At 70.5% G+C, this 86,071-nt stretch carries 79 protein-coding genes and 2 pseudogenes (1 of these 81 cut by a window edge); 57 read left to right on the forward strand and 24 right to left on the reverse strand.

From position 1 onward, the window contains the following. From CHB84_RS04750 to CHB84_RS04765, 4 genes are all read left to right on the forward strand, one after another. On the forward strand, window positions 1–1,186 hold the 3' portion of the coding sequence (locus CHB84_RS04750) for a 5-(carboxyamino)imidazole ribonucleotide synthase (RefSeq protein WP_089300246.1). It extends 2 nt beyond the left edge of the window; only the last 1,186 of its 1,188 coding nucleotides appear in the window; only part of the start codon is in view: it crosses the left edge, with 1 base visible at window position 1; the stop codon is at window positions 1,184–1,186. Window positions 1,187–1,350: 164 nt separating this feature from the next. Beyond that, window positions 1,351–1,866, forward strand: a complete 516-nt coding sequence (gene purE / locus CHB84_RS04755) for a 5-(carboxyamino)imidazole ribonucleotide mutase (RefSeq protein ID WP_089300247.1) — start codon at window positions 1,351–1,353, stop codon at window positions 1,864–1,866. Window positions 1,867–2,077: 211 nt separating this feature from the next. Next, complete coding sequence (locus CHB84_RS04760) at window positions 2,078–3,217, forward strand: acyl-CoA dehydrogenase family protein (protein ID WP_089300337.1); 1,140 nt, start codon at window positions 2,078–2,080, stop codon at window positions 3,215–3,217. A gap of 175 nt (window positions 3,218–3,392) precedes the next feature. Then, window positions 3,393–3,860 (forward strand): DoxX family protein, encoded by a 468-nt coding sequence (locus tag CHB84_RS04765; RefSeq protein ID WP_089300248.1) that lies wholly within the window; start codon window positions 3,393–3,395, stop codon window positions 3,858–3,860. Window positions 3,861–3,864: 4 nt separating this feature from the next. Here the strand turns inward: CHB84_RS04765 and CHB84_RS04770 are convergent, their stop codons facing one another. The 3 genes from CHB84_RS04770 to CHB84_RS04780 form a co-directional block, all read right to left on the reverse strand. After that, window positions 3,865–4,587: a TIGR03089 family protein gene (locus tag CHB84_RS04770; RefSeq protein WP_089300249.1), complete on the reverse strand. Its 723-nt coding sequence runs from the start codon at window positions 4,585–4,587 to the stop codon at window positions 3,865–3,867. Window positions 4,588–4,660: 73 nt separating this feature from the next. Beyond that, window positions 4,661–7,858: a UvrD-helicase domain-containing protein gene (locus CHB84_RS04775; RefSeq protein WP_089300250.1), complete on the reverse strand. Its 3,198-nt coding sequence runs from the start codon at window positions 7,856–7,858 to the stop codon at window positions 4,661–4,663. A 78-nt stretch (window positions 7,859–7,936) separates the two neighbouring features. Further along, on the reverse strand, window positions 7,937–9,151 hold the full coding sequence (locus CHB84_RS04780; protein ID WP_089300251.1) for an LCP family protein: 1,215 nt from the start codon (window positions 9,149–9,151) through the stop codon (window positions 7,937–7,939). A 195-nt stretch (window positions 9,152–9,346) separates the two neighbouring features. On the opposite strand from CHB84_RS04780, the gene rfbB reads away from it, so the two are divergent. Together rfbB and rfbD are read left to right on the forward strand one after the other, a co-directional pair. Beyond that, the gene (gene rfbB, locus CHB84_RS04785) at window positions 9,347–10,378 is read left to right on the forward strand and encodes a dTDP-glucose 4,6-dehydratase (protein WP_089300252.1); all 1,032 of its coding nucleotides are present in this window, start codon (window positions 9,347–9,349) and stop codon (window positions 10,376–10,378) included. After that, entirely contained in the window at window positions 10,375–11,298 is a 924-nt protein-coding gene (rfbD, locus tag CHB84_RS04790) for a dTDP-4-dehydrorhamnose reductase (RefSeq protein WP_089300253.1), read from the forward strand. Before rfbB ends, rfbD begins: the two co-directional genes overlap by 4 nt. 52 nt (window positions 11,299–11,350) lie before the next feature. On the opposite strand, the gene CHB84_RS04795 is transcribed toward rfbD, so the two are convergent. The 3 genes from CHB84_RS04795 to CHB84_RS04805 form a co-directional block, all read right to left on the reverse strand. Beyond that, window positions 11,351–12,433: a glycosyltransferase family 4 protein gene (locus CHB84_RS04795; RefSeq protein ID WP_089300254.1), complete on the reverse strand. Its 1,083-nt coding sequence runs from the start codon at window positions 12,431–12,433 to the stop codon at window positions 11,351–11,353. Then, window positions 12,426–15,014, reverse strand: a complete 2,589-nt coding sequence (locus CHB84_RS04800; protein WP_245818559.1) for a glycosyltransferase — start codon at window positions 15,012–15,014, stop codon at window positions 12,426–12,428. The genes CHB84_RS04795 and CHB84_RS04800 overlap by 8 nt, the downstream gene beginning before the upstream one ends. Window positions 15,015–15,125: 111 nt before the next feature. Further along, window positions 15,126–16,085 carry a glycosyltransferase family 2 protein gene (locus CHB84_RS04805; protein WP_245818560.1) on the reverse strand — a complete coding sequence of 320 codons (960 nt, stop codon included), beginning with the start codon at window positions 16,083–16,085 and terminating at the stop codon, window positions 15,126–15,128. A 19-nt stretch (window positions 16,086–16,104) separates the two neighbouring features. Here CHB84_RS04805 and CHB84_RS04810 point away from each other — a divergent pair, with 19 nt between their 5' ends. The 3 genes from CHB84_RS04810 (at window position 16,105) to CHB84_RS04820 (ending at window position 19,427) form a co-directional block, all read left to right on the forward strand. Continuing rightward, complete coding sequence (locus CHB84_RS04810) at window positions 16,105–17,265, forward strand: glycosyltransferase family 4 protein (RefSeq protein WP_089300255.1); 1,161 nt, start codon at window positions 16,105–16,107, stop codon at window positions 17,263–17,265. A gap of 105 nt (window positions 17,266–17,370) precedes the next feature. Continuing rightward, window positions 17,371–18,510 carry a glycosyltransferase family 4 protein gene (locus CHB84_RS04815; RefSeq protein ID WP_089300256.1) on the forward strand — a complete coding sequence of 380 codons (1,140 nt, stop codon included), beginning with the start codon at window positions 17,371–17,373 and terminating at the stop codon, window positions 18,508–18,510. A gap of 5 nt (window positions 18,511–18,515) precedes the next feature. After that, entirely contained in the window at window positions 18,516–19,427 is a 912-nt protein-coding gene (locus CHB84_RS04820; protein WP_245818561.1) for a glycosyltransferase family 2 protein, read from the forward strand. Between the two features lie 10 nt (window positions 19,428–19,437). Here the strand turns inward: CHB84_RS04820 and CHB84_RS04825 are convergent, their stop codons facing one another. Then, on the reverse strand, window positions 19,438–19,914 hold the full coding sequence (locus CHB84_RS04825) for a hypothetical protein (protein ID WP_141134567.1): 477 nt from the start codon (window positions 19,912–19,914) through the stop codon (window positions 19,438–19,440). A gap of 174 nt (window positions 19,915–20,088) precedes the next feature. On the opposite strand from CHB84_RS04825, the gene manB reads away from it, so the two are divergent. Then, window positions 20,089–21,174, forward strand: a complete 1,086-nt coding sequence (gene manB, locus CHB84_RS04830; protein ID WP_089300259.1) for a mannose-1-phosphate guanylyltransferase — start codon at window positions 20,089–20,091, stop codon at window positions 21,172–21,174. A 63-nt stretch (window positions 21,175–21,237) separates the two neighbouring features. Here the strand turns inward: manB and CHB84_RS04835 are convergent, their stop codons facing one another. From CHB84_RS04835 to cofD, 3 genes are read right to left on the reverse strand one after another with little or no spacing between them, the layout of a single operon-like run. Further along, window positions 21,238–21,741: an NUDIX hydrolase gene (locus CHB84_RS04835; protein ID WP_089300340.1), complete on the reverse strand. Its 504-nt coding sequence runs from the start codon at window positions 21,739–21,741 to the stop codon at window positions 21,238–21,240. Between the two features lie 26 nt (window positions 21,742–21,767). After that, window positions 21,768–23,189 carry a coenzyme F420-0:L-glutamate ligase gene (locus CHB84_RS04840; protein ID WP_281251730.1) on the reverse strand — a complete coding sequence of 474 codons (1,422 nt, stop codon included), beginning with the start codon at window positions 23,187–23,189 and terminating at the stop codon, window positions 21,768–21,770. A gap of 19 nt (window positions 23,190–23,208) precedes the next feature. Then, entirely contained in the window at window positions 23,209–24,210 is a 1,002-nt protein-coding gene (gene cofD, locus CHB84_RS04845) for a 2-phospho-L-lactate transferase (RefSeq protein ID WP_089300261.1), read from the reverse strand. Between the two features lie 512 nt (window positions 24,211–24,722). On the opposite strand from cofD, the gene fdxA reads away from it, so the two are divergent. Then, complete coding sequence (fdxA, locus tag CHB84_RS04850) at window positions 24,723–25,043, forward strand: ferredoxin (protein WP_089300262.1); 321 nt, start codon at window positions 24,723–24,725, stop codon at window positions 25,041–25,043. After that, complete coding sequence (dapC, locus tag CHB84_RS04855; RefSeq protein WP_089300263.1) at window positions 25,040–26,161, forward strand: succinyldiaminopimelate transaminase; 1,122 nt, start codon at window positions 25,040–25,042, stop codon at window positions 26,159–26,161. The genes fdxA and dapC overlap by 4 nt, the downstream gene beginning before the upstream one ends. A 233-nt stretch (window positions 26,162–26,394) precedes the next feature. On the opposite strand, the gene dapD is transcribed toward dapC, so the two are convergent. Together dapD and CHB84_RS04865 are read right to left on the reverse strand one after the other, a co-directional pair. Next, window positions 26,395–27,384, reverse strand: coding sequence for a 2,3,4,5-tetrahydropyridine-2,6-dicarboxylate N-succinyltransferase (gene dapD, locus CHB84_RS04860; protein ID WP_089300264.1), 990 nt, complete (start codon window positions 27,382–27,384; stop codon window positions 26,395–26,397). 36 nt (window positions 27,385–27,420) lie between these two features. Continuing rightward, window positions 27,421–27,858: a hypothetical protein gene (locus tag CHB84_RS04865; protein ID WP_089300265.1), complete on the reverse strand. Its 438-nt coding sequence runs from the start codon at window positions 27,856–27,858 to the stop codon at window positions 27,421–27,423. An 83-nt stretch (window positions 27,859–27,941) separates the two neighbouring features. Between CHB84_RS04865 and dapE the strand changes: the two genes are divergently transcribed. From dapE to CHB84_RS04895, 6 genes are all read left to right on the forward strand, one after another. Beyond that, a complete protein-coding gene (gene dapE / locus CHB84_RS04870) occupies window positions 27,942–29,018 on the forward strand; it encodes a succinyl-diaminopimelate desuccinylase (protein ID WP_089300266.1) in 1,077 nt (358 codons plus the stop codon). 26 nt (window positions 29,019–29,044) lie between these two features. Further along, a complete protein-coding gene (locus CHB84_RS04875; protein WP_089300267.1) occupies window positions 29,045–29,830 on the forward strand; it encodes an LOG family protein in 786 nt (261 codons plus the stop codon). A 39-nt stretch (window positions 29,831–29,869) separates the two neighbouring features. Further along, window positions 29,870–30,451, forward strand: a complete 582-nt coding sequence (locus tag CHB84_RS04880) for an LOG family protein (protein ID WP_089300341.1) — start codon at window positions 29,870–29,872, stop codon at window positions 30,449–30,451. Window positions 30,452–30,552: 101 nt separating this feature from the next. Continuing rightward, entirely contained in the window at window positions 30,553–31,545 is a 993-nt protein-coding gene (locus CHB84_RS04885) for a glucosyl-3-phosphoglycerate synthase (protein ID WP_089300268.1), read from the forward strand. Window positions 31,546–31,622: 77 nt separating this feature from the next. Further along, the gene (locus CHB84_RS04890) at window positions 31,623–31,958 is read left to right on the forward strand and encodes a DivIVA domain-containing protein (RefSeq protein WP_089300269.1); all 336 of its coding nucleotides are present in this window, start codon (window positions 31,623–31,625) and stop codon (window positions 31,956–31,958) included. 35 nt (window positions 31,959–31,993) lie between these two features. Then, complete coding sequence (locus tag CHB84_RS04895; protein ID WP_281251731.1) at window positions 31,994–32,575, forward strand: DNA-3-methyladenine glycosylase I; 582 nt, start codon at window positions 31,994–31,996, stop codon at window positions 32,573–32,575. A gap of 76 nt (window positions 32,576–32,651) precedes the next feature. Here CHB84_RS04895 and CHB84_RS04900 read toward each other — a convergent pair whose 3' ends face one another. Beyond that, window positions 32,652–33,431 (reverse strand): enoyl-CoA hydratase-related protein, encoded by a 780-nt coding sequence (locus tag CHB84_RS04900; RefSeq protein WP_089300343.1) that lies wholly within the window; start codon window positions 33,429–33,431, stop codon window positions 32,652–32,654. Between the two features lie 438 nt (window positions 33,432–33,869). Between CHB84_RS04900 and CHB84_RS04905 the strand changes: the two genes are divergently transcribed. The 3 genes from CHB84_RS04905 (at window position 33,870) to CHB84_RS04915 (ending at window position 37,046) form a co-directional block, all read left to right on the forward strand. After that, complete coding sequence (locus tag CHB84_RS04905; RefSeq protein ID WP_089300344.1) at window positions 33,870–34,037, forward strand: DUF3117 domain-containing protein; 168 nt, start codon at window positions 33,870–33,872, stop codon at window positions 34,035–34,037. A gap of 50 nt (window positions 34,038–34,087) precedes the next feature. After that, a complete protein-coding gene (locus CHB84_RS04910; RefSeq protein WP_245818562.1) occupies window positions 34,088–35,617 on the forward strand; it encodes a leucyl aminopeptidase in 1,530 nt (509 codons plus the stop codon). 130 nt (window positions 35,618–35,747) lie between these two features. Further along, complete coding sequence (locus tag CHB84_RS04915) at window positions 35,748–37,046, forward strand: MFS transporter (RefSeq protein WP_425432278.1); 1,299 nt, start codon at window positions 35,748–35,750, stop codon at window positions 37,044–37,046. Between the two features lie 6 nt (window positions 37,047–37,052). Here CHB84_RS04915 and CHB84_RS04920 read toward each other — a convergent pair whose 3' ends face one another. Next, window positions 37,053–37,706, reverse strand: coding sequence for an O-methyltransferase (locus CHB84_RS04920; RefSeq protein WP_089300270.1), 654 nt, complete (start codon window positions 37,704–37,706; stop codon window positions 37,053–37,055). Between the two features lie 444 nt (window positions 37,707–38,150). On the opposite strand from CHB84_RS04920, the gene sigE reads away from it, so the two are divergent. The 4 genes and pseudogenes from sigE to tatB all read left to right on the forward strand — a co-directional run bounded on the left by sigE (window position 38,151) and on the right by tatB (window position 41,575). Further along, window positions 38,151–38,753 (forward strand): RNA polymerase sigma factor SigE, encoded by a 603-nt coding sequence (gene sigE, locus CHB84_RS04925; protein WP_089300271.1) that lies wholly within the window; start codon window positions 38,151–38,153, stop codon window positions 38,751–38,753. Between the two features lie 41 nt (window positions 38,754–38,794). Beyond that, window positions 38,795–39,214 (forward strand): annotated as a pseudogene (locus CHB84_RS04930) (zf-HC2 domain-containing protein); the annotation flags it as partial. 177 nt (window positions 39,215–39,391) lie between these two features. Beyond that, a complete protein-coding gene (locus CHB84_RS04935) occupies window positions 39,392–40,969 on the forward strand; it encodes a S1C family serine protease (protein ID WP_089300273.1) in 1,578 nt (525 codons plus the stop codon). A 90-nt stretch (window positions 40,970–41,059) separates the two neighbouring features. After that, window positions 41,060–41,575, forward strand: a complete 516-nt coding sequence (gene tatB / locus CHB84_RS23420; RefSeq protein ID WP_141134568.1) for a Sec-independent protein translocase protein TatB — start codon at window positions 41,060–41,062, stop codon at window positions 41,573–41,575. Between the two features lie 14 nt (window positions 41,576–41,589). Here tatB and CHB84_RS04945 read toward each other — a convergent pair whose 3' ends face one another. Next, window positions 41,590–42,729, reverse strand: a complete 1,140-nt coding sequence (locus tag CHB84_RS04945) for an Mrp/NBP35 family ATP-binding protein (RefSeq protein ID WP_089300274.1) — start codon at window positions 42,727–42,729, stop codon at window positions 41,590–41,592. A 240-nt stretch (window positions 42,730–42,969) separates the two neighbouring features. Here CHB84_RS04945 and CHB84_RS04950 point away from each other — a divergent pair, with 240 nt between their 5' ends. The 6 genes from CHB84_RS04950 to CHB84_RS04970 all read left to right on the forward strand — a co-directional run bounded on the left by CHB84_RS04950 (window position 42,970) and on the right by CHB84_RS04970 (window position 48,474). Beyond that, a complete protein-coding gene (locus CHB84_RS04950; RefSeq protein ID WP_425432279.1) occupies window positions 42,970–43,911 on the forward strand; it encodes a slipin family protein in 942 nt (313 codons plus the stop codon). A 214-nt stretch (window positions 43,912–44,125) separates the two neighbouring features. Further along, window positions 44,126–44,347: a DUF6171 family protein gene (locus CHB84_RS24165; protein ID WP_483866684.1), complete on the forward strand. Its 222-nt coding sequence runs from the start codon at window positions 44,126–44,128 to the stop codon at window positions 44,345–44,347. A 237-nt stretch (window positions 44,348–44,584) separates the two neighbouring features. Further along, complete coding sequence (locus tag CHB84_RS04955) at window positions 44,585–45,781, forward strand: acyl-CoA dehydrogenase family protein (RefSeq protein ID WP_089300275.1); 1,197 nt, start codon at window positions 44,585–44,587, stop codon at window positions 45,779–45,781. Between the two features lie 294 nt (window positions 45,782–46,075). Further along, window positions 46,076–46,606 (forward strand): YflT domain-containing protein, encoded by a 531-nt coding sequence (locus tag CHB84_RS04960; protein WP_089300276.1) that lies wholly within the window; start codon window positions 46,076–46,078, stop codon window positions 46,604–46,606. A gap of 259 nt (window positions 46,607–46,865) precedes the next feature. After that, window positions 46,866–47,369 carry a MaoC family dehydratase gene (locus CHB84_RS04965; RefSeq protein ID WP_089300348.1) on the forward strand — a complete coding sequence of 168 codons (504 nt, stop codon included), beginning with the start codon at window positions 46,866–46,868 and terminating at the stop codon, window positions 47,367–47,369. Then, complete coding sequence (locus CHB84_RS04970) at window positions 47,362–48,474, forward strand: DUF2332 domain-containing protein (protein ID WP_089300277.1); 1,113 nt, start codon at window positions 47,362–47,364, stop codon at window positions 48,472–48,474. The genes CHB84_RS04965 and CHB84_RS04970 overlap by 8 nt, the downstream gene beginning before the upstream one ends. A 55-nt stretch (window positions 48,475–48,529) precedes the next feature. Here CHB84_RS04970 and CHB84_RS04975 read toward each other — a convergent pair whose 3' ends face one another. Next, window positions 48,530–48,937, reverse strand: coding sequence for an NUDIX hydrolase (locus tag CHB84_RS04975; RefSeq protein ID WP_089300278.1), 408 nt, complete (start codon window positions 48,935–48,937; stop codon window positions 48,530–48,532). A 140-nt stretch (window positions 48,938–49,077) separates the two neighbouring features. Here CHB84_RS04975 and CHB84_RS22745 point away from each other — a divergent pair, with 140 nt between their 5' ends. From CHB84_RS22745 to CHB84_RS05000, 5 genes are all read left to right on the forward strand, one after another. After that, a complete protein-coding gene (locus tag CHB84_RS22745; RefSeq protein ID WP_089300279.1) occupies window positions 49,078–49,251 on the forward strand; it encodes a hypothetical protein in 174 nt (57 codons plus the stop codon). A gap of 17 nt (window positions 49,252–49,268) precedes the next feature. Continuing rightward, a complete protein-coding gene (locus CHB84_RS04985; RefSeq protein WP_089300280.1) occupies window positions 49,269–49,835 on the forward strand; it encodes a PH domain-containing protein in 567 nt (188 codons plus the stop codon). Between the two features lie 33 nt (window positions 49,836–49,868). Next, a complete protein-coding gene (locus CHB84_RS04990; RefSeq protein WP_089300281.1) occupies window positions 49,869–50,756 on the forward strand; it encodes a PHP domain-containing protein in 888 nt (295 codons plus the stop codon). Beyond that, window positions 50,753–51,376 (forward strand): MarC family protein, encoded by a 624-nt coding sequence (locus CHB84_RS04995; protein WP_089300282.1) that lies wholly within the window; start codon window positions 50,753–50,755, stop codon window positions 51,374–51,376. The genes CHB84_RS04990 and CHB84_RS04995 overlap by 4 nt, the downstream gene beginning before the upstream one ends. A 65-nt stretch (window positions 51,377–51,441) precedes the next feature. Continuing rightward, complete coding sequence (locus tag CHB84_RS05000; protein ID WP_141134569.1) at window positions 51,442–51,699, forward strand: hypothetical protein; 258 nt, start codon at window positions 51,442–51,444, stop codon at window positions 51,697–51,699. 10 nt (window positions 51,700–51,709) lie between these two features. Here CHB84_RS05000 and CHB84_RS05005 read toward each other — a convergent pair whose 3' ends face one another. Together CHB84_RS05005 and CHB84_RS05010 are read right to left on the reverse strand one after the other, a co-directional pair. Beyond that, a complete protein-coding gene (locus CHB84_RS05005; RefSeq protein WP_483866683.1) occupies window positions 51,710–52,963 on the reverse strand; it encodes an Rv3212 family protein in 1,254 nt (417 codons plus the stop codon). Window positions 52,964–52,965: 2 nt separating this feature from the next. Then, on the reverse strand, window positions 52,966–54,636 hold the full coding sequence (locus CHB84_RS05010; protein ID WP_089300285.1) for a DEAD/DEAH box helicase: 1,671 nt from the start codon (window positions 54,634–54,636) through the stop codon (window positions 52,966–52,968). 475 nt (window positions 54,637–55,111) lie between these two features. Between CHB84_RS05010 and CHB84_RS05015 the strand changes: the two genes are divergently transcribed. Continuing rightward, window positions 55,112–55,783 (forward strand): ferritin-like fold-containing protein, encoded by a 672-nt coding sequence (locus tag CHB84_RS05015; protein WP_176439779.1) that lies wholly within the window; start codon window positions 55,112–55,114, stop codon window positions 55,781–55,783. Window positions 55,784–56,000: 217 nt separating this feature from the next. Further along, on the forward strand, window positions 56,001–56,231 hold the full coding sequence (locus tag CHB84_RS05020) for a DUF3107 domain-containing protein (RefSeq protein WP_089300286.1): 231 nt from the start codon (window positions 56,001–56,003) through the stop codon (window positions 56,229–56,231). A gap of 8 nt (window positions 56,232–56,239) precedes the next feature. On the opposite strand, the gene CHB84_RS05025 is transcribed toward CHB84_RS05020, so the two are convergent. Together CHB84_RS05025 and CHB84_RS05030 are read right to left on the reverse strand one after the other, a co-directional pair. Continuing rightward, on the reverse strand, window positions 56,240–56,563 hold the full coding sequence (locus CHB84_RS05025) for a DUF4873 domain-containing protein (RefSeq protein ID WP_089300287.1): 324 nt from the start codon (window positions 56,561–56,563) through the stop codon (window positions 56,240–56,242). A gap of 103 nt (window positions 56,564–56,666) precedes the next feature. Further along, complete coding sequence (locus tag CHB84_RS05030; RefSeq protein WP_089300288.1) at window positions 56,667–57,437, reverse strand: TetR/AcrR family transcriptional regulator; 771 nt, start codon at window positions 57,435–57,437, stop codon at window positions 56,667–56,669. 78 nt (window positions 57,438–57,515) lie between these two features. On the opposite strand from CHB84_RS05030, the gene CHB84_RS05035 reads away from it, so the two are divergent. The 3 genes from CHB84_RS05035 to CHB84_RS05045 all read left to right on the forward strand — a co-directional run bounded on the left by CHB84_RS05035 (window position 57,516) and on the right by CHB84_RS05045 (window position 59,880). Continuing rightward, window positions 57,516–58,430, forward strand: coding sequence for an AurF N-oxygenase family protein (locus tag CHB84_RS05035; protein ID WP_089300289.1), 915 nt, complete (start codon window positions 57,516–57,518; stop codon window positions 58,428–58,430). 74 nt (window positions 58,431–58,504) lie between these two features. After that, the gene (locus tag CHB84_RS05040; RefSeq protein ID WP_089300350.1) at window positions 58,505–59,356 is read left to right on the forward strand and encodes an alpha/beta fold hydrolase; all 852 of its coding nucleotides are present in this window, start codon (window positions 58,505–58,507) and stop codon (window positions 59,354–59,356) included. A gap of 173 nt (window positions 59,357–59,529) precedes the next feature. Next, on the forward strand, window positions 59,530–59,880 hold the full coding sequence (locus CHB84_RS05045; RefSeq protein ID WP_089300290.1) for a hypothetical protein: 351 nt from the start codon (window positions 59,530–59,532) through the stop codon (window positions 59,878–59,880). Window positions 59,881–59,920: 40 nt separating this feature from the next. Here CHB84_RS05045 and CHB84_RS05050 read toward each other — a convergent pair whose 3' ends face one another. Next, the gene (locus CHB84_RS05050; protein ID WP_089300291.1) at window positions 59,921–60,457 is read right to left on the reverse strand and encodes a GbsR/MarR family transcriptional regulator; all 537 of its coding nucleotides are present in this window, start codon (window positions 60,455–60,457) and stop codon (window positions 59,921–59,923) included. 173 nt (window positions 60,458–60,630) lie between these two features. Then, window positions 60,631–61,344 carry a TetR/AcrR family transcriptional regulator gene (locus CHB84_RS05055; protein WP_089300292.1) on the reverse strand — a complete coding sequence of 238 codons (714 nt, stop codon included), beginning with the start codon at window positions 61,342–61,344 and terminating at the stop codon, window positions 60,631–60,633. A gap of 282 nt (window positions 61,345–61,626) precedes the next feature. Between CHB84_RS05055 and CHB84_RS05060 the strand changes: the two genes are divergently transcribed. The 13 genes from CHB84_RS05060 (at window position 61,627) to CHB84_RS05120 (ending at window position 78,504) form a co-directional block, all read left to right on the forward strand. Next, window positions 61,627–62,628: an alpha/beta fold hydrolase gene (locus CHB84_RS05060; protein WP_089300351.1), complete on the forward strand. Its 1,002-nt coding sequence runs from the start codon at window positions 61,627–61,629 to the stop codon at window positions 62,626–62,628. A 303-nt stretch (window positions 62,629–62,931) separates the two neighbouring features. Beyond that, complete coding sequence (locus CHB84_RS05065) at window positions 62,932–63,834, forward strand: DUF3152 domain-containing protein (protein WP_089300293.1); 903 nt, start codon at window positions 62,932–62,934, stop codon at window positions 63,832–63,834. Between the two features lie 210 nt (window positions 63,835–64,044). Beyond that, window positions 64,045–65,217 (forward strand): adenylyltransferase/sulfurtransferase MoeZ, encoded by a 1,173-nt coding sequence (gene moeZ / locus CHB84_RS05070; RefSeq protein ID WP_089300294.1) that lies wholly within the window; start codon window positions 64,045–64,047, stop codon window positions 65,215–65,217. Between the two features lie 121 nt (window positions 65,218–65,338). Next, window positions 65,339–66,172 (forward strand): TIGR02569 family protein, encoded by an 834-nt coding sequence (locus CHB84_RS05075; RefSeq protein ID WP_089300295.1) that lies wholly within the window; start codon window positions 65,339–65,341, stop codon window positions 66,170–66,172. A 129-nt stretch (window positions 66,173–66,301) separates the two neighbouring features. Then, window positions 66,302–68,443 carry a molybdopterin oxidoreductase family protein gene (locus CHB84_RS05080; protein WP_089300296.1) on the forward strand — a complete coding sequence of 714 codons (2,142 nt, stop codon included), beginning with the start codon at window positions 66,302–66,304 and terminating at the stop codon, window positions 68,441–68,443. Further along, window positions 68,440–69,912 (forward strand): FAD-dependent oxidoreductase, encoded by a 1,473-nt coding sequence (locus tag CHB84_RS05085; RefSeq protein WP_089300297.1) that lies wholly within the window; start codon window positions 68,440–68,442, stop codon window positions 69,910–69,912. Before CHB84_RS05080 ends, CHB84_RS05085 begins: the two co-directional genes overlap by 4 nt. Before the next feature lie 12 nt (window positions 69,913–69,924). Next, window positions 69,925–70,779: a hypothetical protein gene (locus tag CHB84_RS05090; RefSeq protein WP_089300298.1), complete on the forward strand. Its 855-nt coding sequence runs from the start codon at window positions 69,925–69,927 to the stop codon at window positions 70,777–70,779. Window positions 70,780–71,250: 471 nt separating this feature from the next. After that, the gene (locus tag CHB84_RS05095; RefSeq protein ID WP_089300299.1) at window positions 71,251–72,642 is read left to right on the forward strand and encodes an MFS transporter; all 1,392 of its coding nucleotides are present in this window, start codon (window positions 71,251–71,253) and stop codon (window positions 72,640–72,642) included. 130 nt (window positions 72,643–72,772) lie between these two features. Then, window positions 72,773–75,295, forward strand: coding sequence for a nitrite reductase large subunit NirB (nirB, locus tag CHB84_RS05100; protein ID WP_089300300.1), 2,523 nt, complete (start codon window positions 72,773–72,775; stop codon window positions 75,293–75,295). Beyond that, window positions 75,292–75,657 (forward strand): nitrite reductase small subunit NirD, encoded by a 366-nt coding sequence (gene nirD, locus CHB84_RS05105; protein WP_089300352.1) that lies wholly within the window; start codon window positions 75,292–75,294, stop codon window positions 75,655–75,657. Before nirB ends, nirD begins: the two co-directional genes overlap by 4 nt. After that, complete coding sequence (locus tag CHB84_RS05110; protein WP_245818563.1) at window positions 75,654–76,850, forward strand: uroporphyrinogen-III synthase; 1,197 nt, start codon at window positions 75,654–75,656, stop codon at window positions 76,848–76,850. The genes nirD and CHB84_RS05110 overlap by 4 nt, the downstream gene beginning before the upstream one ends. A 4-nt stretch (window positions 76,851–76,854) precedes the next feature. Beyond that, window positions 76,855–77,634 (forward strand): sirohydrochlorin chelatase, encoded by a 780-nt coding sequence (locus CHB84_RS05115; RefSeq protein WP_089300302.1) that lies wholly within the window; start codon window positions 76,855–76,857, stop codon window positions 77,632–77,634. A gap of 33 nt (window positions 77,635–77,667) precedes the next feature. Beyond that, on the forward strand, window positions 77,668–78,504 hold the full coding sequence (locus CHB84_RS05120) for a uroporphyrinogen-III synthase (protein WP_089300303.1): 837 nt from the start codon (window positions 77,668–77,670) through the stop codon (window positions 78,502–78,504). A gap of 33 nt (window positions 78,505–78,537) precedes the next feature. Here the strand turns inward: CHB84_RS05120 and CHB84_RS05125 are convergent, their stop codons facing one another. Next, on the reverse strand, window positions 78,538–78,828 hold the full coding sequence (locus CHB84_RS05125; RefSeq protein ID WP_089300304.1) for an MGMT family protein: 291 nt from the start codon (window positions 78,826–78,828) through the stop codon (window positions 78,538–78,540). 48 nt (window positions 78,829–78,876) lie between these two features. Between CHB84_RS05125 and CHB84_RS05130 the strand changes: the two genes are divergently transcribed. Both CHB84_RS05130 and CHB84_RS05135 read left to right on the forward strand, forming a co-directional pair. Further along, window positions 78,877–82,080: an ATP-dependent helicase gene (locus CHB84_RS05130; RefSeq protein ID WP_089300305.1), complete on the forward strand. Its 3,204-nt coding sequence runs from the start codon at window positions 78,877–78,879 to the stop codon at window positions 82,078–82,080. Then, a complete protein-coding gene (locus tag CHB84_RS05135; RefSeq protein WP_089300306.1) occupies window positions 82,077–85,331 on the forward strand; it encodes an ATP-dependent helicase in 3,255 nt (1,084 codons plus the stop codon). The genes CHB84_RS05130 and CHB84_RS05135 overlap by 4 nt, the downstream gene beginning before the upstream one ends. A 24-nt stretch (window positions 85,332–85,355) precedes the next feature. Here CHB84_RS05135 and CHB84_RS05140 read toward each other — a convergent pair whose 3' ends face one another. Beyond that, window positions 85,356–85,742, reverse strand: coding sequence for a VOC family protein (locus CHB84_RS05140; protein ID WP_089300307.1), 387 nt, complete (start codon window positions 85,740–85,742; stop codon window positions 85,356–85,358). 134 nt (window positions 85,743–85,876) lie between these two features. Here CHB84_RS05140 and CHB84_RS22275 point away from each other — a divergent pair. Beyond that, window positions 85,877–86,071, forward strand: a pseudogene (locus CHB84_RS22275) (HNH endonuclease signature motif containing protein); the annotation flags it as partial.

An 86,071-nucleotide genomic window follows, 5' to 3' on the forward strand; every position in this document is an offset into this window, starting at 1 on the left:
GGATATGCAAACCGGTCTCCCCGTAGTCGGCATGGTCGGTGGCGGCCAGCTCGCCCGGATGACCCACCAGGCATCGATCGCGCTCGGCCAGTCGTTGAGCGTGCTCGCCGCCGGGGAACGGGAGTCGGCCGGGCTGGTGGCAGGCAAGGTCGTCGCGGGTAGTCACACCGACCTGTCCGCGCTGCGCTCGTTCGCCGGGTCCGTCGACGTGCTGACCTTCGATCACGAGCTCGTGCCCAACGAGTTCGTGCGGACGCTGTGCGAGGAGGGCGTCGTGGTGCGTCCGGGACCGGACGCGCTGCTGCATGCCCAGGACAAGCTGACGATGCGCACCAAACTCGCCGAGCTCGGATGCCCGACACCGGCGTTCGCCACGGTCACCCGGGTCGCCGATGCTGTCGAGTTCGCGGCGGCGCACGGATGGCCGGTCGTGCTCAAGGCCGTGCGTGGCGGTTACGACGGCAAGGGCGTGTGGATGCTCGCCTCCGAGGAGCAGGCGCACTCTCTGGTCACCGAGCTGCTGGAAGCCGGGATGACGCTGCTCGTCGAGCGGAAGGTCCCGATGCGCAGGGAGCTGTCCGCGCTCATCGCCCGGTCACCGTTCGGTCAGGGCGCCGCGTGGCCTGTGGTGGAGACGGTACAGCGGGACGGCATCAACACGGAGGTGCTCGCGCCGGCTCCGGGGCTGGCCGAGGACCTCGCGCACCAGGCCAAGTCGCTGGCCCTGCGCATCGCGGACGAGCTCGGGGTGGTCGGCGTGCTCGCGGTGGAGCTGTTCGAGACCGAGGACGGCGTGCTGGTCAACGAGCTGGCCATGCGGCCGCACAACTCCGGGCACTGGACGATGAACGGCGCGGTGACCTCGCAGTTCGAGCAGCACCTGCGCGCGGTGCTGGACTACCCGCTCGGCACGACCGAAGCCCTGGCGCCGGCATGTGTGATGGCGAACGTGCTCGGTGCGGCCGAGCCACCCGCGATGGGGATCGACGAGCGGTTGCACCACCTGTTCGCGCGGTTCCCGGACGTGCACGTGCACCTGTACGGCAAGCAGGAGCGGCCGGGCCGCAAGCTCGGGCACGTGAACGTGCTGGGGCGGAGCTTCGCCGAGCTGACCGAACGCGCGAGGCTGGCCGCGCACTGGCTCGCCAACGGGTACTGGCAGGACGGCTACCGGGTGCACGGCTGACACGGCTCCGGTCGCCGGCGGGCGAGCCCGGGGCCGCGTCGTGCCGGACGTGTGCGGCGGCCGCCCGCCCGCGTGCGTGGCCGCACGACTGGCCGGGCGCGCGGGGCGGCCTGACAATGATCCGACGTATGCAGAAGACAGCGTGACGGAAGGTGAGCGTGCAGATGGCGGTGGGCAGTAGTGCACCCCAGGTCGGCCTGATCATGGGTAGTGACTCGGACTGGTCGGTGCTGGAGGCGGCGGCCGACGCGCTCGGGGAGTTCGACGTGCCTTTCGAGGTAGGGGTGTACTCGGCTCACCGCACCCCGCAGCGCATGCTGGATTACGCCCGGAGCGCGGCAGGTCGTGGCCTGCGGGCGATCATCGCCGGAGCCGGAGGTGCCGCGCACCTGCCCGGCATGGTCGCCTCGGCGACGACGCTGCCCGTGATCGGCGTACCGGTGCCGTTGCGGTACCTCGATGGGCTGGACTCGTTGCTGTCGATCGTGCAGATGCCCGCAGGTGTGCCGGTCGCGACGGTCTCGGTGGGTGGCGCGCGCAATGCCGGCCTGCTTGCCGTGCGCATGCTGGCCGCGAACGACCCGGAGCTGCGTGACCGCATGGCGGGCTTCCAGGCCGATCTGGAGCGCACGGTGCTCGACAAGGACGCTGCCCTGCAGGAACGGGTGCGGCGCGAGTGAGTAGGGCTCCGGCCGGACTGTGACGAAACGCAACCCCCGCAGGTAGTGAACGAGCGATAACATACCTGGGAGGATGCGTGCGGGTCGATCCGTGAGGGATCGCGGGCCCTCGATGCCCGCGTCGGCGAGGACGAGCGGAACGGTTCACGACGGTGACGTCGGCGAGGACGAGAATGGCGATGAGGTGGCGCAGGTGAGTGACGACGTGAACGTGTACCAGCTTGCCGAGGAGCACGAGCAGCTACGGGAAGCTGTTCGGGACCTGGCCGAGAACGAGATCGCTCCGTATGCCGCCGATGTCGATGAGCAGGAACGGTACCCGACCGAGGCCCTGGAGGCGTTGACCAAGACCGGGTTCAACGCGGTGCACATCCCGGAAGCCTACGGGGGGCAGGGCGCCGACGCGGTGGCGGGCGACATCGTGGTCGAGGAGATCGCGCGGGTGTGCGCGTCCTCGTCGCTGATCCCGGCGGTGAACAAGCTGGGCACGATGAACGTGATCCTGGGGGCCTCCGAGGATCTGAAGCAGCGGGTGCTGGGTGACGTGGCATCCGGTGCGATGGCGTCGTACGCGCTGTCCGAGCGCGAGGCAGGGTCCGACCCGTCCGCGATGCGCACAAGGGCCGTGCTCGACGGCGATCACTGGGTGCTGAACGGCACGAAGTGCTGGATCACGAACGCCGGGGAGTCGACCTGGTACACGGTCATGGCCGTCAGCGATCCGCAGGCGTCGAGTCCGGTCAACGGGATCTCGGCTTTCGCGGTGCGCTACGACGACGCGGGCTTCTCGATCGGCCCCAAGGAGCGCAAGCTCGGGATCAAGGGCTCGCCGACACGGGAGATCTACTTCGAGGACTGCGCGATCCCTGCCGACCGGATCATCGGTGAGCCGGGCCACGGGTTGCGGCTGGCCTTCACGACGCTCGATCACACGCGGCACACCATCGGGGCGCAGGCACTGGGGATCGCCCAGGGCGCCCTGGACTCCGCGGTGTCCTATGTGAAGGAGCGGCAACAGTTCGGTAAGGCGATCGCCGACTTCCAGGGCGTGCAGTTCATGCTCGCCGATATGGCGATGAAGGTCGAAGCGGCCAGGCACATGGTCTACAGCGCGGCAGCCAAGGTGGAGCGTGGCGAACCCGAGGCGTCGTTCGCCTCCAGCGCGGCCAAGACGTTCGCCTCGGACACGGCCATGGAGGTCACTGTGGACACGGTCCAGCTGTTCGGCGGGGCGGGCTACACGCGGGACTTCCCCGCAGAGCGGATGATGCGTGACGCCAAGATCACCCAGATCTACGAGGGAACCAACCAGATCCAGCGCATGGTGATGGCCAAGCAGCTGCTCAAGTAGGCGTCGCAGGGTCCTGCGTCCGCGCATCCGCGCACTCTTGCGGTGGGGTGACGTCCCGCTGGAACTGTGGAACACTTTCGGCGGACAGAGCACGATGGTGGACCACACCGCCCTGATGCGGTGCGGTACGGTGCGTGCATCTTCGTCCACGCCAATCCTGTGAAGGAGGCGCACGATGTACGGACGCATCCAGGATCTCGCTGCGCTGATCGGCCGAGTGGGGATCGCTGTCGTGTTCCTCGCCTACGGCATCGACAAGTGGGAAGCCGGTGTCAGCGCCACCGCCGAGATGATGGAAGGTAGCGGCGTCCCCCTGCCGACCGCTGCCGCCGTGTTCGTGATGATCGTCGAAGTCGTCGGTTCGATCGCGTTCATCATCGGCCTGTTCCTGCCGCTGGTGGGGATCGGCTATGCGGTGATCGGGCTCGGCGCCATCTACTACGTACAGCTCGACGCGGGCCTGGTGGACGGCTACGCGCTCGAGCTGGTGCTGGCACTCGCGGCGGTGGCCATCGGGTTCAACGGTGGCAGGTTCTCCATCGATCACCTGGTGTTCGGGCGTATCCGTGCGAACCGCAAGGCGCGCAAGCAGGCAGGCGCACACGCCGCGGCCACGAGCGAGACGGAGTCGGCGCCGGAGTGACGTCTCAGCCGGGTGCCGGGATGTCGACCGTGACGTGTTCGGTCTTCCGGCGCCCGGCCACCGTATCGGCGGTGCCACCGGTGATCTGCACCAGCGACGCGCCCGCGGCGAGGGGTGCCAGTACGGCGCTGAGCACACCGTCCGGAAGCGACCAGTCGCGTGTGGATAACACGCGGTCCCCCTTGCCGATTCCGTAGGAGGCGGCGAGCTCGCCGGCGCGAGCGAGAACCTGCCCGGTCGTCATCGACTGCAGGGCCGGCGAGTCCTCACTTACGGGGATCACCGGTGTGTAGTCGTCCCCGGCGAGCTTGGCCTCGGTCAGGTAGTCGAACCCGCCCGGCGCGGGCGGTTCGGCCAGGCCCATGCCCATCGGGTCGAGGCCGACTACGGCCGTGGCCTCGGCAGCCGCCACGTCGTCCGCGCCGCGTGGTTCGGCGAAGGCCACGCGCGCGCCCCGCGGGTCATCGACCACATGACCGCCGCACCACCACGCGCCGAGGAGGACGCCTGCGGTCTGCCAGTGCGCGGGCAACCGCACGCACACCGGGTCGCCCGGTTCGATGTCGAACTCCTCGGTCAACCAGTTGGCGGTCTTGGCCGCCCAGTTCGCCACCGTGGCCACGGACAGCTCGATCCTGCTGCCCAGGTCCTCGTCGTAGTGCGTGACCAGGGGGCGGGCCGCCGAGGACGACAGCAGCGGGGACAGAACGCGCTCGGTGATGCTCACGCCCGCATTGTGTCAGGCGCCGTGCCGCCGGGCGGTCCCGCGTCCGCGGTCACATCGGGGCACGTCGGGGGTACTACAGCAGCCGGAGCTGCGTCTCGCGTCGCTTCCTGCGCGGCACAGGGTCGCCGATCCGCTCGCTGGTGTTCGCGTCGAGTCCGGCGAGAAACGGTGACCTCTCGCCGTTGCCCGCGGCGTGGCTGAGGTAGAGGTGCCGCTGTGCCCGGGTCATGCCGACGAACAGCAGGCGCCGCTCCTCGCGCCTGGACTCCTCGTCGTCGCCGTCACCCGGCCAGCGCAGGGGCAGCAGGCCGTCCGCGCAGCCGACGACGAACACGGCGGGAAACTCCAACCCCTTGGCGGCGTGCAGGGTCAGCAACGAGATCCGGTCGGCGCGCGGGTCCCAGGTGTCCACCTCGACCCCGAGGGACAGCTCGGTGAACAGCTGCTCCGGATCACCGTCACACCGGTCGGCGAGCGGTAGCAGCAGGTCGACGGCGGTGTGCAGCTCGGCCGTCGTAGCCTGGTCGGCCCCGGGCAGCCTGTCGACCGCGGCCCGTGCCGCGCGCCGCAGACGGTCGGCGAGGCCGCTCCCGCCATCGCGCGGGTCGCCGCAGGCTGGTACGTACCGGAGCTCGGCGAGCAGCTCCGCCACACCGGGACGGTCGGCGAGCCGGTCGTGCGAGCGTTTCTGGAACGGCAAGCCAGCGCGCGTCAGCGCCTCTGCGATCGCGGCCGCCTGCCGGTCGGTGCGGTAGAGGACGGCGAAGTCCGACAGACCGAGTGCCTGGTCGCCCTCGTCGGCGACGTGCCCGCTGTCCCGGGAATGGAACGACGTACCGCCGAGCAGCCGCTCGATGCCGCCTGCCACGAACGCCGCTTCGTCCGCGGGGTCGGCGGCCTGGTGCAGGCCGATGCGCGCGTCGTCGCGGCTGTGTGCCGCGCGCAACGCCCGGTCCGGCACCAGGCTGTCCGGCGCGATGACCTGCTGCGCACCGTCGAGGATGGCGGTGCTCGATCGGTAGTTGCGTGTCAGGTGCACGGTCCGCGCTCCGGGGAAGTCCCTCTGGAAGCGCAGGAAGAAACCGACATCGGCACCACGGAACCGGTAGATGGACTGGTCGGGGTCACCGATCGCGGTGAGGTTGCCCGCGGGCTCGCCGGAGGGCTCCGCCGCGAGCTGCCACAGCAGCCGGTACTGCTGGCCGTCCACGTCCTGGTACTCGTCGACCGAGATCCAGCGGTACCGGTCCCGGTAGAGCCGGGCAAGCTGCTGGTCGGACTCCAGCAGTGTGACCGGCAGCTCGATCAGCTCGTCGAAGTCGACCAGGTCCCGCTCGCGCAGCTTCGCGCGGTAGCGCTGCGCACCGTCCGGCAGCGGCCGCTGCGGATCGCCGCCCGCGCGGCGCGTACGGGACAGCTGCTTCAGCAGGTCGCGTCCCCGCCTGTCATCGCCGCCGACCTCGGTCGCCACGGCGAGCTGCGTCGCGTGGTCGGCGATGCCGAACCGGGCGCCGAGCCCCACACGTGCGTGTTGCTCGCGCAGGATACGCGCGCCGAGAGAGTGGAACGTATCCACCGTCACCTCGCCCGTGTGCCGGGGCGCGAGCCCGAGCAGCCGCTGGGTCATCTCCGTAGCGGCACGGCGGGTGAAGGTCACGGCAAGGCAGTCACCCGGCGGCACGCCGCACTCGGTGACCAGGTGTGCGATGCGGTGCGTCACGGTGCGCGTCTTACCGGTGCCCGGCCCGGCCACGATCAGCAGAGGCGCGTCGAGGATCCCGGCGGCCGCGCGCTGCTCGGGGTCGAGCCCGTCCAGCACCGAGCCCGTCGAGGACGGCTCGCTCGGCCGTGGTGCCGTCACCCGCTGCGCACGCGGCTCCGGAGCGGCCGTCGACGGCCGCTCCGGCTGACCGGTCCCGTCCTGCCCGGTGAGCACCCCGGTGGTCGGCTCTGCAGCGTGCGTCCCGCCCGCGCCGGGAACGTCCTCGAACAACGCCTGCGCCGTCGCGGCGGCCCGACTGCGCACCTCACCCGGTTCGAAGACGGTGATGGTGCCGTACTCACCGTCGTAACCGGGTTGCCTGTGCACCTCGCCGCGCCGGAGCCTGGCGACGGCCTCGGCAAGCAGCTCCGAGCGTGACTCCAGGTCGCCGACGGGAACGTCCTGCAGGATCGCCAGCTCCGGTCCGAACGCGGCGGTCAACCTGTCGACCTCGGTGAGTACCTTCTTGCTCTTGGGGCCCGTGCCGACGATCTCGCTGAGCACCTCGGGCAGTGGCACGAGGCAGCGAAAGCCCGCGGCGCCGTCCGGCCGGTACCCCTCGGCCCGGTCGGCGAGCTCCGTGACGCGGTTGAGTACCCCGACGGTCAGCGCCTTCCCGCACTCCGGGCAGCAGCCGCCGTGCTCACGGGTTCGCTCCGGCGTCATACGCACGCCGCACTTGCGGTGGCCGTCGACGTGGTACTTGCCTTCCTCGGGGAAGAACTCGATCGTGCCCGCGAGGCCGTCTCCGGTGTCGAGCGCCCTGCGCACGGCGAAGTAGTCCAGCTCGGTGTCGAACACCGTGGCCTCGCGGCCGAGCATCGGAGGCGAGTGCGCGTCCGAGTTGCTCACCAGCCGGTAGCGATCGAGCCCGGAGATCCGCCAGTTCATCTCCGGGTCGCTGGACAGCCCGGTCTCCAACGCGCCGATGTGCGGGGCGAGATCGGCATAGCAGTCCTCCACGGCGTTGAAGCCGGACTTCGATCCCAGCACGGAGAACCACGGCGTCCAGATGTGTGCGGGCACCACGTAGGCACCGTCGCCGGACTCCAGGGTGATCTCGAGCAGGTCCCGGGAGTCCAGACCGAGAATGGGCCTGCCGTCCGAACCGAGGTTGCCGATCTTGCCGAGCCGCCGGTTGAACTCGGCGGCCGCGTCGAAGTCGGGTACGTAGACGAGGTGATGGATCTTGCGCGTGAGCCCGTCACGCTTGTAGATCGTGGCGATCTCGACGGAGAGCATGAACCGCACGTCGTGCGCGCCGACGGCGGGCGGCAGGGTCCGGGTGATCTCCCGGTCGCGGTCCGGGCGTAGCCGGAACAACCCGGGCTCGGCCGGTTCGAGACTCTCGGCGAGGTGCTCGAACCACGCCGGGTGGGTGAAGTCGCCCGTCCCGACAAGGGTGATGCCCTTACGCCTTGCCCACCAGCTCAGGTGGTCGAGGTCGCAGTCCTTGCTGCACGCTCGCGAGTACTTGGAGTGGATGTGCAGATCGGCATGGAAACGCACCCGGGTGATCCTGCCATACGCCGGTCGGCGCGCGGTGGCTGCTGGTGCCACCGCGGCAGGCGCGGGTGTGAGGGGCAGTCAGTCGACGCAGGCGACCCCGTCCGCGCTGATCGGTTCGTCGCCCGGTTCGCTCGACGGCGCGGGTGCGGCTGAGCCGCCGCCGCGCGGTTCGGCTCCGCCGTCGCCCGCCTCGCGTCCCGGGTCGGACCCGGACCTCGCGGCAGCGAGCTCGGCGACGAAGCTGCGTACCTCCTCGACGTCCACCTCGACGATGCTCTCCCCATCGGGTCCGCTGGCGGCGATGTCCAGCACGGGTACGGTCACGAAGTCGACCCGCCCGGAGGCGAACGCGCGCAGCTGTTCGGCGAACTCGAGGAGGTCGAGGTCGGGATCGAGCACGACCGAGCGGCGCGCGGCTTCGGCGAGCTCGTCGAGCCTGTCCCGGTTCGTCAACGTCCCGGTCGAGAACGCTTCGTCGAGCGCGGAGGCGAGGAAGGCCTGCTGACGGGCGATGCGATCGAGGTCGCCGCGCGGGAGGTTCTTCCGTTGCCGGACGAAGGACAGCGCGTCGCCGCCCTCGACGACCTGGCGTCCCGCAGCGAAGTCGGCGGCTGCGTCGGGGTCGCTCGTGGCGCTGTTCAGGCACACCTCGACACCCCCCAACGCTTCGGTGAGCAGGTAGAACCCGAGCATGCTCACCTCGACGTAGTGGTCGATCCGCACCTCGGTGAGATCCTCGACCGCCTGGACGAGCGACCTGCGGCCCGCCTGGTCCGACTCCTGCTCGAGCTCGGCGCCGTCGGAGACGCCGTCGGCGCGCAGGACCTCCTTCTCGGCCTGCTTCGCCTCATCGAAGACTGAGTTGATCTTGCCCTTGTCCCCGGCGGGAGTGTCGACCCAGCTGTCCCGCGGGATCGATACGGCGTGTGCCTCGCCGCCGTCCTCCGGTAGCCGGAGGATGATCAGGGTGTCCGTCTTCACCCCGTCCTTGTGCTCGGTGCCCAACTCGCGCAACATGTCCGCGGACAGGGGGTTGCCCTGCATGTCGGTGCGAGCGTCCGTGCCGACGATCAGGACGTCGACCATGTCCTCCTCGTCCGGAGCGTCATGGTGCTCGCCTGTGCGGGGTTCGAGAGCGTCGGCCTTGCCGATGCCGCCGAGCAGCCGGTCGTAGGTGACGTGGGCATAGCCGGTGCCGACCAGGGCGACGATCGCCAGCAGGGCGACGGCCACCCGGCCGGTGGTGAGGACGATCTGACCGCTCGAGCGCTGTCGTGTACGGGATCGCGTCATGGTTTACCCGAAGCCGCCCCTCCGCACGCTCGCATGCCACGCCAGGCGGCTCCAGGCTACGTCATGGCCACACGACTTGCGCAATCGTGGCTGTCACGGAGACGCATGATCCCTAGACTCCGTTGCGACACGGCTCGTCACTTCGCAGGGCGGCGAGCACCGGGCAGATGGGGACGGACAGAAGGTAGGTACGAGATGCGGGTACTGGTCACGGGTGGAGCGGGGTTCATCGGGTCGCACTACGTGCGGCAAGCGCTTGCCGGCGACTACGACTCGCTCGCCGACGCGGAGATCGTGGTGCTCGACAACCTGACCTACGCGGGTAACGAGGCCAACCTCGCCACGGTGGCCGGGCACGAGCGACTGACCTTCGTGCACGGCGATATCCGCGACGCCGAGCTCGTCCAGCGCTGTATGCGGGACGTCGACCTGGTCGTGCATTTCGCGGCCGAGTCGCATGTCGACAGGTCCATCGCGGGTGCGAGCGAGTTCGTCAGTACCAACGTGCTCGGCACCCAGGTCCTGCTGCACGCCGCGGCGGACGCGGAGGTCGGCAAGTTCGTGCACGTGTCCACGGACGAGGTGTACGGCACGATCGAACAAGGCGCCTGGCCGGAGACGCACCCGCTGCAACCCAACTCGCCCTACGCCGCGTCGAAGGCCTCCGCGGACCTGATGGCGCGCGCGTTCCACCGCACGCACGGCGTGCCGGTGTGCATCACCCGGTGTTCGAACAACTACGGTCCGTACCAGTATCCGGAGAAGGTCATCCCGCTGTTCGTCACCAACCTTCTCGACGGTGAGCATGTCCCGCTGTACGGTGACGGCCTCAACGTGCGTGACTGGCTGCATGTCGGTGACCATTGCCGGGGCATTCAACTGGTCGCCGACGCCGGGGTGCCCGGCGAGATATACAACATTGGCGGAGGAACCGAGTTGACGAACAAGGAGCTCACCGCACAGCTGCTGGAGGCGGTCGGAGCCGGGTGGGACATGGTCACGCCCGTCCCGGACCGCCTGGGCCACGACCGGAGGTACTCGGTGGACACCAGCAAGATCCGCGCCGAGCTCGGTTACCGGCCGACCGTGCCGTTCTCCAGCGGGCTCGTCGACACGGTCCGGTGGTATGCGCGGAACCGGCACTGGTGGGAACCGCTCAAGAGACGTGCGTTCGTGCCCGCGGCGGCGATGCGCGGGCCCGGTGATGCGGGTAGTGGTACCGGATGACGCGGCTGGCGATCCTGGTACCCGGCGGCAGCGGGCAACTCGGTCGCGACCTCGCCGCGCTGGCGCGCTCCTCCAACGCGGTCCACGTCGACGTGACGGCGCCGTCCTCGGCCGAGCTCGACGTCACGCAGGCCGGTGCGGTCGTCGACGCGGTGCGCGCCCTCTCCTCGAGGGCGGTCGCGGACGACCTGCGGCCCGTCGTCATCAACGCTGCAGGCTACACAGCCGTGGACGACGCCGAGAGCGATGAGCAGCGTGCCTTCGCCGTCAACGCGGACGGTCCACGGATCCTCGCAGCGGCCTGCGCATCGCAGAACGTGCCGCTGGTGCACACCTCGACGGACTACGTTTTCTCCGGTGACGCCGAGCAGCCGTACGAGGCGGACGACGCGCTCGGCCCCCTCAACGCCTACGGGCGGACCAAGGCGGCCGGCGAGAGCGCGGTACTCGGTTCGGGCGCCGCCGCGTGGGTGGTGCGGACGTCCTGGCTGTACGGGGCGACCGGGCGCAACTTCGTGCGGACCATGATCGAGCTCGAGCGGGAACGCGACACGGTCACCGTGGTCGAGGACCAGTTCGGATCCCCGACCTGGAGCGCGGACCTCGCTTCCGGCCTGCTCGAGCTCGTCGCCATGATCACCAACGGCCGTGGCCCCGCACGGCACACCCTGCACTGCACAGGCGGGGGGCAGGCATCCTGGTACGAGCTCGCCAGGGCGGTCTTCGCCGAGCTCGGCGCGGACGAGGATCGGGTGCGCCCCTGTGGCACGGCCGAGTACCCGCGGACGGCCGCCCGGCCTGCACGCGCCGTCCTGTCCGGCGAGTCGTGGCGCGGTGCGGGCCTGACGCCGCTGCGCGACTGGCGGGAAGCTCTCGCGGCGTTCGTCGCCAGGCACCGCGCCGAGCTGGCGGGCCACTAGCGCGCGTCCGGTGAACCCGCGTGATGTGTGTCGGTTCCCTCCGGCCAGCCGCCTAACCCACGGCGAACTGGTAGGCGTCGACGGTGGCCTCGGCGCACCGGTGCCAGGTGAAGCTCGCGGCGTGGGCGCGCCGCGCTATCGAGTTCGACGGCGCGTTCCGCTCCTCGACGGCGGCACCGAGGGACTGCGCGAGGGCGTCGGTGTCGCCGTACGGGACCAGGTGTGCGAACGAGCCTGCGACCTCACGTAGCGAGGGCACATCGCTGCACACCACGGGCACATCGCAGGCCATGGCTTCCAGTACAGGCAGCCCGAACCCCTCGTCGCGGGACGGCAGGACCAGCGCGGACGCACCGGCGACCACGCTGCGCAGGTCGACATCGGAGACGTACCCGGCGTCCTGTGACCTGTCGTTGACCATGAACGGGCCGGGACCGATGTAGACGAGGGGTGGCAGTTCCGGGGCGGTCTTGTGCGCCTCGTTGAGCCAGTCGAGGCCCTTGCGTGGCCCGGAGGTACCGACGAACAGCAGGTACTCCGACGGCAGGCCGAACCGGGAACGCAGGTCGTTGTTCGGCGGCATGGCCGTGAACCACGCCGGGTCCACACCGAGGGGCGTCACGATGATCTTCTCGCGGTCCACGTCCAGGCGCTCGGCGACTGCGTCACCGACGGCGGCTGTCGGCGTGCAGATGGCATCCGCCCTGCGCGCCCCGCTACGGATCAGCTCGGGAAGCAGTGCGTCGCTCGGGGACAGCTCCTCGGGGGCGTCCAGGAACGACAGGTCGTGAATGGTCAGCACCCCCGCCGCGCGCGCGGTGCCCGGCAGCACGAAGTTCGTGCCGTGCACCACGTCCGTCGGTCCCGCGAACAGCTCTACCTGGGGGAACGAGCCACGGAGCCAGAACTGGCGTACCGCACGGGCCGAGACCGGCATCCCGCGGGCGCGAACGCCGTGCGGCAGTACCGTGCGAAGCCTGCGCCAGCCGCGTAGCGTGAACGCCACCGCGCGCGTGTCCACCTTGGGCATCGAGGCCAGTTCCTCGGACAGCGAGGCCGTGTACCTGCCGATGCCCGTGCGTTCGCCGAGTAGCGGAGTCCCGTCCAGCAGTATCCTGAGCGCGCGATTAGCCATCGCCCTGTCCTCCGGAACGCGACGTGCGAGTCATTCGCTCACCAATCATCCTGCGCAACCTCCCGGTAGCTCGTCGAGCGAGCTCTCCGGGACCACCATCCGCGAGGTACGAGCGTACGAGTGCCAGATCGCGGCGCAGCAGCGCGGTCCCGCGGGGCCGTGTGGCGTGTGTCAGACCGCCCGCCCCTGCGAGGCGGTCCGCGGCAGGCCGCGGGTCGCGGCAGAAGTGCACGAGGGGTTCGAGCACCCGCGGCCAGGTGTAGCGGCGGGCGACGTCGGCGATCCGCGCGGAGCACCTCGCGGCGAACTCCTCGTCGTACAGCACCTTCTCCAGCGCGTCCGCGAGGGCATGCTGGTCGGCCGCCGGGACGGTGCGGCCGAGCCCCTCGGCGCGTACCAGGTCGGCGAACGCGTCACCGTCGGTGGTCACGATAGGCAGGCCTGCCCACAGGTAGTCGAGTACGCGGGTGCGGAACGCGAACGTGGTCTCGACATGCTCGAAATGCGTGGTCACGCCGCAGTCGGCATCGAGTAACCAGTTCTGGCGTTGCTCGTAGGGCACCCAGTGCTCGTTGAAGAACACGTGCTTGTCCGTGATGCCGAGCGAGTCGGCCAGCCGCATCGCCTCCGCACCGATGTCGGTGTCGGTGACCTCGGGGTTGGGGTGTCGCATGCCGAGGAAGACCAGCCGGACCTCCGGCCTGCTGTGCCGGAGCTCGTCGACGGCCCGGATCAGGGTGAGCGGGTCGAACCAACTGTACACACCTCCTGCCCAGAGGATGACCCGGTCGGTGCCGTCGATGCCGTCGATCACCGAGCGCGGCCCGGGACCCGTGCGCTCGGGCGGCTCGGCGGGCAGCCCGAACGGCACGACCGACAGCAGTGACCGGGTCGTGGGGTCGGCGTCGTAGAGCTGGGGTGACAACCTGCCGAGGGCGGCGAGGTGGCCGAGCCAGAGGTGCCGTTGCCGCTCGGAGGCGCAGAGGAAGAAGTCGCCCCGCTCCAGCTGCGTGTTCAGCACCCTGGTGACGCCGGCGAGGTCGGCTGCCCTCGCGTCGTCTGTCGCGCTCCTGGACTGCTCGAGGACCTCGAGGTGCATCGGGTCGTACAGGTCGCAGATCACGATCTTGTGGGCGTACTCGGTGCGCAGTGCGGGCGCCATCTCGAGCACGTGACCCTGCAGGATGACGATGTCGGCCCATCCGACCGGCTCGGCGAGGTCGCGACGCCGCGCCGAGCCGACCCGGAACGGCGCGGCAGGGGGATCGCAGCGGCTGTTGACCGTGACAAGGCGGACCTCGTGCTCGGCGGCAAGCGTGGCCGAGATGTTCCAGGCCCGGATCGCGGGCCCGGCCATTCGAGCGGTCAGCGCGTCGCCGGTGAGGACGAGGACCTTGCGGGGCCTGCTGAAGGTGTCGCCGACCGGGAAGGCGCGGGTGAGGATCTCGTGAGCGGTGAGGTAGCGGGGCAGCGGGAACGCCGGTTCCAGCGCGTTGCGGACCAGCGGGGCCAGGTCGGTGTCGGAACGTACCCGCTGGGCCTGTACCTCCTCGCGCGCCGGTACCAGCTCCGGCAGCTGCTCGACGAACTGGTCGATCGCCAGTACTCCGGCGAGTGCCTGGCGCGATACCGGTACGGGCGCGGAGTCCGGCCGTGCCGTGCCGTGCCGTAGGTCGAGTTGCGTGGGGTCGATCTCGCCGCGCGCTGTGGACCGGCGTACCGCGAGGCCGAGCGCGGCAGGCAGCGCCGATGCCAGCGAGGAGTCGGCGAGGTTCTTGTACAGCGCGGCGAGCGCGTTGCGTTCCAGCAGGAACGTCTCGCGGCCCGATTCGGCGGTGTCGATCGCGTCCATCGTTCCGTGATGCCGGTGATAGGCGAGCGAACCGGGCACGTAGCGTACGCGCCAGCCGTACAGGTTCAACCGCCAGCCGAGGTCGACGTCCTCGTAGAACATGAAGAAGCGCTCGTCGAACCCACCGAGCTCGGCGTAGACAGCCGCGCGGACGAACATCGCCGCTCCGGTCGCGAACAGCACGTCCTTGGCACGCTCGTGCTCGGCGGGGTCCAGTTCGGCGAGGGGGGCGTCGGCGTGGCGCTTGTAGCCCATGCCGAACCACGTGAGACCGGCGTCGACGAAGTCGGCGGTCGCACCGTCCCAGCCGACGACCTTGCTGGCCACCGCCGCCACCGTGGGGTCGGCGGTCAGCACGGCCACGGCGGCGCTCACCCACGCGGGGTCGGGCCGCGCGTCGTTGTTGAGGAACGCGAGAACGGAGCCGCGAGCGTACTCGGCACCAAGGTTGCAGCCACCCGCGAAACCGAGGTTGCGCTCGGCGACGACCAGCTCGACAGCGCAGCCGGTCAGCTCGTCCGCGGCGGAGCGAATGGTCCCGGCGTCCGGGCCTTCAGAGGCGTTGTCCACGCAGATGACCTCGACGTGCGGGTAGTCCAGAACCTCGGCGAGGGAGCGCAGGCAGCGCACGGTCTCGTGGGCGCAGCGGTAGTTGACCACGATCACCGACACCAGCGGTAGCTCCCGCCGCCGCGCGCGCGTGCCGGCAGCGATGTCCCCCGCGACCACGGCCCCTCCTTCAGCCCTCGAGTCACCGATCCTTGCGCACACTAGCCCTCCAGGGTCACGGGGACGAAACGGCGGTAGGCGATCGTGGACGCGGCGCGGTCACGCGGGCACTCAACGACCGGCCCACCGCGCCCAGAGCGCGGCGCGGCGCGGTCGGTCCCCTGCGCGGATCCTGGCGCGTATCGCCGCAGGCAGCCGGATGACGGCGCCTGCGAGCGCGCGCGACCGCAGCCGGACACGGAAGTTGGCCGTGCCGGGAACCGGGCTCGGCACGCGTAACTTGCGCAACGGCAGCACGAGGGTGAGGCAGGCGAAGCGCCACCACTGCCGCGCAGCGACCGGTGCCGGCGCGCAGCGCACCAGGGTGAGCAGCCGGTTGCGTTCGTTCCACAGGTGGAACCGGGCGGATCCGAGGCCCGTGCTCGCGGCGTGCAGGTGCCGCACGCCTGCGGCGGGGACCGCGAGCACCCGCCACCCGGCCAGGCGCAGCCGCCATGCCGTGTCGGTGTCCTCGTAGTAGCAGAAGAACTCGCCCGGTACCCCGCCCGCGGAGCGCAGGGCCGCGACGCGCAGCAGCGCGGCACCACCACAGAATGCGAACACCTCGAACGGCTCCGCGCCGGATCGTCCCGCCGGATCCGCGGCGATGTCGGCGCCGTGGCCGTCCGCGGTCAGCCGCACGCCGAGGGACTGCACGGACCCGTCCTCCAGTCGCAGGCACGCGCTCGCCGCCGCCGCGGTGGGATCCGCAAGCAGCGCGTCCTCCAGCTCGGCGAGCCAGCGCCGGTGCGGGCGGGCGTCGTCGTTGAGCCAGGCGACCAGGGGGGTGTCGACCAGCCGCAGCGCGGCCGAGAGGCCGCCCGCGTACCCGGTGTTGGCGCGTAGCCGCAATACGCGCGGCGCACTGGGATGCCGCGCGAGAACGGCTGACGTGCCGTCGGTCGAGCCGTTGTCCACCACGACAGTATTATGTGGACGGTCCTGGTCGGCGACCGCGTCGAGGCACTCGGTCAGCCGGGAACGGCCTTGCCAGGTGACGATCACGACGCTGGTGAGCGGGCTGCTTGGCACACCAAGCACAATAGGGGTTGTGCCGGAACTCGTCGTGCTCGCCGACCAGTTGTTCGCTCCGGTGCCGGGCGGCACCGGTCGCTATACCGCGGAACTGCTGCGCGCGCTCGCGGAGACCACACCCCCCGGCTGGACCGTCACCAGCGTGGTGTCCCGGCGCGACGACGTCGAGAAGGCGGAGATCCCCGGGGTGAACGGGCCGCGCATCCTGCCGGTGCCGCGCCGCGCGCTGATCGCCATGTGGCAGTCGGGGGTGCCGTACTGGCCGGGTGGTGACGCCGTACATGCGCCCACGCCGCTCGCTCCGCCCCGCAAACCGGCGCTCGGCAGGCATCGCAATGCTTCCCTTGCGGTGACGGTGCACGACACCGTGCCGTGGACGCACCCGCACACACTCACCGCGCGCGGGGTCGCCTGGCACAGGTCGATGGTCTCGCGTGCGATGCGGCGTGCCGACTTCGTCGTCGTACCGACCCGCTCGGTGGCAGATGAGCTACGGGCATACGTGCCGGGCGAGTCGCGCCTCGAGGTGATCGCGCACGGCGCGACCGAGGTCTTCACCGCTGCCGAAGGCGTGGACCTGCCTGTCGACGTCGGGCATCTCGAGCTGCCCGACCGCTACATCCTGAGCGTGGGGACGCTCGAGCCACGCAAGGGTCTGGACGTGCTGATCGAGGCGGTCGCGCGAATGCACGGCGCGGACCCGCGCGCGCCGGACCTGCTGTTGATCGGCCAGCAGGGCTGGGGTGGTGTCGATCCGGTGAGCCACGCGGAACGTTGCGGCCTGCCACCGGGGGCGGTACGCGTGCTCGGCAGGCTGTCGGACCTCGAGCTGGCTGCCGTGCTGCGCCGAGCGACGGTGCTCGCCGCGCCGAGCCATGCGGAGGGGTTCGGGCTTCCGGTGCTGGAGGCGATGGCGGCAGGGGTGCCGGTGGTTCACTCCGATGTCCCGGCGCTGATCGAGGTCGCTGGTGGCGCGGGCGTGACCGTGCCGCGCGGTGAGGTCCGGGCGCTGAGCGAGTCACTGCTCGAAGTGGTGCACGACTCGGTGTGGGCCGCGCAGCTGGCCGCACAGGGGCGCAGGCGGGCGGAGGAGTTCTCGTGGCGCACCGCCGCCGAAGCGGTCTGGGCCCTGCACAGGGACGGTTACCGCGACTCGCAGCCGGTCGCCCGCTCCTGAGATGCCCTGCCCGCTCCCGCCTACGCACCCCGGGCCGTCGGCAGGGTTCGGCCTGGTTCGAGTGTTCGTACGTGCGTGGCCTGCCGGGCGTCGTAGGCTGCACACGTGCCACGAACCGAACCGCAGGTACTGATCGACGCGACAGCGATCCCCGCCGACCGGGGAGGGGTGGGCCGGTACGTCGACTCGCTCGTCGCGGCCCTCGATGCCGACGGCGCCCACGTCAGCGTGGTGTGCCAGCCGCGGGACGGGGAGCGCTACGGCACGATCGCCCCCGGAGCGCGAGTGGTGCCCATCGCGGAGTCGGTCGCGTCCCGCACGGCACGCCTGACCTGGGAACAGACCTCGCTGCCCGTGCTGGCTCACAGGCTGGGCGTGGATGTCGTGCATTCGCCGCACTACACGATGCCGCTGGGCAGCCGGGCCGCGACGGTGGTGACGGTGCACGACGCGACGTTCTTCACCGATCCCACGCTGCACTCCACCATCAAGGCGCATTTCTTCCGGAACTGGAGCAGGCTGGCGCTGCGCAGCGCGGCTCGCTGCGTCGTGCCGAGCGAGGCGACGGCCACCGAGCTCGCCGCGGTGACCAGGGTGCGGCCCGGCTCCCTCGACGTCATCCCGCACGGGGTCGACACCACCCGGTTCCACGTACCTGTGCAGCGGGACGTGCGCCGTGCCCGCGAGCACATCGGGCTCGGCGCGGGCCCTTACCTGGCGTTCCTCGGTGCCCTCGAACCACGCAAGAACGTCCCCGCGCTGATCCGCGGGTTCGCGCGCGCCGTGGCGGGACGGGCGGACAGGCCCGCGCTGGTGCTGGCCGGGCAACCCGGGTGGGACGGGGAGGTTGCGCGCGCCCTTGACGAGGTCCCGCACCGGATCCGCGTGATCCGCGCAGGCTACCTCCCCTACGAGGTTCTCCCCGGCCTTCTCGGCGGAGCGGAGGTGGTCGCGTACCCGAGCCTCGGTGAAGGGTTCGGGCTGCCGGTACTGGAAGCCATGGCGTGTGGTGCCTGCGTGCTGACCACGGCCAGGCTCGCGCTGCCCGAGGTCGGTGGCGACGCCGTGGCCTACTGCGGGGTGGGGCCGGACGACATCGCCGGGAGCATGACCGAGCTGCTGGACGATCCCGGGCGCCGTGCGATGCTGGCAGCGGCCGCCGAACGTCGAGCCAAGGAGTTCACCTGGGCATTCTCGGCTGAACGGCACCGCGAGTCGTACGACCGTGCGTGGCGGGGAGAATGACCGCCGTGACCAAAACGACCGGATCGGGCACGTACGGTGACGGCGTCGCTGTCGTCACGGTGACCTACTCGCCGGGCAGGACTCTGGAGAGGTTCATCGAGACCCTGGCGAAGTCCACGACCCGCCAGCTGCGCGTGGTCCTCGCCGACAACGGGTCGACGGACGGCACTCCCGAGCTGGCTGCCGAACGCGATGGTGTCGTCCTGGTGCGCATGGGCGAGAACCTGGGTTACGGCGCCGCGGCGAACAAGGTCGTCTTCGGCCTCGACGACTCCGTCGGGTGGGTCGTGGTCGCCAATCCCGACCTGGAATGGGGCTCGGACGCGCTGGACCGGCTTCTGGAGGCCACCGAGCGGTGGCCGGCAGCGGCGACGTTCGGACCGCTGATCACCGACCCGCACGGGGCCGTGTACCCGTCGGCGCGGTCCCTGCCCACGCTCGGCAGCGGTATCGGGCACGCCCTGTTCGCGAGGCTGTGGCCTGCCAACCCGTGGACCCGCGCCTACCGGCAGGAGGACGTCGAGCCCGCGGAGCGGACAACCGGGTGGCTGTCCGGTTCGTGCCTGCTGCTGCGCAGGGAAGCGTTCGAGGCCGTGCAGGGGTTCGACCCCCGCTACTTCATGTACTTCGAGGACGTCGATCTCGGCGACCGGCTGGGCCGTGCGGGATGGCTCAACGTGTACGTCCCCTCAGCGCAGGTCATGCACGTCGGTGGCCACGCGACGACCAGGGTCTCGCGGCGCATGCTGGCCACCCACCACGCCAGTGCCTATCGCTACCTCACGGACCGCTACCCAGGGTCGTGCTGGAAGCCGATCCTGGCTGCCGTCCGGCTCGGTCTCGCCGTGCGGCTGCGGATGGCCAGCCGGGCGCCGGATCCGCATACGACGACCGCGGTCGCGCGGGACCTTCGTTGAGTGACACACCTCAGGCTCCGTCGAGCCTGCGGGTGACGCTGGACCGCCGGGTTCGCGTCACGGTGGGGACGAGCTCGTCGTTCTGCTCGTGCTCGACGACGTCCTCGGCGGTCCGCTGCTGCTCGGTGCCGCCCTCGGTCAGGTCGGGCAGGGGAAAGCCGCGCGGGGGCGTGTCGGCGTCCGGGTCGGGCAGCGGCTCCGTCGGCGTGGGGTCGGTGAGGTGGTGCTGCGCGGTGTCCTGTGCGCGGATCTGCGCGCGTGGAACCACAGCGGTGGCGTCCGGGTCGTCGGTGTCGGCCGTGTCGGAGTCGGCCACGACGGCCCTGCTGATCTGTACCGTCCTGGACTCGTCCATCGGGGACAGGGCGGTGTCGGGTGTGACGACGAAGGTGCCCCGGTCACGGGCCCGAGACAGCATGGCGTCGGCCCTGTCGAGTGGATCCATCGTGCTCCCGCCCTTTTCACCCAGCGCACCTGACGACGTCATGCCCGTCCCACCGCCGCGGCCCTGCCGGTCCGTGGCGGATGCGGGGTTGTTGACTAGGGTATGCCTTCGCGGCGCGTGGCGTCAGTTGGTCGGACGGTCTGTCGCCCAAGTAGTGATCTTCGGCGTGTCCTTGCTGAAGGGTGCGGCGGGTGCCACCGGAAAGGGGACTGAGATATGGCTGCAGTGCAGAGCCAGGAAGCCGATGCCGTCGTACTCGTCGGGGGCAGGGGCACCCGGCTGAGACCGCTGACGCTTTCCGCGCCGAAGCCGATGCTGCCGACCGCGGGAGTGCCGTTCCTGACACACCTGCTCTCCCGGATCAGGGACGCGGGTATCACCCACGTCGTGCTCGGGACATCGTACAAGTCCGATGTATTCACCGAGTACTTCGGTGACGGGTCGCGGCTGGGCCTCGAGCTCGAGTACGTCGTCGAGGACGAGCCTCTGGACACCGGCGGAGCCATCCGCAACGTCGCCGGTTCGTTACGCGCCGACGACGTCGTCGTGTTCAACGGCGATATCCTTTCCGGAGCCGACCCGGCGCACCTGTTGACCACGCACCGCAAGGCACAAGCCGACGTCACCCTGCACCTGGTGACCGTGGACGACCCGAGCGGGTTCGGCTGCGTGCCGACCGATCCGGACGGGCGGGTCACCGGATTCGTGGAGAAGTCCCCCGACCCGCCGACGGACCAGGTCAACGCAGGTTGCTACGTGTTCCGGCGCGAGGTCATCGACAGAATCCCGCACGGCACGCCCGTCTCGGTCGAGCGGGAGACGTTTCCCGAGTTGCTCGCCGGGGGCGCACACCTGCACGGGGCAGTGGACAGTACCTACTGGCTGGATGTGGGCACCCCGGCCGCGTTCGTCAAGGGATCCGCCGACCTGGTGCGGGGTATCGCGCCGACGGGGGCGCTCCCCGGGGAGACCGGGGAGTCGCTCGTACTCGGCGGTGCGGACGTGGCAGGCAGCGCCGTGGTCGACGGCGGATCGGCTGTCGGGGTGGGCGCCTCGGTCGCGGCAGGCGCCCGGGTGGAAGGCTCCGTGCTGTTCGACGGGGCGGTGGTCGCCGACGGTGCCGTGGTGCGTGACTGCGTGCTCGGCGCGCGGGCGCGGGTCGGTGCCGGCTCGGTGCTCGACGGCGTCGTGCTCGGTGATGACGCGGTTGTGGGGGCGGGCTGCGAGCTCATCACCGGGGCGCGCCTGTGGCCGGGCGTGACCGTTCCGGACGGCGGTATCCGCTTCTCCACCGACGTATGAGGGCCCACGGGCCGGCCAGTGGCCGGTTCACCGGCAGGCCCAGTGGCCGGTTCACCGGCAGGCTCAGCGCAGCGCTGCGGTGATCAGTGGCGTGAGGTCGTCCGCACCGTCCGGTGGCTCGCGTACCGGCCACCAGCGCAGGTCGAGTGACTCGTCGCTCGTCGCGGGTTCGGCTCCCGGCCGGGCGTGCGCGCGGAACCGCACGTCGAAGTGCCGTGTCGGCACCCCGAGAGAGCAGGTGACCGGGTGCACGTCGAGATGCACCGGGGTGGGGTCGACCACCGGGTCCGTGATGCCGGACTCCTCGACGGCCTCCCGCAGCGCCGCCCCGGCCAGTGAACCGTCCCCGCTTTCGCAGTGCCCGCCGAGCTGGACCCAGCGGCCGATACGGCGATGCAGGGTGAGCAGCATGTGCTCCCCCGAATGATCGAGCAGCAGCGTCGACGCGGTGAGGTGCCCCGGTACGCACGCCCGCTCGCACGCGTCCGGGCGCGCGGACAGGAACGCCAGGAACGAGTGACGAAGCGCGTCCTGCTCGGGCGTAGCCGGTCGCCAGTCCCGCAGCATCGCGGTAGCCCCTGTGTGCAGCTCGTTCACAGCTCGACGAGCCCTTCGCCCGGGTCGGTCACCTCGCGTGGTTCGGGTGTTCCGGAGGCCGGATGCCCGATGACGATCGCCCCGAGCGGCTCCCACTCCTCGTCCAGCTGCAACGCCTCGCGAACGACACCGGGGGCGAAGATCGTGGACCCGACCCAGCACGACCCCAGCCGTTCCGTGGCGAGCGCGACGAGCAGCGACTGCACGGCGGCGCCCCCGGCTACGGTGAACATGGTGTGTTCGGCCTCGGCGCGCCTGCTGTCCGGGTAGCTGTGCGCGCCGTGCGGGACGAGGAACGGGATGACCAGTTCCGGCGCCTCGTAGAGGAGGTCGCCGCGGCGCAGGCGTCGCCCGACGCGCTCGCTGTCGAGGCCGTCGCCCGCGAGGTCGGCTCGCCAGGCCTCGCGCATCGCGTCCAGCATTCGCATACGCACCTCGCGGTGGCGGAGCCACACGAAACGCACCGGCTTGGTGTGGTGCGGCGCGGGCGCGGTCAACGCGGCGGCGACCGCCCTGCGCACGGCATCGGGCGCGACCTCATCGGTGGAGAACTCCCGCACCGACCGGCGCAGCAGGACGGCCTCGCTGTGCCCGAGCTCCCGCGCCTCCTGCGTGCCGAGCCGGAACAGGTCCTCGTGGTGCGGCCGGATGAGGTCGCGCGCCAGGGAGGTCGTGCGTGACGCGTCGTCCTCGAACGACAGACCCCGCAGCACAGCTACCGGTGTCTCGGCGATCTTGCCTTTGACGAGATCGGCCGCGGCTGCGATCTCGTCGGCGATCGCCACCTCCGTGACGGCGAGCTCGTTGCCCATGCTGTCGGTGGCGCCCGCGTAGGAGTGCGTGACCGCCAGCCCGCTCGCCCCGATCGCGGCGTCGGTCTGCCCGATGCGCCACGCTCGCCCCATCGTGTCTGTCACGATCACGGCGGTGTCCACGCCGAGCCGCTCGTGCAGGGCGGTCCGTAGCGCGGCCGCGGAGGCGTCCGGGTCGGTCGGCAGGAGCGCGATCTCGTCCTGGGCGACGTTGGACGCATCGACACCCGAGGCCGCTTGCACCAGCCCCAGCCGGTTCTCGGTGATCAGCGTGCGGCCGAACCGCGCCAGTACCCGAACCGTCTCGGCGTCGACCAGCTCGCGGCGAGCGGTGTCGCGCGGCTCGGGATCCTGGGGGACGGGTACCAGCCTTCCCTCGGCCTTGGACACGACCTTGCTCGTGACCACGACGATGTCCCCGGAACGCAGCCACGGCGCCGCGCTGGCGATGGCCTCCCCGAGGTCGTCTCCGGGACGGATCTCCGGGATGCCCTCGACGGCGAACAGCTCGATACTCGTCGCCGCGTGCTCGGCCGGTGTCTCGGCGACCGCTCCGGTCTCCGGCGTGGCTGCCTGCGTGGTGTCGGGGTCCGCGGTGGGATCCACTCGGGGTCCGGTGGTGTGTTCAGTCAATGTCGCACCCGGCCAGTTCGAACGCTGCCTTGGCCATCTCGGCGGTGGCATCGATGTCGGTCATCATCAGCGGAGTGTCTCGCACGGTCACTCCCGGAACCTCCGCGGACTCACCCTCGGCGATCAGCCAGCCGTCGAGGATTCCGGTCTCGGTGCCGGTCCGCGAGCCGTAGTGCCTGCCGACGGCCTCGGCCGAGGTCTCCACACCGATCGCCGTGAGGCACGCATCGGCCATACCGCGCACCGGTTTGTCTCCTACGATCGGCGAGAGCCCGATGACGGGGGCGGGAGCCGCTCGTAACGCGTCCCGGATCCCCGGCACGGCGAGGACGCTGCCCACGGAGACGACGGGGTTGGACGGCGCCAGCACGATGAGGTCGGCCTCGCCGATCGCCTCGAGCGTCCCATCAGCGGGTGCGGACTCCTCGGCGCCGACGGGCACGATGGAGTGCGCGGGCAGGGCAGCCCGGTAGCGTGCCCACCATTCCTGGAAATGCAGCGCCTTGTGCTGCTCGGGGGCGTCCGGGTCGTCGACGACGACGTGCGTCTCCACCCGGTCGTCGGTCATCGGCAGTAGCCGTACCCCTGGCTGCCACCGGTCACAGAGGGCTTCGGTCACCGCGGACAGCGGGTGGCCGGCGCGCAACATGTGCGTGCGGACCAAGTGCGTGGCGATGTCCTTGTCGCCGAGGGCGAACCAGCCGGGTTCGGCGCCGTACGCGGCGAGCTCGGCGGAGACGGTCCACGTCTCACCGGCGTGGCCCCAGCCGCGTTCGGTGGCGATCTCCCCACCGAGCGTGTACATGCACGTGTCCAGGTCCGGGCAGACACGCAGGCCGTGCATCCAGACATCGTCGCCGGTGTTGACCAGCGCCGTCACCGTATGGGGCGAGCCTTGCGGGCCGGGACCGGTGGGGGGTAGGCCCAGTGCCGCCTTCAGCCCGAGCAGGAACCGCGCGCCGCCGACACCGCCAACCAGAACTACAACCTTCACGAAGGGAGATCCTCGCACGTTCCGGGTGTCCGACGGTATGCGGAGCGCGGGTGGCGCCGGATCCGGCCGTGACGGACGTCACCGTTGCGACGGCGGAGCGGGCCGTAGCGGGCTCACGCAGGCCCGCGACATTGCCCGCGCCTGCCATGGCAGGCATGGTGGCAACGTGGCCGTTCGTTCGATGAGGAGGTCGTGGGTGGGTAGCTCACGGAAGGCTCTCCGTGGCGACAGGAGTCTCCGCGGCGGGATCTTCGAGGGACCCCGCGGGCCGAGCCCGCCGGCGGACGGCGCCGATGTACGTGACAGAGGACACGACGGACACGACGCGAAACCCGCGGCAGAAGGTCCCGCTGTTTCGTCGTCACGGGTGATCAGGGAGATGACCGGCGCACATCCGGTAGAGGCACGCGCGGACGGGTTGTCCGGCTAAGGGTGGCCTTACCTCCGCGTGTCCGGGCCGTCGGCGTAATCTGCGAATGGACAGACAGGCAAGACGGAAGTAGGAGAGCGCAGTGACCTACGTAATCGCCGAGCCCTGCGTCGACGTTCTCGACAAGGGATGCATCGACGAGTGCCCAGTTGACTGCATCTACGAGGGTGAGCGGATGCTGTACATCCACCCCGACGAGTGCGTGGACTGCGGCGCTTGCGAACCGGTCTGTCCCGTCGAGGCGATCTACTACGAGGACGACGTCCCGGACGAGTGGACTGCCTACACCAAGGCCAACGTCGACTTCTTCGACGAACTCGGCTCGCCTGGCGGGGCGGCCAAGGTGGGCAAGACGAGCCATGATCCCCAGTGGATCAAGGATTTGCCACCGCAGGGCGAATGACCTCGCCGGGGCGGCGAGTCACCGCTCGGGCGCGGCCGGACCTTCCGGACTTCCCCTGGGACTCGATCGCGCCGTACCAGGCCACGGCGCGAGCTCACCCGGATGGGGTGGTCGACCTTTCCGTGGGGACTCCCGTGGATCCGGTGCCCGAGCGTGTTCGCGCTGCGCTGTCCGCCAAGGCGGACAGCCCCGGTTACCCGGCTACGCACGGTACGGCTGAGCTGCGTGCCGAGGTGGTCGCCGCGCTGGAGCGCAGGCACGGTGTCACCGGTGTCGATGCCGAGGCGGTGCTGCCCACCATCGGCTCGAAGGAGATGGTCGCCTGGCTGCCCCGCCTGCTGGGGTTCGGTCCCGGCGATCTGGTCGTGATCCCCGACCTCGCCTACCCCACCTACGATGTCGGGGCCCGGCTCGCGGGCGCGACGGTAGCCAGGTCGGACGGTCTGGTCTCGGTAGGGCCCGCGCGACCGGGGATGATGTGGGTGAACTCGCCGTCGAACCCCACAGGGCGGATCCTGGGGGTCGACCACCTGCGGAAGGTGCTCGACTGGGCGCGCGAACGCGGCACGATCGTCGTCTCCGACGAGTGCTACCTCCCCCTCGGCTGGCAGGACGAGCCGGTGTCGGTGCTGCATCCCGAGGTGCACGGCGGTGACCTCGAGGGTGTGCTCGCCCTGCACTCTCTTTCCAAGGCCGCGAACATGGCCGGCTACCGCGCCGGGTTCGTCGCGGGAGACCCGGCACTGGTCAGCGAGCTGCTCGCGGTCCGCAAGCACGCCGGCATGATCGTTCCCCGTCCCGTTCAGGAGGCCATGCGGGCCGCGCTCGCCGACGACGAGGCCCTTGCGCTGCAGCGGCAGCGCTACGCCTCGCGCCGCGCTACGCTGCGCACCGCGCTGGAGGCGGCAGGTTTCCGGATCGACCATTCCGAGGCCGGCCTGTACCTGTGGGTGAGCCGGGACGAGGACGCGTGGCAGACCCTGGAATGGTTCGCCGAGCGGGGCATCCTCGTTGCGCCGGGATCGTTCTACGGCCCGGCGGGACAGCGGCATGTGCGGGTCGCGCTCACGGCCACGGATGAGCGGGTGACGGCCGCGGCCGGGCGGCTCGCCGGCTAGGGTGTGTCTCTCAATCCCGCGTACCTGCTGCGCGGGGCCAGCGCGGCGGCTGGCGGCGTTCTCGTCGCCTCCGGTAGGAACCCACTACCGGCGGCTCCGCCAAGCGCGACCCGATGCCAGCCACCACCCTGATCCCCGCTCGCGACGGAGGGGATCAAGAGACACACCCTAGCCCACGCCCGGTGGCCCACCCGGCGTCGCCGTCAGCCGGTACGGCTGAGCGGTGGGTCCCGTCAGTCGTTGGCGTGCAGCGCGGCGTTGAGCTCGACACCGCTGCCGTCGCGGTGAACCGCTTCGACGGCCCCGGTCGCGGAGTTGCGGCGGAACAGCACCCCGGAGACCCCGGAGAGCTCGCGGGCCTTGACCAGCTTGCCTTCGAAAGCGATCTTCGTGCCCGCCGTCACGTAGAGTCCGGCCTCGACCACGGAGTCGTTCCCGAGGGAGATGCCGATCCCGGCGTTGGCGCCGACGAGGCAGCGCTTGCCGATGGAGATGACCTCCTTACCTCCCCCGGACAACGTGCCCATCACGGAGGCACCGCCACCGAGGTCGGTGCCGTCGTCGATGACCACGCCTGCCGAGATACGCCCCTCGACCATCGAGGCACCCAACGTGCCGGCGTTGAAGTTGACGAAACCCTCGTGCATCACGGTGGTGCCCGCGGCAAGGTGCGCGCCCAGCCGTGCGCGGTCCGCGTCGGCGATACGTACACCGCTCGGGATCACGTAGTCGACCATTCGGGGGAACTTGTCGACGCCGTACACGGTGACCTGCCCACGCGTGCGCAGCCGCATCCGGGTCGACTCGAACCCTTCCACCGCACACGGCCCGTGGCTGGTCCACACCACGTTGGACAGGAGACCGAAGACGCCGTCCATGTTCTGCCCGTGCGGCGGGACGAGGCGGTGGGACAGCAGGTGCAGGCGCAGGTACACATCGTGCGCGTCGGCAGGGGCATCGGCGAGCGAGCCGATGGTGGTGCGCACCGCGACGATCTCGACCCCCCGGAGGGTGTCGTGCCCGAGCACGTCGGACGCCTCCGTCCCGAAGACCTCCGTGGCCTCGTCCTGGGTGAGTCGCTGTGTGCCGCCGTCCCCGCTCGGGCTCACCAGCTTCGGGTGGGGAAACCAGGTGTCGAGCACCGTCCCGTCGGTGGCGACGGTCGCGAGGCCGGCGCCGGTGGCTCCTGCGCTTTCGGGCTGGGAAGTCTGTTCACTGCTCACGGGTTCAACGGTAGCGGAGGGCGTGTACGCGGCCGCCTACCTGGTCGATTCGTCGAGCTCGCTGCGCACCTCGTCGAGAGTATCGGCGAGGTCGACGAGCGCGTCCACGCAGACGTCCTCCTCGGCAGGCTGTGCCGTGCCGCAGCGGTGGTCCCGGTAGTCGGCGACACGTGCCGCGAGGCGCTCGGCGTGTCCTGCGAGCCGCTCGTGCTCGTCGCGGGCGATCTCGCGCATCGTTCCGGCCGTGTTGCCGAGCTGGGTGACGAACTTCTCACAGTCCCTCGGCTCCCGCTGCGCAGGCTCGGTGTGGCACGGGTCGTCGCGCAACGCGTCGATCTTGGTGTCCAGCACGTCGATCCGCCCGGGGACGTGGTCGTCGATCTCGTCCGGCACCTGGCTCGCCTGACCGCAGGCGGGCAGCGCCAGCACGGCGAGCGCGACACCGATGCCCAGCCGTCTTCCTCTCGCGCGCACGTTCCCACCGTACGCAACCGCCGTCCGGGGAACTCGGCAGGTTCCCGCGCGGCTCGCAGCCGGACCGGCGGTACCGTTGCGCCATGCCCGCTCTCGATCTGCACTCCGACCCTGTCGAGCTCACCGCCACCCTCGTGGACGTCCCCAGCGTCTCCGGGGACGAGGGCGCGCTCGCCGATGCCATCGAGCAGGCCCTGCGCGAGCAGGCGGGTCACCTCGAGGTCGTCCGGGACGGCCACGCCGTGCTGGCACGGACCACCCTCGGCAGGCCCTCGCGAGTGGTGTTCGCCGGGCACATCGACACCGTGCCGGTCAACGACAACCTCCCGGTCCGGCGCGCCACCGGTCCGGGCGGTGACCGGCTGCACGGTCTGGGCACGGTGGACATGAAGGGTGGCGACGCCGTCTTCCTGTCGCTGGCAGCCACCGTCCGCGCTCCGCGGCACGACATGACGTTCGTGTTCTACGACTGCGAGGAGGTCGAAGCCGCCCGCAACGGCCTCGGCCGCATCGAACGCTCGCTGCCCGACTGGCTGGACGGTGACCTCGCCGTCGTCGGTGAACCCTCCAACGCGGTGGTCGAGGCGGGCTGCCAGGGATCGCTGCGCTTCGAGGTGCGCTGCACGGGTGCGCGTGCGCACACGGCCCGTGCCTGGATGGGCGTCAACGCCGTGCACGCTCTCGAGCTGCCGCTGCGCAGGCTCGCGGAGTACCAGGCGCGGCAGGTGGTCATCGACGGTCTGACGTACAGGGAGGGGCTGCAGGCCGTGCGGGTCACCGGTGGGGTCAGCGGCAACGTGGTCCCCGACGAGGCCGTCCTGACGGTCAACCACCGGTTCGCCCCCGACCGCACCCTCGAGCAGGCGGAGGAGCACGTGGCGGAGGTTTTCGACGGGTTCGAGCTCACCTTCGTGGACCGCTCACCGCCTGCCCCTCCCGGCCTGACCGCGCCTGCCGCCGCCGAGCTCGTGCGTGCCTCAGGAGGGCAGCCGGTCGCGAAGCTGGGTTGGACCGACGTCGCGCGCTTCGCCGCACGCGGTGTCCCCGCGGTCAACTACGGGCCCGGGGATCCGACGCTGGCCCACACGCAGCAGGAGAACGTCGACACGCGGGAGATCACCGGTGTAGCGGATGTTCTCCGGAAGTTTCTCGCCGACTGAGCGGCTTGGCGATTAGTGTTGCGGCCGTGGCTGATCACGACTCCGACCCGGGTGCCGAGTACCCCGAACACCCCCGGGAGAAGCACAGGGGACCTGTGGTCCTCCGCCGCGGCAGGCTTGTCGAGGCGACGACGACCGACCAGCGGCTGCTCGACAGCCGCGGCCCCACGGACTGGGTGCACACCGACCCGTGGCGGGTACTGCGCATCCAGGCCGAGTTCGTGGAGGGCTTCGGCGCGTTGGCGGAGGTTCCGCGGGCCGTGACGGTGTTCGGCTCGGCGCGTACCGGACGGGAGGACCCGGAGTACGAGCTCGGCAGGGAGATCGGGGCGTCGCTGGCCGACGCGGGCTTCGCCGTGATCACCGGCGGTGGTCCGGGGTCGATGGAGGCGGTCAACCGGGGCGCGTCGGACGCAGGGGGGCTGTCGATCGGCCTTGGCATCGAGCTGCCGTTCGAGCAGGGCCTCAACCCGTGGGTCGACCTCGGTGTCAACTTCCGCTACTTCTTCACCCGCAAGACCATGTTCGTCAAGTACGCGCAGGCGTTCCTCTGCCTGCCGGGCGGGTTCGGCACGCTCGACGAGCTCTTCGAGGCGTTGACGCTGGTGCAGACGAAGAAGGTCACCAAGTTCCCGGTCGTGCTGTTCGGCAGCGAGTACTGGGGAGGCCTCTACGACTGGATCGCAGGCACGGTGTGCGCCGACGGGAAGATCAACGAGTCCGATCTCAAGCTCCTGCACCTGACCGATGACATCGCCGACGCGGTCTCGGTGGTGCAGGAGGCTTATCGTGGCTGGGAAGCCACGCACTGACGTGCGGCGAACTCGGGAGGATTGGGCGTGAACAACGGGATCGGCTCGGTATGCGTGTTCTGCGGGTCCTCACGGGGTGCAGAAGGGCGCTATCTCGAGCACGCCTCGGACCTCGGCGCGCTGCTGGCCAGGCAGGGCGTTCGCGTGGTGTACGGCGGGGCACAGGTCGGCATGATGGGTGTCGTGGCCGATGCCGCGCTGGCCGCGGGCGGCGAGGTCGTCGGGGTACTCCCGGAGAGCATGGCCGACCGCGAGATCGCCCACACCGGCCTCAGTGAGCTGCACGTGGTCGACGGCATGCACGAGCGCAAAGCGATGATGGCCGAGCTCTCCGATGCCTTCATCGCCCTGCCCGGGGGCATCGGCACGCTCGAGGAGCTGTTCGAGATCTGGACCTGGATGCAGATCGGGCTGCACGACAAGCCGGTCGGGCTGCTCGACGTGGCAGGCTTCTACCAGCCACTGTTGCGCATGGTCGAGCACATGGTGCGGGAGGGGTTCCTGCGCGCCGAGCACAGGGACACGCTCGCTGTCGACGCCGACCCCGTGCGGCTGCTCGAGGCCTTCTCCCGGCGCGGAACCCCCGTGGACAAATGGGCCACTCTGGACACCTCGTCATAGGCAGGCCCCTGCAGGCCGCACGTACCCGCCGGCCTGCACGCTCGCATGACACGATCGATAGGTCCGCACGTGGCACGATCGGATGAGGTGGCTCCGCGAACATGGATGGATCGCTGTCCCACACGTACCAGACACAGCCGTGGACGAGGCGGGAGCTGGAGCAGGCGAAGGGGGAGACCACGGTCTCGGTCGTACTGCCCGCGCTGAACGAGGAGGACACGGTGGCGGGCGTCGTGGAGTCGGTCCGCCCGCTGGTCGGTGGTCTTGTCGACGAGGTGGTCGTCGTCGACTCCGGTTCGACGGACGCTACACCCGAACGGGCGCGTGACGCCGGCGCCCGCGTGGAGCGGTGTCGGGACATCCTGCCGGAGATCGAGCCCGTGCCGGGCAAGGGCGACGTGCTCTGGCGGTCCCTGGCGGCTACCAGCGGTGACGTCCTCGTCTTCCTGGACTCCGACCTCGTCGAGCCCGACCCGGCGTTCGTGCCGGGGTTGCTCGGCCCGTTGCTGTGTGACAGCGGCGTACACCTGGTCAAGGGCTTCTACCGGCGACCACTCCGGGTGGAGAGCGAGGAGTGGGACACGGGCGGCGGTCGCGTCACCGAGCTGCTCGCCCGCCCTGTGCTGGACGCGTTCCGCCCGGCGCTGTCGGGCTTGATCCAACCGCTCGGCGGGGAGTACGCGGCCACACGGAGCCTGCTGGAGTCGGTGCCGTTCGCCACCGGGTACGGCGTGGAGATCGGTCTGCTGCTCGACACCGAACAGCGGTACGGCGCGGACGCGCTCGCGCAGGTCAATCTCGGGGTGCGTAAACACCGCAACCGGTCACTGCTGCAGCTCGGGGTGATGGCCAGGCAGATCCTCGGTACGGTGCTGAGCCGGTGCCAGCCCGACCCGGGCCCGGGGACGAACACGGGAACGCGCCCGGCGACCAACGAGGAGACGGCCCCGGCCTCGACCGGGACCGTGCTGACGCAGTTCGTGCAGGTGGCCGGGGAGTGGTTGCCCACGAGCACCGAGGTCTCCGTCGGCGACCGGCCGCCCATGAACACCTTGCGGGCACGGAGCGCGGCCGGCGTGCCCGCGGGTCCGTGAGCGGGTCGTGCGGAGGTCCGGAACGCGCGCTGAGCCGCCCTGACACCCCGCCGTAGGCGGTATGCCAGGATCGTCGCGTGACAACCGTGCTCCTCTACCTCGTCGTGATGCTGCTCGTCGGCGCGGTGGTGTTCCTGCTCGCCGCCGTGGTGTTCGGCCGTGGCGAGGAACTCGAGCCGTTGCCGCCCGGGACCTCGCCGACCCGGCTGCCGGCACAGGACATCACCGGAGCCGACGTCGCGCAGGTGCGGTTCCAGATCGTGCTGCGTGGCTACAAGATGTCCGAGGTCGACTGGGTGTTGCACCGCCTCGGTGGTGAGCTGGACTCGGCGCGCGAGAGGATTGCCGTGCTCGAGCGCCGGTGCGCCGATGCCGGGCTGGTTGTCGAGCAGGCAGCGGGGGACGAGCGATGAGCCGTGGTAGGACGATGAGGTACCGGTGAGGTCCCGTGAGTGATGCCCAGGCGTTGGTGACCGCCGAGGAAGACCTGCCCCGCTGCCCGTGGGCCAACACCGCGCCGGATTACGCCGAGTACCACGACACCGAGTGGGGGGTGCCGCTGACCGGCGAGATCGCCATGTTCGAGCGGCTGTGCCTCGAGTCGTTCCAGTCCGGGTTGTCGTGGTTGGTGATCTTGCGTAAGCGGGACGCGTTCCGGCGCGCGTTCGCGGGGTTCGACCCGGCGCGAGTGGCGGAGTTCGACTCCGATGACGTCGAGCGGCTACTCACCGACACCGACATCGTCCGGAACCGGGCCAAGATCGAGGCCGTGATCGCCAACGCCCGGCTGATCCCCGGCCTCGAGATCGCCCTCGACGAGCTGCTCTGGTCGTTCGCCCCGGCTCCGGGCGAGCACACCCGGCCGTCCGACATATCCGAGGTGCCCGCCACGAGCGACGCCTCCCGGGCGATGGCGCGCGAGCTCAAGCGTCGCGGCTTCTCGTTCGTCGGGCCGACAACGTGTTACGCGCTCATGCAGGCCACGGGCATGGTCGACGACCACGTGGCCGGTTGCTGGCTCGCCTCGTGACGCTCGAGGAACGTCCAGCGGCCTGCCAGGGTCGCCGAGGTGGTCTGCGCAGGCACGACCGCCGGGACCGCCCCGGTCACTGCCCGGTGAAGGTGGGTTCCCGCTTGGCGACGAACGCCTCGACCGCCTCGCGGTGGTCTGCGGTTCGGCCGAGCTCGGTCTGCGCGGCCTCCTCGGTGGCGAGCGCCTCGCCGAACGTCGACTCGGCCGCGCCGGACAGGCTTTCCTTGATCTTGCGGTAGGCGACCGTCGGACCCGCGGCGAGGCGGGCCGCCAGCTGTTGGGCCCGGTTCGTGGCCTCGCCGTCGGGGACGACCTCGGAGACCAGGCCGATGCGCAGCGCCTCCTCCGCGGGAACCTTGCGCGCGAGCAGCATCAGCTCGAGCGCGCGCCCGTAGCCGATCAGTCGTTGCAATGTCCAGGACGCGCCGGAGTCCGGCCCGAGACCCACGTTGGCGAAGGCCATGAGGAAGTTCGACGAGGTGGCCGCGATACGGAGGTCGGCGGCGTAGGCGAACGCCGCGCCGGCACCGGCCGCCGGGCCGTTCACTGCCGCGATGATCGGCTTGGGCATGCTCGCGATCGCGGTGGCGATCGGGTTGTAGTGCTCGCCAACGGTCCGCAGGGGAGCGGGGTCGTCGGCGAGCAGCAGGCTGACGTGCTCCTTGAGGTCCTGCCCCGCGCAGAATGCGGTACCCGCACCGGTCAGCACGATCGCCCCGACCTGCTGGTCGGCTTCCGCCGCACGCAGCTCGGCAAGCAGCCGTTCCTTCAGCGCGACGTTGAGCGCGTTGTAGGAGTCGGGCCGGTTCAGCGTGATGGTGCGAACCCCCTCGGCATCGGCGGTGGTCACCATATCCTGATCCGGGTCGGCCCCGGTGCTGGCGTTGGCTGTCACGTCGTCACTCCTCCTTGGATCCGGGATTTGCTGCCTGGTGGTCGGACCAGAGCTCGAGGTATATCAGCGGTGGTGCCACCGGCCGGGCCCGGTGGCGCGCATGGTTACCCCGCCAGCCTGCCGTATCCGGGGCCGCGCGCACCCTCCGGTGCTGCATTGATCGGTGTCCGTGCCGACGGTGAGGCGTTTACCAGCGTTGATACCCGCACGCAAGGCGCCATCCGCTTGAGCAGCGAGATCGACGATAGGGGACAATGGGTGTGTGAGGTTTCACTGGCGGGCGCTTACGGGTGCGGGTGGTCCGAGGTATCCGCGCCCGCTCACCGAGCCTCGTCGACCCGGTTGGCTTTGGCGAGCGCGACCCGGGCGCGCTGGTTGATACGGAGGGAGCACGCTATGGCGGCCATGAAGCCCAGGACCGGAGATGGTCCCCTCGAGGTCGTGAAGGAGGGACGTGGCCTAGTGATGCGGGTACCACTGGAAGGCGGTGGGCGGCTCGTCGTCGAGATTACGGCCGACGAAGCCAAGGACCTCTGTGTCGCCTTGCAGGAGGCAACGGGATAGCCGGCAGGGTGGATCCGAACGACGAGGTTACAGCGCACGGAAGGGGCGGGGTGTCGGTTCCGCGCACGGGAGTCCCTTCCATTCCGCGTGAGCTGCCCTCGGTCGAGGTCGTCGCATCCGGTACCGGCGACGAGCCGCTGGCCGTGCTGGTGTCGAGGGAGGCGGTCGACAGCGCAGGGCGGACCGGCAGGGAGCAGCTCGCCGCCGCGGAACACCGCCGGCCCGCCGAGCTCATGGCTCGGCTCGGCGCGAAGGGGTCGGCAGGCGAACTACGCAGGGTGGACGAGCCGGCGCCACAGGCCCGCTGGCTGGTGGGTACCGGGGACGGCTCCGGAGCGGACTACCGGGAGGCCGGTGCGGCGCTGATCCGCGCGGTAGGGTCCGACGCCGAAGCGTGCACCGGCTCGGGTGGGCAGGCATCAGAGGTGGTGCGGGTCGCCCTTCCCCCCGATATGGAGCCGGACGCGGTCGACGATCTGGTGTACGGGCTCGCGCTCGGCGGGTACCGGTACCGGGTCGGTTCGGCGAACCAGGACATGCCGGTGCGTGGCGTGCGCCTGGTGGTCCCGGAAGGGAGTCAGGAGTCCGCCTACCGCCCGGCTGTGGCGCGGGCGAGCGAGCTCGCGGCAGCCACGGCGCTGGCCAGGGATCTCGCCAACACACCGTCGAACGTGAAGAACCCGGCCTGGCTCGCGCGTGTCGCGCGGGACCTCGCCGATGATCGTGTGGGACTCGACGTGCGTGTGCGCGACGAGGGGTGGCTGGCTGAGCACGGTTTCGGTGGCATCCTCGCCGTCGGAGGCGGTTCGGCGAGCGCTCCCCGGTTGATCGAGCTCAGCTACGACCCCGGAGTCGGCGGTGCCCATGTACTGCTTGTCGGCAAGGGCATCACCTTCGACACCGGTGGGTTGTCCATCAAACCCGCGGACGGCATGCACCTGATGCGCACGGACATGTCCGGCGGCGCCGCGGTACTCGCCGCGATGCGCGCGATCGCGACCCTCGGTATCGCTACGCGGGTGACCGCGCTTGTGCCCGCGGCCGAGAACCACGTCTCGGGTGCGGCTTACCGGCCAGGGGATGTGGTGCGGCACTACGGTGGGCGCACGAGCGAGATCACCAACACCGACGCCGAGGGGCGGATCGTACTCGCCGATGCGCTCGCCTACGGGATCGAGCGCGCGGCGCCGGACGCGGTCGTCGACGTTGCGACGTTGACCGGGGCCATGAAGGTCTCGCTGGGAGTGCGCACCGGTGGCGTGTTCGCCAGCGAGACCTCGCTGGCGGAGCGGGTGTGCGCGGCAGGGCAGCGGGTCGGCGAGGCGTGGTGGACCATGCCGCTGCTGGACGATCACGCCGAGTCGGTGGTCAGCGAGATCGCGGACCTGCGACAGGCCCCGCAGGGGCCCGGCGGGGTCACCGCGGCGCTGTTCCTGCGGGAGTTCGCCGGTGACCTGCCGTGGGCGCATCTGGACATCGCCGGTCCGGCCCGGGCGGAGAGCACCTACCGCGAGGTGGTTCCCGGTGGAACGGGATTCGCCGCGCGGACCCTCGTCGAGCTCGTGGCCGGCTACGCCTGACGAAGCCGCCCGCGCGGCGTCGACTCCGGGGCATGTCTGGTTTCCCACACTCGCCTTCGCCCGGCGCGGCTCGCACGTACGATCGACGGCCGTGTCCTCGAACGTCCGGAGCCGCACGCGCCCGGGCGCCCTGGCAGCACGCGGCGCTGATGTGCGCGCCGTCACCGCCGCGGTCTTCGCAGCGGGCGTGGCCTCGTTCGCGCTGCTCTACGCCCCGCAACCGGTGCTGCCGCAGATCGCCGGGGAGTTCGGCCTCGACGCGGGTTCGGCGTCGTTGGCGGTGTCGGTAGCTACCGGCGCGCTCGCCGTCGCCGTGCTGCCGATCGCCACCCTCTCGGAGGTCGTGGGCAGGCGACCGGTCATCGCGTGTTCCCTTGCCGTCTCGGTCCTGATGGGCGCGCTCATCCCGCTGGTGCCGAGCTTCACGGTGCTGCTGGTGATGCGTGCCGTCCAGGGCGCTGCGATCGCGGGGTTCCCCGGCGTGGCCGCGGCGTTCCTTGCCGAGCGCCTCGGCGCGCGTGGTGTGGCGGGAGCTGTCGGAGCGATGGTCGCCGGGAACACCATCGGTGGCATGCTCGGCAGGCTGGCCACCGGCGTCAGCGCGGACTGGCTCGGCTGGCGGGCGGCCATGGCCTGCTCGGCGGTCCTGGCGCTGGCCTGCGCCGTCGTTGCCGGTGCCGCACTGGTTCGGTTGAACAGGCGTGTACCCGCCGACGGGCCGGCATCGGAGCAGGACCGGGAGGTCGGGGTGCTGCGCGGTCTGGGAGCCGCGCTGGCGAGCCCGGTGCTGCTTGCGCAGTACTCGGTGGCGCTGCTGGGGATGGGGGCTTTCGTCGCGCTGTACAACGCCGCGTCGTTCCGGCTGACCGGGGATCCGTTCCACCTCGCCCCCGCCGTGGCCTCGATGGTGTTCCTGGCGTACGCGATGGGTACGGTGTCGTCCTCGCTGGCCGGGAGGTTGGTCGGCCGGTTCGGCAGGACCGGCTCCCTGCTCGGTGCGCTTGCCGGAACCGTGCTCGGCGCGATGATGACCCTCGCGGGCTCGTTGCCTGTGGTGATCGCTGGTTTCGTGGTGCTCACTGCCGGGTTCTTCGCCGCGCACGCTGTCTCCAGCGGGTGGACGGCGAGTGCCGCTCGTCGCGGGGGCCGGGGCCAAGCCTCCGGGCTGTACACGCTGGCGTACTACGTGGGCTCCAGTGTGGGTGGCACGGTCGGCAGCGTGGTCTTCGCCAGGGCGGGGTGGGGCGCGCTCATCGTGATGGTGACCGCATGGCTCGGCTGCGCGGTGCTGGCAGTGCTCGCGGTCCGTAGCCGGGATGAGCCGCGGGTGCCGGCCCCGGTGGGTTGCGGCGGATCTCGGCGGACGGACAACTCCGGCGCCGGGCCGGTAGCCGCCCATGTGGTCGGGCCGGGCGGCAGGAGCGAGTAGCCGCCCCTAATGGGCGGATCGGGCGGCTACGAGGACCCCGTCGCCGACCGGTAGCAGTGCCGGCCGGAGCCGCTCGTCCTCGGAGACCGTGCGGGCGAGCTCGCGCATCGCCAGCGTCTCCGGGTCGCGCCGTGCGGGGTCGGTGAACCGACCGTGCGCACCGATCCCGCCGAACGCGATCACCCCGCCCGCTCGCAGCAGGGCCACGCCGTGCTGGTAGTAGCGCTGGTACTCGACCTTCGCGGCGTCGACGTAGACCAGGTCGTAGCCGCCGTCGGTCAGGCGGGGCAGCACATCGACGGCCCTGCCCGCGATCAGCCTCGCGCGTCCGGCGGGGAACCCCGCTGCGGTGAACGCGTGCCGGGCAGCGTGCTGGAACTCGGGCTCGATGTCGATCGAGGTGAGCACACCGTCGCCTGCCATTCCGCGGAGCAGGTACAGGCCGCTGACCCCGGCGCCCGTGCCGACCTCCACGACCGCGCGGGCACACAGTGTCGTCGCGAGGAAACGCAGCGTCGCACCGACCGAGGGTGTCGCGGTGGGGCATCCCAGCTCGCCTGCGGCGTCGCGGGCGCGGGCGAGCACGTCGTCCTCGGGCAGGTACTCCTCGCTGTGCTCGGCGAGGGCCGCGAGACCGGTGAGGTGCGTCTGGGAGGTCACATGACGAGGCTAGCGGTTGGTCCGGCCGCCGTCCGGCAGACGGGGCCGCGCGCTGAACAGTCGGGGGCGCGTCAGCGCCACCGTTGAGGGTGGTGGGAGACGGGCGGGCGGTCGCGGCTGGCGGAGCTTCCTTCCGGCGGCCGGACCAGAGCTCGAGGAATCACAGCGGTTGGTCCGGCCGCCGTCCGGCAGACGGGGCCGCGCGCTGAACAGTCGGGGGCGCGTCAGCGCCACCGGGACGATTCACAGACGTTTCTCAGGCGCTTCTCACGGCGACCCCAGCGGGGAGGCGCACACTGAAACCTCGCGGACGTGGGAACAACTCGCGAGGTGTCCGCGTTGAGTACGACAGTAGGGAGTGCTCCCATGGAGGAACCTGCAGGTTCTGTCAGCTCGGCAGAGACGACGAACGGAGTTGCTGCGTACACGATGCCTACAGAGTCGATGTCGGTGAACACCACGGTCGCCGGGGAACGAAGCGTCGATGGGGACGACGTCTCGGCTGAAGCCACGTGGACCCCGCCCACGTGGGATGAGGTCGTGCGCACGCACGCGAACCGCGTGTACCGCCTCGCGTACCGGCTCAGCGGCAACCCGCACGATGCGGAGGATCTCACCCAGGAGACGTTCATCCGGGTGTTCCGCTCGCTCGCGTCGTACAAGCCGGGGACCTTCGAGGGGTGGCTGCACCGCATCACCACCAACCTCTTCCTCGACATGGTGCGGCGCCGTTCCCGCGTGCGGATGGAAGGGTTGCCGGAGGACACCGACAGGGTCGTCGGGGACGACCCGAGCCCCGAACAGGTCTACTCGGACACCCACCTCGACCCGGACCTGCAGGCCGCGCTGGACGAGCTTCCCCCGGAGTTCCGTGCCGCGGTCGTGCTCTGTGACGTGGAGGGGCTCTCCTACGAGGAGATCGGCGCGACGCTCGGCGTTAAACTCGGTACCGTACGGAGCCGGATACACCGTGGCCGGCAGGCGCTGCGCGCATCGCTGGAGCGGCGCAAGGCCGGTGTCGTGGACGAGTTGAGGTCGACGGAATGAGCGAGCTGGGAGGTACGACCGGCAAGGGCCGGCAGTGGAGGATGCGACTGCCCGTCTCGACCGCGCGGCTGAGTTCCGGCTGGCAGCTTCCCGAGTCACACCTGCTGCCCGACGCGGTCGTGGCGTTCGTCGACGGTGAGCTCACGATCGGCGCGCACGAACGTGCCGCCGCGCACATCGCGCAGTGCGCGAGCTGTGCGGGAGAGGTCGCCGCGCAGCGGCAAGCGCGGAGCGCTGTGCACGACGCAGGCGCGCCGTCGGCACCGGACGGGCTGCTCGCGAGCCTTCGGTCGATTCCGGAACATGCCGAGCTGCCCTCCGGCCCGGACAACATCGCCGTCTCGGAGGACGGGCAGGTCGTCGCCGTGCAGCGCCCGGAGCGGTCGTCCACGTTCGGCTCCGTACCGCTGGGCTCGAGCGCGCCGCTGGGATCCGGGCGTAGCCGCCTGCGGTCCGCGCGCGTGAACCCGCCGCGTTCGACCGGTGGGCAACGCTGACTTCACCCCGAATCGGGCATCCTGGACCGGTGGTCCAGCCGGCCGCCGGACCACGAGGTACCTGGCGCGTGTAGCGCGCCGCCACCTGCGTACCGTGCACCTGAACCGACGTTCCGGCGCCGCAGCATCATTCGGGGAGCGATGAGCGACAATCCGCACCAGCAGCCGCGTAGGGACGGCCAGGAGCCCCAGGACGAGGGACGGTTGGAACCCCGGCCGCTGTACAAGCCGGATGTCGACCCGGCATGGTCGGCGGCGTTCGCCCGTCCGGAGGGGGTCAGCGGCAGTTTCGACACCAGCTCCGCATGGCGAGCCGCCCCCGAGAGTCGTGATGCGCGCAGCGGTGTCCAGGCACCACCGGTGCCGCTGGCCGAGGCGTTCTCCCGCCCGGCAGAGGACGCGGCGGGCGGGGCGGCCACCGAGGCCCCCGGCACCTCGCTGCAGCGTCCGCCGGAGGAGGCATCCCCGCGGGATCCGGTGTCGAACGAGCCGGAGCCCGCGTTGTGGTCGCACCCCTCGGACCCGTGGCGGGATCCGGGTGCCGCCGCGGTCCTCGGTGGCCCCGCGCGGGCAGCCGACGCCGGCACGAGCGCGGAAACTCCCGGAGGCGGCTCGGCCGGGATGCTCAGCCTGTCGGAGGTGCTGTTCGGCAGGCAGGTGAAACCGCGAGCGCTCGCCCTCCTCGGTGTCATCGCGCTGCTGCTCGGCTCGGCGGGTGGCGCGATCGGATGGTGGATCGGCTCGACCGGTAGTGAGCTCACCGGCGAGGTCACCATCGCCGAAGCGGAGGCAGGCAAGGAGCGGCCTGCCGGCTCGGTGTCGGAGATCGTCCAGCGGGTCGCCCCGGCCGTGGTGTCCATCGAGGTCGCAGCCGGGCCGCAGGGCGGGGTCGGCTCCGGGGTCGTCGTGGACGGCGACGGGTACGTGATGACCAACCATCACGTCGTCGCGTCCGCGGTCGAGGACAGCGACCAGGAGGTCACCGTCGTGTTCACCGACGGCACGCGTGCCGAGGCCGACATCGTGGGCAGCGACCCCAAGACGGACCTGGCTGTGCTCAAGGTCAACGTCAGCAACCCCACGGTCATCGAGGTCGGGAGTTCGGCGGAGCTGACACCGGGCGACAGCGTGATCGCGGTCGGCTCGCCGTTCGGCCTGGAGAACACCGTCACCCAGGGGATCGTCAGCGCCGTCGACCGGCCGATCACCGCGCCGGGCCAGGGCGGTGACCCTGCGGTGACCTACGACGCCATCCAGACCGACGCCGCGATCAACCCCGGTAACTCGGGAGGAGCGCTCGTCGACTCGACCGGCGCGCTTGTCGGGATCAACTCGCTGATCCGCACCGGCGACGCCCAGGGCGGGGGAGGCAGCATCGGGCTGGGCTTCGCCATCCCGATCGACGACGCTGTCGAGATCAGCGAGTCGCTCATCGAGGACGGTTCCGTTACGCACGCCTGGCTCGGGGTGCGCGCGGGATCGGTGTCGTCCGGCAGCTCGCAGGGCGCGCAGGTCCAGGAGGTCGAGGAGGACGGACCCGCGGCCGACGCGGGGATCTCCGAGGGCGACGTCATCACCGGGGTCGGGGAGCGTACCGTGCGGGACGCGGCCGAGCTGGTGGTCGCCGTGCGCGAGCACCAGCCGGATGACGTGGTCCCGATGGACGTGGTCCGGGACGGCAGGCAGCTCACTGTCGACGTGACGCTGGGCAGCGACTGAGACACCGGACGGCGGCCGGACCGACCGCTGGTGGCCGTGCCGCGCCGCACGCGTTAAGCTGAGCGCGACACGCGGCAAGAGGAGTTCGGGGTGTTCAGCAGCATCGGCTGGGGCGAGATACTGGTGATTCTTGTCGTCGGCCTGTTCGTGCTCGGGCCCGAGCGACTTCCGGAAGCCATGGCCTGGGTCGGACGCAGCATACGGTCGGTCAAGGACTTCGCGACGGGCGCGCGGGACCAGCTGCGCCGGGACCTTGGCCCGGATTTCGAGGAGTTCCGCAAGCCCCTCGAGGAGCTCAACAGCTTGCGGAACGTCCACCCGAAACACGCCATCCGGCAGCACCTGTTCGACGGGGACAGCGACCCGTTCGGGCTGAACGAGCCGGACAGCCCGAGGGGAGCCGGCAGCGGTCCCGCACCGCCGAAGCGGGAGACGCTGGGCAATGGTGACACGCTGGGCAACCGGGAGACGCTGGGTAACCGGGAGACGCTGGGTAACCGGGAGACGCTGGGTAACCGGGAGACGCTGGGTAACCGGGAGACGCTGGGTAACCGGGAGACGCTGGGCAATGGCGAACGCCCCCCGGTCGACCCGGACGCGACGTAGCCGTCGCGGCCACGCTACGCGGGGGAGAGGTTCAGCATCTTGCCGGACAGGCCCCGTGCCCGGGTGGACAGCGAGTTGGCGGCCTCGCGCAGCACAGCCGAGGCGGGCGCGTCCGGCTCGGACAGCACGAGCGGCGTCCCCGAGTCGCCCTGCTCACGCAGCCGTGGATCCAGCGGGACCTGACCGAGCAGCGGGACGTCCGCGCCGACCGCCTTGGTCAGCGAGTCGGCCACCTGCTGACCACCACCGGTACCGAACAGTTCCATGCGGTCCCCGTCAGGCGTCTCGAACCAGGACATGTTCTCGATGACGCCCGCGATGCGCTGGCGGGTCTGCAGCGCGATCGCGCCTGCCCGTTCGGCCACCTCGGCTGCCGCCTGCTGCGGCGTGGTGACCACCAGGATCTCCGCGTTCGGGATCAGCTGGGCGACCGAGATGGCGATGTCGCCGGTGCCCGGCGGCAGATCGAGAAGCAGGATGTCCAGATCGCCCCAGAACGCCTCGGCGAGGAACTGCTGCAGTGCCCGGTGCAGCATCGGCCCGCGCCAGACGACAGGAGTGTTGCCGGGCGTGAACATGCCGATCGAGATGACCTTCACGCCGTGCGCCTGCGGCGGCATGATCATGTCGTCGACCTTGGTCGGCTTCTCCTGCGAGCCGAGCATGCGCGGGATCGAGTGACCGTAGATGTCGGCGTCGACCACACCCACCGACAGCCCACGCTGGGCCATGGAGACCGCGAGGTTGGTCGTCACGCTGGACTTACCGACCCCGCCCTTGCCGGATGCCACGCAGTAGACCCTGGTCATGGAGCCCGGCTGGGCGAAGGGGATCTCCGGCTCCTGTGCATCACCCTTGAGTGACTTGCGCAGCTCGGCGCGCTGCTCGTCGCTCATCACGTCGAGCTCCACGCGCACATCGGCTACGCCGTCGAGCTGCCCGACAGCTTCCTGCGTGTCGGAGGTGATCTTCTCCTTGAGCGGGCAGCCCGCCACCGTCAAGTAGATGCCGACCCGGACGGTGCCGTCCGGGTCCACGTCGATGTCCTTGATCATGCCGAGCTCGGTGAGCGGCTTGTTGATCTCGGGATCCTGCACGGACGCCAGGGCGCCGCGCACGTCCTCGACACTGGGTAGATGCTGCGTGCTGGTCACGGGGAGGACCTTCTTCTCAACGGGTACGTCCTGTCCCCATGCTACGGGTTCGTGCGCGGCTGCATCCGTCCGCGTGCGCTGCCAGGGGAGGACGCCGCCATGCGGGGTGGCCCGGCGCGCGATCGCGCCGGGCCACTGTTCGTCGACCCGGCATCATGTGGCCGCGCGGGGCGTAGCATCGGGGGCAGGCCGAGACGTCTCGCGGGAGAGCGGGTGATCGAGGTGGAGTCGGTCCTGTTGATCCTGGTCCTCGTGCTCATCGGGCTGGGGGTGGCGGCAAGTTCGGGCCTGCGGATCGTGCGCCAGTACGAACGTGGCCTCGTGTTCCGGTTCGGACGGGTGCACGGTGCTCCGCGGCAGCCAGGGCTCTCGGTGATCATCCCCGGTGTGGATCACATGCGTAAGGTCAATATGCAGATCGTGACCCTCCCGATCCCCGGTCAGGACGGTATTACCAGGGACAATGTGACCGTGCGTGTCGACGCCGTCGTGTACTTCAAGGTGATCGACCCGGTACAGGCCGTGGTAAGCGTGGAGAACTACCGCTACGCCGTCGGTCAGGTGGCTCAGACGAGCCTGCGCAGCATCATCGGCAAGAGTGACCTGGACTCCCTGCTGTCGAACAGGGAGGAGCTCAACCAGGGCCTGGAGTTGATGATCGACAGTCCCGCTGTCGGATGGGGCATCCATATCGAGCGGGTGGAGATCAAGGAAGTGTCGCTGCCCGAGGCGATGAAGCGGGCCATGTCCCGGCAGGCCGAGGCGGAGCGGGAGCGGCGCGGCAGGGTCATCTCCGCCGAAGGCGAGCTGCAGGCCTCCGAGAAACTGTCCCAGGCGGCCGGGCGTATGGCCGACACGCCCGGCGCCTTGCAGCTGAGGCTGCTCGAGACGGTGGTGGAGGTCGCGGCCGAGAAGAACTCGACGCTGGTACTCCCCTTCCCCGTGGAGCTGCTGCGTTTCCTGGAGTCCAACACGAGCAAGGACTCGGAGGGCGGGCAGGCGCTACGGCAAGCCGTCGAGGGGGCCCGGGACGCCGTGGAGAGTCTCGAACGCGGGTCGGGGTCCGGTACGGAGGAAGCCGCCGGTACCGGCAGCCCGGGTCGGCAGACCGCCGGCGCCGGCGGCACCGCGGAGGGAGCCGGTGGGGCCGCGAGCACCGGCGACCCCGTCGAGCAGCGGTGAGTCCGCGCACGGCGAGGCCAGGTCGAGAGGGCGGGCTTGCCGGTTTCGTACCGCACACGAGCGTGTGCTGTGACGAGTTCTCGCGTGGTGCTCGACACAATTCTGCGTGGAATTGCACTGGCTGTTCACCGGCTTCGTGACCGGCTGATTCTCCGCGATCGGGGATTATCGGAGCAGGCCCGTCCCCGGTGAAGTAACGCACAGATAACGTCGCATTCTTGCGCGCGACACGCCGGTTCGGGAGATGCTTGACAGCATGCGAACACGTCTTGCGAACCTCCAGGAGCGCGTGCGCGTGAGGTGGTTCACACGCGAGGAGCCCGACGCGCTGCTCGAACGCAGTTTCCACGACTGCGAGTCCTGCGGTGCCAGCGTGTACGTCCTCGCCGTGCGTTGCAGGGAGTGCGGTAGCGACGTCGAGCTGCGTGCGGGCTGACCGGGGTGCCCCGGCCTGCTGGGTCGGGATTGTGCCCCGCGGAACGCGCGCGTCCGCGGGGAAGAGATACTCACGGAGGTAGGGGCTTGTCGCGAGAACGGTGGGCCACCGGCACGGTGCCTGCTGTGTGCAGGGCCGGTGTGCGGCTGTCAGGCGACGTCCGGTGACTTGACCGCGGTGAACCGCCCGGCATATGAATGAGCCCCCGACGCACCGAGACTTCGATGAGGAGTGCTGATGGCCCGCCTTGCCCAGACAGCAGGACTGACAGACGTCCAGTCCGAGATCCTGGCCACGGTTCGCGACTTCGTCAACGCCGAGGTCATTCCGCAGGCTCAGGAGCTGGAGCACTCCGATGCCTACCCGACCAAGATCGTGGAAGGCATGAAGGAGATGGGTCTGTTCGGGCTGACGATCCCGGAGGAGTACGGCGGGCTCGGCGAGTCGCTGCTAACCTACGCGTTGGTTGTCGAGGAGATCGCGCGTGGATGGATGAGCGTGTCCGGCGTGATCAACACGCATTTCATCGTCGCGCACATGATCGCCAGGCACGGTACCGAGGAGCAGAAGCAGCACTTCCTGCCGAGGATGGCCACCGGCGAGGTGCGCGGCTCGTTCTCCATGTCGGAGCCGGACCTGGGCTCGGATGTCGCCGCGATCAAGACCAAGGCGCGTGCCGACGGGGACGACTATGTCATCGACGGTTCGAAGATGTGGCTGACCAACGGTGGCAGCTCGAACCTCATCGCTTTGCTGGTGCGCACCGACGAGGGTGAGGACAAGGCACACAAGAACCTGACGACGTTCCTGGTGGAAAAGCCGGAGGGTTTCGGCGAGGTCGCGCCGGGGCTGACGATTCCCGGCAAGATCGACAAGATGGGCTACAAGGGGGTCGACACCACCGAGGCCTATTTCGACGGGTACCGGATTGCCGCCGACAACGTGCTCGGGCACGCGCCCGGCAAGGGCTTCGCCTACATGATGGACGGGATCGAGGTCGGCCGGGTCAACGTCGCCGCGCGGGCGTGCGGTATCGCGATCCGTGCCTTCGAGCTCGCTGTGGACTACGCCCAGCAGCGCAAGAGCTTCGGCAAGCCGATCGCCGAGCATCAGGCCGTGGCCTTCAAACTCGCCGATATGGCGACCAAGGTCGAGGCGGCACACCTGATGATGGTCAACGCTGCGCGCCTGAAGGACGCCGGTGCGCGCAACGATGTCGAGGCCGGTATGGCCAAGCTCATCGCCAGCGAGTACTGTGCCGAGGTCACCCAGGAGGCGTTCCGTATCCACGGTGGCTACGGCTACTCGAAGGAGTACGAGATCGAGCGCCTGATGCGCGAGGCGCCGTTCCTGCTCATCGGGGAGGGCACCAGCGAGATCCAGAAGACCATCATCAGCAGGGGGCTACTGCGCGAGTACCGGTCGGCCACGTGAGGCCGGCCGCCTGCCCCGGCGCGACGGGCAGCTGCGAGTGTCCCTGTGCGCGGTGGCCCGGGGACCTGTCGCCGCTGTGCTCGTGATCGGTTCGCTGACGGCGTGTGCCGCGCGCACGACGCCGCACCGGCCTGATGCGGGTGACTCCGCCTGCGTCCCACCGCGAGGGCCACGCGACCTCGTGTCGTGGGACCGTGTGACGTGTTCGAGGTCGTCGACGTTCTGCGAACGGAGTTACGCTCGATACAGGGGGATTGACAACATTGGTGATCGGATGCCGCGAGAGGTGATGCAGTGACCAATCCGTTCACTCCCGCAGGCCGTGCGCCCGGAGGTCAGCCGCGGCTGCCCACACCGCCCACGGGATGGCCGATCGGCTCGTACGACACCTACGAAGAGGCGCAACGCGCCGTGGACCACCTGGCAGGAAACGACTTCCCGCTGGCCGACGTGACCGTAGTCGGCGTGGATCTGATGCTTGTCGAGCGGATCGTCGGCAAGCTCAGCTGGGCAAAGGTGCTCGGTACCGGGGCGCTGACCGGTGCGTGGTTCGGGCTCTTCGTCGGGCTGCTGCTGAGCTTGTTCGGCAGCGCGGGCGGGCTCGAGTACACGCCGCTGCTGGTCGGCATCTCCGCGGGCGTGTGCTTCGGCATGACCTTCGCCGGTATCAGCTACGCCTCGGCGAAGGGTCGCCGTAACTTCTCCTCATCGAGCCAGCTCGTCGCGGGTCGCTACGACGTGCTGTGCCAGCCGCGCAACGCCGAGAAGGGCCGGGACCTGCTGGCGAGGCTGTCCCTCGGTCCCTCGGCCCCGCCACCGGCATAACGGCGGCCGTGCTCGCCGCGCCGTACGCGCCGAGCCTGCCCCGGACGGTGGCCGGTGAGCGGCACTCGCCCGCCCTGCGGGCACGGGTTCCTGCCCGCACGTGGGCAACGCCACAGCACGCGCGAACCCAGGGTGGCGCGACGCGGCGCAGCCACGTCGGGGATGATCAGGGGGCATCTGGTTCGATGTGTTTGCGCGCCGTGCCGGCGCCGTGCGCCCGCTGTCCGCGAGCCCGTCTGTGAGCAAGGAGGAACGCGCCGTGCAGTTCGGTCGGTACTACGAGGAGTTCGAGGTCGGTGCGGTGTACAAGCACTGGCCCGGCAAGACGGTGACCGAGTACGACGATCACCTGTTCTGCCTGATCACGATGAATCACCACCCGCTGCACATGGACGCCAACTACGCGGAGGAGACCACCGACTTCGGCAAGAACGTCGTGGTCGGCAACTACATCTACTCGCTGCTGCTCGGCATGTCGGTGGCCGATATCTCCGGTAAGGCCATCGCCAACCTCGAGGTGTCCTCGCTCAAGCACGTGAAGCCGACCTTCCACGGCGACACGATCTACGGTGAGACCGAGGTACTCGACAAGACGCCGTCCAAGTCGAAGGACGACAGGGGTGTGGTCTCGGTGGAAACGCGCGGCTACAAGCAGGATGGCACCATCGTGTGCACGTTCCAGCGCAAGGTCATGGTGCCGAAGCAGTCGTACGGAGCGGCCCGTGGTGGCGAGCAGCCCGGCCGGCCCGAGCCCCATGAGTAGCGACCGGCTCGCGGAGGTCAAGCAGCGGCTGCAGCGGTTCGCCGAGCACGAGGTAGCGGGCGCCTCGCCGCTGTACGAGCACCTGGCCGGACACGCGGCGACCGACGACGACATCGCCGGGCTGCTGCTCGCGGCGCCGGACGAGCAGGCGAAGCCGACCTTGCTGCTGGCGACCGCGCACCGCCTCGTCCAGGCCGAGCCGCTGCATCCGCTGTCGCGGTACTACCCGACGCTCGGCGGCTTCGACGGTGTCGACAGGGAGACGTGGCCGCTGTTCCGCGAATTCCTGCTGGAGCGCGCCGAACCGGCACGGGCCATCATGGCCACGCGGTCGACGCAGACCAACGAGGTGGGTAGGGCCGCGGTGCTGTACCCCGCTGTCGCGCTCGCGGCGAAACAGGCCACCGGCAAGGTGGCGCTGCTCGAGGTCGGCTGCAGCGCCGGTCTGTTGCTCGGCCTCGACCGGTTCAACTATCGCTACCAGTGTGCCGGTGGTGAGCAGCTGACCGCGGGGCCCGCCAAGACGGCGATCGGGCTGCACTGCGCGCTCGAGCTGGCGCCCGGCGCGGCGGCACCACACCTGCCCAAGAAGTTGCCGGTGGCCGCGCGGGTCGGGCTCGACAGGGAGCCGGTCGACGCCGCGGACGAGGAGGAGCTTGCCTGGCTCGAGGCCTGCGTGTGGGCCGACCAGCCGGAACGTGCGCGCCTGCTGCGCAGTGCCGCCTACGAGCAACGTAAGCACCCTCCCGAGCTGGTAGCGGGGGACGCGGTGGACGACCTGCGTACCGCGGTGGATCGGCTGCCTGCTGACATGCCGTTGGTGGTGATGACCAGCCACACGCTGCCCTACCTCGCGCCGGAGCGGCGCGCCGAGTTCGTGGCCGAGCTGGCCCGGCTGGCCGGTGCGCGGCCGCTGTGGTGGGTCAGTGAGGAGAACTACGAGGTCGGGTTGACCCACGTGGCCCCCGGCAAGGAGGAACTGAGCTACGACCGTACGGCGCAGTGCACGCTCGGCCTGGTGAGCTGGAGCGACGGTCAGCCGCTGGCGCGCGTGCTGGCAACGACGGCACCGCACGGGCAGCGGATGACGTGGCTGGCGGGGTAGCCGGTCTTCTCCGCTGGGGCGGGCCGGGTGGCGGCTCCGCGGGTGCGTGGCGCGCTCATGAGCGAGGCAGTGCCTGCCAGGACCGCAGGGCCTCCGTGAGCCCGTCGACGATCTCGCCGTCGCGGTCCAGCTCGTGGTACTCGGCCGCGCTGACCCAGCGAGCATCGGCCGCATCGTCGCCGGGTCGCAACGGGCCGCCGGTGCCGTGGCAGCTGTAGTCGTGGATGTCGAAGACCCCGCGGGCCACGGTGCCCAGCAGCTCGCCGGGGCGTACGTCGAGCCCGGTTTCCTCGCGTAGCTCCCGCACGAGGGCCTGGGCATCGGACTCGCCGGGCCGTACCCGCCCGCCGGGTACCGACCACAACCCTTTTCCCGGCTCGTTCGCGCGCCGGATCAGCAGCAGCCGCCCTGCCGGGTCGTGGACGACACCGCCGACGCAGCGGACCCTTTCCGTGTGCATCATGGTGAATACGCAGAGTTACTATCGGCGTGTGATCGTGCCATACGCTGACCCATGCGCGGGACTTTCCTCCCCTTGGCCCGGGTTGGTGCGGTACAACGGTACTGTTTGCTCCGTTATGCAGGTGTGACGAGAAGGACGGGATGATCGCCGTGAAAGCGAAGAAACCTCTCATCATCGTAGGTGGTCTGCTCGTGCTGTTCTTCGTGATGTCGCAGCCCGGTGGTGCGGCGGGGATGGTGCACAGCATCCTCGGCATGCTGCAAAGCGCTGCCGAATCGCTGATCACTTTTGTCAGCACGGTTTTCAACGCATGATCTGAGACACTGCGGATATGTTCTCACCACGCGACCCCGACGAGTACTTGCTGGACACCGAGCGGCGAGTCGTGCGGGTTCGCCGGCACTGGGCTTCCCTGATCTGGGACAGCTTCGAGACGGCGGCGCTGCTGGCGGTCGCCGTGATGATCTCCTACGTGCTACCGCCGACCGACTGGGCCGTGTACGTGCACAACGTGCTCTGGTACGCGGCCCTGTTCGTGATCCTGCGATTCGTCTGGCAGATCATGCTGTGGTGGGCGGAGAACATCATCGTCACCGACAAGCGCTTCATCATGACCCGCGGCATCTTCACCACCAAGGTCCTGATGATGCCGATCTCGAAGGTCACCGACCTCACCTACCAGCGCAGCCCGTCCGGCCGGATGCTCGGCTACGGAACCATGGTCCTCGAGTCGGCGGGCCAGATACAGGCACTCAACCACATCGACTACCTCCCCAACCCGGAAGAGTTCTACGACGCGATCTCCGAGCTGGTGTTCGGGGACAAGAAGAAGCAGGCGGAGTCGTTCTCGATGACCAAGGCCAAGCGGCTCGCCGCGGGGAAGAGGCTGGTCGGCTGACGCCCCGGCGGGCCGATCGGAGAGACTGCCGGTGTGAGTCACTCCGATCTACGTATCGACCTGCACACGCACTCCACCGGCTCGGACGGCACCGACACGCCGTCCGAGCTCATGCGCGCCGCGGCGGCCGCCGGGCTGGACGTGATCGCCCTCACCGACCACGACTCCACCGGCGGCTGGGACCAGGCGACCGCCGCGTTGCCTGCCGGCCTGACGCTGGTTCCCGGCGCGGAACTGTCGTGCTGCTGGCACACCGGAGACGGGCGCACGATCAGCGTGCACCTGCTCGCCTACCTGTTCGACCCCGGGTCGGAAGCGATGCTCGCCGAGCAGCGGCGGTTGCGCGCCGAGCGCCGGTCCCGGTTGCACACCATGGCCGGGCGTATGGCGGCCGACGGGCTGCCCGTCGACCCGGACGCGTTGCTCGGCCAACTCGCCCCTGACGTGCCCGCTGGGCGGCCGCACCTGGCCCGCGCACTGGTCGACGCCGGTGTCGTGCGGACAGTGGACGAGGCGTTCTCGCGGTATCTCGCAAGCGGCCGCTCCTACTACGTGCCGCGTGCGGACACCCCTGTGGAGTCCGCGATCGACATGGTCGCCGACGCGGGCGGGGTGACGGTGCTCGCGCACCCGTTCGCGCACGACCGTGGCCCCACGATCGATGCAGACGTGATCGCCACCCTTGCCGCTCGCGGCCTGACCGGGGTCGAGGTGGACCACCCCAACCACGATCAGCGGGCCCGCGCGCGGCTGCGCGAGCTGGCCGCCGAGCTGGACCTGTTGCCGACGGGTTCGAGCGACTACCACGGGACGAACAAGCAGATCGCGCTCGGCGCCGAGACCACGGACCCGGACGTGTACTCCGAGCTGCTCCGGCTGGGACGTGGCAGTACGGCCGTGCGGGGAGAGGGGGGCCGTTGACCGCGGAGTATCTCGACATCACGGTGTTCGCGACCGCGCTGATCACCCTGTTCGTCATCATCGACCCGCCGGGAACGATCCCGCTGTTTCTCAGTCTGACCGGCAGGAAGTCGGTGGCCGCGCGAGCGAAGGCCGCCTGGCAGGCCACGCTGGTATCGCTCGCGGTCATCTCCGTGTTCGCGGTCGCAGGCCAGGCGATCCTGAGTTACCTGGGGATCGGCATCCCCGCCCTGCAGGGTGCCGGTGGGCTGTTGCTGCTGCTGGTCGCGCTGGACCTGTTGACGGGGAGGGAGAGCGCGCAGCCGGAAGCCGCCGAGGAGGTCAACGTCGCGCTGGTACCGCTCGGTACTCCGCTGCTGGCCGGGCCGGGCGCGATCGCGGCGACGATCGTGTTCGTCCGCCAGGCGGAGGGGCAGTTGCCCGCGTACACCGCGCTGGCACTCGCCATCGTCACCGTGCATGTGGTGCTGCTGCTCTGCCTGCGATACTCCGGTGCGATCATCAGGGTGATCAAGGAAAGCGGGATCACCCTGGTCGCCAAGATCGCGGGTCTGCTGGTGGCCGCGATCGCCGTGCAGCTCATCGCCGACGCGGTGCGGGGATTCATCGACGCCGCGTGACGGCAGTAGGGTTATCGGCGACCTCGGACTGGCAGGGACCCGGGTACTGGGGGATGGGAGTTCGGTTGCGCGCTATAGCAGGGACGTTCGCCGCGGGCCTGTTGCTGCTGGCCGGCGTGTTGTTGGTGGTCGAGGTGGCTGACCTCACCGGAGGGCTCACGGGGCTGCGCCCCCTGGCGATCTGGGCGCACCTGCTCGGCGGTGTCGTCGCGCTCGCCGCGGCGGCGTTCGCCGAGCTCCATTCCGGGCTGCGGTCGCGTCTGGCGGCAGCGGGCTCGCTGCTGGTGGTGGCGACGACGCTGAGCGCCGTCTGGTTCACGTAGGGCGTGTCTCTCAGCCGCCGAGTGCTACCAGCTCGCCCGCGCGCTGCTCGAGCAGTACGGGGCCGCTCGTGGCCAGCCGGACGGGCCCTGCGTAGGCGCCGCGGTCGACACTGATGGTCCGCTCGGCCTCGCCGGTACCCGCGTCGACGACGGCGAGCCCTCCGTCGATCGGCATCAGCAGCTCGTCGCCGTACGCGACCGGCGGCCCGAGCGTGTCCGGAAGCGACCACAGCGGCTCCAGGCTCGCTCCGGCCAGCGCGATCGTGCCGGAACCGGTGTACCAGTACACCGTGTCGCCGACCCGTGAGGTCGTGACCACGCGCCCATCGGGGTCGCCTGCCAGGTCGTCGGCAGGGAGCTGCAGCTGGTAGCCGGCCTGTCGCTCCCCGTCAGGGCCGTACACGACCAGCTGCTGATCCTCGCCGGTGGCGACCGCTGCCACCCCGGCTTCCTCCTCGGACATGGCGATCACGCGAGCCGACGTGCCGTCCAGGGTCGTGCTGTAGTGCTCGTCCGGCTCGTCGCTACGCATCTCGTCGTCGGCCTGATGGGTCGTGCCGATGACGGTGAGCCGGTCGGTGTCGTCGTCCGGGCAGCGTTCCACCACGCCGACCCGACCCGCGGCGACCGTCACCGAGCCGTAGGCGCACCCCTGGCGTGGCTGCTTTCCCGGATGAACCTTCGCCGGAACGTCGCCGTACTCCATGGTGCGCACCAGGTCCTCGGACCAGGCGTTGAGCAGGGTCTCCCCGGTGGTCACCAGGTGCTTGCCGTCCCCGGTCAGCCGGGCATCCGCCTGGGCATCGCCGTTGCGCTGGGCGGTGCGATGCCCGCTTTCCGGGTCGAGCTGGGTGACCTCACTACAGCCGTCCTCCTTGCGGTACGCGGCGGTGACCTTGTCCCAGTGATCCGATACGGCACACAGGTCGAGGTCGCGCGTGTAGCTCCAGCGCGGCTCGCCGGTGCGCGCATTCCGCCCGGTCACCGCGCCGTCCTCGGCGGTGACGACCGTGCCTCCCACCGCGACCGGTGCGGGTGTCGCCGAGCTCGGTGCGCTCCACAGCTGGGCGAACGATCCCGGTACCCGCGCCGGGGACTGCAGCTCAGGTGCGGGCTCGCCGGTCGTGACCTGCTCGGTGTCCACACTGTCCCCTGTGCGCCAGGCGAGGACGCCCGCCAGGGCGACACCCACCGCGAGCGAGACGGCCACGACCCTGTCACGCCGTCGCGTCCACGGTGAACGGCGGGAACGCGCCCGTACCACGGTTACTCCGTCGAGTTGCTCGCGGACTCCTGCCCGGACCGTGTCCGGCGCCTGCGGCGGTTACCGCCGCCCTGCCCGGACTGCTCGGAACGTTCGCGCTGCGCACCGTTTCCGGCAGAGGAGCTCGAACCGCCCCTGGAACGGCGCCTGCGCCTGCCGGGTGCCGTGGCATCCTGCTCGGTACCGTCCGAGCGCTTCTCGCCGGTGTCGTGGCCGGCTTGTCCTGCCTGGGCGGACTGGCCGGCCGAGCGGCCGCCGCCGCGTGTGCGCCCCCGGTTACGACCGGACCCGCGCCCTTCCGACCGGGTGCGGGACGACCGGGTGCGTGCGGCGCCGAAGTCGTCGCTCTCCTCGGCGGACAGGCCTGCCCTGTGCCGGTCGGCGAGCGGCAGGCGCCCGGTGGTGTCGGTGGGGATGTCCAGGTCGGTGAACAGGTGCGGCGAGGTCGAGTAGGTTTCCGTCGGCTGCGGGATGTCCAGCCCGAGCGTGTCGGAGATCAACTTCCAGCGGGTTTCCTCGTCCCAGTCGACCAGCGTGATCGCGACGCCGGTCTTGCCTGCCCGGCCGGTGCGACCGATGCGGTGAATGTAGGTCTTCTCGTCCTCGGGGGTCTGGTAGTTGATCACGTGCGTGACGTCGTCGACGTCGATACCGCGAGCCGCGACATCCGTGGCCACCAGCACGTCGATCTTCCCGGCACGGAACGCGCGCAGTGCCTGCTCTCGGGCGCCCTGGCCCAGGTCACCGTGTACGGCGGCCGCCGCGAAACCGCGTTCGGCCAGGTCGTCGGCGACCTTCTGCGCGGTGCGCTTGGTGCGCGTGAACACCATCGTGAGCCCGCGATCCCGCGCCTGCAGCGCACGGGCGACGAGCTCGGGCTTGTCCAGCGAATGCGCCCGGTAGACGAACTGCTTGGTCCGTTCGTGCACCGCGCTCGCGTCGGTTTCCTCGGCGCGGATGTGCGTCGGCTTGTTCAGGAACGTGCGGGCCAGGGTGATGATCGGGCCCGGCATCGTCGCCGAGAACAGCATGGTTTGCCGCTGCTCGGGCACCATGCCCAGGATGCGCTCGATGTCCGGGAGGAAGCCGAGGTCGAGCATCTCGTCGGCCTCGTCGAGCACCAGGTGTGCGAGCTTGCCGAGCACGAGATGCCGCTGCTCGGCAAGGTCGAGCAGCCGTCCCGGCGTGCCCACCACGATGTCCACGCCGGCGCGCAGCCCTTCGATCTGTGCCTCGTACGGCCGCCCGCCGTAGATCGCCAGCGTGCGGACCTGCCGGTGCTTGCTCGCCTCTTCGAGGTCCTTGGTGACCTGCATGCACAGCTCGCGCGTGGGAACGACGACCAGAGCCTGCGGCGTGCCGTCGCCGGGTGCCTGTATCTGGTGGAGCAGCGGGACCCCGAAGCCGAGCGTCTTGCCCATGCCGGTGCGCGCCTGCCCGATGATGTCCTCGCCACGCAGCGCAAGCGGAAGGGCGAGCTCCTGGATCGCGAAGGTCCGTTCGATACCGGACTCGCCGAGGGCTCGTACGATGTCGTCGGAGACGCCGAGCTCGGCGAAGGTGGGCGGCTCGGCTGTCGCCGAGCCACTCACCTGCACGAGGCGGGTGTGTTCGGTGTCCTCGGTGGTTGACTCACCATTCTCTGCGGGTGGATGGCCAGAAGTGTTGTTCATGCTTGCGGTCAGTGCGATCGCCTCTCTTGTCCAGCGCGCACATATGCAGCCCTGGCCAGTCGCACTCGCGGTGTGTCTGCGCCGCGCTCACCCGTACCCGGCCTGTGGCGGCCGTGGCCGGGCGGTGCTGCTTGCCTGGTCGGGACGTTTCCCGTGATGTGCACGCACCGTTGTCTTGCATCGCTGTGTCAGTGCCGCGACGAAGCCGCGACGACTATCACGGCGGCGTGTCCGGCTGCCCGCGGTAACGCAGGCCGCTACCCCCAGGATAAGTTCCTGGCCGCGGGAATGTGGCGCACGATGCTCGTTATCACATTCGCCACGCAGTCTACCCCCTACTCCCGTGCCGCTGATACGCGCGCGGTCCCCGGTCTACAGACGCGGTGGAGGGGGCGAGCCGAGGGACCCCTTCGGTACGTACGGGGTACCCGAGGAGTCTTTCGGCTCGCCTTCGAGCGACCGCTAGGGTAGCCGTGTGTCTGAAGCGCGTAGCGAAGCGAGTGACGGGTCGATCGGCGACGGAGTAGTAGACCTGCTCGGGGTTCTCGCCTACGGGGAGCTGTCCGCGTTCGACAGGATGGCCGAGGACGCGCGTGCCGCGCCGACGCTGCAAGGCCGGGCGGCGCTCGCGGAGATGGCCGCGGCCGAGATCGGTCATTACCGGTTGCTGTCGGCCTACCTCGCCGAGCACGGGGTGGCTGTCGAGGACGCGATGCGCCCCTTCGTCTCGCACTTCGAGGCCTTCCACGCATCGACAGCCCCGAAGTCCTGGCTCGAGTCCCTCGTCAAGGCGCATGTCGGGGACGGGCTGGCAGCCGACCTCTACCGGGAGATCGCCACGTGGCTCGACCCGGACACCAAGGATCTGGTGCTGCGTGTGCTCGACGACACCGGCCATTCGGCGTTCGCCCGGCACGAGGTGGTCACTGCGGTGGAGGCCGACCCGGTGCTGCGGGACAAGCTCACGTTGTGGGGACGGCGGCTGCTCGGTGAGGCGACGACCCAGGCGCAGTACGTGGCCGCCGAGCGCGACGGGCTGGCCAAACTGATCGTCACCGGCTCCGGCGACCTCTCCGGCATCGCAGGCCTGTTCCGCCGCCTGCAGCAGAGTCACGGCAAGCGGATGCAGGCCCTCGGGCTCGGCTGAGACCTCCGGTGACGGGAGGGCGGCGGGGCCGGGGCCCGCATTGGGATAGCCTGGCCGAGGAACGATCTTCCGGGAGCCGTAGTCATCAGCCGGGCCATTCACCGCGCTCAGGTCACTGAGCATCGTCAGTCACCTGCAGCAGGCGGCTCCGCCCGCCGAGGCGTGAATGGTCCTCCGGGAGCACGCACCGCAGTATTCGCACAGCAGGAGGGCACGCGTGGAGATCAAGATCGGCATTCAGGAGACCGCACGGGAACTCGTACTGGCCAGCAGCCAGTCGCTTGACGAGATCGACGAGCTGATTTCCGACGCACTTCGCTCGGATGACGGCCTGCTGCGCCTGACCGACGACAAGGGCAGGCTGGTGGTCGTGCCGGCGTCCAAGGTCGCCTACGTGGAGATGACACCGGCCGAGGCGCGCAGGGTCGGGTTCGCCGGAGGCGTGTAGCCGCGCGGTCAGCCTTCGATGTCCGCGAGCGAGGTCGGTACGGCGAACGGCGGGGTGCTCGTACCCGAGATCCGGTAGCGGTTCCACGGGTCCGGGTCCGAGATCTCGCCGGACGCCGCACCCTCGCTCGTGGTGATCGTGACCTTCTTCTTCTTACCGCGGGCCACCTGGTCGAGCTCCTGGTTCGCGGCGATGCGACCGTACCAGCGGTAGTAGCCGTCGATGGGCTGGAAGTGGCCGCGCAGCCGGACGTCCACCGTGAGCGTGGTGTCCTCGACGAGCAGGCTGGCCTGGCCGACGTAGCCGTCCTCGTCCTGGTCGTGCTCGCTCATGATTCGCTCTCCTCGATGTCGTCGTGGCGACCGTGCCGCCGGGGTAGGGCCGGTCTCCCTGTCATCCCGGGTTGCCCGCGGGCTGCCGGGGACCGCTCGGCCGCTACTCTGCTGCTTCTTCGGAGGCCCCGGACAGGGGGCTGAACTGGATCACCTTGTTGACCTCGAGCGGCCTGTTGGGGTCGATGACGACGCCCTGCTGACGGCATATGCCGTCGATCGCTGCCCAGATGATCTGGGTGGTGTACTCCACGACGCTGTCCTTGCCCATGGAGCGGCGCTCCAGCCACCACTCGCCGGTGTTCTGCACGAGACCGACCACACCGTACGCCCAGGGTTCGGCCGACCCGGAGTCGAGTCCGAACGCGCGCATGTAGTCGCCGAGCAGCGCGGTGACCGCGGTAGCGATGAACTCCTTGTCCTCCCCGACGATGTCGGAGTCCGGCGTGCGCTCGACGGTGTGGCTGGGTCGCGCCAGCAGGCGGTAGAGGTTGGGGTATTCCTCGATCGTGGAGAAGAAGGCGTCGATCACCGAGCGGATGCGGGGCAGCGGTGCCAGTTCCTCGTTCAGCGCGGGCATCAACCTGTTGAACAGGATCTGCGTGCCGTGTTGCCCGAGCGCGACGTAGAGGTCCGCCTTGTCGGTGAAGTGCCGGTAGAGGACGGGTTTGGTCACTCCGGCCTCGGCGGCCACGTCCTCCATGCCGAACTCGGGACCGTGCGTGTCGAGTGCGCGTAGCGCGGCGTCGACGAACTCGGCCCGTCGCTCGATGCGGTGCTTCTTCCACCGGTCGCGCCGCGCGTCGCCCTGTGTGCTGGACTGCTTGCTGAGCTGCTTGCGATTGCGCTTGACATCCCCGGACATGAAGCTCATGCTACCACTAGGTAACCGTTACCACTGGTTACATACAAGCGGGTGATTCTGGACCAGGGGAAGAAGGGCGGTCTTGCAATGACGCAGGCGCTGAGAACGGGGGATGCGGAGCGGACATCCGAGCGGTTGCTCAAGTCCTCGGCCGGCAAGTTCTACGACCCGGACGTCGACATCGACTGGGGCGCTCCGCTCGACGAGACCAAGCGGTACATACCCGAGCACCGCGTGTCGCTCTACGGCACGTACCTGTGGGACCGCCTGACCGAGCAGCAGCGCATCGAGCTGACCAAGCACGAGGGCATCAGCGTGGCCACCAACGGCATCTGGTTCGAGGTGATGCTGATGCAGATGCTGCTCAAGGAGGTCAACGACGCCGATCCCACCTCGAGCCGCGCGCAGTACATGCTTACCGAGATCGCCGACGAGTGCCGGCACTCGACGATGTTCGCGCGGCTGGCGAGCAAGGCGGGTGTGCCGGCGTACGGGCCGGTGCGCTGGCGGCACCAGCTCGGCAAGGTACTGCCGGTCGTCGGTTACGGCCCAGCGCTCTACGGCGCGATCCTCGTCGCCGAGGAGATTCTGGACCGGCTGCAGCGCGAGCAGATGAACGACCCCGAGATCCAGCCGCTGATGCGGATGGTCAACCGCATCCACGTGCTGGAGGAGGCCAGGCACGTCACGTTCGCGCGGGAGGAAGTCACGCGCGGTATGCCGGGGCTGAGCAAGGCCGAGCTGGCTTACCAGCGGTTCCTGATCGCGTTCGTGTCCTTCCACATCACGCGCAGCATCATCAACCCGCGGGTGTACTCCGCGGTCGGCATCGACCCGAAGGAAGGGCACAAGGTCGCGCTGGAGAACCCGTACTTCCAGGAGACCCTCCGTTACTCAGGGGAGAAGATCATGCCGTTCCTGCAGGAGAACGGTCTGGTGGGTGCCCCAGGCATGTACTGGTGGCGCAAGTCCTTCCTGATCGGCGAGGGTGATGCCGCGTGACGACGGTCGACCACGCGGGTGCAGCGCCCGCGGAGCGGCAGGCTGCGCCCTGGGACCCCAGCCAGCGGCACCGGATGCTCACCTCGGACGGGACCGCGCTGCACGTACGGGAGTCCGGCCCGTCGACGGCCGAGGTCACTGTGGTGCTGGTGCACGGGTGGACGCAGGACAACACGTGCTGGGAGCCGGTGGCGGACCGGCTCAGCGGCGACGTCCGCGTGCTGCGTTACGACCACAGGGGGCACGGTGCGTCAGCGCCCGCTGTGCCGGGTTCGGCGACCATCGAACAGCTCGCCGACGACCTCGCCGAGTTGATCGACAAGCGGGTGCCTGCCGGTCGACTCGTGCTCGCCGGGCACTCGATGGGTGGCATGACGATCATGGCACTTGCCGAGCGTTACCCGGAGCTCGTCGCGCAACGGGTGGTCGGCAGCGCGTTCGTTGCCACATCCTCCGGCCAGATGGACCGCCTCACTCTCGGCCTGCCCGACCTGGCAGCGCGCCGCGTGCCGCAGGTCGAGAGCGCGCTGCAGGTGCTGCTCGAGAAGCGGCGCAAGGACACGCTGCCGGGGAACCCGCGGTTGCTCAGCCCGGCGACGCGCTGGCTGGTGTTCGGCAAGCGGGCCCGGCAGGCCGATGTCCTGGACGTGACCAGGCAGGCGCTGCGGGCGCACCCGGTCTCCATCGCGGGGTTCCGGGACTCCATGCGCGGCCATGACCGGCGCGTCGCGCTCGCGGCGCTGCGCGACAAGGCGACGCTCGTGCTGGTCGGGGACAGGGACCGGCTGTGCCCCGTCGAGCACGCCCAGGTCATCGCCGATCAGCTGCCCGATGCCGAATACGTGCTCTACCCCGGAGCCGGGCACATGCTGACCTACGAGCGCTCCCGCGAGGTCGCCGAGCACATCAACGACCTCATCACCTGAGATCCGGGCTCTCGTTCGCCACGCAGCCGTGCCCGCCACCCCGGCCCCGGTAGCTGCTGATCACCGAAAAACATGCTTTGTATGGAACATAAAAGTTGATCCATACGTTGCAAATAACGTCGAGGTGTCGGGTTCAGCTACTCCGGTGGGTAGCGACAGGGGAGGTGATTCCCGTGGCAGCTACGCAGGACCGCGGTGTCGGTGCGTTGTTGACCGATGCCGAGGAGGCATTGCGCGGTGTCGAGCACGCGCTGCAGGCACGCGCTCCGGACCCCAGCGAGCTGTACCACATGGTCGACGGAGCCATGCGGGTAACGTCGACGCTGGCCGAGCTGGTCGAGGCGACCCGGCAGCGTGCGGCCGAGTGCCTGGATGGCGAGGTACTCAACGAGCTACGCGCGGACCTGCAGGCGATGCACGGTTGCCTGATCACCGGTCCCTTGCTGCTGGCTCCTGCTCGGGACGACCTGCGCCCTGTGCCCGGGCACAGCCAGGCCGAGCAGCCCGGGATGGTGGTGGACTGAGGCGCGGTCCCGCGGTCCCCGCGGGTGCGCGGCGGAGGGCCTAGTCGGGCACCTCGGTGCTCTCCGCGCCCTCGCGGGACAGTGCCCGCCGGTGCTCGCGCCACTCGTCGAGGTTCTCGGACAGCTTGCGGCGCATGAACGCGTAGAACTCCTGGGTCTCGCGCAGCCGCTTACCGCCGGGGCGGTCGGCGCCGAGCAGTTCGACGCCTTCGCCTGCGAGCTGCTCGAAGGGCTCGACCGTGTCGACTCGCCGCGACATGATCGTTCCCCACACGTCGTCGTCGTAGATCCGGTAGGTGTCCACCCGGGCACCCGGCTCGCGTTCCTTGCCGATCAGGCTGGCCTGCACGAGCGTGCGGACCGCCCCGGAGATCGCCGCCGGGCTCACCCGCAGGCCCGACGCGAGGTCCGCGGCCGTGTAGCGCTCCGCGTCGTCGATCAGGATGTAGGCGAACACCCTGGCAGCCATGCGCGGAAGCCCGAAATCGGCCAGTGCCATCGCGAACCGCTCGATGAAGCGCAGCACGTCCTCGCGGTGCGCGCCGGAAGAGTCGCCGGCGGCTGCGGGCGCGGCCATCGTTGCCTCCTCCCGAGTCGTCCGGGCTACCTGGTTCACACTATAAGATCGATTCACAAAAGAGTAAATCAATTCGGGTCAAGCCGCTGGGTAGCGGCGTACGGCGGGTGAAGACATCATGCCCGTGCTACCGGAGCCGCTCCCCGCGACGGTCCGCGTGCCTGCGGCCGGACTCAGGACTGCTGCAGCGGGTACCCCGCGCCGATACCGCGCCACGCGAGCTGGGAGATCAGGCCGACCGCCTCGTCGCGGTGAATGCTGCTGGGGTTTTCCATCCAGAAGCGCGCGCTGACCTGGCTCAGCCCCACCAGGCCTGCGGCGAGCAGGCGGGCGCGGGTGGAGTCGAGCCCGGCATCGGCGGTGATCGTGTCGGTCAACGCGTCCACGATGTCCGTGGTCGCCCGCTCGACCGCGCGCTGCACCTGCGCGTCGCCTCGCAGGTCGGACTCGAACACCATGCGGTACGCACCCGTCCGGCCGTTGACGAAGTCGAAGTAGGCCCCTACCGCGGCGTTGACGCGGTGCTTGTTGTCGGGGGTGGAGGCCAGCGCGGCCCGCACGTTAGAGATCAACTCGTCGACGTGCTCCTCGAGCAGCGCGACGTAGAGCTCGAGCTTGCCAGGGAAGTGCTGGTACAAGACCGGCTTGGACACCCCGGCGTGCTCGGCGATCTCGTCCATCGCGGTCGCGTGGTACCCGTTGGCGGCGAAGATCTCCTGAGCCGCGGTCAGCAGCTGCGCACGGCGCTTGTTGCGCGGCAGCCGGGAACCACGGCCGAGCTCGAAATCGTTCGTGTCGCTGTCGAGTGCGGTGCCCCGGCCTGCTGCGTCCTGTGGGGTGCGCGGTGCCAGGCTGGTGGCGTCGATCCGCTTCGCCGCTTCGGTCATGCTTCCTCCATCGCGTGCTCGAACGCCACGCCGGACGCCGGTCGCCGTAGCTGATCCCGCGCGCCCCGTTCGCTTGTTACGGGCAACCGTCCCGGATGCCGCTTCGACACTACCGGTGGGTAGCCCTGTCTCGGCAAGGCTTGCTGACGTGTCAACACGTTAACCGCCGCGACGCCGGACGGGTTACGGCCCGTCTCCGGATCGAGACTGACGTTACGTACCGTCGTGCCCTGGGACGATCGTCGCTGGATCATGCGGGTAGGGGCGTGCATGCTGGTGTGGATGTCGACGTCACCCTCGCGCTGCGGCGCCCGGCCCGTTCGGAGCGCCCCGCTCCCTGCGAACACGGTGTTGCCACCGCTCGACCAGTCCCTGCCCCCGTGGCCGGGCGGGATCGAGACCTCCGGCGGTACCCGGCTGTTCGTGCGGCGTACCGGGGAGGTGAGCACAGGAGACGGCGGGCGGAACGTACTGTACGTGCACGGGCTGGGGGGATCCTCGACCAACTGGACCGATCTCGGCTACCAGCTCATGCCGTGGGGACACGGCATCGCTGTCGACCTGCCCGGCTTCGGCTTCACCGAACCGGATGCCGGGTTCGACTTCCGCATGGGCTCGCAGGCCGACCGGCTGGCCGCCTATCTCGACGGGCACGGCAGCTCGCCCGTGCACCTGGTCGGCAACTCGATGGGCGGCGCGATCGCGATCCTGCTCGCCGCGCGCCGGCCCGCCCTGGTGCGCACCCTGACGCTGGTCTCGCCGGCCATGCCGGACCTGCGGCCCGACCCGCGCAGGCTCTCCGACCCCAAGGCGGCGCTGACCCCTCTTCCGCTGATCGGTAAGCGGGTGCGCAGGCAGCTGGCGGCGCTGGGGCCGCGCGAGCGCGCGCGGCAGATCATCGGGCTGTGCTGTGCCGAGCCCGACGCCTTCCCGCGTAACCGGCTGGACGAGCTCGCCGAGGAACACACCGCACGCATGCGGTACCCGTGGGCGGGCCCGGCGCTCAGCCGGAGCACGGCCGAGCTGGTCCGTACCTGGCTGGCACCCGGCGCCGGGTCGTTGTGGGCCGCCGCGCGCGAGGTAACCGTTCCCACGCTCGTCGTCTGGGGCACGCAGGACCGGGTGGTCTCGGCGCGCAAGGCACTCCGCACGGTCCGGGCGCTGCCGAACGGGAGGTTGCTGCTGCTCGACAGAACGGGTCACGTCGCGCAGATGGAGCATCCCGCCGTGCTCGCCGGGGCGATGCTGGGCATGTGGCAGGCGGTGCGGGACGGCGGCTGGTAACCCCGGAGCGCCCGTGCTCGGCGTGCGCTGAGCGCGGCCGCGCGATGTGGCACGCTGGATGCCGTGCATCCACCACCGCGACCAGGAAACGGGCGTGACACTCGCGCCGCTGATCGCACCCGGCGTGGCACGGATGGTTCCACCGGCGCAGCGTCGTCGGCCACGTCGGCCGGTCCTGCACGGGCCGGTGAACCGCTCAGGGCGTCCTGGCGGCCGAGTGCCGCGGGCACCGGGTGGCAGACCGGCCAGCAGGGCGCCCGCAGTGGTTCACCGGGGGCCGGGAGACGGCCGAGGCGCGGCGGCGTGCGCGGCTCCGTGAGCCGGCTGCGCCGTTTCGGCTGGCGGCTCTACGCGTTACCCGCGCTGGCGGTGCTGACGTTGCTCGTCGCTGTCGACACGGCAACCGACGCCGGGTCGTCCGATGGCGAGCGGGTCGGCAACAGTTCCCAGGCGCAGGAACGACACGGCGAACATCCGCCCGCGGGCGAGCCGCCTGCGAGCGAGATCCCGATCGATCCCGCTGATGTGGATGTGCCCAGTGCCGAGCTACCGGACGGGGGCGACTTCACCGAGGAGGGCGAGCACACCTGGGAGGTCCTGGACGGTTCCGCCGAGCCGGTCGGCGAGGGTACCGAGCATTACGCTTACACGGTCGAGGTCGAGGACGGCATCGATCCCGCGAGCTACGGCGGTAACGATGCCTTCGCCGAGACGGTCGATGCGATCCTGTCCGACCCGCGTAGCTGGATCGGCAGCGGGGACGTGACGTTCGAGCGCGTCGACGGGCAGGACGCCGAGCCGGACTTCCGGGTCAGCCTCACCACGCCCAAGACAAGCAGGCACGCGGACGTGTGCGGCTATGTCATCGAGTACGAGGCCTCCTGCTACCGCAGGGACATCGACCGTGTCGTGATCAATCTCGCGCGATGGGTCCGGGGTGCTGTGGCGTTCGACTCCGATATCGGCATGTACCGGCAGTATCTGGTCAACCACGAGGTCGGCCACGCGCTCGGGCTGCCGCACGTGGGCTGCGCCGAGGACGGTGCGTTGGCGCCGGTGATGATGCAGCAGAGCTTCGGCGTCGACAACGACTACGTCGCCGAACTCAACGAGGGCATACCGGGGGAGGAGGGCACGGTGCCATCGGACGGAAAGACCTGCCGGCCGAACGCCTGGCCGAACCCGCAGGCCGACACCGACGACTGATCCCGCGTGCCTGCGGGCCGGACACCGGGTCCCTGCATCGCGGCTCCCAGTATCTGGGAGGGCCCGCCACGGGAAGATACTCCCGCCTACTGTTGTTATGGGTATCGACGGCGCGGTCGAACCACCGCGCACGCAGCGTGACCAACGACAAGTGCAAGCCGCTACGAAGCAGAGCCCGGCCACGGGGACGGGCACGTGTGGAGGATCCGAATGTCACTGCCGCCGCTTGTTGAGCCGGCCACCGAGCTCACCAAGGAAGAGGTGGCCCGCTACAGCCGCCACCTGATCATTCCGGATGTCGGGGTCGAGGGGCAGAAGCGGCTGAAGAACGCCAAGGTCCTGGTGATCGGCGCGGGCGGGCTCGGAAGCCCGGCGCTGTTGTACCTCGCGGCGGCGGGAGTCGGCACGCTCGGCGTGATCGACTTTGACGTCGTCGACGAGTCGAACCTGCAGCGTCAGATCATCCACGGGCAGTCGGATGTGGGCCGCCCGAAGTCGGAGTCGGCGAAAGCCTCGGTCGCCGAGGTGAACCCGTTCGTCGACGTCGTGCTGCACACCGAGCAGCTCACCAGCGACAACGCCTTGGACATCTTCCGGGGCTACGACCTGATCCTGGACGGCACCGACAACTTCGCCACCCGCTACCTGGTCAACGACGCCGCGGTCATCCTGGGCATGCCCTACGTCTGGGGATCCATCTTCCGGTTCGAGGGGCAGGTCAGCGTCTTCTGGGAAGATGCGCCGAACGGCAAGGGCCTGAACTACCGTGATCTCTACCCTGAGCCGCCGCCACCGGGAATGGTTCCGTCCTGCGCGGAAGGCGGCGTGCTCGGCGTGCTGTGCGCCTCGATCGGATCGATCATGGTCAACGAGGCCATCAAGCTGATCACCGGCATCGGCGAGCCGCTGCTCGGTAGGCTGATCAGCTACGACGCGCTGGAGATGCGCTACCGCGAGGTCAAGATCCGCAAGGACCCGGAGACCCCGACGATCACCGAGTTGATCGACTACGACACGTTCTGCGGTGTGGTCAGCGCGGATGCTTCGGACGCCGCAGCGGGGCACACGATCACGCCTGCCGAGCTGAAGGGGAAGTTCGACGCGGCGGAGGACTTCGAGCTGATCGATGTCCGGGAGCCGCACGAGTACGACATCGTCAACATCAAGGGCGCCAAGCTGATCCCGAAGGACCGGATCCTGTCCGGCGAGGCATTGGCCGAGCTGCCGCAGGGCAAGCCGATCGTGCTGCACTGCAAGACGGGCGGCCGTTCGGCCGAGGCGCTCGCGGCACTGCACAAGGCGGGTTTCTCCGACGCAACGCACCTCGGTGGCGGGGTCGTCGGGTGGGCCAACGAGATCGATCCGAGCCTGCCCACCTACTGACGTCCCGGCCGTGACCGCCCACCGGGAGGCCTTACCGCCCACGGGTGGGGTGGTCGCCCGGGCGGGCCGGGCGTGACGGAGGGTTGGTGAACGCGGGCACCACACCACTACAGTCCTGGGAGTGCGCGAGCAACCATCGCAGGACCGTGTCGAACCCTTCGCACGCCCGGCCCGGCACATCTGCTCGGCCTTCGGCGCCGATCCCGACTCGCTCGAGTTCGCCGGGGGCGACGGGACGTGGCGGAGCGGCTCGATCGTGCTCCGGTCGGTCGTCGACCAGCTCGAGTCGACCTGGGTGGCGCGTGCACTGAACTCGGTCGACATCCCCGGTGTGCGCATCGCCCGGCCGCTGCGGGCCACGGACGGGCGGCAGATCATCGGCGGCTGGGTCGCCTACCGCGATATCGCCGACGAGCCGGGTGAGGTCCGCAGGCCCCGGCTCGACGAGGTGGTTCTGACCTCGGTGAAGCTGCACCGTGCACTCACCGGTGTCCCCCGCCCGGAGTTCTTGCGGCGCCGCGCGGGCGTTTGGGCGCGAGCGGACCGGATGGCATGGGGCGAGGAGGAGGCCGAGCTGGCCGAGGGCGCGGGCGGCCGCTGGTTCGAGATCCTCGCGGCGTCCGCACGCCCCGTGACACTCCCGGACCAGCTGGTGCACGCCGACCTGTACCGGAGCCTGCGATGGGTGGACGGTGCGGGACCGGTCGTGCTGGATTTCCGCCCCTTCTACCGCCCCGCGGAGTGGGCGACCGCGCTGGTGGTCGTCGACGCCATAGCCGAGGGTGCAGCGGGTGTCGGCCTCGCCCAAGGGTGGTCCCACCTGCCCGAGTGGCCCCAGATGCTGCTGCGTGCGGTGCTGTTCCGGCTGGCGACGCACGCGCTCGATCCCGTGTCCGGGCAGTCCACGCTGGACGGCTTGCGTTCGGCGGCCGGTATCGTCAGCGAGCTGGTGTAGGGCGTGTCTGTCAACCCCGCGCACCGCGCGAGCGGCACACCGCGCGTGAGATGTTAAGTCGCCGAAACCTCGATGCGCCTGCCTGTAACACCCCGTGGCTACGGTCGGTCGGGAACGAGGGAGGCGCCCATGCAGACGGACCAACCCGCTGAGGTGCAGGCCGCGGCGCTCGGGAGTGCCCGAACGCACTGTCCCTACTGCGCGCTGCAGTGCGGGATGTCGGTGGAGGCCACGCAGGGCGCGGTCACGGTGGCCCCACGGGAGTTCCCGACCAACGGTGGCGGCCTGTGCCAGAAGGGCTGGACGTCCGCGGCGCTTCTGGACTCCCCCGCGCGCCTGACCACCCCGCTCGTGCGCGAGCGGGGGCAGCTTCACCCGGCAGGCTGGGACGAGGCCCTGGACACCGTCGCCGCACGGCTGGGCCGGATCGGTGCCGAGCACGGGGCGGACGCGGTCGGCGTGTTCGGTGGCGGAGGGTTGACCAACGAGAAGTGCTACGCGCTCGGCAAGTTCGCCCGCGTGGCGCTGGGTACCGCGAACATCGACTACAACGGGCGGTTCTGCATGTCCTCGGCTGCGGCCGCCGGCACGAGGGCGTTCGGCATGGACCGCGGTATGCCCTTCCCGGTGACCGACCTCGCGGACGCGGACGCGATCCTGCTCGCGGGGGCGAACCCGGTCGAGACCATGCCCCCGTTCGCCCAGCACCTCAGCGGAGCGAGCGGCTGCGAGGGGCTGGTCGTGGTCGACCCTCGCCGGACGCCGACCGCGGCGCGCGCGAACCTGCACCTGCAGCCTGCCCCCGGAACCGACCTCGCACTCGCGCTGGGGATCCTGCACGCGGCCGTCGCGGAGGGGCATCTCGACACCGAGTACGTGCGCACGCGCACCGACGAGTTCGACCCAGCCTGGCAGCAGGCCGCGTCCTGGTGGCCGGAACGGGTGGAGCGGATCACCGGGGTCGCGGCGGCCGACCAGCGCCGGGCGGCCGCGATGCTGTCCGGGGCCCGCAACGCCTACGTGCTCACCGCGCGGGGCACGGAGCAGCACGCGGACGGTACGGACACGGTCTCCGGCTGGATCAACCTCGCCCTGGCGCTCGGTCTGCCCGGCCGTGCCGGATCCGGCTACGGCTGCCTGACCGGTCAGGGTAACGGCCAGGGCGGGCGGGAGCACGGCCAGAAGTCGGACCAGCTGCCCGGCTACCGCAGGATCGACGATGCGGCGTCCCGCGAGCACGTGGCCCGCCAGTGGGGAATCGCGCCGGACGAGCTACCAGGAGCGGGCCCGTCGGCGTACGAGCTGCTCGACGCCCTCGGCACCGAGCACGGCGTGAAGGCCCTGCTTGTCTTCGGAAGCAACGTCGCCGTCTCCGCACCCGGGGCCGACCGTGTGACCAACCGCCTCGCCGAGCTGGACTTCCTCGCCGTAGCGGACATCGTGCTGTCCGAGACCGCTGCCATGGCCGATGTGGTGTTCCCTGTCACGCAGTGGGCAGAGGAGGACGGCACGATGACCAACCTGGAAGGCAGGGTGCTGCTGCGGCGCAAGGCCGTCGACCCGCCTGCAGGCGTGCGCAGTGACCTCGAGGTGCTCGGCGGGCTCGCCACGCGGCTCGGCCGGCCGCCCGAGGCCTTCCCCTGCGAGCCGCAACGCGTCTTCGACGAGCTTCGCCGCGTCTCGGCAGGAGGCGTCGCCGACTACTCGGGTATCACCTACGAACGCCTGCGCGACGGTGTTGCGCTGCACTGGCCGGTCCCGGACACGGACCATCCCGGCACCCCGCGACCGTTCCTGGACCGGTTCGCCCACCCGGACGGTCGCGCGCGGTTCGTGCCCGTGACCTACTCGGGGCCCGCCGAGGAAACCGACGAGGACTACCCACTGCTCGCGACCACAGGGCGACTGCTCGCGCACTACCAGTCGGGAGCGCAGACCAGGAACGTCGATGAGCTGATGGCCGTCGACGGCGAGATGTTCGTGGAGGTGCACCCGGACACGGCACGCCGTTTCGACCTGTCCGACGGCGAGGCCGCGACGGTGACCTCGCGACGGGGCACGGTCCACGCTGTGGTGCGCTGCGTGGCGTCGATGCGTATGGACACCGTGTTCCTGCCGTTCCATTTCCCCGACGACAACCGCGCGAACCTGGTAACCAGCACAGCGCTGGACCCGGTGAGCGGGATGCCCGAGTTCAAGGTCTGCGCGGTGCGCCTTGGCCGTCACCGCGGTACCGGCAGGCAGGCGAGCGCGAGGCAGGAGGTCGCATGAACGCCACAGCCCGACGGCCGCGCAAGGTCGTGATCGCCGGTTACGGGATGGCGGGGGCGCGCCTTGCCGAGAACATCCGCGCCCGTGACCCGCGTGGGGAGCGGCTGTCCGTCACGGTGGTCGGCGCCGAGCGGCATGCTGCCTATAACAGGGTGTTGCTGTCCTCGGTCGTGGCCGGGACCCTCCCGCGGGATGCGGTGACGTTGCATCCGGAGTCATGGGCCGCCGAGCACGACGTGACCCTGCGGGTCGGCGCGACCGTGCGCGGGATCGACACCGCGGCACGCACGGTGAGCGTGCATGACCCCGGCGGCGGGCCCACGGCACTGGACTACGACGCACTGGTGCTTGCCCAGGGCAGCTCGCCGTGGATCCCGCCGGTGGACGGGTTGGTCCACGAGGACGGCTCCCTCGCCCCGGGAGTCTGCGCGTTTCGCACCCTGGACGACTGCGAGGAGATCGCAGGCCGGGCGCGCGCCGGCACCCCGGTTGCGGTGCTCGGCGGAGGGCTGCTCGGCATCGAGGCCGCACGGGGACTGGCAGGCCGCGGGTGCAGGGTCACGGTGGTCCATCCGCACTCCCACGTGATGGAGCGGCAGCTCGACCGGGGAGCCGGGGACGTGCTCGCCGGGACGCTCGCCGGGTACGGTATCGAGTTCCGCACGGGCACGACCGCTGCCAGGTACGTGCCCGGGGACGGGGTCAAGCTCGATGACGGCGGTTACGTACCCGCGGATCTGGTGGTCGTCTCGGCCGGGGTGCGGCCGGAGACCGGGCTCGCCGCGAGCGCCGGCCTCGCGGTCGACAGGGGCATCCTCGTGGACGACTGTATGCGTACCAGCGATCCCCGGGTGCACGCCATCGGTGACTGTGCTCAGCACCCCGGCACACCTCCGGGGCTCGTACAGCCGGCATGGGACCAGGCCGGGGTGCTCGCGGACCTGCTCACAGGGGCCGACAGCGCGGGCCGCTACCGGGGGACGGCCGCCGTTACCCGGCTGAAGGCCAGCGGGGTGGACCTGGCCTCGTTCGGCGACGTCGGCTCCGAGCCGGACTCACCGGAGGCCGAGGTGGTGTGTCTGAACGACCCGGCGCGGGGCCGTTACGCCAAGCTCGTCCTGCGCGACGACCTGGTCACCGGTGGGGTGCTGCTCGGCGTCCCGGATGCGGCGGCGAACGTCGCGCACCACTACACGCACCGTACGCCTGCGCCTGCCGACCGCCTGGCGTTCCTGCTCGGCCGCGCGCTGCCCGAGGAGGCCGTGCGCGCACCCAGCCCGGCCAGCATGCCTGGCTCGGTCACGGTGTGCGAGTGCAACAACGTGCCCAAGTCCGGGCTGGTCGATGCGTGGCGCCGCGGCGCGCGCTCGGTCGCGGGTCTGGCCGAGGCGACGCGGGCGACCACGGGATGCGGCAGCTGCACCGGCCTGGTGCGCGGTATCGCGGACTGGCTGGAGTCCACCGAATGAGGGCTGGGGGCTATGTACGCGAGCGGGGCCGGGCGGCCCAGGTCCGTACGAGCAGCCCCCCCTGCCGCGGCAAGCGAACCGGCCGCGAACACCTCGACGCCGTTGACCTCGGAAGGCGCGGGATGCGGCAGTGCCGTCGCCGAGCCCGGGCGCGCCGAGCCCCCGGGGGCCGCGCCGCCGGACTCCTCCTGCCCGAGCAGCCCGAACTCCGGGACGTGGCTTTCGCTGTCGGGCGCGGAAACGTCCGCGACGAGCGCGTCGAACATCGCGTCGGAGCCGGTTTCCGGGCCGGTTTCCGAGCCCGGCGGGTCCGGGGCGGCGCCGGGTAACGGCGGCGACGGACGGGAGCCGGAGGATACGGCTCCGAACCGGCTGCCGTCCCCGTTCGCGGTCGCAGCGGGTGCTGGCCCGGCGGAGGGACTCGCCGACGGGGTCGCCGTGTCCGGCTCGGACCCCGCGGGCTTCGTGGACCCCGTGGGCTCGGTAGTCGTGCTGGGTTCGGTGGGCGTGGGTTCCGGCGAGTGGCTCGGCTCGGGTTCGCCGGCCTCACCGGTGTCCGTGGGCTCGGTGGTCTCGGTGGGCTCGGGATCGTCCGTCTCGCCGGGTTCCGTGGTCCTTGTGGGCTCGGGCTCGCCGGTTTCGGTCGGCTCGGGTTCCGTGGTCCCTGTGGTCTCGCTGGACTCGGGTTCGGTGGTGCCCGTGGGTTCGGTGGTGCCCGTGGGTTCGGTGGTGCCCGTGGGTTCGGTGGGCTCCGTGGCCCCGCCGGACGTGGGTTGCGCGGTCTCGCTGCCCTCCGGGTCCGGCTCGCTGTCGCCCGGGGTAGCCGGCGTGGAGGTCCCCGTGCGGGTCTCCGCCTGCGTCTCCTGATCGGCCCCCGCGGCGCCGATCGCGGCCACGGTGGTCCCGAGCCCCACCCCCAGCGCGAGTGCCAGCGCGGCCCCGTAGTTGAGCACCACCCGCTGCACGCGTCGTACGCGCATACCCGACCCCCACTGCGGTTGTGTCGCGCGGGCCCGCGCCGCGTGCGGGGCCCGTCCGTGTACGGCCCCATTGTGCCGACGCGGAACGTCCATGACAGCCGACCATGGTCGGGATCTGTGAACTCGCTCAGGCACGCCACAACAAACCGGCGGCGCGTTGTCGGTGAGCGCGAACTCGGGGCGTGCAGCGCCCGGTCGTCCGAACGCACTGCGGCGCGACTCCGCTGTGCGCAAGGTGTAGCACCGTCGCCATCGCGACAACGTCGCCGTGAAACAGCAGGCCCATAGCGTGACGTCGAGCTTGTGATCGGACGTGCCCGGCACCCGACTGCCGCGTCGGGGCACAGGAGGTGTGGAGATGACCACCGTCATCGAGCCAGCGGTCGAGCAGCGCGTGACCGGACGGAAGGGCCGGTGGATCGATCACTGGGAGCCCGAGGACCCGGCGTTCTGGCGACGTACCGGGCGGCGCGTCGCGAACAGGAACCTGGCGTTCTCGATCCTCGCGGAGAACATCGGGTTCAGTGTCTGGGTGCTGATGAGCATCGTGGTCGTCAACCTCGGCGCCGTCGGGTTCGACTTCGGCGTCGGCCAGACGTTCTGGCTGCTGATCGTGCCGAACCTGGTGGGTGCCGTACTGCGGCTGCCGTACACGTTCGCCATCCCGAGGTTCGGCGGGCGCGCGTTCACCACCGCCAGCGCACTCCTGCTGATGATCCCCTGCCTGATGCTGGCGTACGCGGTGACCAGCCCGGGTACGCCGTACTGGTTCTTCCTGCTCACCGCTGCCGCCATGGGCTTCGGCGGCGGCAACTTCTCCTCGTCGATGGCCAATATCTCGTTCTTCTTCCCGGAGCGGAAGAAGGGGATCGCCCTGGGGCTGAACGCGGCAGCAGGAAACCTCGGTGTCGCGGTCACGCAACTCGTCGTGCCGGTCGTGATCACCATGGGCACCGGGATCAACCTGGCCTACGCCGCGCTGATGTGGATGCCGCTGATCGTGGTGGCCGCGGCGTGCGCGTGGCTGTTCATGGACAGCATCAGCTCCGCGCGGCCGGACGGCGTCTCGTACCGGAACGCGATGAGCAACAAGCACACGTGGGTGATGTCGATCCTCTACATCGGAACCTTCGGCTCGTTCATCGGGTTCTCCTTCGCGTTCCCCACGTTGATCGGGCTGGCCTTCGGCGAGTTCACGTCCTTCGTCGGGCTCGCGTTCCTCGGTGCCCTGATCGGAGCGGTGACGCGGCCGCTCGGTGGCTGGCTCGCGGACAGGGCCGGTGGTGCTGCGGTGACCGTGGCCGTATTCGCGGGGCTGGGCGCCGCTTCGCTCAGCGTGCTGCTGAGCGTGGCCGTGGACAGCTTCGCACTGTTCTTCGGCTCGTTCATCGTGTTGTTCGTGCTGACCGGGCTCGGCAACGGCTCGACGTACCGGATGATCCCGCTGATCTTCTCCGCGGAAGCCCGGGCACGGGCGGCAGGCTCCGGGGAGGATCTCGACGTCGCCTTGCACGCCGCCAAGCGGCAGGGCGGTGCGGTGGTCGGCGTGGCGGGCGCCGTCGGAGCCTTCGGGGGCGTGCTCGTGAACCTGTCGTTCAACTACTCGCTCGACAAGGCAGGCACGCTCACGCCCGCCCTGCTCGTACTGGTCGGCTTCTACACCGTGTGCCTGGTTACGACGTGGTGGTTCTACCTGCGTACCCGGGTGGCCGTCGGGCGGTACCCGAGCCTGTCCTACGCCAGGGTGTGAGCAGTTCCGTCGAGGTCACGGCCCCGCGCGGGCATCGCGCGCGGATGGTAACCCGGACGAAACGTCGGGGAATCAGGCCGGACACGGCGGGCGGTGACGATGGAGGCAACGCGTTCGCGGAGGTGTATGGATGAGTCGCACGCTCGTGGTCGTCGGGAACGGAATGGTGGGGCACCGCCTGGTCGAGGCGGTCCGCGCCGCCGACGTCGCAGGGGACTGGCACATCGTGGTGCTGGCGGAGGAAGCACGCCCGGCATACGACCGGGTGGGTTTGTCGTCCTATGTAGACTCGTGGGACGCGGAGGCGCTGGCGCTGCCCGGGGCGGACCACGCCACCGATGAGCACGTCGAGCTGCAGTTGGGCGATGCGGCCTCGGCCGTCGACACCGGACGCAAGCTGGTAACCACGGCGAGCGGGACGGCGCAACCGTACGACGCCCTGGTGCTGGCCACCGGCTCGCGCCCGTTCGTCCCGCCGGTCCCCGGACACGACCTGCCTGGCTGTTTCGTGTACCGCACCATCGACGATCTCGACGCCATCCACGCCGCCGCGCGGCGTGCGCGGGACGGGCGCGGCAGGGCCTCCGGGATCGTGGTCGGCGGGGGCCTGCTCGGCCTCGAGGCCGCCAAGGCGTTGCGGGACATGGACCTGTCCCCGCACGTGGTCGAGATGGCGCCGCGGCTGATGCCGCTGCAGATCGACGACGGGGGTGGGGCGCTGCTCGCGAGGCTGGTCGCCGAGCTCGACGTCACGGTACACACGGCGACGTCGACTGCGGAGATCGTGCCGGAGGGGCACAGGTTGGTCGCGCGGCTGGGCAACGGTACCGATCTGGACGCCGACCTCGTGGTGTTCTCCGCAGGCATCCGGCCGAGGGACGACCTTGCCCGCTCCTGCGGGCTGGAGATCGCTGAGCGTGGCGGGGTGCTCGTCGACGAGCAGTGCCGGACCGGGATCGCCGATGTGTACGCCATCGGGGAGTGCGCGGCGGTGCAGGGGACGACCTACGGGCTCGTCGCTCCCGGCTACGCGATGGCCGAGGCGGTGGCCGCGCAGCTGACCTCGGGGCACCCGGCGACCTTCCCCGGAGCGGACACCTCGACCAAGCTGAAACTGCTCGGCGTCGACGTCGCCAGTTTCGGCGACGCGCACGCCCAGACGGAGGGAGCCCTCGAGGTCGTCGTCAACGATGCCGTCGCCGGCACGTACAAGAAGCTCGTGGTCTCCGATGACGGCACGACCCTCCTCGGCGGGGTTCTGGTCGGCGACACCGGCGAGTTCAACACGCTGCGCACGCTCGTCGGCCGGGCCCTTCCCGATGATCCGGCCGCGATCCTGTCCCCGGACGGGGCGGCAGCCGGCGGTGTCGGGGTCGACGCGCTGCCGGACGAGGCGCAGGTCTGCTCCTGCAATGCCGTGACCAAGGGAGCCATCACGTCCGCGGTGCACGAGGGAGGGTGCGAGTCGGTCGCCGGCCTCAAGGCGTGCACCGGCGCGGGAACCGGATGCGGCTCCTGCGTCCCCCTGCTCGGCAAGCTGCTCGACTCCTGCGGGGTCGAGCAGTCCACGGCTGTCTGCGAGCACTTCCCCCAGTCCAGGTCCGAGCTGTTCGAGATCGTCGCCGGAACGGGCATCGCCACGTTCAGCGAGCTCATCGCCCGGTACGGCAGCGGCAGCGGATGCGCGATCTGCAAACCGGCGGTGGCCTCGATCCTGGCCTCGCTCGGCACCGGCCACATCCTGGACGGCGAGCACGCCACGTTGCAGGACACCAACGACAGGCACCTGGCGAACATGCAGCGCAACGGTACGTACTCGGTCGTCCCACGGGTGCCTGGCGGGGAGATCACACCGGAGAAACTGATCGCGATCGGCGAGATCGCCAGGGAGTTCGACCTCTACACCAAGATCACCGGAGGGCAGCGCATCGACATGTTCGGTGCGACGGTCGATGAGCTGCCGCGGATCTGGCGCCGCCTTGTCGACGCGGGGTTCGAGTCGGGGCATGCCTACGGCAAGGCGCTGCGCACGGTGAAGTCCTGTGTCGGCTGGACGTGGTGCCGGTACGGCGTGCAGGACTCGGTCGGCATGGCTGTCGAGCTGGAGCTGCGGTACCGGGGGTTGCGCTCGCCGCACAAGCTCAAGGCAGCCGTGTCCGGCTGCGCTCGGGAGTGCGCCGAGGCACAGAGCAAGGACTTCGGCGTGATCGCGACGGAGCGTGGCTGGAACCTCTACGTCGGTGGCAACGGTGGGGCGCTGCCCAGGCACGCCGATCTCCTCGCTTCGGACGTCGACTCGGAAACCCTGATCAGGCTCATCGACCGGTTCGTGATGTTCTACATCCGCACAGCTGACCGGCTACAGCGGACAGCACGGTGGCTCGAGGAGATGGACGGGGGTCTCGAACACCTGCGGTCGGTGATCGTCGACGACAGCCTCGGTATCTGTGCCGAGCTGGAGGCTGCCATGCACGAGCACGTGGCCAACTATGTCGACGAATGGAACGCCGTGCTCTCCGATCCGGACAAGCTGGCCCGGTTCACATCGTTCGTCAACGCCCCGGAGGCGCCCGACCCGACGATCTCCTTCCGCACCGAGCGTGCGCAGAAGGTCCCTGTGCTGCTGGGAACCCCGGAGGTGAGCAGGTCATGAACTGCGGTGTCGAGCAGACCGGCGACCCTACGGCCTGGACCCGCGTGTGCGCCGTCGATGCCATCCCGGAAGCAGGCGGAGTCGCAGCGCTGCTGCCCGGCGGTGCGCAGGCGGCCGTGTTCCGCGACCCTTCGGGTACGGTGTACGCGCTGTCCAATATAGACCCGTTCAGCGGGGCTGCCGTGCTCGCGCGCGGGATCGTCGGTGACACCGACGAGGTGCCGTTCGTCGCGTCGCCGTTGCACAAGGAACGGTTCGACCTGCGAACGGGGGAATGCCTCGACGACGCGTCGGTGCGGGTGAGCAGCTTCGACGTGCTGCTCGACGACGGCGTCGTGTTCGTACGGGAGCTCGGGCCGTGACAGTCGCGTGTTCCGGACCCGAGCTCCCGCCGTTGACCGGCTACACCGTCGGCGTCACCGCGGCACGGCGGGCGGAGGAGCTCGGTGCCCTGTTCGTGCGGCAGGGGGCCGCGGTCCGCTACGCGCCGTCCATCCGGATCATGCCCGTCACCGACGACACCGAGTTGCGGGACACCACGCGAGGCCTGGTCGGGAAACCCGCCGACACGGTCATCGTGACCAGCGGATTAGGGTTCCGGGGGTGGTTGGAGGCCGCGGAGGCGTGGGGCGGGTGTGACGCGCTGCTCGACATGCTCCGTGGCGCCGAGCTGTACGCGCGTGGCCCGGCGGCCGCCGGCGCGGTCCGCGCAGCGGGTCTCGACGCGGGCCACACCCCCGCGTCGGCGAGTACGGCGGGGCTGCTCGAGGAGCTGATCGGATCGGGCGTGGCCGGGCGGCGCATCGTGGTCCAGCAACACGGTGAACCGCTGCCGCATGTCGTCAACGCGTTGCGCGCGGCGGGGGCCGAGGTGGTCGACGTCGCGGTGTACCGCTGGGTGCGTCCACCGGACCCGGAGCCGCTCGACCGGCTCATCGGCGACACGGTGGACGGGCTGATCGACGCCTTGCCGTTCACCAGCGCGCCCGCCGCGGCGAGCATGCTGGCCAGAGCGGAACGTACCGGGCGGTACGGGTCGTTTGTCGATGCGCTGCGGCATGACGTGCTGGTCGCCGCGGTCGGACCGGCCGCGGCCGGGCCTCTCGTCTCGGCCGGTGTACCCGTGCTGCGGCCGTCCCGCTCACGGATGGGGGCGCTGGCGTACACGCTGTCGTGCGAGCTGACCGGGCGGGCACCGACGTTCCTGGTGTCCGGGCACACCCTGCAGGTTCGTGGCCAGGCCGTGGTGGTGGACGGAAGGCTGCGTGAGCTCGCCCCTGCGCCGATGGCGGTTCTCCGTGCGCTGGCAGGCACCCCCGGCGTGGTCGTGTCCCGCAGGGACCTGCTGGCGAGCCTGCCCAACGGCGGGGAAGAGCACGCGGTCGAGACGGCGGTCGGCAGGCTCAGGACGGCGCTGGGGGACCCGCGCATTGTGCAGACCGTCGTCAAGAGGGGTTACCGCCTGGCGATCCCGGAATCCGAGGTCACCGCTCCGGCACGGGTACCGGGCTCGCGGGAGGCAGGCCCTGCGGGCGAGGCCGTGCCCGGGTGGTGAGGGCATGCTGGTACTCGCCGCGCACGGCACGCGCGCCCCGGAGGGCGAGCGCGTGATCGAGCAGCTCGCCTCCCGTGTCCGGCAGGTGTTGCGCGACACCGCTGTACGGGTCGCCTACGCCGATGTGCGCGCCCCGAGCGTCACCGATGTGCTCGCCGAGGAGGCAGCACCCGCTGTGGTCGTTCCCGCGTTCCTGGGCAGCGGTTACCACGTCCGTGCAGACATCCCGGACCAGGTCGCGGCGAGCGGTCACGACCGTGTGGCGCTGGCTCCGGCGTTCGGCCCGGCACCCGAGCTGATCGGAGTGCTGCTCGACCGCCTCCGCGCCGCCGGGTACACGCGGCGGGACAGCGTGGTCCTCGCCGCGGCGGGTTCGACCGACCCGCGTGCGTTGACGGGGGTCCACGACGCTGCCTGCGCGCTCGCCGCGCGGATCGGCGCGCCGGTACGCATCGGGTACGCGGCGACCGCGGGCCCGAGCGTCGACGGCGTCGTCGGTGAGCTGCGCGCCGCCACGGCGGGCAGGGTCGCCGTGGCGTCCTGGCTCCTGGCCCCCGGGCTGTTCCAGCGCACACTCACGGCCTGTGGCGCCGATGCCGTCGCCGAGCCGCTGTGCCGGTTCGCGGCAGGCCGCGCAGACGTGCCCATCGGCGTTGTCGACCTGGTCGTCCGGCGGTACCTGCAGGCGTGGCGTGGTTGGCCGCACGGCGCGGAGCGGCCCGCCGTGCTCGCGGGGTCCCCAGCTGCGGGCTGCGATGATGGGAAGCATGACCGTACCCAGTGAGACGCAGTGGCCCGCGACGAGCGGGGGTGTGCCATGACCGGGCGAGGTGGTGCCGCGGGGGACGAGCCGCTGCGGGGCCGCACCGTGGGGATCACCGCCGAGCGGCGGGCCGAGGAGTTCCGTACGGCACTGGAGCGGCAGGGCGCGACCGTACGGCACGCCCCGACGATCCGCATCGTTCCGCTGTCCACGGACGAGCGGCTGCGCTCGGCGACCACCGCGCTGCTCGACCGGCCTGCCGACCTGGTCGTGGTCACGACGGGGCAGGGCTTGAAGGGATGGATATCGGCAGCGACCGACTGGGAGCTCGGTGACCGGCTGCGCTCCGAGCTGGGAGCGGCACGTCTGGTGGTGCGTGGCCCGAAGGCCAAGGGCGCCGTGCGGGCGGAGGGACTCGCCGAGGAGTGGTCCTCGCCCGAGGAGACCAACGCCGACGTGCTGCGCTACCTCCTGGACCGCGGGGTGGCGGGACTCCGGGTGGCCGTGCAGCTGCACGGCGCGCCGCTACCGGATTTCGTCGACGCGCTGGAGTCCGCGGGCGCCGACGTCGTGGAGCTGCAGCCGTACCGCTGGCTGCACCCGCAGGACGTCGACGCGGTGTGCCGACTGGCGGAAGCGACCATCGCCGGGGAGATCGACGCGCTCGCCTTCACCAGCGCGCCCGCGGCGGCGAACCTGCTCACGCTGGTGCGCGAGCACGGCCGGTACGAGGCGTTCATCGACGCGCTACGCCGTACGGTGCTGTGCGCGTGCGTGGGACCGGTCACCGCAGCGCCGCTCGTCGAGCACGGCGTCCCCGTCGTGCAGCCGCAGCGCCAGCGGTTGGGTGCGCTCGTGAAGCTGCTCGCCGCGGAGCTGCCCCAGCGCTAGGCGTGCGCCGGGCACACAGGTGCCGCGTGGCGTTCATCGGGGATCCCACCGGTACCGGCCCAGCTCGACCCGGCCGTCGCGTGCCGGTACCCCCTCGTCGGCCAGCCGAGCCAGCTGTTCACCGCCCAGGTGGTCCGCGGGCTTTCCGGTGGCCCGTAGTACGCGGTGCCACGGCAGGTCACCGCCGTCCTCCCGCAGGACACGCCCGACCAGCCGCGGTGTGGGCGCCCCGGCGAGCGCGGCGATGTCACCGTAGGTCGCGACCCGGCCTTCCGGGATGGCGGCCACCACATCGCGTACCCGCTCGTGCAGAGCCTCGTCCATGGACCCACCGTATCGGGCGCGTCGGTGGCGGATGGTTCGATCACAGGTATGACCTCGACGCAGCGACCGGCTCTGGTGCGCGGGAGCAGGCACGGGTCCGCGCACGAGTGGGGCGAGCAGGCCCGCAGGGTCCTGGACGGCGGGGACGGCTTCGTGCGCGTGCTCGGCGGGCCGGGCACCGGCAAGACCGCGCTGCTGGCGGAGGCCGCCGCGCGGCGCATCCTGCACGGGCAGGATCCGGAGCAGGTGCTGGTGCTCACCGCCTCGCGGCACGCGGCTGACTCCCTGCGGGACGCGATCACGCGGCTGGTCACAGCGCGTGAGAACACCGGTGGCGTTCCCAGGACCGTGCGCGAACCTCTCGTGCGTACGGTGCACTCCTACGCCTTCGGCGTGCTGCGCGCGCAGGCGAGCCTGGAGGGTACGCAGCAGCCGCGCCTGCTGTCCGGGCCCGAGCAGGACGCGATGATCCGCGAGCTGCTCGCGGGTGACCTCGAGTCCGGCGCGGACTACTGGCCTGCGAACCTCCGGCAGGCACTCGGTGTGCCCGCGTTCGCCGAGGAGCTACGCGACCTGCTGCTTCGCGCCGCGGAACGGGGGCTCGGGCCAGGGGACATGGTCAAGCTCGGCAAGCGCGAGCGCAGGCCCGAGTGGGTGGCAGCAGGCCGGTTCTGGTCGCAGTACGAGCAGGTGACCGTGCTGCAAGGGGCCGGGGGCAGTGCCATGGCGGCACCGGCAGCGCCCGCGCTGGACGCCGCCGAGCTGGTCTCCTCCGCGGTGTACGCGCTCATCGACGAGGAGGACCTGCTCGCGCGGGAACGCGGCCGTGTCCGGTTCCTGCTCGTCGACGATGCCCAGCATCTCGACCCGCTGCAGTGGAAGCTGCTGCGCCTGGTCGGTGACACCGCAACGGAGTTCGTGCTCGCGGGTGATCCCGACCAGGCGGTGTACTCGTTTCGCGGCGCCGATCCGGACCTGCTTTCCGGCGCCGATCCGGACGGCTCGCGCACCGTCGTACTCGAGGACGACCACCGGCTGGGCGGGCCGGTCCGGGAGTGCGTGGCCCGGGTCGCCGAGTCGCTGCCCGGGGCCGCCGCGCACCGGCCAGGACGCCGCGGGAAGCGGCAGGAGCAGGGCAGGCAGCCCGATGGCGATCCGGCTTCCGTCGCGGTGCGGGTGTTCGCCACGGAGGCCGCTGAGGCGAGCTGGGTCGCCGACCAGCTGCGCCGGGCACACCTGGTGGATGGCGTGGCCTGGTCCGATATGGCTGTACTCGCGCGCTCGGCGAGCCGTGTGTTCCCTGTGCTGCTGCGCGCGTTCCGTGCCGCGGGGGTGCCGGTGTCCGCGGCGGCCTCCGGCGAGCCGCTCGCGCGCAACCAGGCAGTGCGCCCGTTGCTGACCGCGTTGCGCGCTGCTGCCGATCCATCCTTTGTGGATGCCGATACCGCAGAGGAGCTGCTGGCCTCACCGCTCGGCGGTGCGGATCCCCTCGCGCTACGCAGGCTCCGGCGCGGGTTGCGCAGGCTGGAGGTGGCCTCGGGGGGACAGCGCTCGAGCGACGACCTGCTCACCGAGGCGTTGCGGTCGGGCGACCCGTTGACCGGGCTCGCCGATTCCGAGGCCGGGGCGCTGCGCCGGGTGAGCGCGGTGCTGTCCGCCGGCCGTGCCGCCATCGACGGGGGAGCGGGGGTGGAGCACGTGCTGTGGGAGCTGTGGCGGGAGAGCGGCCTCCAGCAGCGCTGGGCCGCACAGTCGGAGCGGGGCGGCACGCTCGGCAGGCAGGCCGATGCCGACCTGGACGCCGTGGTCGCCCTGTTCCACGCCGCAGGTCAATATGTCGACAGGCTGCCGCATGCCGGTGTGACCGGGTTCGCCGACTACCTGCTGTCCCAGCAGATCGCGGGAGACAGCCTCGCCCCTGCTGCCGCCAAGTCCGAGGGGGTCGAGCTGCGGACGGCACATTCCGCCGCGGGTCGCGAGTGGACTGTCGTGGCGATTCCGGGGCTCCAGGAGGGGAGCTGGCCGGACCTGCGGCTGCGTGGCTCGTTGCTGGGTGTGGAGCGGATGGTGGACCTGCTCTCCGGGATCGGGTCGAAGGGCGTCTCGGCCGTCGCGCCCGTACTGGCAGAGGAACGGAGGTTGCTCTACGTCGCGGTGAGCAGGGCGCGTGAGCGGCTGCTGGCCAGCGCGGTCACCGGGGAGGACGAGCAGCCGTCCCGCTTCCTGGATGAGCTCGAGCCGCTCGCGGGTGAGGACGCCGGCCCGGCACGCAAGCCGGAGCGCGCGCCCCGCCCGCTTGTGATGTCCAGGCTCGTGGGTGACCTGCGTGCCGCGGTCTGCGACCCGGGCACCGACGAGCGCCGCCGCGCCCGCGCCGCCAGTCAGCTTGCCAGGCTGGCCAGGGCGGGTGTCGGTGGGGCGCACCCGGACTCGTGGTACGGCCTCGCGGGCGTGTCGACCGAGGCGCCGCTGCGCGCGGATGGCGGGCCCATATCGGTCTCACCATCTACTGTGGATCTCCTGATCCGCTGCCCGCTCCGCTGGGTCCTGGAACGGCACGGCGGTACGGACCCCGCGGAACTGCCTGCCGTTGCCGGGACGATCGTGCACGGGCTTGCGCACGCGGCGGCGACCGGCGCGACCGCCGACGAGCTCAACGAGGCGTTGGCAGCGGCGTGGTCCCGCGTCGACGCAGGTGCGCCGTGGTTCTCCCGTAAGGAGCACGAGCGGATCGCCAGGATGGTGGACAGTTTCACCGAATGGCTTCGGGTAACCCGCGACGAGCTGACCCAGGAGGCTGTGGAGGCGGATGTGCGGGTGGAGCTTCCCGGCGAGGAGGGCGTTCCTGAGGTGATCCTGCGCGGCAGGATGGACCGTCTGGAGCGGGACGCGCGGGGCCGGCCGGTGATCGTGGACATCAAGACCGCGAAGACGCCGATCAGTGTCGCCGACGCGCAGGAGCATCCACAGCTGGCCAGCTACCAGCTGGCGATCTCGCTGACCGACTCCGCCGAGCCGGGTGGGGCTCGCCTGGTGTACCCCGCCAAGAGCCACAACAAGACCGGTGCGAGCCAGCGCGCGCAGGAACCGCTCGACGAGAACGGGCGCGCGCGCTGGCTGGACGTGGTCCGTTCGGCCGCGGTGGCCAGTGTCGGCCCGGAGTTCGTCGCCCGGGAGAACCCGGACTGCCCGCGCTGCCCGGTCCGTGCGTGCTGCCCGCTCCGGCCGGAAGGAAGACAGGTGACCTCGTGACCGCCAGCCCGCAGGACGTTACCGACGCGCTGGGGCTGCCCGCGCCGACCGGTGAGCAGGCCGAGGTGATCGCCGCGCCCGCAGAGCCGGGCCTCGTGGTGGCCGGCGCCGGTGCAGGCAAGACCGAGACCATGGCCGCCAGGGTGGTGTGGCTGGTTGCCAACGGCGCGGTCGCCCCGGAGCGGGTGCTCGGGTTGACCTTCACGCGCAAGGCAGCTCGCCAGCTGGCCGAGCGGGTTCGGGCGCGGCTGCGCAGGCTCGTCGGTTCGGGCCTGCTGGACCGGCTGGACCCGACGGGAGAGCGTGCCGCGCGGGTGCTGGCAGGCGAGCCGACAGTGCTGACGTATCACGCCTACGCGGGGCGGTTGCTGTCCGAGCACGGCCTGCGCATCCCCGTGCAGCCGGGGGCACGGCTGCTGTCCGAGACCGCGTCCTGGCAGCTGGCCCACCGGGTGGTCGCGACGTGGGACGGCGATATCGACACCGATGCCGTGCCGGGCACGATCACCGCCCGGCTGCTCGGGCTGGCAGGTGAGCTGGGCGAGCACCTCGTGGACCCAGCCGAGCTGGTCTCCTACTCGGAACGGGTGATCAACGCGATCGAGCAGGCCCCGCGGGCGAAGGGGCAGCGCGCGGACCTGCCCGTCGAGCTCACCACGATCTGCGAGCGCCAGCGCTTCCGGCTGCAGCTGCTGCCGCTGGTCGCCGAGTACGAGCGACGCAAGCGCGCGGAGGGCGCGCTGGACTTCGCCGACCAGATGGCGCTGGCCGCGCGGCTGGCGCGGGACCACCCCGAGGTCGCCGAGATCGAACGGGAGCGGTACGGGGCCGTGCTGCTTGACGAGTACCAGGACACCGGTCACGCGCAGCGGGTCCTGCTGCGGGAGCTGTTCGGGCGGGGCACCAGGACGCCGCTTCCGGTTACCGCGGTCGGCGACCCGCTGCAAGCGATCTACGGGTGGCGCGGTGCCAGCGCGGCCAACCTCGCCCGGTTCACCACCGACTTCCCGGCCACACGCGGCACCTCCGTGGGGCCCGCAGCGGAGTACGGCCTGCTGACCAGTTTCCGTAACCCGCCCGAGGTGCTGAGCCTCGCGAACGCCCTGTCCGGGCCGCTGCGCGGGCAGGGTGCCGTCGCCGAGCTGCGTGCGCGCCCCGGGGCAGCCTCCGCCGACGTGGGGTGTGCGCTGCTCGACGATGTGGAGTCCGAACGGGCCTGGGTGGCAGGGGAAGTCGCAAGACGCTGGTTCGAGGCGTGCGCGGGCGGGGACTCGCCCACCGCCGCAGTGCTCGTACGCAGGCGGGCGGACATGGCACCGATCGCGGAGGCACTGCGTGCCCGCGGGCTGCCTGTGGAGGTCGTCGGCCTCGGCGGTCTGCTCGACGAGCCCGAGATCGCCGACCTCGTCGCGGTACTGCGGGTGCTGGCCGAACCGCTCTCCGGGAGCGCGGCCGCGCGGCTGCTCACGGGTGCGCGGATGCGCCTCGGCGCGGCCGACATCGCCGCGCTCTCCCGCAGGGCGAGCGAGCTCTCCGCCGACTCGCCCGGCACCGCCGAGCCGGGGGCCGATCCCGACACGCTGGTGTCCGAACGGGCCGAGTCGGCCGGCCTGATCGACGCTGTGGACGACCCGGGCGGGGCGGAGCGGTACTCGCCGGAGGGCTACCGCAGGATCCGGACACTGGGTGCCGATCTGGCCGCCCTGCGCGGCAGGCTCGACCAGCCGCTGGCGGAGCTGGTCGCCGATGTGGAGCGGACGTTGCGCCTGGATGTCGAGGCCGGCAGCCGGGCCGACGGTGCGGGGCACGCGCACCTGGACGCGTTCGCCAGGGTCGTCACCGAGTTCGCCGAGCACGCGACCGCTCCGACGTTGCTGTCGTTCGTGGACTACCTCGCCACAGCCGAGCACGCCGAGAACGGTCTCGAACCCGGCGAGGTCACGGTGGCCGAGGACAGGGTGCAGGTGCTCACGGTGCACGCCGCGAAGGGCCTGGAGTGGCGGATCGTCGCGGTACCGCACCTGGTCGACGGCGTGTTTCCCGGCAAGCGCCGGTCGGGCTCGTGGCTGAGGACCCCGACCGAGCTGCCTGCCGGGCTCCGGGGCGATGCCGCCGACCTGCCGAAACTCGAGCTGTCCGGATGCGCTGATCGCAAGGAGGTCATCGAGGCGCTGCGATGCCATGAGGAGGAGTTCGGCGAGCGGCACGCTGAGGAGGAGCGCAGGCTGTGCTACGTGGCATTCACCCGTGCCGAGCACTCGCTTCTGGTCTCCGGGTACTGGTGGAACGAGACCGGGTCGACGCCGCGCGGACCGTCGACGTTCCTCACCGAGATCGCCGAGCGGATCCGGGAGGCCGCCGACGGGGATGAGCCGCTCGGCTCGATCGAGGTATGGGCGGAGCAGCCGCAGGAGGGCGCGGCGAACCTGTTCGTGGAGTCGGCGCGCGAGAGCGAGTGGCCCGCGGACCCGCTCGGTGAGCGACGGCCAGCGGTGGAGGAGGGCGCGGCGCTGGTGCGTGCCCGGATCGACGCGGAGGCGGACCCGGAGGGCGCCGACGACGGGGACACCGAGGACCCCGAAGGCTGGGCAGCTGATACCGACGTGCTCCTCGCCGAGCGGGAGCGGGCCCGCTCGGCGACCACCGAGGTGCGGCTGCCCGGTCAGCTGTCGGTAAGCCAGCTCGTCGAGCTGGCCGACGACCCCGGTGCGCTCGCCGCTCGGCTGCGCAGGCCGCTACCGAGCCCGCCGAACACCGTCGCGCGCCGGGGAACCACGTTTCACGCGTGGCTGGAACGCCGCTTCGCCGGTGGCAGGCTGTTCGACTTCGACGATCTGCCGGGTGCGGCGGACACCGGCGCGGTGGAGGAAGCGGGCCAGGAAGCCCTGCGGCAGGCGTTCGAGGCGAGCGAGTGGGCGGTGCGCACCCCGCACGACGTCGAGGTCCCGTTCGCCTGCGACGTCGACGGGGTGACCGTGCGCGGCCGGATGGACGCGGTCTTCGCCGACCCGGACGGCGGCTGGACCGTGGTGGACTGGAAGACGGGGGCCGTCCCGAGCGAGGAGGCGATGCCTGCGCTGGCCGTGCAGCTGGCCGCGTATCGCGTGGCGTGGGCGGCACTGGCGGAGGCGCCGCTGGAGCGGGTGCGTGCGGCGTTCCATTACGTACGGTCCAATCGCACCCTGCGCCCGGCCGACCTGCTCGACGCGGACGGCCTGCGCGAGCTGCTGCGTTCGGTCCCGCAGGGGTGAACCGGCGTGGTGCGCGGCCCCAGGTCAGGGGCGGGTGTCGGCAAGGACGCAGAACTCGTTGCCCTCCGGGTCGGCGAGGACGACCCAGCTCTCATCGCCTTGGCCGACGTCGGTGTGCCGAGCACCGAGGTCGAGCAGGCGGCGGACCTCCTCGGCCTGCTCCCTGTCGGTCGGGTTGACGTCGATGTGGAGCCGGTTCTTGGCGGTCTTGTCCTCGGGCACGTGCGCGAATGTCAACGCCGGTGGCACCGGGCCGATGTGGTTCCTGCCTTCGGGCACCTGAGGGGAGCCGATGGTGACGATTCCGTCCTCATCGTCGTGCACCTCGTAGTCAAGGACCGAGCACCAGAACCGGGCCAGACCGTGGGGATCGGCACAGTCGCTCGCGAGCTCGGTGAACTTACTGGCCATATCAGGACCTCCCAGCCGGCTAGCGTGTCCGCCACAAGTCACACGCTAGTCGCGGGGTTCGACGGCGAGGCCGTTGCCGTCGCCGATGGGTGCACGGTAGACATACTCGAACATGTGTTCTATTATGGGTGGTGATGGTTGTTTCTGGGGATGTCGCTCTTCCTGCTGCCGGTACCGAGTGGTGGCGGGCGTCGCGGGAGGAGTTGGTGGAGTCGCTGCAGTCCTTGGAGGTGCTGCAGCGGCAGGCGGCGGCGATTCAGGGGGAGATTCTGGCGGAGGTGGCCTCGCGGGGGGTGATGGCCGAGTTCGGGCACGGCACGTTGGCGGTG

The organism is Haloechinothrix alba, from assembly GCF_900188115.1.
Taxonomy (GTDB): Bacteria; Actinomycetota; Actinomycetes; order Mycobacteriales; family Pseudonocardiaceae; genus Haloechinothrix; species Haloechinothrix alba.

Bases quoted from the DNA above. Each gene is read 5' to 3' on its own strand.
- manB (WP_089300259.1), top strand. From the start codon at position 20,089: ATGGCTGCAGTGCAGAGCCAGGAAGCCGATGCCGTCGTACTCGTCGGG.
- sigE (WP_089300271.1), top strand. From the start codon at position 38,151: ATGTCGGTGAACACCACGGTCGCCGGGGAACGAAGCGTCGATGGGGAC.
- CHB84_RS05080 (WP_089300296.1), top strand. From the start codon at position 66,302: ATGCAGACGGACCAACCCGCTGAGGTGCAGGCCGCGGCGCTCGGGAGT.
- CHB84_RS04835 (WP_089300340.1), bottom strand. From the start codon at position 21,741: ATGCTGCGGGACTGGCGACCGGCTACGCCCGAGCAGGACGCGCTTCGT.
- CHB84_RS05030 (WP_089300288.1), bottom strand. From the start codon at position 57,437: ATGAGCTTCATGTCCGGGGATGTCAAGCGCAATCGCAAGCAGCTCAGC.
- dapE (WP_089300266.1), top strand. From the start codon at position 27,942: ATGCCCGCTCTCGATCTGCACTCCGACCCTGTCGAGCTCACCGCCACC.
- CHB84_RS04885 (WP_089300268.1), top strand. From the start codon at position 30,553: ATGGATGGATCGCTGTCCCACACGTACCAGACACAGCCGTGGACGAGG.
- CHB84_RS05055 (WP_089300292.1), bottom strand. From the start codon at position 61,344: ATGACCGAAGCGGCGAAGCGGATCGACGCCACCAGCCTGGCACCGCGC.
- CHB84_RS05025 (WP_089300287.1), bottom strand. From the start codon at position 56,563: ATGAGCGAGCACGACCAGGACGAGGACGGCTACGTCGGCCAGGCCAGC.
- CHB84_RS22745 (WP_089300279.1), top strand. From the start codon at position 49,078: ATGATCGCCGTGAAAGCGAAGAAACCTCTCATCATCGTAGGTGGTCTG.
- CHB84_RS05125 (WP_089300304.1), bottom strand. From the start codon at position 78,828: ATGGACGAGGCTCTGCACGAGCGGGTACGCGATGTGGTGGCCGCCATC.
- CHB84_RS04780 (WP_089300251.1), bottom strand. From the start codon at position 9,151: ATGACGCGATCCCGTACACGACAGCGCTCGAGCGGTCAGATCGTCCTC.
- CHB84_RS05120 (WP_089300303.1), top strand. From the start codon at position 77,668: ATGACCGGGCGAGGTGGTGCCGCGGGGGACGAGCCGCTGCGGGGCCGC.
- CHB84_RS05090 (WP_089300298.1), top strand. From the start codon at position 69,925: ATGTACGCGAGCGGGGCCGGGCGGCCCAGGTCCGTACGAGCAGCCCCC.
- CHB84_RS05085 (WP_089300297.1), top strand. From the start codon at position 68,440: ATGAACGCCACAGCCCGACGGCCGCGCAAGGTCGTGATCGCCGGTTAC.
- CHB84_RS05095 (WP_089300299.1), top strand. From the start codon at position 71,251: ATGACCACCGTCATCGAGCCAGCGGTCGAGCAGCGCGTGACCGGACGG.
- CHB84_RS05140 (WP_089300307.1), bottom strand. From the start codon at position 85,742: ATGGCCAGTAAGTTCACCGAGCTCGCGAGCGACTGTGCCGATCCCCAC.
- CHB84_RS05115 (WP_089300302.1), top strand. From the start codon at position 76,855: ATGCTGGTACTCGCCGCGCACGGCACGCGCGCCCCGGAGGGCGAGCGC.
- CHB84_RS05130 (WP_089300305.1), top strand. From the start codon at position 78,877: ATGACCTCGACGCAGCGACCGGCTCTGGTGCGCGGGAGCAGGCACGGG.
- CHB84_RS05050 (WP_089300291.1), bottom strand. From the start codon at position 60,457: ATGGCCGCGCCCGCAGCCGCCGGCGACTCTTCCGGCGCGCACCGCGAG.
- CHB84_RS04795 (WP_089300254.1), bottom strand. From the start codon at position 12,433: ATGGCTAATCGCGCGCTCAGGATACTGCTGGACGGGACTCCGCTACTC.
- CHB84_RS04905 (WP_089300344.1), top strand. From the start codon at position 33,870: ATGGCGGCCATGAAGCCCAGGACCGGAGATGGTCCCCTCGAGGTCGTG.
- CHB84_RS04900 (WP_089300343.1), bottom strand. From the start codon at position 33,431: ATGGTGACCACCGCCGATGCCGAGGGGGTTCGCACCATCACGCTGAAC.
- CHB84_RS05060 (WP_089300351.1), top strand. From the start codon at position 61,627: ATGTCGACGTCACCCTCGCGCTGCGGCGCCCGGCCCGTTCGGAGCGCC.
- moeZ (WP_089300294.1), top strand. From the start codon at position 64,045: ATGTCACTGCCGCCGCTTGTTGAGCCGGCCACCGAGCTCACCAAGGAA.
- CHB84_RS04825 (WP_141134567.1), bottom strand. From the start codon at position 19,914: ATGACGTCGTCAGGTGCGCTGGGTGAAAAGGGCGGGAGCACGATGGAT.
- CHB84_RS04955 (WP_089300275.1), top strand. From the start codon at position 44,585: ATGGCCCGCCTTGCCCAGACAGCAGGACTGACAGACGTCCAGTCCGAG.
- CHB84_RS05035 (WP_089300289.1), top strand. From the start codon at position 57,516: ATGACGCAGGCGCTGAGAACGGGGGATGCGGAGCGGACATCCGAGCGG.
- purE (WP_089300247.1), top strand. From the start codon at position 1,351: ATGGCGGTGGGCAGTAGTGCACCCCAGGTCGGCCTGATCATGGGTAGT.
- dapC (WP_089300263.1), top strand. From the start codon at position 25,040: ATGACCTCGCCGGGGCGGCGAGTCACCGCTCGGGCGCGGCCGGACCTT.
- rfbB (WP_089300252.1), top strand. From the start codon at position 9,347: ATGCGGGTACTGGTCACGGGTGGAGCGGGGTTCATCGGGTCGCACTAC.
- CHB84_RS05040 (WP_089300350.1), top strand. From the start codon at position 58,505: ATGCTCACCTCGGACGGGACCGCGCTGCACGTACGGGAGTCCGGCCCG.
- CHB84_RS04765 (WP_089300248.1), top strand. From the start codon at position 3,393: ATGTACGGACGCATCCAGGATCTCGCTGCGCTGATCGGCCGAGTGGGG.
- nirB (WP_089300300.1), top strand. From the start codon at position 72,773: ATGAGTCGCACGCTCGTGGTCGTCGGGAACGGAATGGTGGGGCACCGC.
- CHB84_RS05010 (WP_089300285.1), bottom strand. From the start codon at position 54,636: ATGAACAACACTTCTGGCCATCCACCCGCAGAGAATGGTGAGTCAACC.
- CHB84_RS04935 (WP_089300273.1), top strand. From the start codon at position 39,392: ATGAGCGACAATCCGCACCAGCAGCCGCGTAGGGACGGCCAGGAGCCC.
- nirD (WP_089300352.1), top strand. From the start codon at position 75,292: ATGAACTGCGGTGTCGAGCAGACCGGCGACCCTACGGCCTGGACCCGC.
- CHB84_RS04975 (WP_089300278.1), bottom strand. From the start codon at position 48,937: ATGATGCACACGGAAAGGGTCCGCTGCGTCGGCGGTGTCGTCCACGAC.
- CHB84_RS04970 (WP_089300277.1), top strand. From the start codon at position 47,362: ATGAGTAGCGACCGGCTCGCGGAGGTCAAGCAGCGGCTGCAGCGGTTC.
- rfbD (WP_089300253.1), top strand. From the start codon at position 10,375: ATGACGCGGCTGGCGATCCTGGTACCCGGCGGCAGCGGGCAACTCGGT.
- CHB84_RS04985 (WP_089300280.1), top strand. From the start codon at position 49,269: ATGTTCTCACCACGCGACCCCGACGAGTACTTGCTGGACACCGAGCGG.